The following is a 115343-nucleotide window of genomic DNA, read 5'->3' as shown; positions in this document are numbered from 1 at the left end:
TTTTTTCTGAAGAACAACAAAAGCTTCCAATTCCCATCAAATTTGTAAGTTGGGAAGGAAAAGACGGCGATTATATTGACGTCTGGTACCAAGAAATAGAAAATGTTTGGAAGCCAATTCATGCATTGAAATTTTCAAAATCAACAATATATAATTAACGCATTTTAATAGAAAAAATATGTATACTAACGTGCTTTTTTATAATAACATTTATAGTTATAGGGTGTGATAATGAAAATAGACATTCTGTTAACAGTCCAAATAATTTAACTTTAAAACCAAAGAATTTATATCACTACAATGTAGACTCTTTAACGTTCGAAATACTCTCGAAACTAACTTATGATCGAGCAAAAAAAAACATGTAAGACTACCATTACAGACGAAGAATATTTTTTAAATGATAGAATTCCTCATGGCTCTGCCGTAGGGTTAAGAAATGTTTATTCTGAAGAGCAGCTCAAACAACGTATCCCAATGAGAGATGTAAAATGGGAAGAGAAAGAAGGCGATTACATAGAGGTTTGGTATGAACTTAAAAATGAAAAATGGATTCTTGTAGACAGCTATAAATATGATAGAAGCACAAAATTTTAAACAAAACACAGACCTTTAACGAACAAATCCTATGGCATTACAATCTAAAACAGAGATATTTATTGGTGGATTTAAAATTCCGGTGTTTAAAAATATTCGTTTACAGCAGCATATAGACGCACATCATTTATTAGAAGTGATATGTAGAATGGACGTGCTTGAAACACTATCGGGTGCACTTGGCGATACAAGTAAAAATTTTCTTGGGGAAACAATCACCCTTCAAATTAACTCCTTAGATGGCTTTTCAGGATATAAAGCACTAGAATTTAAAGGTGTTGTAACACAAGTACGTACCGTTAAAGGTTTCAACCATCATACCGGTGATGAAATAGTTATCACGGCAAAAAGCCCAACTATACTGACAGATGATGGACCGCACTATGCTTCTTATATCGACAAGTCACTTTCAGAAATTATCAATACTACGTTTCAAGGGTATGATGCTTCTAAGTTAGAAATTGCTATTCAACCAAAGGACGATGCTACCCTGCACTACGCTGTTCAACACCATGAAAGTTCTTTTGCTTATGCTAGCAGACTTGCAGCACGTTATGGAGAGTGGTTATATTATGACGGAAAAAAACTTATCTTCGGAACCCCGGGAACTGAAGAACTTGCATTAACTTATGGATTTGATTTAAAAGAATATGATTTGGAGTTAACACCAAAATCCCACAATTATAAATTCTTTACAAACGATTATATTTCCGATGCTGTTCACGAAAAAGACGCAAAAGAAATAACTTCCGGCGTTAATGGCTACAGTGGCTTTGTAAGTAATATGGCTAACACCATGTACAACAAGGAAACAAAAATTTGGCACCCCCTCTACACCGATGAAAAGACAAAACAACGTTTAGATAGCAGTGTAGCACTTCAGAAAAAAGCTATTGAAATAAAGCAGGTAACATTATTAGGAGTGAGCGACAACCCCGGTGTTTCTATAGGTAATGTGGTAGCGGTTGAAGGCGGAAAATACCGTATCATCAGCATCGAACATTTAACAAATGAGAATGGAGACTACGAAAATAGCTTTAAAGCCATTACAGCTGATTTTGATGCCTATCCGAATACTAACATCAGCACGCATCCGCACAGTGAATCACAATCTGCTGTAGTGATGGAAAACGCAGATCCTGAAGGTTTAGGACGAATAAAGGTTCAGCTACCCTGGCAAAAACCTTTAGGTGAGATGACACCATGGATTCGTATCGTGACACCCCATGCCGGAGGTGATAAAGGATTTCATTTTATTCCCGAAAACGGAGAGGAAGTATTAGTTGGGTTTGAAGGAGGAAATGCGGAGCGACCTTATGTAATGGGGAGCTTGTATAATGGTTCAGGGAAAGCCGGAGCTTTTCAGAATGCCGATAACGATATAAAGGCCATTCGAACCCGAAGTGGAAACGAATTTCTATTTAATGATAAAGATGGAAGTATTTTTATTTCAGATTCAAACGGGAGTACAATGTTCTTCGACGGAGCTGGAAATATTGAAGTAAATGCTTCCAAAAAAATTAAAATGGTGGGCCAGGACATAGAAATTATTGCGCGCCACAATTTATCTGCTATTGCAGGAAATATTGCGACTTTTAGTGCTAGACCAGGTGATGGTGGTGGTGAAGGACAAGTTATTGTAAGTGCCGAAAATGATCTAAATATTGAAAGTCAGAAAACTGCTGCCTCAATTAGTTCTAAAAATAAAATAGAAATAAAATCGAAAGCTATTGATATTAAAGCAACTGAGAAACTTAATCTCGATGGTGGGCAATTGGCCGATTTTGTTGCTTCTTTAATTAAAATAAACAGTTAGATGAGTAAACCAGCAGCCAGATCTCAATTAGACACTGCAGGACATGTGGGGTCAATTACTGTGGGGAGTCCCAATGTATTAATTGGTGGTGCTCCCGCTGCAAGAAAGGGGGATCCTTTCACTTGTACCGATCCTCAACATGGTGGTTCCGGTACAATTGTAGCAGGGTCTAAATCTGTCTTAATTAATGGAGTTCCCGCAGCAAGAATGGGAGATAAAACAGATTGTGCTGCAAGTCCTTCACCAGCACCAGTAGTTAGTGGGGCAGCACAAGATCAAATTTATAATGCAACATGGGCAAAAAATACGAATGAGGATAAAACTGTAAAAACCTCCCGTCCCGATAACGCGAAAGTAAAAGCTTTTTATGCTGAAGCCGCAATGAAAGATAAAACAGGGGACGGAAGTTACGATTATGTATCTGCTGAAGCCGAGGTCATAGACTTTACCTTACAAGGAATGTATACTACCGAAAGTGGTTACGATGTGATTGGCGGTGGAATGGGTATGGAATTTCTAAAGGCTCAAGGTGCTGCTGGAGCTTATGGCAGTAATGGAATTTATGGAGCAGAGGCAAATGCATCGGCGGCAATGGCAAAAGGAAATGTGAATATGTCATTGGGTGACTCAGACATTTTGAGAGCAGATGGAAAAGCATCAGGTGAGGTGCTTAGTGCTGAAGCTAAGGCAAATGCAGAGTTATATACAGGGGGGAGTGAAAATCGTTATGGTTTTAGTGCAGGTGCTGGTGCTGAAGCACAAGTAGTTAAAGGAGAACTAGAAGGAGGTATTAGCAATCCTTTGTTTGATGCTTCTGGAAAAATCTCTGGTACAGCTGCCAGTGCAGGTGCAGCAGGAGATGGTTTATTATATGTCGATACCGATGATCATTATGTACGGTTTAAGATAGCAGGAGAAGTTGCTTTGTTCTTAGGTCTTGGATTCGATTTAGATGTATCTTTAAAATGGGGATGGTTAGTTGATGATGATGAAGAGCCCCCTATACCTCCTCCACCCCCTATTATATATGCAGGAACTGTAATCTCTGGAACACCTAAAGTTTTAATTGGCGAATAAATGGAACAAATTGGATTTATAATAAGTATTCTTATAATAATTGGGATTTTATTTTTGAAAGATAAGATTTCAAAAAAAACAATTATTTTTAGTATCATCGGGTATTTTATTCTGACCTTATTGTTTTTTATTTTAAAAAAGACAGGAAATATTCAGGGAGAAAATCATCCCCTAATCCTTATATATGCAAGTTTTCTTTGCTATTTATTATACACGATTGCTTTATATGTCGTATCTCTTATTTGGTCTAAAATTCTTGGCTTTCAGAAAAAAATAAATAATGAAAATAATTCTTTCATCAATACGCTTATAGTTAATAAATCGAAAATAGTCTGGGCCTTCTATGTAATTTTTACTATTGGCGTAGTATTAGGTTTGTACGGACTATGGCTTAATTAAAAAAAATGAAAAATTTAAAAATTACTATTGTAATACTATCAGTACTGATAATTTCTTGTAATATGAATGACAAAAAAAAACAAATGAACAAAGAACAAGAAAATGTAACTCTTGATTTTCCTATAAAATATTCTGATGAATTAAATGCAAAACTTAAAGAATCTTTCTGGAAGTGTAATGACGATTCTAAGTCGGATAGCTCTCTACATTATTATCTTGAAATTCCGAATAATGTAAAACCAACGAATCTTACTGAAAAAAACATCGCCGGAATAGATACTATAAAAGAAATAGCAAGTTATAGACGCATAGACGATACTCCATATATAGAGGTTCAAGTAGTATATCAACCTCTTAAACATGAAATAAACCCCAGTGATTGGTTGTATAATTTATTAGATATAACCAAAGAAACCATTATTGATAAAAGAGAGATTAAAGGTGATGCTGGTATTTATTTGGACGCATTGAGTATAAAAGAATTTCCTAACGGAGAAAAAGTTGTTTCCAGATCAACAGCTCAAAAAAATTACGATCCCGCAACTAAAACGCTCAATATAGTTTCAGTAAAAGTGAGTTGCAGCTTAAAAGATTATCCAAATCTTTCCGAAGAAATTATGGCGATAGCTACAGGGTGGAATTTTATAAATAAATCGAACTACCAATTAGGAGAAGATCTAAAACGCTTGGACACAAAAAAAAAAAATAATCTCTCCTTCTATTTCCCAAATTCTTGGAATGGAGGAAAATTTATACCGAAAGACGGAAACCCTGAAAGAGTTGCTATTTTTAATAAAAATGATAATAAAGAGACTAAAGGTGCAATCAATATCTTTATATCCGAGTTAAAGGAAACGAAAGAAAAACTCTATAATCAAATAACTGAAAGGTTCACTTCAAACGATATTACACTAAACCTATCTGAATTAGAAAAAAACTCACAATTTTCCGCAAATAATTACTATAATGAACATTGGCAGTCTATTGGTACAATAATCGATAAGAGCAAAAACTTTCAGGGATCTATTAGAATTTCAATAGTTAAAACAGTTGATGAACTTATTTTAATTGAATTAGTAGGTCCAAATAAAGTTCAGGATTATTATAATGCTGCTAGGAATAATAGAGCGTTCGATTTGTTATTACAAACGTTACAAACTTCAGAGAAAATAACAAGTTTTGCTGAAGATGAAGATATAAACGAAGAAAAAATTGAAGGCAAAAAAGGGTTTTTCAATAAGCTCTTTAGTTAAGCTACCTACTCTTTATATAAAAAATTGCTTTTATTTTTATTCAAAAAAAGAAAGTTTTAGCATCACATTCAAAAAAAAAGATATAAAAGAATATTTCTTATTAGGTTCAATCTCTTTCAAACGAGCTTTATGAAAAGCGTTTTTTACACACTTTCGATACTTTTCATTTTTATGTCCTGTAGTTCACAAAATAAATTCGATTTAAGTACTATAAAATTTACTGAAAAAATCAACTCAGTTGTAACAAAAGAACTTGAATGAGATAGTAAAGTTTCAGCAATTCGAGAAGAAAGCGATTGCTATACAATCTAGGCAAATGAACTATTAAATTTTGAAAATGCTAATCTAGCTGATAGGGTGAACACGAATAAAAATTATGGTTGAAACTCAGTTTCATTTCATTTTAATAAACAAACTGAAGTTATTAAAATGCATCAGGTAAACTACGACCTCTACAGAAAAGATGAAATCAGCTTTAGATTTTCACAATCATGCTTTGATTTTCTTTTCACCCAATTATTTAAACCACTCATCCGATTTTTTTTCCCATCTGGTATTAAAGGGGTTTCCCCCTTCCAATTTGCGGCATTTCACCTTTGATGCTACTCAGAAAATTAATACCTTTAAAACGTTCATTTTTAAGCACAAACAGAAATGTTTCGTGCCTTGTTTTATCATTTAATACATATTACATGTTGTATCGGAAAAATACGGACCGTATGGATTTTATTCTGAATACTCGGAATAATACCGTTCTTGTGCAACAAAAATGGAAATATAACTGGTTAAACGAATCAGGTACGACACCATGGACCTTAGAACAAAAAAGAAACATGCATCACTCTCTCGATGCCTTAATCTGGCAACAATGGGCGGGTCACTATAGAGTCCATGTTACCGGAACATCCGTCTTTGCTAGAGACAATAGAAGTACAGTATTTACCATCAATTTCGATATTAAATGGGTGCAAACTAGTGAACACTGGACGGTAAACATGACCAAAACAACGAACCCAAGAACCGTAAGTAGTGTAAACTGGAATAGACGGGTAATGAATTTAGATAGTCTAGATACACGTGTTAAAACCTTAAGCGGTATTACTGGGCAACGAGGAATAACACACGAATTTGGACATTCCATAGGAAATTCAACATTTGCGTTTAGAGGAAGTCATGGAGATGAATACCGTTCTGGAAATACTTTTTTCAGAGATCGGGCAAGTATCATGAATCATGGCGCCCAATTACGGCAACGACATTTAGATTTTGTTTTAAGAGAATTACAAACCTTAATACCCAACACAACGTTTCATTTTAATGCACTACTATGAGGATAATCAGCTCTTATATAAAACTATTTTTTTTCTTCGGAATAACATGTCTCTTATCCTGCAATCAAGTAAAGGAAAAACAAAGCAATACCGCCAACAACAGTAATTCTTACAGCATGCAAAAAAAAACAATTAAAACTGAAGAAATAAAAAAAATGTCTGTCACACAAGCAAATGCAGCTTATGGAGAACCCTTTGAAACCGATCGATTTAATATGAAAGGGGGGGTGGTAGAATTTAGAATGGAACTGTACGAACTGTTTGATGAAAACGAAGATGTCGACCTTTTTGAAGCAACTTGGTCGAAAGATGAGGACACCAACATTACCGTGTGGTATAAAGAATCGAACAACGAATGGCTGCCCGTCCACACCATGGAATGGGAAAAAGGACTCGAATTTTAAAAAGCAAAGAATTTTCTGAAAATATTTTTTCTGAAACAAAATACTTACTAGGAACGAATAAATACATTATTATGGCACTTCAATCAATTACCAAATTATTTATAGGAGGCACCGAAATTCCTACTTTCCAGTTTTTAACTCTATCCCAAGAATTGGCAAGTCATCACGAACTGGAAATCGTTTGTAGAATGGATGTATTAGAAGATCTAAGTGCCGCACTTGCTGAAGAATCTAAAAAATTTCTTGGAGAAACCCTCACTTTAAAGATTGGTTCGTTCGATGATTACGATGGATATGGGGAGTTAGAGTTTAAAGGTATTGTAACAGGAGTAAAAAATGCAAAGGGCTTCGGACAAAGAAATGGCGATAAAGTAATTATCAAGGCCTCAAGTCCTACGTTTCTATCCGATGATGGTCCACACAATGCTTCGTATCTCGATAAATCACTATCAGATATTATTAATACAACCTTTCAAGAATACGATCAGTCAAAATTAGAACTTACCGTTCAACCGGCTACCGATAGTTCTCTGCATTATTCGGTGCAACAACAAGAAAGTTGCTTTGGATACGCTACACGATTGGCAGCCCAATACGGAGAATGGTTTTATTACGACGGAAAAAAACTGATCTTCGGAAAACCCGATACAGAAGAACTCTCTCTAAAATATAATTTCGACCTTAAAGAGTACAACATCAACCTCATGCCGAAGTCGAATAACTATAAGTTCTACACCAACGATTATTTACTGGATGAGATCCATGAAAAGGATGCCAAAGAAGTATCCATTAGTGCGAATGGTTTTAATGCGTTTGTCTCTAACAAGTCTAAAGATATTTTCAGTAAAGAGACTAAAATCTGGAACAACTTATTTAACGATCCAAAATCGAAACAGCGCTTAGAAAGTGGTGTAGAGGCACAGAAAAAAGCAATTGCAATTCAAGAAGTAGTACTTACTGGTATAAGTGATAATCCAGGAATTAGATTAGGAAGTATTGTTAAAATTCCTGAAGGAAGCTTTAGAGTTACTCAAATAACACATACCAATAATGAAAATGGAGATTATGTAAATGAATTTGAGGCAATTACTTCAGAAATTGAAGCCTATCCGTTCACTAATATTACAGCAACACCTCAAAGTGAAATGCAAACTGCCGTAGTAAAGGAAAATAGCGACCCTGATGGTATGGGACGTTTAAAAGTGCAATTTCCGTGGCAACAAGATCTAGGCGAGACCACACCTTGGATTCGCGTTATGGCACCCCATGCCGGTGGAGATAAAGGTTTTCACTTTATGCCCGAAGTGGGAGAAGAAGTCATTATAGGGTTTGAAGGCGGTAATGCCGAACGCCCATTTGTCATGGGAAGTTTGTATAATAAAAGCGCAGGTTCGGGAAGTTTCTCAAATAGTAATAATGATTTAAAAGCCATTAAGACCCGAAGCGGAAGCAAAATAGAATTCGACGACAAGGATGGAAATGAAACTATTACCATTGTCGATAAAAATGGGAACTCGCTGGTCATCGATTCTAAAAATGATGGGATTACGATCACCTCTTTAAAAAATATTACGCTTAATGCAGGCGAAAATATTGAACTCAACGCGGGAAAAGATATTATGATCACGGCTACTCAAAACGGCAATATTACTGCGGGACAGGAACTCAGCGGATCGGCTGGCACAAAGCTCGAGCTTACTGGAGGTGCAACTGCAGATATGACTTCTCCTAAAACAACTGTTGCTGGAGAAGCCATGGTTACTGTATCAAGCAAGCTAGTAGACATTAACGGAGAAGCGATAACCAATGTTAAAGGTGGAATGGTCAACTTAAACTAAAATAATTCTGTGAGCAACGAGCACAACCCTATAGCGCAATTAGTAAGTCAGATCCAGCACGCCTGGAATCGGGAGGTAACCCCTAACGACCATTTTCAAGTTGTTCGTTGGCTCATTAAACCTGAACAGGCACGTATTTATCAAGGCTTTTTAAAATTGGAATCTACTGCGCATGGGAGTCTTCCCGATATGACCTTTGTGCTCCTCTCCCACTTCGAAGATGAGAAAACCTATAGTCAGCAGCTTATAAAAGATTGGGCGGAAGCTTTTAAAAGAGATGCTGATATCACAAAACAACTCGCTTGGGATATCACGCCCCAAGCCGAAGTAGCCACTGAAATGACAACACCTGCCGACGCTCTACTGCTTCAGATGTTATCCGATTTTCAAAGAGCACTTCCAGACCCGAAACAATTTGTAACACTCTGCCTGTATCCGCATTTGGTTTCCGATTCAAAATACTTTGACAAATGGATTCGGAATATAATTAAAGAAGAAATTCCGAAGTATGTACGTATTATGCTGTTCGATTATGCTGAGGAACGTTTTTTCGATACTACCTTCAGTAAAAATACAGCGTGTTGTAAATCATTGGAAGTACCACTCGACGTTGCTGGAGCTACTTCAAAATTAGCAAGTGCTGGAGACCCGAACGACCCCGAGGTACAGTTTAGACATTGCATTATAAATATGTCTGAAGCAATGGGACGTAAAGAACGTGCCGAAGTACACAAATGGGGAGAAAAAGGAATGGAAGTCATGCAACGAACGGGCAGTAAAAGCAACTTTGCCACTGCTCACATTGTCTACGCTGGTATGCTTTTCAGTTTTAAAGATTTTGAAACCATCGACACATTACTTGCAAAAGGACTTGCTATTACAAACCAAGGAATTACAGCAGGTGATAAAATATGCACCACGTTGCTTATTCAGTATTACGGCTATATGGCGACGAGCAAACAGCTTCAGAAGAAAAAAGAAGAAGCAGCCGATCTCTTTTGTAAACAAGCAGATACGGCAGTAGAAATGGGCCAACCTCAGCAACCGCTTACTGCGTGGTGGATGGCGTATAATGTAATTAAAAAGAAAGATAAAGAGCGATATAACATGTTGGTTAAAGATGCCTATCACTTCGGAAGAAAACAAGACAAAGAAATACTTAAGGCCAGTTGCATGCCATTTATCGCCGCCGATTATTACAACATCTTAGATCGAAGCAACGATATGGAAGCAGCGACAAATGTAGATACCTTTATGAAAACGGTCGAAAATGATAATTGGAGAGAGGAAACCGAAGCACAGCGAAAACAATTAGAGAAGCGAAAATTTTCTTTAGCAAATTTATTCTAAGGTTATGATGTTAGCGAATAAACATTTCACCCCCATATTAGGTATCGATATCCATATCGTAATCATCCCGCCTGGAGTACCTACACCGATCCCCCACCCATTTATTGGTATGGTTATGGACCCTATGGATTATATTCCGTATATAGGCTCTACCACCAATGTGAATGCCGTACCAAGGGGAAATAGTGGCGTTTCGGGAGTACTTGGAACCTATTTTCATATTCCCATGGGTGGTCCGTTCGCAATGGCTCCCCTAATTGGTCACGACTCGTTGAATTTCTTCGGAAGCAATCGGGTCGCCGTTGACGGGAATTACTTTTCAGCGGCAGGTTTTATGCTAATGACGTGTAACGACCTCGGACTTCCACTTATAATAACACCAGGAAAAAAACCCAAAAAACCCAATTTAAGTCGGTATTTACCCACTTCTGCAACCCTACCCATGGGCGGAGGAAAACCAGTAATGGTAGGTGGACCGTATGTGCCCGATGTAATGGGTATGCTCATGCAGATGGCAGTTGGATTTGGTTTTGGCAAGCTGATGAAGAAGGGAGGCAAAATGCTGAACAAAGCCCTAAAGAAATTTCCCGCCACTAAAGGACTTCAAAAAAAATTGTGTAAAATGGGCTTCGAGCCTGTCGATCTGGTGACAGGCCGAATGGTGTACGACGGAGAAGATTTTAGCATTCCAGGAATTATTCCAGTGCGTTGGGAGCGTAATTGGTATTCAGATTCAGATTATTCTGGATTAATGGGACATGGTTTTCATTGCAACTACGATGTTGCACTACACATTGAAGCTTCAGACGATGCGATAGTGATGCGATTGCCCGATGGTCGCGTTATGGCATTTCCGTACCTCATAGCAGAAGGAAACTCGTATTATGACCGTTCAGAAAAAATGACCCTTACGTGCATTGATAGTCATACTTATACCGTTGAGGATCACAATGAAAATCTAATCTATACCTTTAAGAAAAAAACAGATACCCTTTTTAAGCCTAGTCGTCTTTCTAACGAGGATGGTTTTAAGGTCACCTTTGTACACAACGCTGCCCATGTTCTAGAACGCATTATCGATACGGCGGGAAGGTTGATCGATATTGCAACAGATTCACAGGGGCGTGCCACTAAGATCACCGCTACACATGAAGGTAATGTGCGAGAGCTAATTTCGTACCGATACAACGACGAGGGTGACCTTACACATATTATCGACGCTTTAGGGCAACCTACCGTGATGGAATACGAAAACCACCTCATGGTAAAAAAGACTGATCGTAACGGACAGGCTTTTTATTGGAAATACGATGGAAAAACTACTGGAGCAAAGTGTATTCGAACCTGGGGAGACGATGGAATTTTAGCGGGACATATCGACTATCGAAAAGGACATAATATTGTGACTAATTCGTTAGGTGCAGAAACTATTTATTATTTCAATTCATTACATTTATGTACTCAAGTCACCGATGCCGAAGGAGGACATATTTTCCATGAATATACCGATTTCATGGAGCCGTATCGAGATATCAATCAAGAGGGAAATGTAACAGGCTATACTTACAACGCACGCGGCAATCTTACTGGCATTCACCAACCCGACGGAAGCATTATTACTTTCGCATACGACGATAAAGACCGACTTATCCTTACACAAGACCCCATTGGAGGAGCAACAATTAGAGCGTATAAAAACGAACGATTACATGCGACCATTGCGCCCGATGGTGGAGTAACTTCATTCACCTATAACGAAAAAGGACTCATTAATACTGTGCATGATAATGCAAATAATGTGACCAATCTGTTATACGATTCCGATCACAACCTAAAAGAGATGGAATTACCCAACGGTGCTTCTTCCACATGGGTGTACGATGCTTGGGGGCGATGCGTTCAAACAACCAATCCCGAAAAACACAAACAACAGTTTTTCTATGATGAACTGGACCGGATACAGAAAATTCAGCAGGCAGATAAAAATACGATCAAACTCAAATACAACGCCTACGATGAAGTTATTGAAACTGTAGATTCTAAACGACACAAAATACATTTCGATTATACGCCTTTAGGAAGCTTAAAGTTGCGAGAAGAGAATGGTGCTAAGGTTCATTTTAAATACAATACCGAAGAAGAACTTGTTGCGATAAACAACGAGCATGAAGAGTTTTATTACTTCGGAAGGAATGCCAAGGGTGAGATTATTAATGAAACCGGATTCGACGGTCTGCGACGTGACTATTTTAGAGATCGTGCAGGAAAAGTTCTGAAGGTACAACGCCCCGAAGAACGCTTTACGGAATATGAATACGACTTGAACGGAAAAATAACCCGTGCCGAATATTACGACGGCACCTGGGAAACCTATAGTTACGACCGTGCTGGAAACCTTATTGAAGCACGAAACCAAAACACCCATGTTATTCTAGAGCGCGACAACGCCGGTAGAATTATTAAAGAAACTCAGGATGGGCATACGGTAGAAAGCCAATACGACAAATTGAGCAATCGCACCAAAGTGACTAGTAGCTTAGACGCTAGCATTAATATAGACCGAAACAAATTTGGGTTTATTAATGGTGTATCTGCATCTGCTACGAGCACTAACAATTCCCTACTATCTGCATCCGATGAGCCCATTTTGGATAAAGGAATGCAAGGCGATGCCAAAACGAAAGATGGATTATGGACCGCCTCCTTTAAACACAACTCCATCGGGCAAGAAGTGGAGCGATCGCTTCCCGGTGGCATCGTTTCAAAAATGGAATACGACCACGCTGGTCGCCCCATTGCACAAAAAGTGAGTCGACAGAACAGGGAGCTTCGCAATCGGAGTTATACTTGGGATGCCAACGACCAACTTCGAAAAATGGTGAACGAGATTAGTGGTGGAAAAGTAAATTATGGGCACGATGAATTCGGCAATCTCGCATGGGCGCAATACGAAGACAAGCAAATGGATTATAAGTTACCCGATGAAGTAGGGAATTTATACCGAAGTAAAGGGCAGAAAGACCGAAAATACGGTAAAGGTGGGCAATTGCTCGAAGCCGACGGTAACAAATTTAAGTACGACCTAGAAGGAAATCTTATTAAAAAGATCACTCCAAAAGGAAACTGGAAATATGAGTGGTTTGGCAATGGCATGTTGCGTTCGGTAATTACTTCGGAAGGAAAAAAAGTGGAATTTGAATACGATGCCTTAGGCCGTCGAACAGCCAAAATAAAACCAACGCATAAAGGAGGTAAAATTACACGGTTTGTTTGGGACGGAAATACGCCACTCCACGAATGGAAGTACAATCTAAACGACCGACCACAGCTCGTGGTAAATGAAGATGGAGTACTAGAGAACGACCGCCCTGAGCCATTGGATAAATTGGTTACTTGGGTGTTTGATGAAGGTACGTTTAAACCTGCCGCAAAAATTATAGATGGTCACTCCTACTCGATTGTCACCGATTATTTGGGCACACCTGTAGAAATGTACAACGAAGCTGGTGAAAAAACATGGGAGGTTGAATACGATATTTATGGGAAGGTTCGTACTTTAGCCAAAGGTTCATTGAATGATTGTCCGTTTCGATATCAAGGCCAGTACGAAGATGAAGAGACCGGATTGTATTATAATAGGTTTCGGTATTATAGTGCCGATGAAGGGGTTTATTTGAGTCAAGATCCGATTGGATTGGCAGGTGGAATGCCTACGCTTTATTCATACGTAAAGGACATTAATTTTTATGTAGACAAATTCGGACTTTCTGATTGTAGCGTAAAAGTGGGACATAAAATAGGTCCACGAAGTACAGTAAAACGAATTAAACTTGGCACAAACGGGAAATCAATTGTAATAGGCCGGAATATGGGAGATCGAGTTATTCCTTCTGCAAAAAATATAGACGCTGATTATTGGAAAGGATTTGATGAAACTCTACCTGATGAATTAAATTTAGCTAATAATAAAAAGTGGTTGGAAGATAAAATTTTAGAAGGAAATACAGTTATTGATATTGGATTAGATCCAAAATATGTTAATCTCGGAGGGCCTGGAAGCAAAACAAAAGGCGCGTTTTATAGCATGGAAACTCAAATTGCCTTTGGAAAAAAATGGTAAGACTATTATGAAAACCAAATATAAGTTCTTTATAAATGAACCTACAGCAATTGAAATTAATTCTTTAATTGGTGATGAATTTTACAAATACTATTGTACACTTGATAATGCCATCTGTTTATATTATAAACCTGAGTTAGAAATTTGGGATAACGCTGGGAGAAGAGGAAAGTATTTTCATGGATATAGAAGCGAGGTCAAATCTTTTTTCCTTGATATATATTTATCCTCTTCTGAAAAAGGCGGGCAGGTAAAATGCGACCTTACCCTTAAAGATGCTTCTTTTAATAAAATTGTCAAAATTAAAGAGTCTTTTAGTAAAAATACTCAGACAAGTATTGAATCAGCTCAAAGAATCAGAGAAGAATATGACAGCTCTAATGTTGATTTCTTTATAGATCAAGATACTTTATTGGATGTAATTAAAATTGTTGAACTGTTATCGGAATAAATTAGATTGCAATACAAAAGTAAAAATTCAATTGTTCACTATAAAAATCGAATTTGCATACGATTTTTAGAGCCGCAGCATCACTATATAAAATTAACTCCAAAAGGTGGTAAATAAAGATGGAGTACTAGAGAACGACCGCCCTGAGCCATTAGATAAATTGGTTACTTGGGTGTTTGATGAAGGTACGTTTAAACCTGCCGCAAAAATTATAGATGGTCACTCCTACTCGATTGTCACCAATTATTTGGGCACACCTGTAGAAATGTACAACGAAGCTGGTGAAAAAACATGGGAGGTTGAATACGATATTTATGGGAAGGTTCGTACTTTAGCCAAAGGTTCATTGAATGATTGTCCGTTTCGATATCAAGGCCAGTATGAGGATGAAGAGACTGGTTTGTATTATAATAGGTTTCGGTATTATAATGCCGATGAAGGGGTGTATTTGAGTCAGGATCCGATAGGTTTACTCGGGAATAACTCAAATATTTATGCCTTCACAAGAGATTCAAATATTTTAGTTGATATTTTCGGTTTGAGTGAGTGTAGTTTTAAGCCAAAGGATTCATATAACGGAATTAAAGAAGCGTCGCAAATATTAAAAGATAGAGGTCTTCCAAGAAATGTAAGAAAAAGTATCTTAGAACCTTTTAACAAACAATCCATTAAAGTTAGAAAAGCAGGTGCAGATGAGTTTGGAATTAGATTTCACGATAATGGATTGAAAGCCGATGCTAACGGAAGATATTTATTTGAAACATTCCCAGCAAATAGAAATAGTTTGGCTATCAAGCCAGATTGGAATGATATGACGGCAATTAAACAATGGCAAATCAAAGAAGGAACACAGATGTTTGAGGGTACTGCCGCCGCACAAGGAAATCTTTCTGGTGGTCAAATTCAAAAATTCATTGTGGATAATCCGCTAATAAACTTATTTTAATGATATCAAAAAATATAAATTTAATAGAGAAAATTGAAAATTTAATTTTAGAATTGTCAAATTTATCTATGCATGAATATTTAATGAAAGTAAATGGTTTTACTCATCTACAAATTGCTTTAACAATAAAAATGTTAGAGAAAATGAAACTGAATATTGGAGAAAATAATGAATATGATATTTCACAAGAAATCGAAAAAATTTTAAGATGGTCTGCTGATTCGTGGAATTGGGAATTTGTTTTGACAAAAAAAACATGGGAAGTTATTGAATTATATAAAAAAAATAATTCTCCTAACATGTTACTTAACTAAAAAATATTAAATCTAACAGAATTTATATTTAAAAAAACTCAAAAATATAATTTAGTTTACAGTTGACATTGCTATTTAATGCTATAGAACATTAAAAAAATCGAATTCCATGTCACTCCCATATTCTGTATTAAAAAGACCATCTAAAAGCCAATACTTAGTTAAATAATTTGATTGGGCCGAGTATTAACAAATAGTGCTCATGGTCTACTTCAGAGAAGGTTCGAGTTGGCAATGATTGTCCGTTTCGATATCAAGACCAGTACGCGACAGAAAGACCATTTGATGTCCGGTGGACATCACATAGTGATGGGCGAGCAGGTGCGCTGAAGATACTGGTTTGTATTATAATAGGTTTCGGTATTATAGTGCCGATGAAGGGATTTATTTGAGTCAAGATCCGATTGGATTGGCAGGTAACAACCCTACTCTTCATTCCTATACGCATAACAGTAATATTTGGATTGACCCATTAGGATTATCAGAGTGTTCAAAATTAAGTGATGAAATGTCATCTACCTTTTTAGGTGGTAAATATACTTCTAGAGTAATTGAGGAAGATATGATTTTATATAGAGCTGGAAAAAAAGGAATACCATTAGGTCAATTCTTTTCTAAAGACGCTCCAAAAAGTGTTTTACAAACTAGAATCGATAAAGCCATCCTACCACAATGGCCTGATGGAAGTAAATCTATATTAGATACAGGTTACAAAGTTAAAATACCTGCCGGAACTACAATTCATACGGGTACCGTAGGGCCTCAAGGCGGAATATTTTTAGGAGGTACACAACAAATAGTTGTAGAAAAACCTTGGTTAATAGAAGGTATTGAAATTTTAGATAGTTATCCATTAATTTTATAATTATGAATCTAAAAGATATTTTAAAAAACATTTTAGAAATTTTCAGAAATGTGGGAGAAAGAGAATGGACATCTGTTTTCGATAATTTTCTAAAGGAGATTGAAGTTTCAGATAAAAAAAAATTGAAGCGAAAAATCTTGAAGATTTACGGTGGTATGGGTTCATTTAATGATTTGGTGCTCTATCGAGAAGGTCGTCTTTGTTATAAAGAAAACGTGGAACTTGATAAATTAAGAAAAAAATTGTATAACGAAATTACTAACTAAAATTCAATTTTTAGTGCAAAAATTTTGCTTTATCAATAGATAGAATATTAAAAAGCCAAAATTATGGGGGCAAATTATTTTGACATTGCTATTTGATGCTATAAAACATCAAAAAAAATCGAATTCAACGACACTCCCATATTCCGTATTAAAAAGACCATCTAAAAGCCGATAACTAGTTTAATAACTTGATTGGACCGACTATTAACAAATAATCAACATGGTCTACTTCAGAGAAGGTTCGAGTTGGCAATGATTGTCCGTTTCGATATCAAGGCCAGTACGCGACAGAACGACCATTTGATGTCCGGTGGAAATCACATAGTGATGGGCGAGCAGGTGCGCTGAAGATACTGGTCTGTATTATAATAGGTTTCGGTATTATAGTGCCGATGAAGGGGTTTATTTGAGTCAGGATCCAATTGGGTTGGCTGGTGGAATGCCTGATACAGATTTTCAAAAGGCAGTCGATTGGAACAAACAATGGTTAAAAGATAAAATTGCTGCGGGCTATAAAGTTGTTGATATTGGTACAGATGGAAGAGCGGTAAGAAGTGACTATTATAAAGTAGAACTCGAAGCTGTAAAAGAAACTGGAACAAAAAGAATAAAATTAAAAAAGTTTGCAAACGGTGAAACAGTAGCCGATATGAGAGCTCGAGTTTCTTGTAAATAAAAAATTAATTATGAGATTCGATATATTTTTGGAAATTGAGTCAGTTGAAAAAACTATCGCTTTTTATGTAAATGAACTTAAAATGTTTGATTTTTCACATAATTTTGGAAATGGTAATATTTTATTGAAGCATAAAAAAAGTTCAATTTGTTTATCAACTATTTTGAAGAAAAGCATTGACAACCCAAATGCGAATTCTTTTGCCATTCAAGTCGAAGATTGTAAAAAAGAGTTTGAAAGAATAAAAAAAATAGAGTTTTCAAATAATTCTGGAATATCCCCTTTCCCTAACGGAAATGAATTTATTGAGCACCCTTTAGGTATTATGTTTTACTTAAAAGATCCTTTTGGGAACGAATTTTCAATATTTGAAGACTATTATGACTTTTTGGGTAAAGATGCAAAAAAGTATTAATCTATAATGAATAGGTTATTTCGGTTATGAAAGTATTAAAAGTCTGAATTCGAAGTGGAACAAAAAAATCTATAATATTTTCTTTAACGATTCGCCCGTATAGATATTAGGGACAGTATCATGATGAGGTGACGGGGCTTTATTATAATAGGTTTTGCTTTTACTCTGCGGATGAAGGGGTTTATTTGAGTAAAGATCCGATTCGATTAAGAGGCAATAATCCGAATTTTTATGCATATACCTCAGATTCTTTAGTTAGGAAACACCCCTTTGGTTTATCTGATTGCAACGTTCACAAGGATTTTAAAACTGGAGCTTCATATTTGGTTACTGGTGATGCTTATGAAAAATTTATAAAGAATGCAAAAAAAATTGGGAGACCAGATGGTCAGTTTGTTGCTCCAAGTAATCATATTGACAATTTACTAACTGATTCTGCAGGAGATATTTCAAAAATTGAGAAAGCCTTAGGTATTCCAAACGGAGGTTGGCAAAACAAAGGAGGAGTTCATAGAATTGATATTCCAAATCCTCAAAAATATAACTTGAGAGCTCCTAATTCTGATATGTCAGGAGCTAATGAGTTATTTGTACCTAGAGGAGTTACATCTGGTGGTATTCCTGAAGCAGTTATAAACCAAGTACCTATTGATCAAGTTAATATTAGTAAAATATTATAACTTTATGATAAGAAATGATATAGATAATCTTTTTAGAGATGCTGAAAAAAATAAAGATATTTTCGAGTTTTTAACTGGGCAAGGTAAATATGAGATAAGAACAGAATATGTTTATATGCCGACCGATACAGATATTGCAACATTTCTAATAAAAAAACACCTTTTAAAAGAACAAAACTTCGATATTAATTTAATCATTAATGAAATGATTAAAATAAGTAACGACGAAAAATGGTCATGGCTAATTATTTATTACATAGGATCTTTTAAAAATAACCAACTTGATTTTTTACCAACTCAAAAGCTATATGAAAATTTAAAGACTACCAAGAATAGCTTGAAAAATAACAATGGTTGGTTATGTTACAATTTTAAACCAGAATTGAATAATCTTTGGGATATTATAGTAGTGGAGAATCAAAGATTAAAAGAAAAATATGATTTACCAGAACTTTATTAAATTATCTCTTTACTTCAGGATATATTTTTTAGACCAATAGATGTTCATTAAAATATATTTTCAAATAATAGATCTGATTACTCTCGCATAGGTCGTCGAACAGCCAAAATAAAACCAACGCATAAAGGAGCTAAAATTACACGGTTTATTTGGGACGGAAATACGCCACTCCACGAATGGAAGTACAATCTAAACGACCGACCACAGCTCGTGGTAAATGAAGATGGAGTACTAGAGAACGACCGCCCTGAGCCATTAGATAAATTGGTAACTTGGGTGTTTGATGCGACCAATCGTTAAGAAATAGTTCTGTGGACTATTTTAGTGAGGGGCGAGATGGCGCGTAGGAATTAAACCTGCCGCAAAAATTATAGATGGTCACTCCTACTCGATTGTCACCGATTATTTGGGCACACCTGTAGAAATGCCTGCCCGCCTTTGGTGGGTACAACGAAGCTGGCGAAAAAACATGGGAAGGTTCGTACATTAGCTCAAGTTTAGAAAGCATCTCTCTTTTGGTTTTATAAACAACAGTCAATCAATTTTAACGCATTACTTTTAGTATAATTTCTGTATCTTCATAGTTGACTTCCCTATCAATCTTTATTTATCATGAAATTAAATTCATTATTCTTTCTTTTTTTTCTTTTAATAACCACGCACATCGTTGCACAGGAAGAACCCGAATATGTAGAAGTTGACGCTGTTATCACAGCGATAAACTTAGAAATGAAAAGCCGACGTTCGGTAGAAACCGCTAAGGTTCGCTATGTTACTGTAGATGGTGACACCATCGATAATCAGGTTCAACTGCTTCACATCCCTCTCGTAGGCTCATTTAAAGACGTGGGTGACTCTATAAAAGTAGTGTATCAAAGAGAAAATCCTTATTTCGTAAAAAGTCAAGGTGGTTCTTTTTTAGAACGATATACATGGCATATCATTATTGTTCTCGTCATCGTATTTTCGCTTCCAAGAATACTTAAAATGATGAAGGCTCGAAACGACATAAAAAAAGACAGTTAATTTAATAACTGTCTTTTTGTAAATAGGATATGTAGGAAAGTTTATTTCTGTTGTTCGTATTCTGCATCCCATTCGTTACCATCATCTCCTTTTTGACCGTCCATTTTAATCATAAAGTTCTTCGCAGGGAAGTAAGGTTTCATATGAATATCTAAATACACACGATCTTTCTGATTTGGATCCTGTTCGAAACGTCGAATCGAGAAATCTTCTATTAACTTATCTGGTCCTGTAATTCCATCAAGGAATTTCACAATTTGCCCCATTAATTCTTTACGAGTACGGGCATTAAAGTTTTCGAAAGCCCGTCGGTTTAAGAAATCCATTAATACTTTGGTTACATAATCGAATACACGAACTACCGAATACGTTTGCAGTCCAAGGTTATCTCCGTTAAATAAAGTTTTAGCAGAAAATGCCATTACTTTACCATATTCGTTCACCATAGGTACCAAGCCCATTTTTTCCAATTGTGCAATCTCACTTTTCTTAAGATCGAAACGTACACCGTCTACTTCATTTAATCCACCAAATTTCTTACCAGCAGTTACTTGAGACATTAATGTATTATAAATTTTTCCTGCCAAAGCTCCAGATGGAGGAACAAATAAATCGTCTTCCTCACCTACTTCGTCATGTTTTCCACGGCCTACAAGCCAGTTACAGCCCATAATTACATTAGAGCGATATTTATCACCACCCGTTAAATTAGCAGCTTCAAACATTTCCATAACATCGTCTGGCTCGTCTAAATGCTCAAAATCTGTTACTAACATTACTTTGTTCTCATGGGCAATTTTCGCCCACTTTTCAACAACCTTATTAGACCCTAAATATCCAGGGATTACTAAAATTCCGTAATTTTCACGTAGATCTAATCGATCGTAAGTTGCATTTAATTCAGAAGAGATAGCATCGATAAATCGTGTATTATCCAAATCTTTTAATTGCTCTAATTCTGCATTAACAATCGAAATATTTTTAATTTTATCAGATTCGGTATTCTTGTAAAATAAAGCCATAGAACGATAAGAACGTTCTAAATCTCTGGTTTCATTAATTGCTTTACCCAAGTTTTTATTTAAAGTAACACCTGCAGATTTAGATCTTTTTTCAGATTCTTCTACCATTTCAGAAATACTATCAGAACTGGACAATATAGAGGACCATATTTCTAAAGTCTTTTTTAGTGTATCTCGACCTTCCTTTTTATTATTTTCCGTTAAGAAAATTTTCTTTCGAGCTTTTCTATCAGGGTTCATATTTTGAACACCTTCAATACTAGCTTCCAGTAAATCGAATCCACCATATTTGGCAAGTTCATCACTTTTTTCTTTTAAATGTTTGGTAGGGTTAGCTACCGGGGAAAACGCTTGTTCTTTGTTAGCAGATTTAGCCATATCTTTTATTTGTTTTCTTCAATTTCGGTTAGTAATGCTCTAATGGATTCCAGTAATGCTTGTTTTGCATCAGGGTCTGTTAAGGCAGCTTTTAAAATTTTATTGGTCTTTAACTGCTTCATTACCTTTACATATTGGTCTTTTTCGGTATGTAACCCTTTTAAAAACTCGCTTTGACGTGTAATTCCTTTCTCGCCATAATCTCCCAGATTACTAAACTTTAAGTTCTCTTTTTTGTTAACACCGTCGGCATCCTCGAATTCGACATCTACATTCGGCTTATAATGTTCGAAGACTTCATCGATCGTTTTTAAACCTGTTACAACTTCGGGTTTTAGAGGTTGGTCGTGTGTTAATTTTTCAACTAAAAGGGTTCTATTTTGAGGAATTTCCTGTATCGCTTCATTTGCGTCAGTTTTTACTTCGGTACCCCCTAATCCATATGTATCGCTCATAACTAGTGAATTTTAACTATAAATATATTCATTTTTTTTGTGCACTACCTAAAAAATTAGGTAATCTTCCATTTTAATTCATTCTTTTTGTCAATATCGACAGAGATATCGGCTCCTTTCACCACTTTTCCAGAAATAATCATTTTTGAAAGTGGTGATCTTAAGTCACTCCTAATCACACCTCTAAGGGGGCGTGCTCCGTATTTCGGAGTAAATCCTTTTTTTGCTAAATGTTTTGTAGCTTTTTCTGAAAGCTTTAAACTTATTTCTTGCTTGTCTAATGCTTTGAGTAGATCTTTTAGTTGAATATTAAATATCTTAACGATATGTTCTTCTGTAATAGGTGAAAATGGAATAATCTCTGTTAATCTTCCTAAAAATTCTGGACGAAAATGATTTCCCATCATTTCCAATAAATCACTTGATTTAGGAATTTTCTTTTTCGCAAAAGAATCTACAATATGTTGACTTCCTATATTTGAAGTAAACAAAATTACTGCATTAGAGAAATCACCTTCTTTCCCTAAACGGTCATGTAATTTCCCTTCGTCAAGAATCTGAAGAAATATATCGAATACCGAAGGGTGCGCTTTTTCTATTTCATCGAATAATACGATCGAATACGGTTTTTGACGAATTTTATTTACAAGCAAACCACCTTCTTCGTACCCTACATATCCTGGAGGTGCTCCATATAGTAATGCGGCAGAATGCTCTTCTTTAAATTCGGACATATCGAAACGAATGATCGAGGTTTCAGTTTGAAATAAAAACTCTGCTAAGGCTTTTGCAAGTTCTGTTTTTCCAGTTCCAGTTGGTCCTGAAAAAAAGAACGACCCAATAGGAAGTCCTGGTTTACTTAATCCAGAACGAGATTCTAAAACAGCTTCAGTAATAGTGGCGATGGCATGATCTTGACCAATTACTCGCTTTCTAAGTTGGTCTTCCATATTAAGAAGCTTCTCTTTTTCATCTGCCTGAAGTTTTCCAGTAGGAATACCCGTTTTATTAGCTATGGTTGCTGCAATGTCATTTTTATTAACATTCTTCTTTTCTTTTTTCGCCACCTTTTCTAATCCTGATAATACTTTTTTCAGCGTCGTAAAACCTTCTTTAGAGGTGGTCACATTTTCAAAATGATCTTCTTCTCCAAGTTCAGTAAATAGGAGATAACTTAACTTATCTTTTAATTGCGAGTACATCCAACTCTGTTCACTTAATACGAGATGTTCTTCCCGCTTTTCCTTTTTAAGGTCGTCAAGATTCTTTTTAAAAGTGGTGATCTCGGGTTGCGAAGTTTCTACCATAAATTTTGCAGCAGACATGGTACGGTCAATAAGATCTACGGCAGAATCGGGAAGGCTTCTTTCTTTATTGTATCGTTTTGCAAGTCGTATGGCTTCAGAAATGGTTTCATCATCAATGTCTAGTTCGTGATGGCCGGTATAATGCTCTACCGTATTTTTAATCATTCGCAAAGCATCTTTTTCATTTGGCTCTAACAAGCGAACAATTTCAAACTGCCTTGACAAAGCTTCGTCTGTTTCAATATGTTTTCTAAAGGCGTCGTTGGTTGCGGTGGCGATTATGGTAATAGCACCTTTCATGAGCTCCGACTTCAAAATATTAACCAGCCCTTGATTACCTGCATTCTTATCGGTTAGGTTTTTCAGCTCATCAATAAGCAATATGGGTTTGCTAAATTGTTTTATCTCGGTAAATACTTTTTGAAATCTATCTTCAATTTCTCCTTTATATCCCGCTCCAGAAACAAGACTTATAAAATCAAGTTCGAACACCCTTGCTTCTTTTAAATGCGCCGGAATGTTATCACTAATTGTGGCATACGACAAAGCATTCAGCATCACCGTTTTTCCAACACCGGGATCTCCTAGAATAAGGACATTCGATTTATAGAGCCTTCCAAGAATTTCAGTAATCATTTTAATTTCAGAATCCCGACCCGATATTCTAAGAAGGGTTTCTGCATGTGCTTCGGCAGTTTTATCGATGCAATATTTCTGAAGCGTAGTAGTTCCGGTAGCTTTTCCATCACTTTCGCCCATACTGGGAACCGAAGCTCTAGCACCAGTAGCAGGTTGTTTTCCGCCTCCCAGTTTTTCTAGCAGTTCCTTAGGAGTAAGTGGAAATGTTTTTAATTGTTCGAAAGAAAATCCAACCCCAGGAGTACACAGCGCAATAAGCAAGCTGTGCTCTGTAACATCATCATCGCCTAATTTTAACTTAATGTTATCCGCTTCAAAAAACACGGCCTCAACCGAATCATCTCCTGCCGGACTTTCAGGTATTTTAGAGGTCTTTGGGAGCGCCTCCAAACGAACCTCCGCCCATTCTTCTACATAATACGCATCTTGATCTATACTTTCTAAATATTTAAGCATTCCAATATCTTTATGCAGTAATGCCTTTAAAAGATGTGCAGATGAATATTCTGGATGTGCATATTCTCTCGCAATTGCCTGCGAGATATGAATAACTTGTTTTACTTTTTCAGAAAGCGTATAATCGCCCATACATGAAATTATTTTTGGTTACAGAAGTTAATTTCTTAAAATTACTAAAATCCTATATGTGATTCCTATTTTAATCTCATTAATTAGATAAAAAGCACATTTTAATGGTTTGTTGTACAAATGTAGATTGAAGGGAGGGCTAATTAATTAACACAAAGAGTACCATTAGAAGTTGCAACATTCTATTTGTCTCGATGTTCTATTTCTTTACGAAATAAAAATATTTCATTCTTTTCTTTCCGAAGCAATAAAATCAATCTATAAAAATTGGAGGTACCAAGTCGTTTTGAATAGCGAATACCACTAATCCAGCTATGTTTTTAACACCAGTTTTATCCAGTAAATTTTTTCGATGCACTTCTACCGTTCGTGGACTAATAAATAGTTTTTTTCCTATCTCGGTGGTTTTATATTGTTTACAAATAAGCTCCAAAACTTCCCGTTCACGTTGGGTTAAAAAATCTTCATCGTACACCGAGGTCGCTGCATCTTGAGTGCTTACGTACCGATTATTTAAAACTTTCATAACGTGATTATCGTAGTAAAATCCATTATAGTAAACCTGCTTAATGGTATGAAGTACTTTAGCTGGAGAGGAATTTTTTACTAAATAAGCACTGGCTCCAACATCGATCATGTTTCTAATAAAAGGGTTGGTATTAAAGGTGGTTAGCGCGATTATTCCTATTTGCTCATATGCTTTACTTATTACTTTTGTTGCTTCTACTCCATTAAGTTCGGGCATCTTAATATCGGTAATAATAATATCGGGAAGGCTTTCAATAGAAGCTAAATATTCTAACAAGTCTTTACCATTAGAAGCTTCAAATTGTATATTTATTTCTTCATCACGAGAAAGAATATGGGCAAGTCCCACCCTAAATAATTCTTCATCATCTGCAATGACTACTTGGATCTGATTTTTCATAATGCTACGAGTATATGTACATTCATTCCATTTCCGGGGCTCGATTCTATGGTGCAATTGGCGTTGAGAATGGCTGCTCTGTTTTCGATTCCAGTCATTCCTAAACTTTTCGATTTTTTCGCTTCTAAAACAGAGAACCCCTTTCCGTTGTCTTTATAAATTAAAGATACCATCTTTTCTTCTGAAGTTAACTGAACTGAGATCTTAGTTGCTTCAGCATATTTAATCGTATTACTGAAAAGCTCTTGAACTATTCTAAATAAATGCAATTCCATTTCTGAAGCTAACAATCCAAGTTCATATTTAAAATTACAATGTAATTGAAACCTACCCGATTCTTCTACTTCCTCACATAGCTCCTCTAAAGCTGCCACCATCCCAAATTTGTCTAACGTTGGGGGAAGTAACGCATGAGCAATCTTTCGAGAACTCTCTAACACATTTGAGGTTACTTTTAAAATACTTTTTCCAAGTGCATTGGTTTCTGTAGTTGTAATGTCTGTTTCAGTTAATAAATTCGCATTTAACGAAACAATATTTAATTTAGAGCTAATCGCATCGTGCAGATCTTGAGCGATTCGTTTTCGCTCTTCCTCTTGGGTAATAATACTTGTTTGTATTACCTCTTTTTGATGCTCTATTTGCAGGTTCGCTTTCTCTAGTTCAATTTTAATAACACGTTTTCTAGAAAAGAAAAAAAACAAAATAATTGCCAATGCCATAAAAATGACGACGCCAACGGCATATAAAACTATACTAACTATTTGCTCTTCACTCGAAATTAAGGAATCCATTTTTATTTTTTCTATTGAAACCTGAATAATTAATGTACCATTCTAGTAAGATGAGAATTTGAAAAATGAAATAGAGAACTAAATTTGTATTTGTTAATAAACTTAATACTTCCTTGGAAATATCGACATTGAATACAAGATTTCCAGAAGAAAATATGAGCATACTCGACAGTAAATAAAAAAACAATCCAATATTAATTATTAAAAATTTCCCTTTAGTAATTAGCTGTCGATAAAAATATAATAGGCTGTATAACACAAGAATACTTTGAGTAACAACTACTCCCGTAGGGTTGTATCTAAAGTACATTTGTGGATCCTTATAATATTGATACCCAATAAAGATTAGTACCCCGATCATAACCCATAATACCCATTTAAATGTAAGTAGTTTTTTATAAAAAATAGATAGTAATATAAATTGCAATACAAAATAGTAAACAAAGAACAAAAGATTGCTGGTGGGATCGATATGAGCAACATATAATTTCATTCCTACTTGAATAATTGCTACTACTAAAAGATATAATGTAAAAGACCGATACGCTAATCCATTATTTCTGAATTTAATAAAGAATATAAATGGCAAACAAATACTCAGATAGAAAGTAATATCTCCTAAAAGATCTGTAAAGTTTTCCATAAATTACCCCCCATTTAACGGACTTATATCATCACATTTTGGTGGACACGGTTGGCTAAAGTCCCAAATACTAGGGTCAGGGTTTGCTAGATCCTTATACGATGTAGCACTTTTTGGAATCAAATCGCGGTAATACGTTTTACCGTCTTTTGTAACCTTCTCTGTTCCAACAATAATTAATTTTTCGGTGGTTTTTGAAGTGTCATTAGGATCTACTTCTACTCCTAAATAGGCTCGAATGTACGTTTGTCCTTTTTCTTCATGTAATTCTTCGAGTACTCCTTTAAGGTCTTGTGTAGGAATTAAAAACGCTTTGCACTCATGGTGCTTATTATAATTGCTTTCTTTCTTTCTCCAGACTTTTGTCCATTTCTGGGCTGTATCTAAAGAAATCGTTTTGGTTGGATTTCCCATAATTGAGTTTATTTGGTTGAGTTTTTAAAAGTAACCAACCCAACGGTAATTACATATCTATTTTTTTAATTTTTTGTAAAAGAATATGTTATACCTTCTCGAAAAGGAAAAATTTGTACTAAGTGTGGTATTTGTGTGTAATTATTCTTTCTGAAGTTTTGCTAGTTTTTCTACTGCGATTTTTTTTCCAAGCTCAACACCCCATTGGTCGTAACTAAAAATATTCCACAATACGCCTTGAACAAATATTTTATGTTCGTATAGAGCCAACAGACTTCCTAATGAATAAGGAGTTAACTTTTTAATAACAATACTATTGGTTGGGCGATTTCCTTGAAACACTTTGTATGGAGTCTCCATTTCTTCCCCTTTTGTACCGTATAATAATGCTTCAGTTTGTGCGTAGAAATTAGATAATAGTTTATTCTGATGCTCTATTTTTTTGTGCAACGATTCTGTAAAAACAATAAAATCTGTTGGAATTAATTTAGTTCCTTGATGAAGCAGTTGAAAAAACGCATGTTGCGCATTGGTCCCAGTACTTCCCCAAATAACGCTCCCTGTTTGATATTCAATCTCGTTGCCGTTGCGGTCTACTCCTTTTCCGTTACTTTCCATAAATGCTTGCTGCAAATACGGGACAAGTTTATTTAAATATTGTGAATACGGAATTACTGCTTCGGTTTCGGTCTTAAAAAAATTTGCATACCAAACCGATAATAACCCCAACAATACTGGGATATTTTCAGAAAAATCGGTTTCCTGAAAATGAATATCCATTGCGTGTGCTCCTTTCAGAAGAGATTCAAAATTTTTATAGCCTATTGCGCAACATGTAGACAATCCTACAGCGCTCCACAGTGAGAATCGCCCCCCTACCCAGTCCCACATCGGAAAAATGTTTTCTGAAGCAATCCCAAATTTCTGTACGGCTTCCAAATTAGTGCTTACTGCAACAAAATGTTTTGCGATTGCTACTTCGGAAGCTGTTTCGAGAAACCACTCTCGTACAGTATTTGCATTGGTAAGTGTCTCTTGAGTGGTAAAGGTTTTAGAAACAATGAGAAATACAGTTGTTTCTGGATCTACTTTTTTAAGCGTCTCCATAACATGATCGCCATCTACATTCGAGATATAATGAAGGTTTAAGTGATTTCGATAAAATGCCAACGCTTCGGTCACCATATCGGGACCAAGATCACTTCCTCCAATCCCTATATTTACAACATCGGTAATAGGTTTGCCAGTATGCCCCTTCCACACTCCTGAAATTATTTTTTCTGAAAACACTTTCATTTGCGATAAGGCTTCAGTCACTTCAGGCTTCATTGTCTTAAAGTTTCGAAGCTCGGTATGCAGTACTGCGCGATCTTCGGTTTCATTAATGGCCACTCCCGAAAATTGAGCTTCAATCGCCTCTTTCAATTTTGTTTCACCGGCTAACTGAAACAGTAACGAAAGCGTTTCAGAAGTAATTCTATTTTTTGAGATATCTACTTCAAAAGCATCCCATTGATAACTAAAATCTGATTTTCGAGAAACGTTTTCAGAAAACAGGTCCATCATGTGCACCTTCTTAAGCGCTTCAAAATGATATTGTAACTTTTTCCAAGCGGTTGTTTGGGTGGGATTTACTTTCGGAAAACTCATAGAAAATGGAAATGAATAATGAATAATGAATAATGAAATTATAAAAACGTGATACAAATCAACAACGAAACAACAACACTACAAACAATTTTTAAAAATTGATAAAATTTAGTTCATTTTGGCTGCGTAATATGCGATAAGTCCGTCGATAGGTCTTCGTATAATTTTACCCAACTCAAGATGATAAGGCTTCATGCAATCGCGAATAATATCTTCACTAAAGTGGGCAATGCTTCCTATAAAATGAATGGGAACGTGCTGTGCTTCTTTATAACACAAAATTCGATATTCAATAAATTTAAGCATTCCTTCGCTAATTAATTTATAGAAATACCCATTGATATCCTGTGCCGAGGTAGGTCTGTTTTCTCCGGGATTAAAAATAAATTCGGCAAAAGAGGCCAGATACATATTCGGATTCGGTTCTTTATACAAGTTTGTTTTTATAACATCGGGATCCAGTTCGAAACGACGTTCGAATTCTGTTGCGAGAACACTGGGCATTTTATTATAAAAATAATCACGAATAAGGCGTTTTCCAAAATAGTTCCCGCTGGCTTCATCCATAAGCGTATAGCCTAACGACGATACGCTATTGTGAATCTCGGTTCCATCGAAATAGCAACTATTCGACCCTGTACCCAAAATACAAACAATACCAGGAGTTGTAGTCGCAGCATGAACTGCAGCAACCGTATCTTCGTTCACAGTGATGGTAGCATTGTAAAAAAGACGTTCCAATATGTTCTGTAATAATTTTCGGGGTGTCCTGGTACCACATCCAGCTCCATAGAAATCTAATTGTGTCACCTTTTCAAATAGGGAATGTAGGTCTTTATTATTCCTTATTCTTAGTTCCATTTGTTCTTCGGGAACTACGGCGGGATTTAGACCTAATGTACGGGTTCGAAGTACTACATTTCCTGAATTATCTAATAAAATCCAATCGCATTTTGTAGAACCACCATCTGTTATTAAGAGCATTGTTAGAGTTTTGCAACATGAATTGCCAAATCTACTAATTTAGCAGAATAGCCGTATTCATTATCGTACCAAGCTACTAACTTAAAGAAATTATCATTAAGCGCAATACCAGCACCAGCATCAAAATTACACGTATGGGGATCGCTTCTGTAATCCATCGACACCACTTCTTCTTCGGTATAAGAGACAATGCCTTTATAAGCACCTTCTGAAGCTGTTTTCATTAATTTCTTTATGTCTTCGTAAGTGGCAGATTTTTTAGTGCGCACGGTTAGATCTACTACAGAAACATCTACGGTGGGTACTCTAAATGCCATTCCTGTTAGCTTTCCTTCTAATGCTGGAATTACCTTTGTAACAGCCACGGCAGCACCTGTAGAGGTGGGAATAATATTAGCAATACCGCTTCTTCCTAATCGGTAGTTTTTCTTTGAGGGTTGATCCACTGTTGACTGTGTCGCTGTCAACGCGTGAATGGTCGTCATAAGTCCTTCTTCGATTCCGTATTCATCATCGATGATCTTTGCCAGTGGTGCCAAACAATTGGTGGTACAAGATGCGTTTGAAACAATCGAATCTGTTGCTTTTACTTCGGAATGATTTACCCCCATCACAAACATAGGAGCCGTTTTTGAAGGTGCTGAAATTACCACTTTCTTCGCCCCTGCTTTAAGATGTGCTTCTGCATCATCAATTTCTTTAAAAATTCCGGTACAATCCAAAACAATTTCGGCTTCAACTGTGTCCCATTTTAAATCTTCAGGATTCCGTTCTGATGTTACTCGGATTTTTTTTCCATCAACCAATAAATTCCCTTCTTTTACTTCAACAGTTCCAGGATACTTCCCGTGTACCGAGTCGTATTCCAATAAATAAGCAAGATGCTCCACGTCGAGCAGATCGTTCACTGCAACTACCTCAACATCGTCGTTTTGGGATGCTATTCTAAAAGCGATTCTTCCTATTCGGCCAAAACCGTTAATTCCAATTTTTGTTTTCATAAAAACTTTATTTTTTTATCTGTTTTAAGCAGGTTTTACATTAAAACAGAATTACATTTTAGTTATTTTATATCGAAGTAATATCGGCGACCCTAATAAGCTCAAGATCAATCTTATTAGAACCTTTTAACGATTCTTTAAAAGGAACTGAAACCACTTTGTTATGTACAAGACCAATCATTACATCACGTTCTCCTGCCAATAAGGCATCTACCGCTCCTACTCCTAAACGACTTGCGAGCACACGATCGTAACAGCTTGGTGCGCCACCACGTTGAATGTGTCCCAAGACGGTTACTTTAACTTCATATTCTTCTAAATTTTCACGAATGTAATCTGCTAGTCCGAAGATGTTCTTTCCAATTTGGTCGCCTTCAGCAACTACAACAATGCTCGAAGATTTTCCAGATTTTTTACTTCTTTTTAAAGAGTCAACAAGTCGGTCTTTCCCTAAATTCTGCTCTGGAATTAATATCTCTTCAGCTCCCGCTCCAATACCTGCGTTCAACGCTATATCACCAGCGTCACGCCCCATCACCTCAACAAGAAACAAGCGGTTATGAGAATTTGCGGTATCTCTAATTTTGTCGATGGCTTCAACCACAGTATTTAAAGCGGTATCATAGCCAATAGTATAATCGGTCCCGTTAATATCATTATCGATCGTACCCGGTAAACCAACAATAGGAAAGTTATGTTCCTCATTAAATACAATGGCTCCAGTAAATGTTCCGTCCCCGCCAATAGTTACCAAAGCATCTATTTGCGCTTTTTTGAGATGATCGTATGCTTTCTGCCTTCCTTCTTTCGTATGAAATCCCTTAGAGCGTGCCGATTTTAAAAAGGTTCCACCTCGATTAATTATATTTTTGACCGAACGGGCGTCGAGGTCTTTAAAGTCACCTTCTATTAACCCTTCGTATCCTCTAAAAACACCTACACACTCTAATTTGTGATAGGCACAAGAGCGTACTACTGCACGTATGGCTGCATTCATTCCAGGAGCATCACCACCACTGGTAAGCACTGCGATTCGTTTTAATTTTGTACTCATTCATGTAAATATAGAACCTTAACCTTATATCTGCAATGTGTTGTAAAAACTATAACGTTTTCGGTTGATAAGTATATTATTTTAATCCCTTTAAAAGCATGCATTTTAGTGCGATAAAACAAAAAAACCAGCACACTTAAGTCTGGTTTTTTTAAAATGAAACGGTAATCACATTTTAAAAATCTGTTTCACGCGTCAAAATTAGATACTGCCAAGGAATAAAATTATTCTTTTGCTCTTCTTTTAGTTCCATAACCTCTCCGGTCATTGCATTTGTAAAGCTTCCTGTTATTGGGATGGTAAACGATCTTGGTTCCTCTGTGAGATTCGCAATATAGATCAATTCCTTTCCTTTATTATCTCTTCGGAAGGCAAGTATCGCATCGTCTGCTGATGTCTGAACTCGAAGATATCCCGCTGCTTTTTTTCCTCCGGCTAAGGCAGGGTTGTTATTTTTTAGTGTTCCCAATTTTTCAAGCACAGGCCACATCTTTCCTTTGGTGTGCGGGATCTCGTCTTTCTCGAAAAACAACAACCTGTGATCGAGGTCGTATTCCTGTCCGCTATATATTAACGGCATTCCCGGCATAGTATAACTTAATGCTAACAGTGCTTCTGAAGCATCTCCCATTCGTTCGTTAATAGTTCCATTCCATGAATTCTCATCGTGATTAGTAATAAAGTTCATGAGAATATCATTATCTTCATAGTCTTTTTCTACTTTATCCATATACGCATCGAACCCATTAGCATTCTTATTTCCCTGTGCGATCTCATTGAATAAATGATGACCATCCCATGCATATGCCATTTCAAATAAATTATCTTTTAATAATTCTGGTTCCCACGCTTCGGCTAGCATAAAAACATCTTTCTGCTCCCGAAGTTTCGGAATTGAATACTGCCAAAATTCTACGGGTACCGATCCTGCTACATCACATCGAAAACCATCAACTCCATTCTCGGTAAGCCAGAATTTCATGTCTTCGGTCATTTCTTTCCACAGGTCTTTATTTTCATAGTCCAGATCTGCGACATCGGCCCATCCCACTAGTGATCCATCAGGATTAATAGGTTCTGTAATTTCTCCTTTTTCATTTTTTGTATAATATTCTGGATGTTCTTTAATCCAAACATGATCCCAACCAGTATGATTTGGAACCCAGTCAAGAATTACAAACATGTCGTTTTGGTGGGCAACGTCTATCAATTTCTGAAGATCTTCCATAGTACCGAATTCCGGATTTACTTGGGTATAATCGGTAACGGCGTAATAACTCCCCAGCATTTTTTCTCGTTCAGCTTCATCTTCAATTAAACTGGCAAAATCACCTCCGGTAGCTTTTCGTTTTGTTTCAGAGATAGGAAAAACCGGCATGAGCCAGATCACTTTTACCCCTAATTCCTTTAATTGAGGGATGTCTTCAGTAAATGCATTAAAGCTGCCCTCTTCGGAATACTGACGAATGTTTGCTTCATAAATCACTGCATGCTCTAATACATCATCGGTAATCGTTATTGTTTTTTCTACGGAAGGTGTTTCCGAAGCAACTTCCTTTTTTTCATTCTTACATGCACAGAATGCTAGCATAGTAGCCACAAGTAGCGTGATATTTTTCATAGTTATTTGTTTATTTTTTCTGAAAATTTATAGTTGTATTGTCAACTAAAGCAAACGAATTAGCTGGCACCGTTGTATCATCAAAAGTAATTTCTTTATCACCTTTATTGAAGATCACAGTTACAAAATCATCAAAATAATGACGCTGAATGATCAATATAGCGTCATCCGCTCTCATTACTTTAGTGCTTCCGTATTGTAAGGCCATGGAGTTTCTCCGTTTACCAATTAGTTGTGTGACTGTGGTTTTAAGTTTTTCTTCATTTTCGTCTAATCCATCAAATTGCATCATCTTTCTGTTATCGGGATCGTTTCCACCAATGCTTCCATATTCATCGCCGTAATAAATACAAGGAACTCCAGGTATGGTGAGGTTAAAAGCCTGTAACATGGCTAGTTTGTTATACGCAGTGGTATCACTCATTTTAATCTCCCGGGTCCAACCCGCCTTTTTTGCATCTTCATCAAACCGCACATCACCAGATGCATAACTAATAAAACGAGCCCGATCTTGGTTTCCGGTAATATTTCCCATCATGTGATGATCGCCGTAATAGCGTAATCCTTGCTCCAAGGTATTGCCGAGACGCTCAAAAGAATCGCCGGTTGCAAAAGCATTGACACTTGCATCGTATAAATTAAAATCGAATTGTGCGTCGAGCATCCCGGTATTGATGTAGCTTCGTATTAGCTCCGGACTTCCATAAGTCTCCCCTACCTGATACACGGGACGATCGGTTCGCTCTTTTACTTTCCTGGTGAGCGTGCGCCAAAATTCTAATTGAATGTGTTTGGTGGCATCATGCCGAAAACCATCTAAATCGTATTTGGTGACCCAATAGGCTGCCGAATCGGTCATTTTTTCTACTACTTCCGGTTTGCTGAAATCGAGTGTAGGCATAAACGTATCGAACCAAGTGGTTAAACGGTGGTCATCCCAACGTTCGGTATTTAAACTGCCATCAGGTAAATACAATTCGGTTGCCCAATCGGGATGTTGTTTGTATAATGGGTGCTCCTCATGAACATGATTTGCGACGTAATCTAAAATAACATTCATTCCTTTAGCGTGCGCTTTTGCAATGAGTTCTTTAAAAACGGTTTCGTCACCAAAACGATCATCAATCTTCGTATTGCTAATGGGCCAATACCCGTGATATCCAGAAAATTTGGTCAATGGATCGGGCCACAAGCCGTAGGCACCTTCTGGGTTTTGGGTGATTGGAGACAGCCAAATGGTGTTAATTCCTAAATCTGAAAAATAATTCTCATTGATCTTGTCTAAAACACCCTGTAGATCCCCTCCGTAATAATTCGCTTTTGGCAAAATACTGTCGTTAGCCACTTTACGTGTGTTTTCTAGATTGCCATCTTTAAAACGATCGACCATTAAAAAATACATGATCTGTGTTCTAAAATCGCTTCGGTTTAATTGGGAAGCATCGGTAACAATATTCCCTTCGGAAAGGGGGATCAATACATCGTTACTTCTTCCGAAGGAATTTCCAGCATATACACGAACGTGAGAGCGTGGATTGGTATCTGAAGGAATTGTAATAGATATGGAATTCTCAGAAATTGAAACCTTTTCTGAAGGAATTAATTGGTTATTTAAATACGCAATCACATGATCGGTAGGGGCCGATGTTGTGAGAGTGAATCCATCTTCAGTAATTTTATGGGTTTCTATAGCGGGAATCTTGTCCTCGTTTGTTGGTAACGAAGCCACCGAATTGGTTCCACCCATTCCATTAGAAACCGAACGATCATTATAAGGATCGCTCATTTCTTTTCCGTCATTAATTAATACATACTGGTGTTCTCCTGGAGTTGCCTGCATCGAGAAATTCCAGACCCCCTCTTTATAGCTCATGGATTGTGTTTCCCAATTGCTAAATTGCCCTTTAATTTTTAAATCGGTATACGTTTTATCAGCATCAGGAACACTAATTTCCAACAATCGCTTGTCGGTTTTAAATAAAGGGATATCATTTGGAATGTTTCCCGTCCAGATTCTTAAATTGGTTACATAAGGCGTAGTATCCCCCATTTTATACCGTACCGTTTTTTTATCGGAAGCCAAGACCGCATCGTAATATTGGCTTGGTGCTATAGAGTCGATCGCATTGGTATCTAAAAAATAGTCGGTTAATAAAATGTCTCCGCTGTTTTCATTGAGGTACACCGGAGTGGCCATTCCGTCGATTATGGAGGGCTCATAGAAACTTGCGATTTCAGTTTCTTTTTTGCAAGCGCTGAATAATAGGATATTCAGTACTAGTAGCGTGGTCGTTAGTTTCATGATCCTTCTTTTTAAATAAATAGTGTAAATGGACTATCAAATCGATGTATCGGGAGGTTTTCGAATGATCTTCACTTTTAAATTCTAAATTTTTAAACGTATCGTATTTTATTTGAGTTCTATAATCATACTTCCTTTTGCTGGTACTGTCATGGTTTCAGAAAAGGTGATCTTTGTTTCAGAAATAATATTGTATCCCGAGGTGGCACCGTTTAATCCTTCCGAAAAACGATCTAACGCTATTGTTTTTTCTTCCGAAGTATTATTTAAAACAACCATGACACGTTCTGCATCGTTGTATCTAAAATATACATATACATCGTCGAACGGAATGTAATGCAGGAATTCACCTGTATGCATAACTTCTTTTTCTTTTCGCCAATTGAGTAGTTTCTTCGTGAAATTATGATAGGCGTTTTGAGACTCTGTTCTTCCTTGCTGTGTAAAAGCATTTTGTGCATCACCAGACCAGCCACCAGGGAAATCTCTTCGAATATCGCCGTCGCCCAGCGTTTCTTTGTTTCCTGTCATTCCTATCTCGTCCCCGTAATAAATTTGAGGGATACCGCGTACAGTAAAAATGAGTGTCATGATCTGTTTATAGGTATCGAGGTCGCTCTTGTAGATCTCATTAATACGATTGGTGTCATGGTTTCCGGCGAAAACCAAGAGATTGTTCGTATCTGGATAGAGAAAATCGTTGGTAAAATTATCATAGGCACGAATAAAGCCTTTATCCCATGCTGGATCTTCATTAAACATCGCTGAGATAGCATCGTGTAGGGTAAAGTCCATCACCGTGGGCAATCCGGAATTAAAGTTATCGATCGCCCCTATTTTACTGTCTTTTTGCCAATAGGAGATCTGTGCCTGATCGTGCATCCAGATCTCTCCCATAATATTAAAGTTGGGATACTCGTTCATAATCGCTTTGGTCCATGTTGCAATCGCTTCTTTGTTGTTATAGGAGTAGGTATCCACTCGAAACCCGTCGAGTCCCGCGTATTCGATCCACCAGATCGCGTTTTGAACCATATAATTTAAAACCAACGGATTCGCCTGATTCATATCGGGCATCGTGGTATCGAACCAACCGTCCATGCAGCCCTGTGCATCTATTGCAGAAGCATTGCCGTCGAACTGTGTGGTCATTCGGTAGTTGCTTCGTTTAAAACCGGAACGATCTCCGTCTTCCCAATAATGAATCCAATCTTCCATTGGGAGATCCTGAATCATCCAGTGTTTGCTGCCCCAATGATTGGTGACGTAGTCCATGATTAATTTCATGTCGCGTTTGTGCATGTTATCTGCGAGCTCTTTGTAGTCTTCATTCGAGCCGAAGCGTGGGTCGATCTTATAGTAATCACTCTGTGCGTAAGTATGATAACTATATGTGGGTTCATTATCTTCAAGAAGAGGCGTACTCCAAAGTGCTGTTACTCCTAAGTCTTCTAGGTAATCGAGGTTATTAATTATTCCAGTAATATCGCCTCCGTGTCTTCCGCCATTTTTAGAACGGTCAACTTTTTCAACAGTATTAGATGTGCTGTCGTTTGATGAATCTCCATTCGCAAACCGGTCGGGCATGAGAAGGTATATTACATCGCTCGAATCGAAGCCTTCTCGTTGTGCGGAATTCGCTGTTCTTGTTTTTAGTTCGTAATTTCTTCGGAACGGCTGATTCTTTCCATTATCGAAATACAGCGAATAGGTACCCGCTGCTTTGTCTTTGGAGTCGATAGTAATAAAAAGATAGTTCGGATTTTCAACCTTCTTCACCTCGAGGATTTTTAAATCTTCGGAAGCTACTTCGTACGCTGCGATGTTGTTTCCGTAGCAAACCAACTGTACTTCATTATGTTCCATACCTGCCCACCAAAATGGAGGTTCCAGACGATCAATCTGAGCAAAAACGGTACTTGAAATACATACAATAAGAAATGTGATATAATAGTTCATTAGGCTGTTTGTGTTTGATTGTTCGAAATTTCCATTTCTTTTCCGTTGACTAAAATTTGAAATGCCCCGCCCGGACATACCGTAAATGAAGGTCCGTCTTGTGAAACTGAAACTGTAACAATGCGTCCCCGAAAATTCACTTTAAACGAATACGATTTCCATTGCTTCGGGATCTTAGGTTCAAAAGAAAGCATGTTATTTTTAATTCTCATGCCTCCGAATCCTTCCACAATACTCATCCAAGTTCCTGCCATACTGGTAATATGACATCCCTCTTCTACTTCTTTATTGTAATCGTCAAGATCTAAACGAGACGTCTGCAAGTAAAAGTTATATGCTTGGTCCATTCGCCCTAATTTGGCTGCTTGAATACTGTGAACACAAGGAGATAACGAAGATTCATGCACCGTAAAAGGTTCATAGAAATTAAAATGACGTTCGATCGCTTTTGTAGAAAAATCATCTTCAAAAAAATAGAATCCTTGCAATACATCGGCTTGTTTGATATAAGGCGAACGTAAAATACGATCCCAGGACCACTTCTGGTTAATAGGTCGCTGCGAGGGGTCAAGCTCTGAAACAGGCACCAGTTCTTTATCTAAAAACCCGTCCTGCTGCAGGTATACATTGTGTGCTTCAGAATACGGAAAATATAGATTAGCAGCTACTTTTTTCCATTCTGAAACTTCTTCCGAAGTAAGCTTTACCTTTTTAAGAATACGGTCAAAATCAGAAGCCGCATCTCGTTCGGTCGCTACTACCTGTTCGGCAGCATATTGCAAACACCACTTAGCAAGATAGTTGGTGTACCAGTTGTTGTTTACATTATTTTCATATTCATTCGGTCCGGTTACGCCTAGGATCATATACTTCCCTTTGTTTTCAGAAAAAGTAACCCGTTGTTTCCAGAAACGTGCGATCGCAATGACCACTTCCAACCCCTTTTCGTGCATGTATGCGGTATCTCCCGTGTATCGAATGTAATTGTAAATCGCATACGCAATAGCTCCATTGCGGTGAATTTCTTCGAAAGTGATCTCCCATTCGTTATGACTTTCCTCCCCGTTCATCGTTACCATCGGGTACAATGCAGCACCTTTGTTAAAGCCTAGTTTTGCCGCATTTTCGATTGCTTTTTCCAGATGATTGTACCGATATACCAAAAGATTTCGAGCCACCTCCTGATCTTTGGTTGCCATATAAAAAGGAATGCAATACGCTTCGGTGTCCCAATAAGTACTTCCGCCGTATTTTTCGCCAGTAAAACCTTTCGGTCCAATATTTAAACGGGCATCTTTCCCTAAATAGGTCTGATTTAACTGAAAAATATTGAATCGAATTCCTTGTTGTGCTTTAGAATCTCCTTCGATGGTAATGTCTGCCATTTCCCAGATCTTCTCCCAGGATTGTTTCTGAAGTTTTTTTATTTCTGAATACCCGAGCGCCACTCCTTTTTCTAAGGTTTTTTTAGCTGCGGAAATAAGTTCCGATTTCTTATGATTCATATCGGTTACATATCCCGCAAATTTATGAAGCGTAAGGGTTTCTCCTTCTGAAACTTTTATAGCATATTTGAAGCCTATTTTAGTATCGGTTACTTCTGAAGCTTTTGAAGCTTCGATCGCTTTGTCGTTGAGGAACAACTTCGACTGCATAAAGGTACAGATGTTGAAATCGGTCTTCATGGTACGCGAACGAATAAAGCCTTGCTCCTGCGCTTCTTTTACTTCAAGTGTATCCCAAAATGCATCATCCCAGTTGGTATCTTCATTGGTGATTCCGGCATCTAGGTATGGGGAAAGGGTAATAGTAGCAGAACCATTTAAGGGAGTGACTTTATAAGAAATTACTCCTAATTCATCCAGGTCCAGGCTTAAAATTCGGGTGCTTTCCACACGTACCGAACTACCATTTTGCAAGGTAGCTTCAAAAGAACGAAGGTAAAAGCCTTCTTTCATATTCAACTCTCTGTGGAAATTTTGAACATTTTTACATGTATACAAATCTAACGACTCACCGTTGACCGTTACATCGATCCCGATCCAGTTCGGGGCATTCAATACTTTTGCGAAGTATTCGGGATATCCGTTCTTCCACCACCCTACACGCGTTTTGTCGGGGTAATACACACCCGCAATATAACTTCCTTGAAAGGTCGGGCCGGTATACGTTTCTTCGAAGTTGGCCCGTTGTCCCATCGCACCGTTACCAATGCTAAATAGACTTTCTGAAGCTTTTACGTGATTCACATCAAATCCTTCTTCGAGGATCGACCATTCGTCTGTTTGTATATAATCCTGATTCATATCTATGCCCTTTTTAATGGGTACTGTATTTATTGGTTTGTTTGAATTACCTCTTTGGGGAATCGAGGTGTTTTTCATTACTTAATACGATTAATTCCAGCAAAAATTCGTTGGACATTTCGGTGAAATTTTTAAAAACATAGGTTGCTTCAGAAAGAATTTCTTTGTTTCCAATTCCGATACTGATCATCCCTGCAGTATTAGCGGCTTGAATTCCTGCTACCGAATCTTCAAAAACGATACATTTTTCAGCATTGATTCCTAATTGTTGGGCAGCTTTCAGAAATACTTCTGGGTTGGGTTTGGCTTTTGTCACATTCGTGCCGTCTACAATGGCTTCAAAATTTGAAAAAAGAGCTACCTTTTTAAGTATCGCCCTGGCATTTTTACTCGCCGATCCTAAAGCAATTCGCTGGTTTTGTTCTTTCAGAAATAATAATACCCGTGTAACATCTGGTAAGATCTCTGAGGTGTTCATGGTATTTATATAGGCTAAGTAATCGTTATTTTTACGTGCCATTAGCTCCATGAAGGTATCCTGATCAAGGGTTTTGTTGCCCCATTCAAGAATCTTTTCTAGGGAACGCACTCGGCTCACACCTTTTAATTGTTCGTTCTCTGTTTCAGTAAATGTTACACCAATGGTTTCGGCTAATTTTTTCCACGCCAAAAAATGATATTTTGCTGTATCGACGATCACGCCATCTAGATCGAATATAAATCCCTTACTATTCATTGTCTATTGAAGGTTGATAGGTTATTGCTTTTTTATTGACGATCAATAAATTAGAAAGTCCTGCAAGTATTAAAAAGATTCCGGCTATGGTCATAGCATGAATGGCTTCGTCGCCTATTAATTTATGTAGAAAAACCACACCTCCTACTGCGGCAAGGATCTGCGGAATACAAATAAACATGTTAAAAACTCCCATCATAAGTCCCATTTTATTGGGATTTACTGAACTTGACAACATTGCATAAGGCATCGAGAGAATACTTCCCCATGCAATTCCTATAAGGGAGAAAGAAACAAATAGATATTCTGGCTGTCCAGGAATATAGAACATAATTAGAAATCCGATGCCTCCCAGAATTAGCGATCCCATGTGCACGTATTTGCGGTTAATACTATTATACGCCGTATAAAATGTGAGTAATAACGCGAAGAGCATAGAGGTAAGTCCGTAGATTCCCATTTTAGACCCCACGTCGTCACTTGCTTCATTATAGGCTTTATCTTTTTCTGTGTACTCGAGTTTGGATTGGTCTGATTTAAATAGTATTACTCGCTCGGTATCTACTAATGGAGTTCCTTCGTCATCGATTTGGGCAAATTGAGCGATATCTGGTTTTCCTGCGTTGTAAATATGTGTAGTGAGTGCGGGATTCGCCAAGGTCCACATGGCAAAAAATGCAAACCAAGAAAAAAATTGAACTACTCCTAATTTCTTCATTACCGTTGGCATAAGCGCATAAGTACTTAAAATAGTTGCGATCATTCCTTTCTTTTCAGCCCCTTCTTCCCCTTCTCCAAAGGCAGTCATTTGATCGGGAGTATATTCTTTGGTGGTAAAAATAGTAACCAGTATACTCGTAATAAATACAACAGCACCAATAGCAAACGCCACTTTTACACTGGGAGGAACTACTCCTGGCGCAGCTTCGTTAGAAACATTTAAGGTATTATTTACAAACTTCGGAAGGTTACTCGCAACCCAAGTACCAACACCAATAATAAGTGTTTGCACCACAAAACCATAACTGCGTTGTGAATCGGGAAGTTTATCGGCAACCAGAGCACGAAACGGCTCCATGCTTATATTGATTGAAGCGTCGAGTACTAAAAGTAAACCTGCGGCCATCCAAACTTCTGAAGAATACGGCATTACCAAGAGTGCAATCGAACTTAAAATCGCTCCTAGCAGGAAAAAAGGACGACGACGTCCCAGTGTTTTATGCCAAGTGTTATCACTTAGATAACCAACGATGGGCTGTACTAGCAATCCAGCTAATGGAGCAGCGATCCAAAGAAATGGAATGCTGTCTTTATCGGCTCCCAGTGTTTCGAAAATTCGTGACATGGTAGATCCCTGTAAAGCGAATCCGAACTGAATACCTAGAAATCCGAAACTCATGTTCCAGATGTCCCAAAATTTTAATTTAGGTTTTTGCATACCGAAAGTTTTTTAAGACTTCGATATTTCGAAATGGCTACCGAAAGTAGCTATTATGAGATATCAAAACTATATTAGGGTAGGAAGTATAAATACAGTTATTGATATTTCGAAGGTGTAAAGATATACTTTTTTTTTAAAAATTGTATGTTAAAATTGCTTAGTGGATTCGCGTTCTACGAGTTCGGTTTCTACGATGATGGTTTCGAAAGGTGGCTCTAAATGATCTTTTTCAAGTCGTTCTATAAGTAAAAAAGCGGCTTTTTCACCGAGTAATTTTCCGTGCTGACTAACCGTGGTTAGGCTTGGGGTTGCGTATTTAGATAGCATTCCGTCGGTAAAACCAATGACTTTAAGGTCTTTAGGAATGTGCTTTCCAAGATAACGAGCTGCTTTCATAGCCGAGAGTGCATAAATTTCATTGACAGCAAAAATTCCGTCGATTGCAGGATGATCTTTCAGGTAGGTGGCAATTACTTTTGCTAATTCTTCAATGTTCTCTTCTTCATTTAATTCATCCTTCAGTTTTAATTCAAACCCTTCATCTAAAGGAATGTTGCGTTCTTTTAATGCGGCTTCATATCCACCAGTTCGTAATTTACCTACGCTTACATGGTCTTCCGTAGTAATAATTCCTATATTTCTACACCCCGCATCTATTAAATTGAGAACGGCTTTTCTGGCACCTTCGGCATCATCTACCACCACTTTATCGCACGCTATTTCGGGCAGTACTCTATCGAACATAACAATAGGCATTCCTTGATTAATTGTTTCATGTAAATGGTGAAAGTCTTTTTTAAGTTGTGTTTCTCTAGCTACTGAAATAATAAATCCATCGATACTCCCATTTGCGAGCATGTCCATATTAATAACTTCTTTACTAAAAGATTCATTCGAAAGCCCAATAATTACGTTGTATCCGCGCTCGTTTGCTACTTTTTCGATTCCACTCACTACGGTTGTAAAAAAATGATGCACGATTTCGGGAATAATGACTCCCAGTGTCTTTGTTTTTTTATTCTTGAGGCTGAGTGCAATATTATTGGGACGGTAATTGTACAATTTTGCGAACGCTTGGATCTTTTGTCGGGTGTCCTTACTAATCTCGTGACTATCGCTTAAAGCCTTTGATACTGTGGATATTGAAACATCTAGTTCTTTAGCAATTTTCTTTAACGTTAGTTTCTGCATGGGTATGGGTGAATTTCATTTTGAAAGATATATGAAATTAAGGATTTAGTAAAATTGAAATATTAAAATTATTCATAAGGCAAGTATTTACGCTAAATACGAGCAATATGTTAAAATTTATAAACTTATCAACACGAAAACGTTTTCGTAAGCTTTCGTATTAAGAAACTGTTAAATTCTTATTTAAATTACGTTAAATTTGATTCCAAGGAAGTATAAATACAGTGCATAACTTATTGCAAATTAACAACTTAAAAACACATGAAACATATTCTAAAAAGCGCTCTGCTTGTATTGTTCTTACTACCATTGAGCCTTTTTGCACAATCTACTGTTACAGGGACGATTACTGAAAGTGCATCAGGGTTACCAATTCCAGGAGCAAACGTTGTTGTAAAGGGAACTACGAACGGAGCCTCTACCGATTTCGACGGAAATTATACACTATCGGAAGTAGCTACCGGCGATGTATTGGTATTTTCTTATGTTGGTTTTGAACCTCAAGAAATTAATTTCTCAGGGCAAAGTACTTTATCTATTGCTTTAAATGAAGATGCCGCTTTATTAGACGAAGTTGTTTTAATTGGATACGGGTCTACTACCAAACAAGATGCTACCGGCGCGGTTCAAAAAGTTTCTTCGGAAGAATTTAATAAAGGTGCGATTGTATCTCCCGATCAACTACTAGCTGGGAAGTCTGCCGGAGTACGTATTACCAGTAGTGGTGGTGCTCCTGGAGAAGGATCTGAAATTAGAATTCGTGGAGGTTCGTCGTTATCGGCAAATAATTCTCCACTTATTGTTGTAGATGGTATTCCATTAGATCAGCGTGGCGTTCAAGGGGTTCGAAACCAGTTAAATTCGATCAACCCAAACGAAATTGAAGATTTTGTAATTTTAAAAGATGCTTCTGCAACTGCAATCTACGGTTCTCGAGCTTCTAACGGAGTAGTTTTAATTACCACTAAAAAAGGAAAAAAAGGAGCCCCGTTTAAAATTGAATACGGTTTTCAAGTTTCTATCGATGAAGCAATCGATTATGTAGATGTGTTTACTGCCGATGAGTTTAGAACCCTCATAAATGAAAACGGAGCAGATCCTTCGTTATTAGGGAATGCAACTACCGACTGGCAGGATGAAATATATCGCACCGCAGTTGGTGGCATTCACAACCTTACTTTCTCGCAAGGTTTCGAGAATTTTTCCTACCGCATTAATTATAACAATACCAACAAACAAGGGATTCTTCGGAAAGACCTTTACCGTAGAAATGCTTTAAATGTAAACTTAAACGCAAGTCTTTTCGACGATCATCTTAAATTCGCCCTTACTACAAAAGGAAGTTTCGATGACAATTTTTATGCAGATACCGGAGCTATAGGAAATGCAATTGTTTTCGATCCTACGCAACCCATTCGACAAGGTGGAGCCTTTGGAGGTTATTTTGAATTTACTCAACCCAACGGTAACCCAGAAGCCCTGTCTCCTCGAAATCCTGTAGCATTGTTAGAACAAAATGATGAAAAAGCTCGAAATAAACGAAACATTACGAACTTAAATACCGAGTATCGGTTTCACTTTTTACCCGAATTGAAATTTATTTCGAACGCTGGTTTTGATTATTCTGAGATCGATGGACGTGAATTTGTTGAGGGTCGTTCTGCAACACAGCAAAATGGACAGTTTCAAAAATACTATACCGGGTTTAACAGAAACACCAACTTAGACCTTATTCTAAATTATAAAAACACAATTGCTACTGCAAATACCGAATACGATGTTACCGCAGGGCACTCTTATCAGGAGTTTTATGTGCTTTCCGATCTTACGGAAACACGAAATGGCATGCTAGAAACCGATCCTACTACTATAAACCGAAATTCGTTAGAATCATACTTCGGAAGGGTAAGTTTCGATATCGCAGATAAGTATTTACTGTCGGCAAGTTATCGTCGTGACGGATCTTCACGTTTTAAAAAAGAGAACCGTTGGGGTAATTTTCCCGCAGCCTCTATAGGATGGAAAATTAGTAATGAAGAATTTTTAAAAGATTCGAATGCAGTTTCTAATCTGAAGCTTCGTGCCGGATACGGAGTTACAGGGAACCAAGAAATAGGAACAAATTACGGGTATCTTGGAATTTACTCTCCGGGACAATCTTCTGCAAGTGTACAGTTTGGTGATACGTTCCAAAATACCTTACGCCCAGAAGAATTCGACGAGAATCTGAAATGGGAAGAAACCACACAATATAATGTGGGTCTTGATATTGGCTTTGTAAACAATGCCTTTAATGTAACGCTCGATGGATATTACCGAGAGACTGAAGATCTTTTGGCTAGAATTCCAACGGCAGCAGGGTCGAACCTTTCCGACTTACTAACCACAAATGTAGGAGAGACATTGAGTCGTGGAGTTGAATTAGGAATAAACACTACGGTAGTTAGCAACGACAATTTTAACTGGGATTTAAACGCAAATGCAACACTTCAGGAAGTAGAAATCACAAAACTGAATTTAAGTGGCGACCCAGATTTCTTTATCCCACAAGGGGGAATTGCCGGAGGGGTAGGTAATAACATTCAATTGTGGAGACCTGGATTTGACCCAACTACATTTTTTGTTTTCAGACAGGTATACGATTCGGAAGGAAATCCTATTGAAGGGGCATACGTTGATGTAAACGGAGATAATCAAATTACTGAAGCTGATAGACAAGCCTATAAAAAAGCAACTCCCGATGTGTACTTAGGATTTACTTCGAACATGAGTTATAAAAATTTCGATTTCGGATTTACACTTCGTGGAAGTTTAGGAAACTACGTGTATAACAATGTAGATTCTAATACGGCTTTCTATGAAGAATTGTTAAGCCCTCCTGGAAATTTCTATAAAAACGGAAGTAAAAATCTTCTCGAATCAAATTTTAATGATCCGCAATTGTTTTCAGATTATTATATTAGTAGAGCAGACTTCTTAAAAATGGACAACATGTCTATTGGTTACCTATTTCCAATGGAAGAAGTTCAGTTTAGAGCTTCATTCACAGCAACAAATGTATTTACCATTACAAAATACGACGGTCTAGACCCTGAGATTAGTAATGGGATCGACAATAATTTTTACCCAAGACCAAGAGGATTTGTTCTTGGATTAAATTTCACGTATTAATAAAAAGTATAAGCTATGAGCACTATTAAAAAAATACTCTTTGTTTTTTGCTTGACACTCGTATTTGTGTCCTGTGAAAAAGACCTAGAACTAACACCGGAAGACGATAGAGATACTTCTGCCGATGTTTTTAATGATCCGGCTTCTTACAGAGCCTTTATAGCTAAGATCTACGCAGGATTGTCATTAAGCGGTCAAGAAGGACCAGCGGGAAATCCCGATCTTGAAGGACTGGACGAAGGTTTCTCCAACTACATGCGCCTATATTGGTCGATGCAAGAATTAACTACAGACGAAGCACTCATCGCCTGGAATGATGGAACACTTCGTGATCTACACTACCAGAACTGGACGGCTGGTAATGAATTTATTCGAACCATGTATACTCGATTTCTTTATCAGGTAGCATTGTGTAATGAATTCCTTAGACAAACCACCCCCGACCTTTTAGATGGGAGAGGCGTAACTGGTGAATTACGAACGCAGATAGAGAATTACCGTGCAGAAGCGCGTTTCATGCGAGCCCTCACCTATTGGCATACGATGGACTTATATGCAAACCCTCCTTTTGTTACTGAAGAAGATCCTGTGGGAGCTTTTCTTCCAGAGCAAATTCAAAGAGCCGATTTATTTACTTACATCGAAAGTGAATTATTAGCCATAGAGGATGAGATCATTGGAGCAAAACAAAATGAATACGGTCGTGCAGATCAGGCAGCTGTCTGGACCTTGCTAACCAAACTATATTTAAATGCGGAAGTCTATACAGGCTCTGCTAGATATAATGATGCAATAACGTACGCCGAAAGAACAATTGGTGCAGGATATAGTATTGCTCAGGTTCCCTACGGAAACCTCTTTCTTGCAGACAATGACAGCAATGGTTCACAACAGGAAACAATTTTTGCGATTCCATTTGATGGTTTAAACACACAATCGTTTGGAGGAATGACATTTATGGTACACGCCCCCGTAGGAGGTTCTATGGATCCTGATTTTTTCGGAATCAATGGTGGCTGGGCAGGAGTTCGAACCACATCAACTTTTGTAGAGCAATTTGAAGGGGAAGAAAATTCTGCAGATGGACGTGCTAATTTTTATACAGACGGACAAACAAAAGAGATCGATGACATATCAGATTTTACAGATGGATATGCTGTAATTAAATACCGAAATGTTGATGTAGACGGAAACCCGGGAAGTGATCCGGGAGATCATCCCGACACCGATTTCCCAATGTTCCGATTGGCAGATGTATACTTAATGTATGCGGAAGCAGTAGTTCGCGGTGGTGGTGGAAGCCTTGGTACTGCAGTAGACTATGTTAATGAACTTCGTGAAAGAGCCTACGGAAATACCGACGGGAACATAACTAACTCAGATCTTACACTTGATTTTCTACTTTCGGAACGATCCCGTGAATTACACTGGGAATGTCACAGAAGAACCGATCTTATTCGTTTTGGACAATTCTCAGATCAAGGTATTTGGCCTTTCAAAGGAAACGTACCACAAGGAGCAACTACCGAAGCTTTTAGAGACGTGATGCCTATTCCGGCAACAGATATTGGTGTAAATACCAACTTAGAACAAAACCCAGGTTATTAATATAATTTAAAGTAAAAATAAAATGAAAAAAATATCAATTATACTATGTGCCTTGGTTGCCTTAGTTGCTTTCAATGCATGCGAAACAGAGGATGATGTTATATTTACAGCGCAAGAGGCAGATGGACTTGCCTTCACCAATACGACCTCTTCAGAATATGTATTAACCAATGCTACTGCCGGAAACCTTGCCGAGCGTTTTACTTGGAATGCCGCCGATTTTGGAACAGAAACAAATGTTTCTTATGATCTTGAAAAATCAAACACATCAGATTTTACCGAAGTTATTTCGGTGGGAACCACCACTTCAACCGAGCTTGGTGTAACTGTAGGACAATTATTAGGGTATGCTTCGGAAATCGGATTAGATAATGATCCTGCTACCGATGCACCTAACACTGGAACGATTTACATGCGCTTGCGAGGATATGTAGGTGCCGGTGGTCTTGAAACATTTTCAGATGCTGTAGGTTTAGTACTGGTGCTTCCTGAAACTACGGAAGATGAAGAAGCTGCATTACCAAGATTAGCAGTACCAGGACCACACCAAGATTGGAACCCTGACGAAAACTCTGGAGTACCTTTTGTACCTTATTTACAATCTGAAGACATTGGAAACACTAATTATGAAGGGTTCGTATATTTAATCGACATGTTTAAACTGGTTGAACCGAATGCCGATGGTGCGTTTATGTGGGGGAACCCTGATTATGGTGACGCTTCAGGAATTGATGGAAATTACACACAAATATTGGCACTTGAAGACGAAGGAAACTGTGGTGTGCCAGATGGTGAAGGATATTACTTACTCAACGCAAATACAACCGACCTTACCTATTCTGCAACTAAAACAGATTGGGGAATTATTGGGAACGGACTAACCGGAGATGGTTCGGGATGGAACGCTAGTGTACCTATGTCTTTTGATACCACTACCCGAATTTGGACAATCACAACCAATTTAGTTGCAGGAGTAGACCCTGATGATGCAGAAAATGTATTACGTATTAAATTCCGAGCGAATGATGCATGGGATATTAATATGGGTGAAGGCGACGATAATAATCTTGTATTTGGCGGAGGTGATATTGCTGTTCCTGAAAGTGGAACTTATTTAATCACAATCGATCTAAGCAATCCCAGAGCATATACCTACTCCCTCGAATTACAATAAAAAATTGCTAATTCATAATTTTGTTAAGCTTAAAGAGGAAGGTTCATATTGATCTCTTCCTCTTTTTATTTTAATCCAACTTTTCTATGAAAAATATACTCTATATTCTTTTTGTACTTGCTCCGTTTATGGGGAATGCACAGGTTCAAAATGCAACGTTTACGATCACACCAGCTACATTTAATGCAGATGAGGAAATCACCATTACTGTATCTAATATTGATCCATCCATATGGGGTGAAACCGATATCTATTTATGGGCATGGTATTTCGATGAAAACGATGAACCTGCTGGAGATTCACCTACCAATGGCGAATGGACGAACTCGAATGAAGTACAGAAATTTACCGATAATGGAAACGATACCTATTCCTATACGTTAACTCCTTCCGATTTTTATAACGATTCAGCTATTGGCAGGATGGGAATGCTCGCCAAAGCGAAAGACGGAAGTAATATGGGCAACGGAGACCGAAAAACACAAGATCATTTGGTAGAAGTAGGAACGTTTCAAACCTCGCTTATTACACCTTCAGAAGAAAACACAATTGTGAATCCGGGAACTTCTATTCAAATCGAAGCGGTTTCTTCAGTACCGGCAAATTTTCAGCTACTAGCCAATGGTACTGCGCAACCCGCACAAAATGGAATTACAAACTATTCTAATTCGTATGTTGTTTCCGAAGATATCTTTTTTGAACTTGTAATTACCGAACCTATTAGCGGAGAAGTAATTTCTGAAACATTCAACGTCCTACTTACCCCAGATCCACAGGAATTACCAGTACCTGCAGGTATGAAAGACGGAATTAATCTCGACCCAAACGACTCTTCCACAGCAACACTTGTGCTGTATGCGCCCTTTAAAGATTTTGTGCATGTAACAGGAAATTTTAATGATAATAACTGGCGGTTAACTAATGAATTTCTTCTGAATAAAGACACAACAACAGACCGCTTCTGGATCACTTTAAACGATCTTGATGCAGGGGATACAAATGTACTTTTTCAGTACGTAGTAGATGCTGAAATAAAAATAGCAGACCCCTACTCTACCGCTATTTTAGATGAATTTAATGATGTATTTATCACTGAGACTACCTTTCCCAACAGACCGGAATACCCTGCCGGAAAAACAATCGATGCGGTAAGCTGGTTTGTGGTTAATGAAACGCCGTACGAATGGCAAACTACCAACTTTGAGCGTCCAAAACAGGAAGAGCTTGTAATCTATGAGTTATTAATCCGTGATTTCGATGCTCTGCACAGTTATGAAGCACTTTCAGACCGTTTAGATTATATTGCAGACCTTAATGTAAATGCAATCGAGTTACTACCTGTAAACGAATTCGACGGCAATATTAGTTGGGGGTACAACCCATCGTTTCACATGGCGCTGGATAAGTACTACGGAACTAAAAACAGTTTTAAAGCTTTTATCGATGATTGTCATTCGCGCGGAATCGCAGTAATTCTAGATGTGGTATATAACCATGCCACAGGACAAAATCCGTATTTTAGAATGTGGAACGATTGTAATGGGTGTTATACCGGAACACCAACAGCGGAAAATCCGTTTTTTAACGTAAGTGATCCAAATCCCGTATTTCAATTCTTTAACGATATGGATCATGAATCGGAAGCCACACAAGCGTATGTAGACCGTATGAATGCGTACTGGTTGGAGGAATTTAAGATCGATGGATACCGATTCGATTTTACAAAAGGGTTTACAAATACACCTGGAGATGGAGGAGCTTACGACGCTGCTCGAATTGCTTTGTTGAAACGCATGTACGACGAAATTCGTACCGAAGATCCTTCAGCGTATGTCATTCTTGAACATTTTGCTCCTAATTCCGAAGAAACAGAACTTATTGAATACCGAAGCACCACAGCTCCCGACGAACCGGGTATGTTGGTTTGGACCAATCATAACTACAATTACAACGAAGCTACGATGGGGTACAATACAACTTCAGATTTCTCTTCAATATCGTATCTAAATCGAGGATGGGAAACACCTTCTGGAGTGGGTTACATGGAAAGTCATGATGAAGAACGGCTTAATTATAAAAATTTGGAATTTGGAAACAGCAATGGAAGTTACAACGTAAAAAACTTGGAAACCGCTCTAGATCGCCTAAAATTAGCCGGTGCTTTTTACTTTACCATTCCCGGACCTAAAATGATCTGGCAGTTTGGAGAACTAGGCTACGATTTTAGTATTAATTATTGTGAAGACGGAACCATTGATCCAGGGTGTCGCGTGAATCCGAAACCGATTCCTTTTGAAATAGGATATGCTAATGGAAGCAACCGTAGAAAAGTTTACACGGCTTGGAGCCAGTTTATTAAAATCACACAGCTTAATTCCATCTTTAGGACAACAGATTTCACATTAGATGTTGGCAATGATAATGGCTTGAAAAAAATTCAGTTACAGGATCTTTCTGCCACTGGGGACGAAATAAAATATGTTACTATTTTAGGAAACTTTGGTGTGGTTCCGCAATCGATCGATCCTCAATTTCAAGAAACGGGTACTTGGCACAATATGTACGACGGAAGCACTTTTGAGGTAACCAATATAAACGCACCTATTTTATTAGAACCCGGTGAATATCTTTTATTTGCTAATGAAACTTCATTACTTGAAACTCCAGAACCAAATAAAGCTAATTTTACTTTATATCCCAACCCTGCTAAAAATAAAATTTATCTATCAAGAAATTTTTCTGAAGTAAAAATATATAACAGTTTGGGAACTTTAATTAAATCAATTCAAGATTACTCATTAAATTCTGAAATTTCGATAGAAAGTCTTTCAACAGGATTGTATTTTTTACATCTTAAAAATGAAGGCTTTACATACGTTTTGAAGCTTATAAAACAATAGTGAAAAATAAAATACGTGTAAGTACGTATAGTAAAAACTGAAATACCACCTTATATTTGATTCATGAATTAGTGAATATGTATTGAGGTTAATTTTTTGTGGGGATAGAAAGTTTAATCAATACATTATAAAATTTACTAAGTTAGGTTTGTTAAAAGCGTCTCAATGAAAATTGAGACGCTTATTTTTTTAACCTGTTTTACACTACGTAGATTTGTTTAAAAAACCTGCACTATAACAGCACGAAGCTTTATTTATTCTGAAGTTATATAACCTATTATATTTACTCGTTAACTTAATTACTCGTTACAGTCAACTTTTCTAAGAGATGCAGTTAATCCCAATTCAGGGCTTCCCCCAGAAATTTCTGCAGATTCATCAGTAATAAAGATTTTTATTTCCACCGTATCTTTCATCCCCTCCTGCATAAAAATGTATTCGGCTTCAATAATATCATTTACAATATTTCCAGTTAAAGTTCCTCTGCGTTGATCTTTTTCAGCAGGCAACCAGTTATAATCTCCTTTTACAGTATCTCCCTCGACCGTTAATACTAATTCCTGAATGTCCTTTTTTAAAGGCTCCTCTTTAAAAGGGAATTCATTTCGAAAACAATATGTGGTTATTTTAGATGTAGCGCTATTGGCTTCTTTACTATCTTTTCTGGTAGAATTTTTACATCCATATCCGAGGATAATAATTAAACAAAAACCGAATATAATCGAGGTGCTTTTTTTCATAGCATAAAATTCGAATTACTGCTTAAGCATCATAAACTCTATAGAAGAGTCTTCGAATACCTTATGTGTTTGTTTTTTAAAGTCGGTTTCTTTCGCTTCAAAAATATTAGGAACATAGGTTTGCGGATTCAAGTCGATATACGGAAACCATGTACTCTGCACCTGAATCTGAATTTTATGTCCTTTCAGAAAAGTATGATGAATGTCCTGTAGTTTTACCGTTACATTTGTTTTCTCGTTTGGAGTAAAAGGCTTCGGATCGCTGAAACTATCTCTAAATCGACCTCGCATCACTTCACTGCGTACTAACATATGGTAATTGCTCATTTTTAAATACTCTTGGGTTTCTTCGTAATCGGGTGCATCGTGCGGGTACACATCTATTATTTTTACCACCCAGTCGGCAGCAGTACCAGTAGTAGCAACTTTTAATTTTGCCATAATATCCCCGGTCATTTTCATGTCTTCCGTAAGCACCGGTGTTTCAAATGTAAGCACGTCGGGACGTCGAGCTGCGAACCGTTGATCATCGGTCATGAATTTTCTTGGTGTAAACACCATTTTAATGTCTTCGGAATACGGAACCGGTTTCTTAGGATCACTAATAAATTCTGAAAAAGCCGTGGCACTACCCGCTTGTTCTGAAAGATCTTCACCATTCTGAAGGTAAAATGTTTTCTTTTCTGCCTGTTTTGGAGGCCATTCTGTATACGATTTCCAAGCTCTGCTTCCTGTATCGTACATATATGCCTCTGGCAAACCCGTTTCTCCCTTTCCGTTGTTCTTTAAAAAATGATTAAAAAATTTGGTTTCGATATCACGCTGAAAGTCTCTAGAAATAAAATCACCAAAATAAACATTCCCAATTGCTTGTCGTTCTTTATCACGCGCCCAATCTCCATGACTCCACGGACCAAAAACAACGGTGTTATAAGTGTCACTGTTTTTTTCAATATTCTCATAGGTTTCAAACGGACCATAAAGATCTTCCGCATCGAACAACCCTCCTACCGTCATTACAGCTGGTTTAATATTTTTTAAATGCTGAATAATGCCACGTGACTGCCAAAATTCATCGTAATTTGGATGTTCTTTTAATTGTTGCCAAAACACATTATCTTCTTTGTAATATTTGTCAAGATTCGATAACGGACCGGCATCTAAAAAGAATTGATACTGATCTTCAGTACCAAGTTCGGGACTTGAATACCAAGCCTCTTTTACTGGTTTTGTCTTTTCATATCCAAAAACCGTAGTCGCTCTCCAGTAACTTAATAAGTAGGCTCCATTGTGGTGGAAATCGTCGAAAAAGAAATCACCGATGGGCGCTTGCGGCGATACTGCTTTTAATGCGGGATGAGCGTCTAACAAGGAATATGTTGAGTAAAAGCCTGGGTACGAGATTCCCCAGATACCCACGTTACCGTTGTTATTCTGCACATTATTTACAAGCCATTCGATTGAGTCGTAGGTGTCACTAGCTTCATCTACCTGTTTCCCAGTCTTATTTGGAATATAAGCTCGCATGTTATCGTACACACCTTCACTATTCCAACGTCCACGTACGTCTTGATAAACAACTATATTTCCTTCTTTCATCATAAATTCGTTTGGACCAACTTTAGATCGAAACTGATCTTCTCCATAGGGGCGACAACTATACGGAGTACGTTGAAAAAGGATTGGATATTTTTTTGAAGTATCTTTTGGCGTATAAATAGCTGTAAACAGTTTTACACCGTCACGCATCGTTATATATGTCTCGGTTTTGGTGTAGTTATTTTTTGCGTAGTCTGCATCTGCATCCTGAGCTATTACGAAATTGAAACAACCTACTAAAGCTAGTATAAAAGCAATGTTCTTCATTTGTTATTTTTTAAATTTACTAATTCCTTCTGTTAACCATGCTTCGTATTCTTCCGCATCGGGAGTATATCCTACGGGTTCTATAAGGTTTTTCTCATTATGATCCATTAACACATAAAATGGCTGGGCATTAGCCTTATACCTTTTTATTTGCAGATCGCTCCAAAGGTTTCCTATGGTCTTAATTTTTTTCCCTGTTTCGAGGCTAGTATATTTATCTTCTTCGGGAAGTTCTCGTTTATCATCTACATAAAGAGAAATTAATACTACATCATTCTTTAAAATTCGTAAGATCGATGGATCTGGCCATACATTCTGTTCCATTTTTCTACAGTTTACACAAGCCCAACCTGTAAAATCGATCATAACCGGTTTTCCTACTTCTTTTGCGTATCTAAGTCCGTCATCATAATGGTGAAATGAAAGTATGTCGTGTGGCGCCATTAAATGTGCCCCTTCTGGAAGTTCCGATTCTGAAGCAGTTCCCGAAGTCCCTAATTTTGTAAATCCTACACCATAAGGCGATTCACTGTATTCCAACGGTGGTGGAAAAGCACTGATCAGTTTTAGTGGTGCCCCCCAGAGACCTGGAATAAGGTAAAAAACAAAACTAAGCGTTACCAACCCTAGCATTAATCTTCCTACCGATATATGAGGCAGAGGACCGTCGTGAGGTAATTTTATTTTACCCAGTAAGTACAAAGCCAATCCGCCAAAAACAGCAATCCAGATCGCTATAAAAACTTCTCGCTCTAATAAATGCGCCTGCATAACTAGATCGGCCTGTGATAAAAATTTAAAAGCAAAAGCGAGTTCTAAAAACCCTAAAACAACTTTTACAGTATTTAGCCAACCACCACTTTTAGGAAGTGAATTTAACCACCCCGGGAATATGGCAAATAATGTAAAGGGAAGCGCTATTGCCAATGAAAAACCAAGCATTCCGATTATAGGAGCAATTCCGCCTTTCGATGCTGCTTCTACTAACAACCCGCCCACAATAGGACCGGTACACGAAAAAGACACAATTGCCAAAGCCAATGCCATAAAAAAGATACCAGCAATCCCACCTTTATCGGCTTTACTGTCTACTTTATTTGCCCATGATTGTGGTAGTGTGATCTCGAACGCTCCCATAAATGAGATCGCAAAAATTACTAAAAGAAGGAAGAAAAGAATATTAAACCATACATTCGTCGACAGTGCGTTTAGTGAATCTGCCCCGAATATCGTGGTTACAACAGTCCCCAATAACACGTAGATTACAATAATAAAGAGACCATACATAATAGCATTTCGAATCCCGGTTGCACGGGTTTTACTTTGCTTGGTAAAAAAACTTACCGTTAAGGGAATCATCGGGAAAACACAGGGTGTTAATAAGGCTGCAAACCCAGAGATAAATGCCAATAAGAAAATGGTCCACAATCCTCTTGCATCGCCATCTGTACTACTGGCCGCCTTAGAAGGCGTTCCTTTTTTATCTTTACTATCTTGCGTAATATTTTCACCTTTAGAAGCTGCTGAATTCGGCAATAGTATTTCAAACTCTGAAAATTCAAAAATACACTTTTCATCATCGCAGGACTGAAAATCTACCGATGCTTTAATCAACGCCAAGGATGGGTCTAACACCTCAATTTTTTGTGTAAACGTGGCACTGTCCATGAAATAAGAAAGATCCATCTCAAAAATCTTATCGAATTTTGATTTCGATTTACTCTCAACTACATCTCCCACCAATTTAAACGCATCATTTTCATTTTCGAAAGAAAACAAGGTGGCAATGGGACCACCTTCAGGCACATTCTGTGTATAAAGATACCATCCATCTTCAATCTCTGCTTTAAATATTAATTCGTAGGTATTATCTCCAAGCTCTTTTATGTCTGAACTCCATTTAACGGGTTCAATTATTTGAGAAAAAACAGAGAGGCATGTAAATAGCGTGAGAAATAGAGAGACTATATTTTTATTCATAAAATTAAGTATCTAAAAGTTTAATTTCTAATATTCGCTGGGTGGTTGTACTTACTTTAAAACGTTCATCGGCTCTGTAACCAACCACCCAAATAATTTGATTGTTACTACAAAGCAGCCAAACATTTTCCTTCGCTACCAAAGATAACTTTTCATCTTTAAAAAACTTACTCAATTTCTTTTTTCCTTTCATTCCAAAAGGCTGAAATACGTCTCCTTCTTCCCATTTTCGAAGCACTAAAGGGAAGTCGATTTTATCTTGATCTATGTATATCGTATTTGTATCAAGGTATCCCACTTTATCGGTAGGAATAATGGTTAATGCGATGGGCTGCGTTATTTTTTTTTCTGAATTCTGAATAAAATAATGCTCACTCCTATTATCCGATTCATTAAATTTTGATTCTATGTCTTCTGAAGCTTTAATTTTAGTAAGAATAAACACTCCTCGGTCTTTAAGAAGTCGATGGGTTTTTGAAAAAACTTGCTTTCCGCTTTGTGCTGTTAAAAGATCGATAACAGCTTTGTGATCTGTAAAGCCAAACGACTGAAGCAGTTCATATAATACCGTTTCTTTGTTTGGTAATTCCTCTAATTTTTGAAGGTGTATCGTATACCCATCAAAATTTTCAGTTACTGCTAAATTATAAATCAAGACCATGTAGTCATCTATTAATGACTGACTGTTCTTTAAATATTGCTGCGTTTTTTGAACTTGTTGCAACGTGTTTTTTGTGACTTTCTTATAATTAGGAATTACCTCGTGACGCAATGCATTTCGAAGGTATTTTGTAGCTGCATTGCTACTATCTTCTCGCCAATATAAATGTTCTTTCTTAGCAAAATTTAAAATCTGTTTAGATGAAAAGGGTAAAAAAGGCCGGATAATGCGATCATTTATTGCTGGAATTCCGGTTAACCCGCGAAGGCCCGTTCCTCGTGATAGATTAATTAAAAATGTTTCCAGATCGTCATCGGCATGATGTGCGGTGAGTACATAATCGTACTTAAAATCTTTCAGAAGTTCTTCGAACCACCGATAGCGTAATTCCCTTGCAGCCATTTGGGTTGAAAGATGCTGGTCTTTTGCGTACCTTATGGTATCAAATGTTTCAGTAAAAACAGGTACTGATAATTGTTCCGCCAGATCAAGAACAAATGCCTCATCTCCGTCACTTTCTTTTCCGCGCAATGAAAAATTACAATGCGCAATTCCGGTTACGTAACCAACCCGATGCATGAGATGTGCAAGCACCACACTATCCACACCCCCACTACAGGCAATAAGAAGTTTTTTTCCTTTCAGAAAAAGAAAATTTTTAGCGAGATGGGTCGTTAATTTTGCTTGCAATCTTTTTTATTAAAAGTAGTAAAGGTACGAAATGGAAGGGGAAGGCGAAATGGAAATTAAAAACGAATTAAAAAAGGAAAAAGAGTAACAAAAGAAATTCTAGACTTTTTGTTTATTTATGCATCAAAGCTTCCCGCATCGCTTTTGCTTTCAGTAAACATTCTTCATATTCATTTTCTGGAATCGATTTTGCCGTAATAGCGCTTCCTACCGAATAACTAACATAATCTTGGTCGGCATTATAAAGAATACTTCTTATAATTACATTAAAGTCGAAATCCCCATTTGGAGCAAAATATCCTACTGCTCCACTATACAAACCGCGTTTGGCGTCTTCTAACTCTTCAATTATTTTCATAGCAGAAACCTTAGGGGCTCCTGTCATGCTTCCCATAGGAAATGTATTTTTTAAAATTGAAACCGACGAAGTTTCCGGATCTACTTTGCATGTTATAGTAGAAATCATTTGATGCACCTGTTCAAAAGAATAAATTTTACAAAGTTCCTCTACCTCAACGCTTCCTTTCTTTGCAATTCGAGACAAATCGTTTCGTACTAAATCGGTGATCATAATATTTTCACTGCGCTCTTTAGGGTCGGAAATTAGTTGCTGTACCATCGCAGCATCTTCACCGGGATCGTTCAATCTCGGTGCAGTTCCTTTTATAGGCTGAGAAATAACTACATCCCCTTTTCTTTGCAGGTATCGCTCTGGTGATGCCGAAAGTGCGTATCTATCTTTAATTTTAAGAAAAGCAGCAAAGGGCGGGTGGGAAATACTATTTAAATGCTGAAAGACTCGTAATGGGTTGATTTTTGTTGCTTCGGAATAAAATTCTTGACAAAAATTTGCTTCATAAATATCACCTCGTTCAATATGCTGAAGCATGGTAGTGACCTTCTCAAAATAACTATCTTTCGAAGTTCTTACCTTAATTTTTACTGGTGTTTCACTATTAAATTCTTCTGAAGGGTTTTTCAATTGGGTTGAAAGGATTTCATTCCAGTCGGTTTCCAGTTCGTCATCAACCATATTTAGATAGTGTAATTCGACTTCATTTTCTGAAAACAAAAACACTTTTTTGGGTTGAAAAAAATAGAGATCGGGAAACTGAAGCCCATCGTGATTTTTAGAGTGTAATTGTTCTACGCTATTTTTAAGATCGTATGTGAGATATCCAAACAACCAATCGTTCGTCTTAGTTTGATATTCATTCAACGCATCGAAAGCTCCAAAATGATCGGTCTGAATTGCTGTAAGTGCATCCACAGCAAGTATTGCCAAATACGTACCATGTGATTGTTGATAGGCATTCGAATCGAGCCAAACTACTTCTTCAAACTGTTGTGCCCAAAGAAGAATCTTAGCAGTAAGCTGACTAGAAAAGGGTATCTTATAGGTATTGACGACTCTCATAAATAGTATTGGAATGTAGCGACTAAAAACCATCTCAAAAGTATTTAAAATTTAGGAAGTATAAACAGAATTGAATCAACTTCCTTTTTGGCCTTAATGTTCAATGGAAAAACTTAACTATTAAACAAAATGAGGTGTATTTTGCCGATAAATTATGCATTTTATCTACTATTGTTGAATTTCAACAATAATCTTGTAATTAAAATATTACAATTTTTTACACTTAATCTAAAATAATTTTCATTTAAACGATTATTTTAAAATTAGCATTTAGAATTTTTGAGAATACATAGAAGTACTTTTTACATTTGCCGCAGTTAAACCCAAATTAACTTCTACTTATGAAAACTATTGCGTTTGCTCTTATAGCAGTTGTCACTCTTCTAGGTTCTGTACAAATAAAAGCCCAGGTGGGTATTGGAAATACATCACCAATGAGCATGTTAGACATCCAATCATCCAACCCTTCAGATCCGTCTCATAATGACGGGATTTTAATTCCACGTATTTCTAAATTTCCAGCCGTAAATCCAGGACATGACCAAAACGGAATGATGGTGTTTTTAACAGCCCCTGTTGGAACTTTTAATGTGGGATTTCACTACTGGCATGCTCCAGAAAGCAGATGGATCTCTGTAGGAGCCGAAGAGTGGAAAGACGGATTTAGCAGTACAGGAGAACCTCTTATCTATGCATCTCAAGCAAAGTTAAGTGGAACAGACATTATTATTACAGATTCAGGAAAAGTAGGAATTGGAACCGATACTCCCGTAGAACGTTTCGAATTTAAAGGCCCTGGAGATAACGATTTTCAAATAACAAGTGCCAATACCAATCCTCCAAACGTAATTTTATATAATACCGGAGGTACGCTTGATGCCCCTACCGCTTTTACGAATGCGAATCAGGAAATAGGATCGGTAATTGTAAAAACACATGATGGCGCTGGAATTAGAGAACCAGGTGGATTTCGTTTTTATATAGATGGATTGGCTTCTCCAGGTAGTACGCCTTCAAAATTTGTTGTAAATACAACTCCAGAAGGATCTACACAGCAACGCACACGAATGACCATTCGTAGTAACGGAAATACAGGTATTGGTGTTGAAGATCCAAAAGCCGTGCTGCAGTTAAAAGGGGGAACTACCAATAATGCTCCTTTAAAATTTACGGCAGGCCCCGTATTAAACACCCCAGAAGCAGGTACCATTGAATACGACGGTAATAACTTTTATCTAACTGCTGGAACCTTACGCGAAGTTGTTATGAAAGGGACTTCGGTAACAATCCCCTTAAGTTTTCCACCGATTAACAAAGGACGTTTTGCTGATGTAGACGTAGCTGTTAGTAATGCTGTTGTTGGAGATGCTTGTAATTGTTCACCACACGGTGGAATGGAAGATTATTTAGTTTGGAATTGTTATGTAAGCGCCCCCAATACAGTTACCGTTCGTGTTTCTAATATTAGACAATCCTCTTCCGCAATTTCTCCAAGCACTCGAAACTGGAATATTAAAATAATAAAGTAAAAAGGCGTTTTAATTAAACGGCAAAAACATACTTTAAACGATTAAAATGTGATTTTTTCAAAGTATTTGTAATCAAAGTATTACATAATTATGCATTTCATCGATTTAAAAATCCACTTAAACGAATATATAGTCTTTCGTAGTGTTAAGGTTTGATTTGATATAGGAATAAAAATTACCTTTGCTATTGTTAACCCAAATTAACACCTACTTATGAAAAATGTTACTCTTGCTATTCTAGCTATTTTTACATTATTTTTTACCACATTAACGAAAGCTCAAGTTGGTATTGGAAATACATCTCCAATGAGCATGTTGGATATTCAAGCCTCCGACCCTTCAAATCCTGCAAGCAATGATGGAATCTTAATCCCAAGAGTTTCTAAATTTCCAGAAACAGATCCAGGACATGATCAAAATGGAATGTTAGTATACTTAACAGCTCCTGTGGGAACTTTTAATACAGGATTTCATTACTGGCATGCTCCAGAAAATCGTTGGATCTCGGTTGGTGCTGAAGAGTGGAAAGATGGTTTCAGTTCAACTGGAGAACCTCTTATCTATGCTTCTCAAGCAAAATTAAGCGGTACAGATGTTATTATTACAGATTCCGGGAAAGTTGGAATTGGTACCGATACACCTGTAGAACGTTTTGAATTTAAAGGGCCAGGAGATAACGACTTTCAAATTACTAGTGCAAATACAAATCCTCCAAACATAATTTTATTCAATACTGGAGGAACATTAGACGCACCCGCTGCATTTACAAACGCCAATCAAGAAATAGGGTCTATCATCGTTAAAACCCATGACGGAACAGGGATTAAAGAAACAGGAGGGTTTCGTTTTTATATCGATGGACTGGCAACACCAGGAAGTGCCCCTTCAAAATTTGTCTTAAATACAACACCTGCAGGTTCTACAAGTCAGCTAACAAGGGTGGTAGTAAAGAATGATGGAAAGATGGGAATTGGAACACAAGAACCTACCGAAATATTGGATGTAGCAGGAAATATTCGAGTTCGTAATTTAGGTAGTGGTGCCTTATATAGTGACTCTCACGGAAATATCAGCAATGCACCTATGGGACCTATTACAGTTGCTGCAGGATTGGTGGAAGGTAATGGAAATGCCTTAAAAATTTATGGAGCCACTGTATCAAGAATAAACAAAGGAAATTACCAAGTAACTTTTTCAAGTCCAAGAAGTAGTAATAACTATATTATTAATTTAGCATCGGCCGATTGTAATGATGCTGGAGACTGTGATTATGACGACCCAGGTATCACCTATTTAAACCGACAAACTACTGGCTTTCGAGTGAATATAGGAGATAGTGATAATGGTGGTACTGCCAAAGAAGATATTGACCTAGAATTTACTTTTTCGGTAATCGATTTTTAAAAATACCCCCCGCACATAAAAAAAGCTGGTTGAAAAATTTCAACCAGCTTTTTTATTTTTAATAACTCTTAATTTACAACTTATACATGTAGTGCACGATCTCCCGTTGCAGCAAGTGCAGCTTCTTTAACAGCTTCAGCATACGTTGGGTGTGCATGACTCATTCTAGCAATATCTTCAGCGCTGGCTCTAAACTCCATAGCAACAACCGCTTCAGCAATAAGATCGGCAACTCGTGCGCCTACCATATGTACCCCTAGAACCTCATCGGTTTCTTTATCGGAAAGAATTTTTACAAATCCGTCGGTATCACCACTAGCACGACTTCTTCCTAAAGCTCGCATTGGAAACTGACCAGAATTATATGAAACTTTAGCTTCTTTCAATTGCTCTTCTGTTTTCCCTACGGAAGCAACCTCAGGCCACGTGTATACTACTCCCGGAATTAAATTATAATCGATATGGGGTTTCTGTCCCGCTAGAATTTCAGCAACCAATGTTCCCTCTTCTGAAGCCTTGTGTGCTAACATTGCTCCTTTCACAACATCTCCAATAGCATAAATGTTTTTCACATTAGTCTGTAGGTGCTCATTTGTTTCCACGAGTCCACGCTCGGTTATTTTTACTCCGGCATTTTCAGGTTTTAATCCTTCAGTGAAAGCACGACGTCCTACAGAAACCAAACAATAATCTCCTGTAAAGGTTACCTCTTTGTCTTTTTTATCGGTTGCAGTTACGGTAATTTCATTCTTCTTTTTCGAAACGGCTGAAACTTTATGGGAAAGATAAAACTTCACTCCTTGTTTTTTCATCACTTTAGTAAGCTCTTTACTTTGCGCACTATCCATTGTAGGGATAATTCGATCCATATATTCTATTACAGAAACTTCAGCTCCCAAACGACGGTATACTTGCCCTAATTCAAGACCAATAACACCACCTCCAATCACGATCATGTGCTTCGGAATCTCTTTTAAGCTTAATGCTTCGGTAGAAGTAATAATACGTTCTTTATCAATTTTAATAAACGGAAGCGTTGCCGGCTTACTTCCAGTTGCGATAATGGTATTAGCAGCTTCTATGGTTTCATTTTTATCTCCGGTAATTTCAATATGAGTAGCATCTTTAAAAGCACCAACTCCTGTAAAAACATCGATCTTATTTTTATTCATAAGAAATTCGATTCCTTTGGTGGTTTGTTCTACCACAGCACCTTTTCGTTCGATCATCTTTTTAAAATTGATCTTTACTTCTCCTGGAATCTCAATCCCATGGTCTTCAAAATGCTTGATTGCATCTTCGTAGTGATGAGAAGAATCTAACAAGGCCTTACTTGGAATACATCCAACATTGAGACACGTACCTCCCAAGGTATTATATTTTTCTATTATAGCAGTTTTCATTCCCAATTGGGCACAACGAATGGCAGCTACATATCCTCCAGGACCGGAACCTATTACAGCAACATCATATTTTGACATAGTGGTGATTTTTAATTAAAAGTGAACTTCGCTACTGAAGTTTTAGAATTAGAGCACAAAGGTACGATACTGTTTAAGAGTTTAAAAATTATGTTTACAGATATTATCATAGCTTCCTTCACTACATAAAAACAGATTGAATAAATTTTATACAATTACGCCTCCATTCCTGGAAAAGCCAACATTTGTCCCATACCTACTGTAAAAAGCCAATTTCCATAAAGTGCATGTTCAATACTCACCAAAGTTGTAGAACGATATTTTAAATAAGTAGTACCAAAAATAAGTCCCCCAATAAACGTTAATACAAGTACCAGTGTATTTCTAAAAAATAAATGTGCAAGTGAAAAGATAATAGCATTTATAAAAACAAGGAGCGCTTTACTTTGAAACAACAACTCATACCGTTCAAAAAAGAACGTTCTATAAATAATCTCTTGCGGCCACACCGATAGAAATGTATAAATTAAAAGAATGAGCACAAAAAGTCCAGGGTGGTTGCGAGGAACAAAGAAGAGTGCGTTAAACTCCGTAAAATAAACGAACAAAGTGGTACTCACTATAACACATAAAAATGTTATGCCGATCCTTTTCCAAAATTGGTTCCACGGAAGATGCTTTTTTACACGAAACTGAATATTTTTAGACCGCTTTAAGATAAACACGATATAAACAAATCCTGCAATGGTAAGCCCTGCCTTTATCCAAAATGCATATGGCAAGGCAAAACTCACTGGAAGTACTACAAAAAGCAGAAAAAACTCTGTAAGTAAATAATTTTTGGTTGGCATTATTATGAGAACGTTATTGCTGTGGTGTTCTTAACCTCATTAATTGTGAAAGAACTTTGAGTGCTTCCAACATGTTGTAAGGTAGTTAATTTTGTCACCATAAAGCTACGGAAATGCGCCATATCACGAACCATCACTTTTAAAAGATAGTCGTATTCCCCGCTTACATGAAAACATTCTAACACTTCATCTAAAGTATTTACCTCAGCTTCGAACTTTGTAAGGTGTTCTTTTGAATGCTGAATTAATTTAATATGACAAAACACCATAAAACCTAATCCAACTTTTTCTGAATTTAATAGCGTTACGTAGTTCTTAATAATACCGTTACGTTCCAATTTTTTAATACGTTCATAAACTGCAGTGACCGAAAGATTTAGTTTTGAAGACAATTCTTTGTTAGTCTGCTTTGCATCTATCTGAAGATAACGAAGCAACAACGTATCGATAGCATCTAATTGCATAAAAGAAAATTTTTCTGAAAAATACGGAAAACCATATTAGTTTAGATAAAATTTCGTAAATAATATATAATTCTAGTTTTATCAACTAAAAATAACCATCTCTATTGATAAACAGACTACGCCTGTGTAGTTTTACCAAACAAAATTAAATTTTTTAAAGATATGGCTTTCAATCCCGCAGACAACATTCAAGACCTTCAATATTTTGGTGAATTTGGAGGTGTAAATCCCTCGATTAGTGACTCATCCACCTACACATTTTTAAGTGCAAAGACCATGTTCGATACTTTCGAAGGGAATGCGGACGGCTGTTATTTGTATTCTCGTCACTCTACTCCCTCTAATCTATATTTAGGGGAAGCTTTGGCCGCTATGGAAGGAACCGAAACCGCTAATGTTGCAGCTAGTGGTATGGGAGCTATCACCCCCACAATCTTACAGTTCTGCCAAGCGGGCGATCATGTGGTTTCCAGCCGAACGATTTATGGGGGTACGTACGCCTTTTTAAAAAACTTTGCCCCTCGAATGGACATCCACACATCGTTTGTAGATATTACTAAGCTCGATGTTGTTGAAGCTGCAATTACCAAGAACACAAAAGTCTTATACTGTGAATCTGTTAGTAATCCGTTGCTTGAGGTTGCAGACATAAAAGGTCTTGCTAAAATTGCCAAAAAGTACAATCTTCAGTTATTAGTTGATAATACGTTTTCACCCTTAAACATTTCTCCTGCAAAATTAGGTGCTGATGTGGTGTTACACAGTTTAACTAAATTTATTAATGGAAGCAGTGATACCATGGGAGGTGTTGTTTGCGGCACACAAGAATTAATAGATACCCTTCGGAATGTAAATGATGGAGCCAGTATGCTTTTGGGCGCGTCCATGGACAGTATGCGAGCGGCATCTATTATGAAAAACTTAAGAACGCTTCATATACGAATTAAACAACATAGTAAGAATGCTTTGTATTTAGCTGAAAGATTTCAAAAGGAAAAAATTAAAACCGTATACCCTGGTTTAAAATCACATCCTGGACACGAATTATTTAAATCGATGATGAATGAAGAATATGGTTATGGCGGAATGTTAACGCTCGACGTAGGAAGCCTCGACAAAGCAAATGAGTTAATGGAGTTAATGCAAGAACGTAATCTCGGTTATTTAGCTGTGAGTCTAGGGTTCTACAAAACATTATTTAGCGCACCGGGATCTTCTACTTCTTCGGAAATACCAGAGCAAGAGCAAGCCGAAATGGGGCTTTCAGATGGCTTAATTCGTTTTTCTATCGGATTGGATAACGATATTGAACGCACCTTTAACATGATGCGCGAATGCATGGTAGAGGTTGGAGTTTTAAAAGCATAAGACTTATAAACAATCTACATGTTTGTCTCAACAGGAAAATTAATTTATTATGGCTGTGCTAACTTAATTTATTAGATCCTCCATCTCTTGCGAATAGCAACATAGGTTAAAATAAAACCGCTACCAGAATTACTTCCGATAGCGGTTTCCTCATTTAAATAACCACCTATTATTCTTTTATAATTCGTTTAATAAGGGTTTCGGTGTCGGTCGTGATCTTTACAAAATACACTGCCGATTTTAAATTAGAAAGATTGAGTTGATCTATCACATTAGAGTTCTGTTGCACTTTTCTTCCCCGAATGTCGAATACTTCAACCGTTTTAATTTGCGTATTCGGTGTCTTAATAAATAAGATATCTTGGGTTGGATTTGGATATATCAAAACAGCTTCAGAAGTACCACTAGACACTCCTAATGTTCTATCTTCAAATACTATAGAGAATCGATTGCTGTACGTTCCTGCTGTAGCCGTAAATGCATACGATTGTTCATTTAAATTTGTAATGATGTCTGCGGTATGATCGATGAGGTACACAGTAGCTTCAGATATAGAAGTTCCATCTAAATCATGGATCGATATACGGTACGATTCTAATGTTTCCACTTGAGTTGCAAAACTGAAAGGCACAATCGCTTCCGAAGTAAATGCTTCACGTCCCTGAATTCCCAATTGTTCCCCTGTTTCCAACTCTTGATATAAAGATACCGGAGTAGCTAACCGTATAATATCAGCGCCTGGATCGAATCCTTCCGAAGTAATCTCAGAAAAACCAAGTAATGAAGTACTCCCCAAACCATGGGTCTCGTTAAAAACATTGAGCCAAACTCGATCACGCTCCACTAAAGATAGACGTCCTGAAACATCATTATTTCCAGTTACACGCATTGCATTATTAAATTCTGCCGATCCCGCCACAAGTGCCTTTACCGCAAAACCTTCTCCCGATGGTACAAATCCATTAGGTGTAGCACCACCGTTTGCTGCAGGATTACCTCCCATTACCGTACTATACATGGAGATATCTCCCATACTATAATTACTTGGATTGTAACCTTCATAAGTGGTACTTGGTGAGGTAAGGTGCTCCCAAAAATACAAGCCTTCGATCATCTCGTTTTCTGCTATAAATAGGTCGGCATCGATTGCAGAAGGATATGGATTTCCTAACACATTCATACTTGCGTTTTGGGTTCCGTTGTATTCAACTTCAAAAGATATGATTCCGTTGTTGAGAGTTCCATCATCAAAGTTTGCAGTATAATCTGCCGGTGCAGGAATTTCTGCCGTTTGTTGGGGCATGACAAGATAGCCTTCCCCTGGATTCATCATTCCATCGTAAGTCATCCAGTTATTTCCATTGTCATCAGCAAAGTTTCCAGCGCCTGGAAAATTCGCTTCCACATCTTCGTTCGGACTAAAATTTGCTGTGATATGATTTCTGAATTGAATCGGTGCTCCAAAAGCAGCTTGTGTCTCAGTGGTCATAGGACTTGATGCTAACGCAAAGCCTCTGTTCTCAATATTATCTAAATCTTTCTGAACCAAAATCGAACCATTGTTTATTACAACAGCACTATTCTCAACCTGCACTACACTGGCTCCATGAGCAACACGTAAATCTCCATCTACGATAATATCATTCTCAGTTCTTAGATAATCTCCTGTTTGTATTGTTAAAATAGCTCCTTCCATAACCGTTAGGGAACATGCTTCAATAGAAAGACCGCCTGTTGAAAGGTTTTCAGAAATGACAGCTTCCATTGTGGAATCGGGAGTTCCGTTGTCCCACCCTCCCGCGATTGTATAGGTAGTAACACCGGCACAACCAGCAGGTAAAGTTGCTCCAGCACAGTCGAATGTATCATTGAATAACTGAATACCAGGCTCATTAGTACAATTGGGAAATCCAGTTGTTTCTGGTCCGCAGGCAGTGTAAAACTGGTCTAGAAAAACGGGTTGTGTTTCAAAACAAATAGTTGGATCCTGTGCCGCATCAATATAGCGAATTTTAATACTGAACAAATGCTTTGGCATAGCAGTAACATTGTTCTCTGTAATGGTTCCACTGCTCACTCCTTGTTGAAAGGCAGTTGAAACTCTAAAAGTGGTATTATCATTCTGAATAAAATCTTTGTACGCTGGAAACCCATAAGCTTCCGCTAAGATCGAACCATCTGGTTGCAAATAATCAAAATTACCATTGTCTGAAATATTAGGACCAAAGGCAGCTTCGTTATAGGTAAAGTAGATCTGTCCCGATCCCAGTTTAAAATCTATACTACTTTCCATATAAATATCGGCTTCATAAAAGTCGTCGACCCCGTCATTTGTTATTCGGGCATTATCCATCGTAAAATGGATGTCTTGAGCCGCCAGCCCAAAGCTGCACAGCACTATTAATGTTACAAGTATTTTAGTTTTCATAAAATTAGTTTTTAAGGTTAGTGATGTATTTAAATGAGTATTAATATTGTTCTCCTTTTCCTAGATTAGGATTTCCAGTGTTGTTGATGTCGCTGTTTTGAACTTGACCATTTAAATTGAGGTCTCCTTCGGAATATCCCGAACTTCCCAATAGTAGTACAATCGCCGTAAGATCACTATTCTGAACCTGCCCATTGCCGTTGACATCCCCTCCGAACATTGCATAGTTCCCGCCGCCCATATTGGCTACCGCATTAGTGCCTCCAAATACATCTGAAGGATTTGAACTAAGATCTACAGCTGTCGTTCCTAAAATCGCTATCGGATTTGCACTTAGAACCCCTAAGTGATTTCGGTGATTTACTAAAACATAATAGCTTGCAGCAGCCGATGTAAATGATACTGCGGAGGTACCGTCAACATCAACCACATCGCCATCTCTTTGTAGTAAGGCTGATCGCGCTTCAATTACATTCGTTCTGTCTGAAGCATTTCGTAATTCTACAAAAACCCAATCAACAATCGCATTAGGGCCTGTTGGTGTAAAAACTGAAGCATTACAGGTTAATCCATCGGGGTACGGACTTGTAGTGGGGATCACCGTCGCGATACGTAGATCATCATTCATAAGACTTGGTGTTGTTGGCGCCAAAAGAGGACCTTGCAAAAAGACTTTAGGGTTTATAGAAAGTTGTAACGAAACCGAGGTGATAAACCCTTCAGAAATCTGAATATTTCCTGCACTAAGTTCCTGTACATTCACTTCCCCTAAGGTGTAAAGAATTTGAATGTTTCCGTTTGCTTCGGAAGCGCCTCCGCTATCGATGCTGAATTTTTCGATGCTCTGTGCATTTCCGAAGAAAGAGAATAGAAATATGCTGAATAATGTGATTTGTATTTTCATTTTAGTAGTTTTAATAATTTCGTTAATTAATCAATGTAGGTCACTTCTACTGCACAAACTCCCATATCTGGATGTGTCCAGGTTGAAGTTGGTGATATTCTAATAACATATTGATAATCGTTGAGAATGGTAAAGTCTGTATCATAGGTTTCTATAAACCCAGAGGTAGATCCACCAAAAGTGGATACAGAAAATTGAATCGAAAAAATGGTGGAAGTTCGCAGACCTCTCAATAAGGAAGCTTGCAAGTTTTCATTTCCTAAATACGTTCCATCCCTTAAGAAAAACCGCATCGACGTGACCGTGGAGCCTTCAGGTAATATTAAGGGCGCCACTAAAAAACCATTTCCAGTCGTTTTTTGAGCGAACGCACCGAAATTTTGTAGGATTATCGGGTTTACGTTAGTATTACCTGTAAAAGCGGTGGCAGGAATAATAATACTCTTTTCTTCTGTTCCTACCATATTGTCCACATAAGTTTTAACCGCACTCTCTGTTGGAACTGCATTTGAACTGTTCCCAGAGAGTGTTCCGTCTGTTGAAAATTCAGATATTAGAGGTCCAGTTCCCAATCGTAATGCACCATCTGTAGTAATATTACCCGAAGTTGAAATAGTTACTATATCATTATAACCTGTTCCTGCGGTTAAATCACTATCGACCCCAATACGAAGTTGATCGTTAAAGTTTTCGATTTTAAAATAAGAATGAGTGCCTCCGGCATCTCCGTTTTCCAATCGCATCGAAGTTCTGTTAAATGTATTATTAGCACTTAACAGCATTCTGGCATCGGTATCATCATTAATATGAAGTTGTTCCGTCGGATCTGCAGTTCCAATACCTATATTCCCATCTTCTTTAAAGGCGTTATCACCGTCTTTTTTAAACACAGCATCTCCCGATGTAATGGCATAGGGAACTGTCTTAAACTCGGTGGTTCCCATATCAGTTAATCCGTCGCCTGTATTTATCTGTACATTAAGAAAATGTGCATCGTTCGCCCAGTCGATGGCGTCGAAGGTTCCGGTAATGGGAGTCCCTTCCCCAATATTGAGAATAATGAGTCCGTTGGCATCTGTTGTTGGTGAATGCGTTTCAGAATATACTGAGGTCGCTCCTTCAAGAATTGCGAATTGCACTTGAATAAGATCATTGGCGACTATGCTTCCGCTTCCGTCTTTAACAATAGCTTTGTAGTTAATTCCTTGCTGGGCTACGGTTATAGCAGAAAAAATGAACAAGAAAAAAAATGTGAGGTTGGTTTTCATAGAGGTAACTTTTAGTTGGTTTATAAAGCGTATTAAAAGGTTATAAATTGAAATTCGCCTTGTAGTGGTGCTCCAGATGCATTGTATAAATACACCACTATTTTTCCGAGGTTGCTGGTTATCCGACTTCTTACAACATTAGAAGTAACTGTTGTTATAAACGTTGAAAAATTGCGATAGAAATAATTAATACCAGATATGGTTATTTCATAACGATTTAATGCTGCAACCCATTCTACAGTGAAATTGCCTGATCCTGAAGTGATGTTCCCACTAGACTGGATAAAACCAAATGCCCGCGGCCCGATAGCTGCGGTGGTTTGAACCGAATTATCTTCAAATTGCACAGATTTAAATCGAGCCGAGCCATCAGCGTTGACCGCAGCAACAATTTCACTACCATTTTGCATTTCTATAAATTGAGAGGTAGCCGGCGAGCCTGATGGTATCTGTAACTCTAATAAATCTTTTCCTGCCGGATGGTCCCGACTTTCCAAGCGCATGGTATTTTCAATTCCAGTTGACTGAATCACTGAGAAAGGACTTAAAGGATTTGAATCTCCTACCCCTACATTTCCAGCGTTATAGGAAATTCTATCTGCACTATTTTTTATCCAAAGAGGATTTTCGAGTGATTTGGCGACATCTGCGACCTTAGCGTAGGGAACTGTTTTAAATGCCGTAGTTCCCATGTCTGTTAATCCGTCACCGGTATTAATCTGCACGTTAAGAAAGTGATTTGCACTGCTCCAATCGATGGTCGAAAAGTCTCCTGCTCCAATTGGTGCCCCTTCGCCGATATTTAAAATGATGATTCCATTCTCATTGGTCGTTGGGGTGTGAGTTTCTCCGTACACTGTGGTTGCTCCATCCAGTATGGTGAATTGAACAGCGATAAGATCGTTGGCGACAATGTTTCCGCTACCGTCTTTTACAACGGCTTTGTAATTAATGCCTTGCTGCGAAAAGCAGATACCGCAGATTAAAATCGCACCTATTAAAGTTAATCTCATTCTCATAATCGCAAGTTTTTTGTATTAATGAACTGAATTTATTTTAAGGTTACGAGAACCAATACAAAACCGCTACCCGATTCTAAACTAGTCATGGCTTTACCAATGATGGCTCCTTGGGCTCTTTCGTAATCAGTTACTTTCATTGCATAACCGGGAATCGAAGACGATGTGAGCATATCCCCTGCCTTTATGGTTCCGTTTTCGGTGTTCGCATAAACATATACTTTACCAGCAAGTGCAATTGGAAATTGATTTGCTTGTACTATTGCTCTTTCCTCTTCTTCAGCAAGACTTCCACCCATGAGTAATCCGGGTTTAACTCCATTTGCTCCACTGATAATTCCTGCGATTTTTCTATCGTATGCTTCGGTGGTTATGATCATGTCACCGGGATTGCTTTCATCGATTGACAACAACACTCCAGGTCTTAATTGGTTATTGTGAGCATTTCCTGGATTGACTTTAAAGAACTCGGCAAGATCTCCTCCGGTAACTTCAATTTCCTGAGTGATGACACGTCCTAATCCTAAGAAATCTCCATCTAAGGAAATACCCAATGATCCGTCGGCCTTATACAAATTTATTTGTGAACCTGTGCTTGAAGTTTCAGATGCCTGTAATTGAAGTGTTCTAAACCCACTCTCACTATTGGTAGGAGAAGGCTTATTTCCCATATACAGTTCGATTTCACCACCAGTTCCTGATCCAGAATATCTCCCTCTAATTGTAGTATAATTTGTATTTCTTAGGAACAGATCTTTACTTGCAATGGTAAGACCATCGAGAGGCACACCTGTTCCCACAACCAACCTTTGGGTAGCTCTTACATTTCCATTGAAATAAGCCGCATAACCATCTGGGCTATTATTATAGGCATAAACCCCGTAGTTACCTGCACCTGTGGCATATCCATAAAGCGCATAATGAGATCCTGTACCATTACCAGAAACTAAAGAATAAATACCGTACATATTTCCAGTTGCTCCCGTAGTGGATAAAGTATTGTAAATTCCAAACGCTGAACTCGTAGAGTTAGTCGCCCCTACTGTATTGTAAAAGCCATATTTTGTTGAAGTACCTGCGGGGGTTAATGAATTATAAATTCCATATTTCGCCTGATTCCCGGCATAAAAGTTTTGGAATAGTGCAGTAACATCTTCATCTTCATTATACACATCGAACTTTCTAATTGGATTGCTTGTACCTATACCGACATTACCGTTAAGTCGGTAAATTCCATTTTCATTATCTTCCCATTTAGATGTATCGGGTGCCGAAAGAGCATAGGGCACCGATTTAAATTGGGTTGTTCCCATATCGGTTAGCCCATCGCCTGTATTAATTTGAACATTCAGAAAATGAGGATTAGCTGCCCAGTCTATATCCTCAAATAAATTTATCGATGGATTCCCCTCTCCAATATTTATTATTACAAGACCATTTTCGTCTGTGCTCGGCGAATGATCTTCTTGATAAACTGTTGTACCCTCAGGAGCACCTTCATTAATAGTAAATCGAACCGCAATTAAATCGTTTGCTACAATGTTACCGTCACCATCCTTAACAACAGCTTTGTAATTGATACCGTTTTGCGAAAGACTGCTAGTAGCAATGCAGCATATTACGAGTAAAGTAAAAATTGTTTTCATGAGGTTTTCATTAAATGATTAACACGCTTATTTTCAGCAAGCAAAGTAATTACAACCTATCATTTTCATAAGGACGTATGTAACGGAAAGCAGGAGATATGTAACATGTGTAATACAACGGATAATTAATTGTAATTATCTATAAAACAAACGATTAAAAGCATCTTGATAAAAATAAATCTATTTTAAACCATGATTCCTTATGTATTATTGAATCGATTATCTGTTGTGCCAAATGGCACCACTTCTTTAACACGCATTTGCATACGAGTTAACAAAATCGTAACATTACATTTCGAATTAAAATACTTCACATGCAGGATAAAGAGAATCTTTCAGAAATCGATATTGAAGATCAGAAGATTATAGACAATAACGAATTAAGTATTTGGGAAGCTCTTGTCCCCGTAGTTATCTTAATGGCAATGCTAGCTTATAATATTTTCTTCAAAGATGGAGAATGGCTAGGTGAATACTCTAATCAATTAATCTTATTACTAGGAGGTGCTGTAGCTGCTGTTGTAGGATTTTTTAATAGGATTTCTATTGCAATTATGCTAAAAGAAATTTTTGAAAATTTAAAAAGCGTCTTTGTTCCTATAATGATTTTGTTTCTCGTAGGTGCACTTGCAGGAACATGGCTTATTAGTGGTGTAATTCCAGCAATGGTCTATTATGGTTTACAAGTATTAAGTCCAGAAATTTTTCTACCTGCTTCTGTGGTGATTGCCGCAATTATTTCTATTGCGACTGGAAGTAGCTGGACAACTTCAGCGACTGTAGGTATTGCATTAATAGGTATTGGTACTGCACTTGGAATATCTGGTGGAATGATTGCTGGTGCGGTAATATCGGGCGCCTATTTTGGAGATAAAATGTCACCTTTAAGTGACACTACCAATTTAGCACCTGCTATGGCAGGAACCGATCTTTTTACCCATATACGGTATATGGCATTTACTACGGTGCCAACTATTGTGATCACTTTAATTGCATTTACAATTATGAGCTTTTCTGTAGATACCAGTGGAAATGCAGATATAAGTAATTTGCTCTCAACTATCGCTGCAACTTTTACCATTACCCCATGGCTGTTTGTTGTCCCAGCCATAGTAATCGTACTTATACTATTTAAAACAAAACCATTAATCGCATTAGCGACTGGAGTTCTCGCCGCTATTGTTGTGGCTTTTATCTATCAGCCACAGATTTTACAACAACTTAGTGATTCAAATTTTTCTGCTATTTTTAATGCTATAGTTACAGACACGGCAATTGTAACTGAAAATGATAAATTAAACGATCTCTTTTCTTCGGGCGGAATGAAAGGTATGCTATGGACCATATATTTAATAATGTGCGCTATGGTTTTTGGAGGTATTATGGATGCCATTGGTGCATTATCACGTATTACTAAAGTATTACTTTCCTACGCCAAATCGGTTTTTGGTTTGTTTGCTAGTACGGTAATTAGTTGCCTAGGATTAAATATTATCGCTTCAGACCAATATCTCGCATTGGTTATTCCTGGCAAAATGTTTAAAAAAGCGTACAAAGATCGTGGTTTAGCTCCCGAAAATCTTTCGCGTACATTAGAAGATTCAGGAACGGTTACATCGGTATTAATTCCTTGGAATACTTGCGGTGCCTACCAAAGCGGAGTTTTAGGCGTAGGTGTCGGAGAATATTTTATCTTCGCAATTTTCAACTGGCTTAGTCCGTTCATGACGTTACTATTTGCCGCGTTTAAAATAAAGATCCGACAGACAATTACTTCTAAAACAGCCTAGAAATAGTCACATAAAGATTACGTTTTACTTTTTATTTCTTCGGAAATCACTCCGATATATTTTCTTTATTACGATATAAATATTTGAAGTAGATCTGGTTTGAATTCCCACTATATATAAGTAATTTTGCACGCTGAAAACAAGAACTAAAAAATATAAAAATTTATGGCATTTGTAGGAAAAAAATTTCCGAATATTTCAGTCGATGTTACCGATAAAACAGGCATCACGAAGAAAATTAATATTTTAGAAACTGCTCAAAAAGAGAATAAAAAAGTATTACTTTTCTGGTATCCAAAAGATTTTACTTTTGTTTGTCCAACAGAATTACACGCGTTTCAATCTGCAATGGCAGATTTCGAAAAAAGAAATACGCTCGTAATTGGTGCTTCTTGTGATACACCAGAGGTACATTTTGCATGGCTAAACACCCCTAAAAATAATGGTGGTATCCAAGGAGTAACGTACCCTATAATTGCAGATAGCAACAGGAACTTATCATCGCAATTGGGTATTTTAGACATCACTAATGAACGTTACGATGATGAAACAGGAAATGTTATGGTCGATGGAGATAACGTAACATACCGTGCAACATACCTTATCGATGAAGAAGGTACTGTATTTCATGAAAGTGTAAACCACATGCCGCTCGGAAGAAACGTTGCAGAATTTGTTCGCTTGATCGATGCATATACACATGTTCAAAAGAATGGTGAAGTTTGTCCAGCAAATTGGCAAGAAGGTTCAAGCGCTATGAATGCAGACCGTGAAGGCGTTGCTGAATATCTAACACAACACTTAAATTAATTTTAAACTGTACCACTACAGTTTTTAAATTCTTTAAAAATCCCTTTCCTCATGTATGGAAAGGGATTTTTTATTTTAGAGTACGCATATTAATAACCTTGTTACTTCATGCAATCATCTTTATTTTCAATTTTAGCTTAAACAGTTTCAGTTTAAGTAACGGGTATATTTTAGCATCTTATTATAATTCTTTCCAGAAAGGAATCTGTATTTTTACTTTTCACAAAAAACTCAGCAATGTCAAACATAACACTTAGCGGAACTAACGTTGAAACTAACGGTACACTTCCGAAGAAAGGGGATAAAGCCCCAAACTTTTCACTTAAAGCAACCGATCTATCAACTAAAACACTCGAAGATTATAAAGGGTCAAGAGTGATTCTTAATATATTTCCCAGTATCGATACAAACGTATGTGCGACTTCGGTACGAAAATTTAATGAGAAAGCAACCGGACTTAAAAATACCACCGTATTATGCATTTCTCGAGATACACCATTTGCATTGAAGCGTTTCGCAGACGATGAAGGTGTTGAACATGTGACAAACCTATCCGACTTTAAAACAGGGGATTTTGGAAAAACTTACGGACTGCAAATGACGACTGGCGCTATGGAGGGATTTCATTCTAGAGCTGTAGTCGTATTAGATGAAACTGGTACCGTGATTCATTCGCAACAAGTTCCAGAAATAGGAGAAGAACCCGACTACCTTTCTGCGCTAAAAACACTACTATAACATGTGGAACTCCTTTTTAGGCAAACGAATTAAAGGATTTAAATATGCTTTTAAAGGTGCTTATTTACTGCTTAAAAACGAAGCAAGTATACAAGTGCAGACTGTCATCGCAGTGATTGTTACCATCGCAGGATTTTATTTCGATATTTCCACGACAGAATGGATGTTTCAATTTATCGCTATAGGGCTTGTTATGAGTATAGAAGGGCTTAATACAGCTGCAGAAGAAATTGCGAACTTTGTTCATCCCGACTATCACAGCAAAATAGGATATATAAAGGACGTTGCTGCAGGTGCGGTATTTATAGCAGCATTAACTGCTGTAATTATCGCCTGCATTATTTATATCCCTAAATTTTAACGGGTTCCTATAAAAAGCAGCATAAAATTAACCGGTAATTTTATAATGTTTAAACCATTATAACAACGTATTGCTTGCCAATTAGAGATTAAAAAACCAGTACCTTCATCTGTTCATTTCAGCAAGAAAAAGCAGCCAGTTTTACAAAATTTTATGTAGCTTGTCCCGTTCTATATTTGTATTTTTGCGATAGATTACAACCCACTTTCATGGCGAAAAAAAAGAAATCAACATCTAAAAAAACCAAGAAGCCTGCTAAGAAAATATCCTTTGCTCTTACCAAACAGCAAAAGATTATTTTAGGCAGTTTTTTATTTTTGCTAGGAACCGCACTACTCTTTTCATTTATTTCATTCTTTTTTAACTGGCAGGCAGATCAAAGTGCGCTGGGAAATCTTTCTGAAAGAGAATTGGAAACCCGAAATTGGCTTAATAAATTTGGTAGCAATGTGGGACATTTTTTTATTTATGACGGTTTCGGAATTGCCGCATTTATTCTAGCAGTACTTATAGCACTTACTGGAATCTATTTCTTTTTCGATTATACAAAGACGGCTCTTAAACGATTTTGGTTCTGGGGTGTCTTATTAATGATATGGATTTCGGTATTCTTCGGATTTTTCACCACCACAAATTCTATTTTAAGTGGGGTGATCGGGTTCGAAATTAACGATCTATTACAAGATTACTTAGGGCTTATTGGCGCCATTTTAGTTATGGCATTTTTAGCAATCATTTATTTGGTGGTACGCCTAAAAATCACACCCGAAAAAGTGATTGCGTATTTTAATAAAAAGAAAACAGAGATCGCTTCCGATTTTTCTTCGGAAGATGCTTCGGAATCAACCATCGATCAAACCGATTATGAAAAAACAGTCGTAGAAGCTCATACCACGACTGAAGCTTCAGAAGCACCTACTCCCTTTTCTGAAACTACTTCAGAAGAAATTAAAAATGATCCACTAGAAAAACTCATTCTAAAATCTTCCGAAGACGATGTGGAGATGGAGGTTGAGCAAACCGTAGAAGAAGAAACTGTAGAAGGTGATCTAAGCAAAAAATTGGTTTCAGATTTCGGAGAATTCGACCCAACCCTAGAACTTAGCAATTATAAATTCCCAACGATCGATCTTTTAAAAGATTATACTAAAGGACAGGGAATCACCATTAATCAAGCAGAACTAGAAGAGAATAAAAACCGTATTGTAGAAACCCTAAATAACTACAAGATTGGTATTGCAAATATAAAAGCGACAGTAGGACCGACGGTTACCCTGTATGAAATTGTTCCCGATGCCGGTGTACGGATTTCAAAAATTAAGAACCTAGAAGACGATATTGCACTATCACTTTCGGCATTAGGAATACGTATTATTGCACCTATTCCCGGAAAAGGAACCATCGGTATTGAAGTTCCTAATAAGAATCCTAAAATTGTATCGATGCGATCGGTGATTGCTTCACCAAAATTTCAGAACGCAGAAATGGAATTACCCCTTTCTATGGGAAAAACAATTAGCAACGAAACCTTTGTGGTCGATCTTGCTAAAATGCCTCACTTATTAATGGCGGGTGCTACAGGACAAGGTAAATCGGTTGGGCTGAATGCTATTTTAACCTCTTTACTTTATAAAAAACATCCTGCAGAAGTAAAATTTGTGTTGGTCGATCCTAAAAAAGTAGAGTTAACCCTTTTTAATAAGATTGAACGTCACTACCTCGCAAAATTACCCGACACTGATGAGGCCATTATTACCGACACCACCAAAGTAGTACATACGTTAAACTCACTTTGTATTGAAATGGACGCACGGTATGATCTTTTAAAAGATGCATTGTGTCGAAATATTAAAGAATACAATACCAAATTCCGCAACCGTAAATTAAATCCGAACGACGGACACCGATTCCTGCCCTATATCGTATTAGTGATCGATGAATTTGCCGACTTAATTATGACTGCTGGAAAAGAAGTAGAAACACCTATCGCCCGTTTGGCACAATTAGCCCGTGCTATTGGAATTCACTTAATTGTTGCCACGCAACGACCTTCGGTTAATGTAATTACAGGGATCATTAAAGCCAACTTCCCTGCCCGTATTGCGTTTAGAGTGACCAGTAAAATAGATTCACGAACCATTCTAGACAATTCGGGTGCCGATCAGCTTATTGGTCGTGGAGACATGTTATATACCCAAGGAAATGATCTTACGCGTATTCAATGTGCTTTTGTAGATACTCCCGAAGTTGCTGACATTACAGACTTTATAGGATCACAAAAAGCCTATCCAGATGCACACTTACTTCCCGAGTATGTTGGGGAAGAAGGTGGCACAAATCTTGATAATAATATCGACGAACGAGATAAGTTGTTCCGGGAAGCTGCCGAAGTATTAGTAATTGCTCAACAAGGTTCTGCTTCTCTCTTACAACGAAAATTAAAATTAGGTTACAACCGAGCAGGAAGAATTATTGATCAATTAGAAGCAGCCGGAGTTGTAGGACCGTTTGAAGGAAGTAAAGCCAGACAAGTACTCGTTCCAACCTTAGAAGCATTAAACCAACTATTAGATAACGAAAATTAAAAACTTTAAAATGAAAAAAATAGCACTAATTTGTTTCGCACTTTTTGCTACTACGCTACTCCAAGCTCAGGATGCCAAGACCTTTTTAAAAGAAGTGTCTGCAAAGGCAAAAAGCTATGATAATATTTTTATCGATTTTAAATATAATTTGAACAACACTAAAGAAAATGTAAATCAGGAAACTCGAGGCGACGTAACCTTAGTAGGCGATAAATATGTTTTAAATATGTTGGGTACGACACGAATGTTCGACGGAAAAAAAATATACACGATCGTACCAGAAGATGAAGAAGTTACGATATCGAATTATAATGCTCAAGACGATAAAGAGATCACACCTTCAAAAATGCTTACCTTCTATGAAAAAGGATATACCTATAAAATGGATATTGAGCAGAATGTAAAAGGACGCAAAATTCAGTTTGTAAAATTAATTCCTATCGACTCAAATGCTGAAATAAAAGACATTCTTTTGGGTGTTGACGTTCAGACCAAGCACATCTATAAACTTATTCAAACAGATGCAAAAGGAACAAAATATACATTTACAGTAAACTCTTTTAAAACAAATCAACCGGTTTCAAAAACCTTATTTACCTTTGACGAGGCTAAATACAAAAAAGACGGCTACTACATTAATTCGCTGGACTAGTGAAAATACTGGATCGATATATACTCACCACTTACTTGAAGACGTTTTTTAGCGTCTTCATTATTTTGATGTTTATTTTCGTCCTGCAGTCGATCTGGCTGTACATTTCTGAATTGGCTGGAAAAGAACTCGACATCTGGATCGTTCTAAAATTTCTATGGTATGTCTCCCCGCGACTCATGCCACTGGTACTTCCTTTAACAATACTTGTCACCTCATTAATGGTCTTCGGAAGCTTTGCAGAGAAATACGAATTTGCTGCCATGAAAGCGAATGGTATCTCTTTACAGCGCGCCATGCGAAGTTTGATGGTCTTTATTCTTTTATTGAGTGTCACAGCGTTCTTTTTTGCAAACAATGTAATTCCTTATTCTGAATACAAATGGCTGAATTTACGTAGAAATATTGCACAAGTAAGTCCGTCGATGGTAATTGCCGAAGGGCAGTTTAGCCAGATAGGTGATGATTTTAATATTAAAGTTTCGGAAAAAAGTGGTGATCGGGATCAGTTTTTAAAAGACGTTGTAATTCATAAAAAGAACCCAAAACGTCCTAGCGGAAACTATACGGTAATTATAGCCAACGATGGGGAACTTGCTAGTGAAGAGGGAAGCAATACGCTATCCCTAATTTTAAAAGATGGAAACTACTACGAAGATATTCAAGCAACTACTGCTGCCAAACAACGATCTAAACCCTTCGCTAAAAGCTACTTCTCTACCTACGCAATAAACATTGACCTTACGGCCTTGAACGATACCGATGTTGACAAAGAGAACGAGCTTACAAACCAGAATATGTATAAGATCAACGAACTTTTTGTAGAGATCGATTCGTTATCAAAAAGTTACAGCAAGGATATTTCTGCTTTTTCAGATAACATGTATTATCGGAGTGGGGTTTCTAAGTTTAAAATGACAAAACTTAAAGATACAGTCGCAGTAGATACCATACAATCGGTCATTGATGTGTTCGATGTTGAAAACAAACAATCGGGTGTGATTTCGATGGCATTAAATAACGTGAGAGGTAGCATTCAGTCGGTACAAGCAAAGAAGAAAGAGTTTCAGGTTAAAACCAAAAGACTCAATAAATATGAAATGGCACTACATGAAAAATGGGTACTTGCGGCAGCCTGTATCATTCTCTTTTTTGTAGGAGCACCGTTGGGGGCTATTATTCGTAAAGGGGGAATGGGACTTCCTATGGTTATTGCCATTCTTCTGTTCTTAACGTATCATTTTATAGGAATTTTCGCCAAAAATAGCGCCGAAGATGGTACATTACATCCATTTATTGCCACTTGGCTTAGTACCGTTATCATGCTCCCATTAGGAATTTGGTTAACCTACCGCGCTACAACAGACCAAGGAATTGTAGACTTCGACGCCTTTTTTCAACGCTTCTCAAAGTGGTTTAAGAAAAAAGATAAAACCCTTCCATAAGCACAGCCTATTTATTTTTAATTCCTTCTGAAATTCATTTTTAAAAAGCGGGTTAAATTTTTATACACAACCACTACTTCTAAACACATTGCGTATCTTTGCACCCTTAATTCTAAGCTATGACTGCAACGCTAAACGGTACTTCTATTCAGTTAAATACTATTGAAGAAGCCATTGAAGATATTAAAAACGGAAAAGTAATTATTGTAGTAGACGATGAAGATCGTGAGAATGAAGGTGATTTTCTTGCTGCTGCTGAAAAGGTTACCCCCGAAATTATCAATTTTATGGCGACGCATGGCCGCGGACTTATCTGCGCTCCTATTACTGAAACCCATTGCAGAGAATTAGAGTTAGAAATGATGACTGGAAACAATACCGACCCTATGGAGACGGCTTTTACAATATCGGTCGATCTGAAGGGCAAGGGAGTTACTACCGGTATTTCAGCTTCCGATCGAGCAAAGACCGTGCAAGCTCTTATTGATCCAAAAACAAAGCCGCATGAATTAAGCAAACCAGGACATATATTTCCACTAAAAGCTAAAGACGGCGGAGTATTAAGAAGAACTGGGCATACCGAAGCCGCTATTGATTTTGCTCGCTTGGCAGGTTTAAAACCAGCGGGTGTAATCGTTGAGATCATGAATGAAGACGGCACAATGGCACGACTTCCTCATTTAGTAGAAGTAGCACAAAAATTCGATTTAAAATTGGTGTCTATTGAAGCTCTTGTAGCGTATCGCATGGAGCATGATTCCTTAATCGAAAAGAAGGAGGATTTTAATATTAATACAAAATTTGGAGCGTTTAGATTACGGGCGTACCAACAAACTACCAACGATCAAGTACATATTGCCATAACCAAAGGTCACTGGAAAGCAAACGAACCTGTATTAGTACGCGTAAACTCTACACTTGTAAATAACGACATCCTTGGAACGCTGACAAACGATGCCGATAAAAAATTAGACGATATGTTTAATGTAATAAATTCGGAAGGACAAGGAGCCATTGTTTTTATAAATCAGCAAAGTCAATCTTTCAATTTACTTAGCCGTTTAAAAACATTAAAAGAAATTCAGAAAGATAACGAAGTGGCTAAAGCTCCTGGTATTATGATGGATAGTAAAGACTTTGGTATTGGAACCCAAATATTACACGACTTAGGAATTCATAAAATTCGTCTTGTCTCTAATAGTGAGCAAACCAAACGCGTCGGGATGATTGGCTATGGACTTGAAATTACTGAATACGTTCGGTACTAAGAATTTCTGAAACTACCTGTTTCATTTTTTCAGCACGTTCTTTAACCTGAGCTTCTTTCCAACCAATCTTTACTAAAGAAGAAACAGTACGGCCCATCCATGCATCACTTTTAGAGAAATCGGTTTCATTTAGCTGTTGCATTTGTTGTTTTATTTCTGAAGGCAGATTACCCATCGCTTTTAAATCACGAAGGTGCTCCCATCCATTTATGTAATGCCAGTTATTTGTATACCAATAAAAACAGGCATCTACCCCCGCTTCAGAAAGTGCTTTGTGTACTTTTTGGGCTAATGCTTCCGTAGGGAGAAAGAAATTCAGAAAAGAATAATTTTCTACGCCTCCTTCGGGAACCCTTCTAAAAGTAACTCCATCGACAGATTCTAATGCTTCCCGCATGTAAGTATAATGTTTCTTCTGAAGCTTTAAAATCCCATCAAGTTTATCGAGTTGTGCAAGACCGACCGCAGCATTTAATTCAGAAATACGAAAATTATATCCTAAAGTAGGATGTGTTTCGGCACCCCGATCGTTGCCCACGTGGTCATGTCCATGATCTTGATATTGATCTGCATTAATCGCATATTTTTCATTGTTGGTAATAATACCTCCTCCTTCACCACAGGTAATCGTTTTTACATAATCGAACGAAAAACATCCGAGATCGCCATAACTCCCTAGAGGTTTTCCTTCGAAGGTACCTCCTATTGCCTGACACGCATCTTCCAAGAGTAATAAATTATGTGCCTCACAAATTGACTTTAGAGCTTTTAGATCTGCCATGGAACCACACATGTGTACAGGCATTACGCATTTAGTCTTAGACGTAATGGCTGCTTCTACAGCTTTTGGGTCTAAGGTAAGGGTATCATCGATATCAACTAAAACAGGCACAGCTCCTAACATCATAATCGATTCGAAACTGGCTACAAAAGTAAAGGTGGGCATAATTACTTCATCCCCTGCTCCAACTCCAGCAGATGCCAACGCTATAGTTAACGCAGCAGTACCACTAGATACTAATTGACAGTGGGCAGATTGCATGCGTTCCGCAAAGGCAGTTTCAAACTCTTTGGCTTTCCAATGATTGTTACGCATTCCGTCGAAACCGTACCGCATTAGTACTCCTGTTTCTAATACATCATTAACCTGTTTGCGTTCTTCTGCTCCAAATATTTCGAATCCTGGCATACTTTCTATATATAATTAATACTTATTCTTTTGATAGATACATCACAAAGATAAGGGTTGCGCATGGTATCGAAAAGTGTTAAACGATAGATTTAGACATAAAAAAACCTCCACAATGGGAGGTCTTCTTTTTAGATTCTCTGATGTTCCAATTTTGGATCTTCTACAGGTTTTGAATGTGGCATCTGATTATTAAAGAAACGATCGATAAATAATTTCTGAACCGAATCCATATGCTTTAAACGTGCATTCATATCGAAACCTCCCCCTAAATTTTTAGGCCCATTAAAAAATGAACTCATATAAGGGTCTTCACTAATAGATGGAAAGCCTTGATTGAAATTATCTTGAAATAAATTCATGATACTGTCCATCGATTTTGATGGCATCGGTTTTCCATTAACGCTCCCATATGAATAAGAATATATAGAATCATACTTAACTAGATTTCCTTGTTCATCAAATTCTTTGTTAACAGTCCAACTTCCTTGAGGTTCTGAAGCTTCAACTTGACTGTTTTGTGAGGCATCTCGGTCTTGTTTTGTTTCTTGTGCAGTGCAGCTAACCAGACTTGCTGTAAAAGCTGCCATAAAAAATAGTGTTTTCATTTCAACTCTTTTTATATTTTAAACAACAGTGAAAAAGCGGGAAGTATCCCGCTTTTTGTTAGGCAATCTCAATAGATTTTGGTGGTTTTGGTTTTGCTTCTTCTTTCTTTGGAATAACAACTCCTAATACACCATCTTTGTAATTCGCAGTGATGTTATCTTCATCAACCAATTCTGGAAGATTGAACGATCTCTTAAATGAGCTATAACTAAATTCTCTTCTAGTATACGTTGCATCTTCTTCAATACGCTCATTTTTTTCTTCCGCAGAAATGGTTAACAAATCGTTATCTACATCTACTTTAAAATCGTCCCGTTTCATTCCGGGTACTGCTAGCTCCACTATAAATTCGTTTTCATTGTCTTTAATATTTATAGCAGGCATACTTGCTCCTTGTTTAAAAGTGTCGGGGAGTCTAAACCAATCATCATCATGTAATTGATTCCAGACATTCGGCATCAACGAGCTGTTTCTTTTTGTAAGTTTCATATTACACTAGTTTTAAATTAAACTTAATTTTAATCGTGCTGCTTGGTAGCACACTTGTTAAAAAGCAAATGAAATACCAAAGTTAAAAATGACATATTTTTGGTTAAAAACATAAATTATCAACCCATCTAAATGACATTATTTCATTCATAATCAATTTATAAGTGACAATTTTTCAGTTTTAAAAGCATCGTCATTTGGTGCTAAATTTTTCTTAATTGATTTTAATTCCTAGGCTTGTTTTGTAACTTTCAAAGACAAGCAAAAAAACCAATGGCATATATAGATTATTATAAAATCCTAGGTCTTTCTAAGTCCGCAAGTCAGAGTGACATTAAGAAAGCATATCGGAAAATGGCTCGAAAATACCATCCCGATGTAAATCCAAATGACTCGACAGCAGAGCAAAAATTTAAAGAGGTCAACGAAGCGCATGAAGTGCTCGGAAATGTTGAAAATAGAAAAAAATACGACGAATACGGAGCAGATTGGAAACATGCAGACGATATAAAAAAAGCAAGACAACAACAGCAAGAACAGCAAAGGCAATATTCCTCTCAAGGAGGATTTACAGGAGCCGATTTTGGCGGTGGAGATTTTTCAGATTTCTTTGAGTCGATGTTTGGTGGGAGAACTAGCGGAGGTTCGCGCAGTAGTACAACCTTTAAAGGCCAAGATTACAATGCTGAAGTACAACTCGATCTAAAGGAAGTTTATACTACCCAAAAACAAACTCTTACAGTGAATGGTAAAAATATTCGTATTACCATCCCTGCGGGTGTAGAGAACGGACAAGTAATTAAAATTAAAGGCCACGGGGGTGCGGGTATCAACGGAGGACCAAAAGGAGACCTCTACATTACGTTCGCTATTAAAAATAGCACACGATTTAGAAGAGTAAAAAGTGACCTTTATAGTGATGTATCTATAGATGTGGTTACAGCAGTTTTAGGTGGAGACATTACAGTTTCTACCTTCGATGGAAAAGTAAAATTAAGCGTTAAGCCTGGTACTCAAACCGACTCTAAAATAAAGTTAAAGGGGAAAGGGTTTCCGAAGTATAAAAAAGAAGGACAATTTGGAGATCTGTACATCACCTACAAAGTGAAAGTTCCAACACAGCTTTCAGAAAAAGAAAAAGAATTATTTGAAGCACTTAAAAATATAAAGGACCATGAGCACTAAACAGTTAATCGCAATAACCCCCATATGTACGTCCTATAATGTAGAAGTTTCTTTTGTAGCTACTTTAAAAGAACTTGGATTGATTGCTCTTACACGACAAAAAGAAGAATTCTATATTCATATAGATGAAGTACCTACTGTAGAAAAAATGATTCGTATGCACCGTGATCTTAATATTAATCCTGAAGGCATCGACGTAATATTTAATTTATTAGAACGAGTAGACACAATGCAATCTGAAATGACTGCTTTAAAAAACAGACTACGCTTATACGAAGACGATTTGTAAAAAAATGTTACTTCATCTCTAAAACAACTTTTTCCACTCCACGTCGCACTTTTTTCATCGATGAAAAGAAATCATCCTGAGAACGGTAGCCAATCGCCATTACTAATACCGATTGCAACCCTTGCGCGGTTAAATTGAGAAAAGTATCGTACTTCTTTGCTTCAAATCCTTCCATTGGACAGGCATCAATTTCTTCTAAGGCACAAACTGTAAGTAAATTTCCCATGGCTAGATAAGCTTGCCTCGCCGCCCATTCGTTTATTTCTTCTTGCGATTTGCCCGAAAAAGAATCTATTAAAAAAGTTTCAAAAGGACTTAATACTGCCCGCGGGGTATCACGTGCCTTCTCGACAGCGTCAAAATACTCTTTAATGTAAGTTGATGTTACAGCAGTTTCAGTACAAAAAACTAATACATGCGATGCTTCTGCTACTTGTTTTTGTTGCATCGTTAACGACACAAGTTGTTCTTTTAAGTCTTGATTGCTAATAACTACTAACTTTAAAGGTTGCAAACCATAGGAGGTTGCGGTTAAATTAAAAGCCTCTTTAATTATTTGGATTTTCTCTTCGGAAAGTTTCTTCGAGGTATCAAAACTTTTCGTGGCATATCGCCATTGCAATTTCTCTATTATTTCTGATGCCATAATCGTGTATTGAACCTCAAAGTTACAAATACCAATTAACCTGAGTAAAAGCAGACATTACATATTCCAATTTCTGAAAATTTATAATTGATTGTTAAATAAAACAAATCGCAATAAACAAGAGGCATACTCCCTTTAACTTTACGTACCTTAACTTAAAAATACGGCGAACTAATAAGTATGATTCATGTAAATAAAGTTGCTTAATAAAATTTGGCGGAATGGTAATAAACACTGTATTTCCTACATTTAATTCAGTTTGAACGTTGACTAAAGAAGGTACCCTCCTATCTTTATTATTTAAAGGGACATTGTTTTATTATTGTATACTATGAAGAACATGTAAAATTATTTGTCATAAGCTTGAAAATAATTTGTTTTGATTTGCGCTCAAATAGATTCTAAAAGAAGAAAAGCGTAACTGTACTATCATAACTAATAAATTTAATAACATATGGACATACGCTCCAACGAGCCTTATTGGCTCATTAAAAATGCGCTTCCAAAAAGCTACCCCTCATTGCGAGAATCAAAAAGCACAGAAATTGTTGTGATTGGAGGAGGTATCACTGGTGCACTAATAAGCTATCAACTTTTACAAGAAGGGAAAAAGGTTATACTTTTAGAACGTCGAGATATTTGTAACGGAAGCAGCGCTGCCAGCACTTCGATGCTTCAATATGAAATAGATGTTCCCTTGCACGAACTTATCGAACAACGCGGACTTACCTGTGCTGTTTCCAGTTATCGGGAATGTGAATCTTCCATCACAAAGCTCAAGGAAATTATCGATACCATAGCATCAGACTGTCAGTTTGAATTTACTAAAAGTGTATACTTCTGTTCTGCCAAAAAAGATTTGGAGTTTCTTCGGAAAGAATACGAATGTCGCAAAGAGCATGGGTTTAATGTAAAATGGATCGACAAAAAACAACTGGATAAAAGAGGGCTTAAAGCCTACGCAGCTATTGAATCCAAATCGGGTGCGGTTATGGATGCCTATAAATTAGCTAATGATCTTTTAAAATATTGTTCAGAAAAAGGACTTGAAATTTATGATAGAACAGAAGTACATACTATTCATCATGCTTCAGAATCGGTTGAAATAACAACCAACCAAGGACATAAAATAACAACAGATCATGTAGTGCATTGTACTGGTTTTGAAAGTACCAATACATTAAAAGAAGACATTGTTTCTTTAAAGAGCACCTATGCCCTAGCTTCAGAAGCCTTCGAAACCCTTCCGAAGCAATTTAAAAATATCATTTACTGGAATACCAATAGTCCCTATTTATATTTTCGCCCCACCGCAGATAACAGAATTATAATGGGAGGCGGTGACGAGAATTTTAAAAATGCTACGAAAAGAGACGCACTCCTTCCGAAGAAAGAAAAAGCATTAGTAAAATCGTTTCAGAAATGCTTTCCAGACATCCCATTTGTGTTAGATTATTCGTGGGCGGGCACTTTTGGCGAAACCGACGACGGACTTCCATATATGGGACGACCCGAATTAGATAAAAACGAACATTACATTTTAGGTTTTGGAGGCAATGGAATTACCTTTAGTGTAATGGGCATGGAAGCGATACTACCTAGCATAGAGAACGATCCGCATGTGTTTTTAGACTTTTATAAGTTTGGTAGGTAATTATAAAACAATACTCTCTTTTTACTTTACTTAAGTCTTGCCTGTTAATGAACATTTAATGGTCCTAAAATCCGTACTCAATGTTTCATTTACGATTAGGATTAGCGCAAATACATGTCTACTTGTGTTTAATCAAGCTATAATAATCTACTATAGTTAAACTTTTATCAAAGCGTTAAGAAATCCTGCATAATTCATTTAATTTTAAGGAAAATGCTATACAACTATGAAAAAACAGACCAAGAAAAAGACAACAGAAACACAAAAGATCAAAGATCTAAAACAGTTTGAGAAAGAAGTAAAAGATACTACATTAACAACCAACCAAGGATTAAAGGTAAACGATACTAATAATTCTTTAAAGGCGGGAGAACGCGGTGCTACTCTATTAGAAGATTTTCTTCTTCGCGAGAAAATCACCAATTTCGATCACGAGCGTATACCAGAGCGAATCGTACATGCTCGAGGAAGCGGGGCACATGGATATTTCGAATTATATGAAAGCATAGAAGAATATAGTAAAGCCGGAATCTTTACAGATACGAAACGAAAAACACCCGTATTTGTACGTTTTTCTACCGTGGCGGGGTCTAAAGGGTCTCCCGACTTGGCTCGTGATGTAAGGGGTTTTGCTGTAAAATTTTATACCGAAGAAGGAACTTGGGATCTAGTTGGTAATAACATGCCAATCTTCTTTATTCAGGATGCCATGAAATTTCCAGATCTTATTCACTCGGTAAAACCAGAGCCTAATAAAGAAATTCCGCAGGCTGCCTCAGCTCACGATACATTTTACGACTTTGTCTCGCATGCTACCGAAACCCTACACAATCATATTTGGGCGATGAGTGACCGGGCTATTCCTCGTAGCTTACGAATGATGGAAGGATTTGGAATTCATACATTTCGATTAATAAACAAAGAAGGAAAAGCGCATTTCGTGAAGTTTCATTGGAAACCAGTATTGGGAGTGCATTCAGTTACGTGGGACGAAGCGGTTCGTATTAATGGAGCCGATGCCGATTTCCATAGACGTGATCTTTGGGATGCCATTGAAGCAGGACAGTATCCAGAATGGGAATTCGGAATTCAAGTTGTTCCCGAAGAAGACGAACATAAATATGATTTCGATCTGCTCGACCCAACGAAATTGATTCCAGAAGAAATGGTTCCTGTAAAGATCATCGGGAAAATGACCTTGAATAAAAACCCTGAAAATTTCTTTGCTGAAACCGAACAGGTTGCGTTTTTACCAGGACACATTGTGCCGGGAATCGATTTTACAAACGATCCTTTATTACAAGGACGGTTATTTTCGTACCGAGACACTCAATTATCACGATTAGGAGGGCCTAACTTTCACCAGATCCCAATTAATAGACCTGTAGCTCCTACGCATAATAATCAACGTGACGGACATATGCAGATGGATATCCCAAAAGGTCAAACAGCCTATTTTCCAAATACATTAAGCGGAGGATGTCCACATTTATCCAAGATTTCTGAAGGCGCTTTCGATTCGTATCAAGAACGAATTGACGCTAAAAAAATTCGCGGAAGAAGTGAAAGTTTTAGTGATCATTTCTCACAACCTGCTCTATTTTACCGTAGTCTAGCAGACTGGGAACAACAACACGTTGCCGATGCCTATACGTTCGAACTTGGAAAATGTATGCATGATCATATAAAAGAAAGAATGTTGTGGCTTATCCAACAAATCGATAAAGATTTGGCTAAAAAAGTAGCGAAAGGTCTGGGAATGAAAATCCCTAGTAAGATAGATCAACCTATTAATCAAGCAATAGGCGCCGATGCAGATGTTAAAAAACACCAACCCGGCAAGAAAAAGAATTACTTAGATAAAGACCCTGCCTTGAGCCAGTCGAACACTAAATTCGACAGCATTGCTACTCGAAAGATTGCGTTCCTAGTTGCAGATGGATTTTCTATGAAAGAGTATAAAAAGATGAAAACTACCCTCGAAAAAGAAGGAGCTGTAGTACAACTAATTGCACCACATGGGGGAACTATTAAGTGCGATACCGATATGGAGCATAAGGTTGATGCGTCTATTATGACTACGGAAAGTGTTTTATTCGATGCTGTATATGTGCCAGGTGGAAAGAAGTCTGTAACCGAATTACTGAAACATTCTAAATACATTAAGTTTACTAATGAAGCCTTTAAGCACTGCAAAGCGATTGCTGCTTCTTCTGAAGCTGAATCACTAATAGATGAGACCGCTGTAGCAGAATATAAAGATGATAAAGCGATATTTATTGGTAAAAAACCAGAAGATTTTGTTTCCGCTATTTCGAAACATAGAAATTGGGATCGAATGAAAATTGCCGATTCTATTGCGGTTTAAATTAATGCAATAATTACCACACTAAAAGCCTGTATGTATAAAACTTACAGGCTTTTAATTTTTCTATTAGTTAGTAACACCAGATATATAGAACCTTTAACTCTATTCACTATTCTATATGACGGGTTCTTTTTACATAAAATACATTCAGCACTAATACTTATTTACTTTTTAAGCATCAGTCACTTAAGAAGTATTTTTTTATTCAATAATGAAGACATTTCACAATTAACATCTATTTAACTTCGATAAGTTCGGTTTTTTCAGAACCGATCATATCTTTGTGTTGTAATATTTAAAAATCATGGAAAAGAAATTAGTAGCGCAAAAAAATATCTTAGTTGAAAAGATGGGAGTTCATTTCGAAAAGAAAGATAATCTCGCTCCTGTTGCTGCACGTATTTTAGCTTACATAGTTCTTACAGGAAAAAAAGGAACAACTTTCGAAGATCTTGTTTCTGAGTTGTGTGCTAGTAAAAGTACGATATCTACTCACTTAACACATCTACAAGGAATTAAGAAAATTGAATATTTTACAAAAACCGGAGATCGAAAAAAATATTTCACAATAAACAATGACTCCTTTCTACAAGGGATTAATGATATGTTGCTCGTATGGCAACAACAAAAAGAATTACACACAGAAGTAAAAGAATACAAGTTAAATGCCAATAACTATTTAAGTAAAGAAGACCAATTTAACCTCGATCTTCATGATAGTTATATTAATTACCTCGATGATGCCATACGGTCAATCACCATTTTAAAGCAAAAAATAGAACAATCAAACCAAGAGCAAAATAAATAAATATAGCGCTATGAAATTAAACCATTTATACAAATTCTCGGTACTCGGTATGCTTATACTCATTTTGAGTAGTTGCGCCAATGGAAATGCAGAAGCATCCAAGTCTAGTCAAGAAGAAGCTGCTCCTTTCCAAGTGGCTACAGTGCCTAAAAAAACTGTCACGGCATATACAACCTACCCAACCACCATTGAAGGCGTTATTAATAGTGAGGTTCGCGCAAAAGTATCGGGATACATTCAAAAAGTATTGGTTGATGAGGGAGAGAAAGTACGAAAAGGACAAAGGTTGTTTCAATTAGAAACGCAAACCTTATCACAAGACGCTGCCGCAGCCAAAGCGAATGTTAACGCGGCTCAAGTTGAAGTAGACAAGCTTATACCTTTGGTCGAAAAGAATATTATTAGCAATGTGCAACTAGAAACTGCTAAAGCAAAGCTTGCACAAGCGAAAGCAGGATATAACAGTGTTTCGGCAACTATTAATTATGGAACTATAAAAAGTCCTGTCGACGGATTTGTTGGTGCTATCCCTTATAGAGAGGGATCTTTAGTAAGTGCTACTAGTGCCAAACCTCTTACAACGGTTTCAGACATTGCTAAAGTCTATGCGTATTTTTCAATGAATGAAACAGATTATTTGGATTTTTTACAAAATACCGATGGAGAAAATCTTCAGAAGAAAATAGAGAATTTTCCAAATGTAGAATTACTGTTAGCTAATGGACAAACATTTCAGCAGCAAGGAACCCTTGAAACGGTCACTGGACAAATAGATCCTAATACAGGAACAGTTAGCTTTAGAGCGGTTTTCGACAATCCCAATCAGTTAATTACCAATGGCAATAGTGGTACGATTAAAGTGCCTATAGTCTACGAAAATGCATTTGTTATACCCCAATCTGCGACGTACGAACAACAAGGACAAGTATTTGTGTATAAGGTTAGCGAAGACAATAAAGCCGTCCAATCACTTATTGAGATTAGCGATAAGACAAGTAATCTTTATGTTCTTAAATCGGGTATAGAAGAGGGAGATAAAATTGTTGTTAAAGGAATAACGAAGTTACGAAACAATACCCCGATACAACCACAGGAAGTACCTTTCGACAGTATTGCAAAACCTGTTAAAACCTTATTTAAATAGATCTAAAGCACCTACGGTATGTTAAAAACATTTATAGAAAGACCTGTTCTATCGACAGTAATATCGATCATTATTGTGATTCTAGGGGTTCTGGGATTAACCACGTTGCCCATAGAACAATATCCCGATATTGCACCTCCTACGATTACGGTAACAGCTAATTATGCTGGTGCTAGTGCAGAAACTATAATGGAGAGTGTCATCATTCCTATTGAAGAGCAAATAAATGGTGTCGAAGGAATGACTTATATAACATCTACCGCCTCCAATACTGGATCAGCGCAAATTACTGTGTATTTCGATCAAGACACAAACCCCGACATTGCAGCTGTAAACGTACAAAATCGAGTTGCAAGAGCAAACCCTTTATTACCCCAAGAAGTGGTGCAATCTGGTGTTCTTACCCAAAAGCAACAAACCTCTGCTTTAATGTTTATGTCGTTCTATTCTGAAAACGAAGATTTCGATGCGACGTACATTCAAAATTATCTAAAGATTAATGTAATTCCGTCTATACAGCGTGTAAATGGTGTGGGAAATGTGAACGTATTTTCACAACAGGATTATGCGATGCGTATTTGGTTAAAACCAGAAAAATTAGCAGCGTACGGACTTAATCCTTCAGATATTACAGCAGCTTTACGGGAGCAAAGTTTAGAAGCCTCAGCAGGTTCTTTAGGAGAAAATGCTGGAGAAACATTCTCATATTCGATCACCTATAGTGGGCGATTTAAAACCGAAGAACAATACAGTAACATCATTATTAAAGCGTTAGAAAATGGTGAATATCTCCGACTTAAAGATGTGGCAGGGATCGAACTCGATGCACAATCGTATGCTTCCAGCGGGACCACCAATGGCTATCCAAGTGTGAATATGGGGATCTTTCAAACCGCTGGTTCGAATGCACAGGAAATTATCGAAACTATAAAATCTGAATTAGATCGCCTAGAACAAGATTTCCCAAAGGGAATGAAAGTAGTAATTCCTTTCGATACGAATGAATTTCTAGATGCCTCTATCGAAAAAGTGACTCACACCCTTATTGAAGCATTTATTCTCGTGTTTATAGTAGTCTTTATTTTCTTACAGGATTTTAGATCGACTCTAATCCCAGCGATTGCTGTTCCAGTATCTATTGTGGGAACTTTCTTTTTTCTAAATTTATTTGGATACTCCATCAACCTACTCACCTTATTCGCATTAGTTCTCGCCATTGGTATTGTAGTCGATGATGCCATTGTAGTAGTTGAAGCTGTGCACGCTAAAATAGATGAAGGAGAGAAAAACGTAAAAAAAGCAACCCTCGATGCGATGCATGAAATATCGGGAGCTATTATTTCTATAACGTTGGTAATGGCTGCTGTATTTGTTCCGGTAACTTTTGTTCAAGGTCCTACCGGCGTATTTTATGAACAATTCGGGGTGACATTAATTGTGGCGATTTTAATTTCCGCCTTAAATGCCCTAACCTTAAGTCCGGCGCTATGTGCTTTATTCTTAAAATCGCATGACGAAGAACATAAGAAGAAGAATTTTCTACAACGGTTTTATAGTGCTTTTAACAGTGGGTTTCATGCCACTACCGAGCGATATGGACGGTCGTTGCGTTTTTTATATAAAAACAAAGCAATTACAGTTATTATACTAATTCTCGCTGGGGTTGGAATCTGGTGGTCGGCAACGACAACTCCTACCGGTTTTGTACCCGATGAAGATCGTGGAATATTATTTTTAGATGTACAATTGGCGCCAGGCTCTACGATGGATAAAACTAGAGAAATTACAGATATTGTCTATAAAAATGCTTCTCAGATCGAGGGTGTGGAAGCTGTTACTGTTGTAAACGGCCGAAGTCTTATCAACGGTGGGGGTAGTAATTACGGATTTGGTTTTATTAAACTGAAAGATTGGAGTGAACGGGAAGACGACGATCAATCATTAGCTGCTATTACTGGAAAGCTATTTGGAATGGCAGCCGGAATACCTGAAGCAAGAGTTTTATTTTTTGCCCCTCCAAGCATTCCAGGGTTCGGATTATCCTCTGGGTTCGAAGTGAATCTTTTAGACAAATCGGGTGGTGATGTTAGGGAATTAGATGCATCATCACAAGAGTTTATTGGAAATTTAATGCAACATCCTGAAATTCAATATGGGCAAACTGCTTTTAACACTAAGTATCCTCAATTTGAATTAGACATTAATGTTCCAGTCGCAAAGAAATTAGGTGTTTCAGTAAGCAGTATTTTTTCTACCCTTCAAGGTTATATTGGAGGGGTTTACGCAGCAGATTTTGCTCGATTTGGTAAACAATATCGAGTGTATGTTCAGTCGCTACCAGAAGATCGTACCGATGAAAATTCACTAAATGGATTGTTTATTAGAACAGGAAGTGGTGAAATGGCACCTATTACTCAATTTGTGTCCCTAAAACGTGTATATGGACCGCAATCGGTCACTCGATTTAATCTATATAACTCAGCAAAAATTACCGGAGCTTCCAATCCTGGTTTTAGTTCTGGGGATGCCATTGCGGTGGTTAATGAAGAAGCCTCCAAATTACCTTCCAATCTAGAAGTAGCATACTCGGGACTTTCACGAGAAGAAGTTAACGCAGGGAATCAAACAACTACTATTTTTATTCTTTGTGTAGTGTTTGTATTCTTCTTATTGGCTGCCCAGTATGAAAGCTATTTATTACCCTTCTCGGTATTGCTTTCCTTGCCAGTAGGAATTTTTGGCGCCTTTATTTCGACAAAACTGTTCGGACTACAAAACAACATTTATTTCCAGATAGCATTGGTCATGTTGGTAGGGTTATTGGCTAAGAACGCCATCTTAATTGTAGAGTTTGCCTTACAACGAAGAAGAAACGGTGAAGGACTAGTAGATGCTGCTATACATGGTGCCAAAGCTAGATTACGTCCAATTTTAATGACCTCATTTGCTTTTATACTAGGGCTTATGCCATTGGTACTCGCCTCGGGTGTAGGTGCGGAAGGTAACCGATCTATTGGTACGGGGGCAGCGGGTGGAATGTTAATTGGAACTATTCTCGGGGTTTTTGTAATCCCAATATTATTCATCTTTTTCCAATGGTTACAGGAAAAAGTCTCCAGTAAAAGAATTGATGAAACTAACGAATTGTAAAATGAAAATGATCAAACAACCTTATTTATATAGAACTGGATTTGGCGTTATCATGCTTTTTTTATTGCAAAGTTGCTTTGTAGCTAAAGAATACACACGACCCGAAATTTCTGAAACTGAAAACCTGTACAGAACAGATAATTTGCCTACCGATAGTATTTCGATGGCAATGGTATCATGGAAAGATTTATTTTCAGACACCTATCTACAACAGTATATCAACGAGGGGCTTCAAAACAATTTAGATATACGCGTCGCTCTTCAACAAATGGCTGCCGCTGAAGCCTACTTAAAACAAGGGAAAGCAGGATACCTCCCAACAATTTCGGCAAATGCATCCGCCTCCCGATCATACTTGTCTGAAAACGGACAACAAGGTGCAATTTTAAGAGGTTTAGGTACCGACCATATCGATCAATTTGAACTTTCTGGATCATTATCTTGGGAAGCAGATATCTGGGGTAAAATACGAAGTAACAAACGAGCAACAGAAGCGAGATATTTACAATCGGTTGCAGCGCATAAAGCCGTTAAAACTGCCTTGGTAGCCAACATTGCTGCCACGTATTATCAGTTGCTTGCACTAGATGCTCAATTAGAAATAACAAATAAAACAATTATTGCACGGGATAGTAGTGTCTTTACCATTCGTGCTTTAAAGGATGCAGGACAAGTCACACAAGTTGCAGTAGACCAAAACATTGCACAATATAACAATGCAAGAGCACTTGCAGTTGATCTTGAAACTGCAATTTTTAAAACTGAAAACGCATTAAATTTGCTTCTAGGAAAGCCTGGTGCTCTAATACGTAGAAATGAATTAGAAAATCAGACCTTAGAATCCGATTTAAAACTTGGTGTTCCGGCAACTCTTTTAGCAAATCGCCCAGATGTAATCGCTTCAGAATATGCACTAATACAAGCCTTCGAATTTACCAATGTAGCTCGAAGTAGTTTTTATCCGTCACTTACGTTTACAGCTTCCACAGGATTTCAAAGTTTAGAATTAGATGAATTATTAAATACAAATTCCCTATTTGCTAATCTTCTAGGTGGGTTAGCGCAACCAATTTTTAATAGACGTGCTATAAAAACACAACATGAGGTCGCTTTAGCGGAACAAGAACAGGCATTTTTAAATTTCAAAAAAACGCTACTAATTGCTGGAAATGAAGTTTCTAACGCATTATACGATTATAAAGCAGAAACCGAAAAATTCGAATTTCGTAGCAACGAAGTAAGCGCACTTAGAAATGCTGAAAACAATTCTGAAGAATTACTGAAAAATGGATATGCCACTTATCTAGACCTTCTAACAGCTCGTGAAAGTGCCTTAAATGCAGAGTTAAATAGTATAGATAATAAATTTCAGCAGTTAATCAGCATTATCGATTTATACGAAGCCTTAGGTGGTGGATGGCAATAAATAAACAATGATTAGTAAAGAAGAATTAATAGAATATTCGGTCGCTAATTTTACCCAGTTCGGCAGCAAACGCTATAGCATGGATGAGTTGGCGAGTTCGTTGGGTATTTCAAAAAAAACAATTTATAAATGCTTCGGAAGTAAAGAGGCATTGGTTATAGCATGTGTTCAGTATTTAATTGAAGCCTATAAAAGTGATATGAAAGACAATATCAAATCGGAGGAGGTCGATCCCATTACCAATATTATCATCTTTTATAAAAAAGCGTTCGAACACCTTCAGTATTACAAACCCTCTTTTATTTTTGGGCTTCAGAAATACTATCCCAAAGCCAATTTAATATTCGATGATTTTAGAAACGAATTCGTTAATGAAATCATTTTTGGTTTACTTCAAAAAGCACAAGAACAAGGAATTTTACTTCCAAAGGTAAATGTGCAGCTTTTTTGTGATCTCTATTTTAAACGTTTCGAAGAGATTGCTTTTAAAAATAGTAACTTGATTGAAAAATATCACCAAACTGATCTTTTAAACCATTTTATTATCTTCAATTTAAGAGGAATCACCATCCCCGAATATCAAAATCCCTACTTCAACTAGATAGCATCACTTACAATAAATCTTATTTCCGAAGAAACCCCATCTTTAGATCAACTACTACATAATAAAAAACTGTTCCTGTATTAGACTTCAAAGCTTTTGTGGGGCGAACATGTTATAGAAATTTCAGAAAAGAGAGCTTTTCGTTAAATAATATTTTGCTAAATTGATATATTTGTGCTAAAATACTATATATGAAAATCGAGCTTTGCCCTAATTGTGGATCAACCAAGCATATTAAAAGCGGAATTGTTAATAATCGCCAGCGATATAAATGCAAGAGCTGCAATTATTTCTTTACAGTTAACAAGATCGGAAAAAAGATTGATGACTATTATGTCAACAAATCACTTCAGCTTTATTTAGAAGGGCTCACGTATCGAGAGATAGAACGCATCCTTGGAATTTCTCATGTTAGTATTATGAACTGGGTAAAGAAATACAATATAAAGCGACCTTACAACGCGAACTATCACCCTACTTATAAAATATTAAACTCCAAAGAACTAGGAGCATATTTTCAAAACACCGAAAATCTACATGGTGCTGGAGTTGTAGTCACAGAATTAGGTGACAAATTTATGCTTATAAAATGGGAGCGTTTCAAAGATTAAGTATAGTTAATTAACAAATAACTATATTAATTTTTAATTAACAAATTGTTTTATAGAGCTTAGCAGTGCACACAAGACCAATTACTCACTAACTAACCTCTTAAACAATGAGAAAACAAACTCTTATAATGATCGGACTTTTTGTTTTGTCCTTTCAATTTATGCATGCCCAAGGATCTCCCGATTATTCTGGTGGTTTAAAAGTTAAATTTAATGAGGATGGTTCAAAATACCTTCGAATTATTTCCTGGGCACAAGTACAAGCTAACTACAATACCGATGACACCTTCGATGCAAATGGGAACGAAAACAGCGCTTTAAATTTCAATTTAAGACGTGCCCGTATTTTAATGTTTGCTCAAATTAATAAGGATTTTATGATCCTTACTCATTTCGGACTTAACAGTTTAAATAGTTCACAATTGAGTCCTACGGGTAAAGGAGACGGTTCTCAGATTTTCTTTCATGATGTTTGGGCACAGTACAATGTGGCTACAAACCACACAGTAGGTGGCGGATTGCATTATTTTAATGGAATTTCAAGGTTAAACAGCCAGAGTACACTAAACATGATGACTCTCGATAACAACCGTCAATCATGGGCTACGATTGGATTATCAGATCAATTTGCACGTCATCTTGGTGTTTTTGCTAAAGGAAGCTTCGATAAACTTCAATATAGAGTAGCCATTAATGATGCTGCTGTTTCTTCGTTGGATGGTCGCGTGGCCACTCCTGGCGGAGATGCTGTTTATAATGGCCGTGCCACTTTAGGGTCTAAGGACGCCGGAAAAACCTATGCAGGTTATTTCGATTATAACTTTTTAGACCAAGAATCAAATTTTTTACCATATAAAGTAGGAACGTATCTGGGTGGTAAAAAGGTTTTTAATGTAGGAGCAGGGTTTTTTTTACATCCTAAAGGTGCTGTTATAGACACCGGTTCTGAGATTGCCCCAGTATTGGAAGGTGAAGATGTGTCCATTTTTGCAGTAGATGCTTTTTATGACACCCCACTAGGAGATGACGGGAGTGCCTTAACGGCTTATGCTGTATTTCAATCCAGCGATTATGGAAAAGACTATCTATTTAGTGCCTATGGAACTGGAAGTATGTTGTATGGACATGTGGGGTATGTTTTTAAAGGAGACCTTAGTAAAACCAGATTTCAACCGTATGTAAGTTATGGTACTCATAGCTACGACGCGGTAAGCGACAACAGGAACACGCTGGGTATCGGCGTAAATGCGTATTTAAGTGGTCATAATTCAAAACTAACCTTAGAATATAATAATCAATCATTTGGAGAAGTAGACTCCAGCATCATATCACTTCAAGCTATGATTTATCTATAAAACAATCAATTATGACTGAAAAACAAAAAAACGCAACGGCGTACTGGAAAGAAAATCTAAAGTACTTAGCCATTTTATTATCCATTTGGTTTCTGGTTTCCTATGTCTTCGGAATTTTACTCGTAGACCAGTTAAATACCATAAAAATGGGTGGATTTAAACTAGGTTTCTGGTTTGCACAACAAGGATCAATCTATGTCTTTGTTATCCTCATATTCGTCTACATAAGGCTGATGAATAAACTGGATAAGAAATATGGAGTAGACGAATAAAACTAACCAAACAAAACAAAACATATTATGGGAATATTAGCTTGGACTTGGATACTCGTTGGGGTCACTTTTGCACTTTATATAGGAATTGCAATATGGGCCAGAGCAGGATCATCAAAAGAATTTTATGTAGCAGGTGGTGGGGTTCCCCCCATTATGAATGGTATGGCTACTGCAGCAGATTGGATGTCTGCCGCATCGTTTATTTCATTAGCTGGAATTGTATCCTTTGGAGGGTATGACGGATCGGTATACTTAATGGGATGGACCGGAGGGTACGTGCTTTTAGCATTGTTACTTGCTCCCTACCTTAGAAAATTTGGGAAGTTTACTGTACCCGATTTTATCGGCGACCGGTATTACTCAAATTTTGCACGTATTGTCGCTGTAATAGCAGCTTTAATTGTATCGTTTACTTACGTAGCTGGTCAAATGAGAGGAGTAGGAATTGTATTCTCCCGCTATCTCGAAGTAGATATTAACACCGGAGTGTACATTGGAATGGCGATCGTTCTTTTCTATGCTGTATTGGGAGGAATGAAAGGAATTACATACACGCAAGTAGCACAATATTGTGTCCTTATTTTTGCCTTTATGGTACCTGCTATTTTCATCTCAATACAAATGACAGGAAATCCAATTCCGCAATTAGGGTTTGGTGGTGTAGGAGAGGATGGTGTATATCTATTAGATAAACTAGACGGACTGCAACAAGAACTCGGCTTTAGTGAATACACCTCCGGAAGTAAATCTACAATGGATGTTTTTGCAATTACTCTTGCGCTTATGGCGGGAACAGCAGGATTGCCGCATGTAATAGTTCGCTTCTTTACGGTTCCAAGAGTAAAAGATGCTCGTAAGTCGGCAGGATGGGCGTTATTATTTATTGCCATTTTATATACAACAGTCCCAGCTGTGGCAGTGTTTGCAAGAGTAAATCTTATAGAAACAGTGAGCAATGAAAAATATGCAGATCTACCAGAATGGGTATCAAATTGGGAAAAAACCGGGCTTCTACAATTCGAAGATAAAAACAATGACGGTATTGTTACCTATGTTGAAGATAGCGCCACCAACGAATTAACAATAGACCGAGATATTATGGTATTGGCAAATCCAGAAATAGCAGAATTACCTAATTGGGTCGTTGCTTTAGTAGGTGCTGGTGGATTAGCCGCAGCATTATCGACCGCAGCCGGATTATTATTAGTAATCGCATCTTCTATTTCTCACGATTTATTCAAAAAAATTATAAAGCCAAATATTTCCGAAAAAGGAGAACTTATAGCTGCACGTTTAAGTGCTGCAGTAGCCGTGGTTATTGCAGGTTACTTCGGGATAAACCCACCGGGATTTGTAGCAGCCGTCGTCGCCCTGGCGTTTGGTCTCGCAGCCGCCTCCTTCTTCCCTGCCATTGTGTTGGGAATATTCGATAAGCGGATGAATAAAGAAGGGGCCATTGCAGGGATGATCGTAGGGTTGACTTTAATGTTATTCTATATGCTAAAATTTAAATTTGGGCTTTTTGATGGAGGAAAAGACGCTGTCGCCGGATTAAAAGACGACTGGTGGTTTGGCATCTCTCCAGAAGGTTTCGGAACGATCGCAATGGTAGTAAACTTTGTTATTTCAGTTGTGGTTTCAAGAATGACACCTGAACCACCAGAACATGTCCAAGATATAGTAGAAAATATTAGAATTCCTTCAGGCGCGGGGGAAGCTACTGGACATTAAATTGTTATTTCATAATATTTTTCAGAAATAACAGCAGTTTTTCAAATTGTTAGTACGAAATCAGCAGTGCAGTTTTTGCAGTGCTGATTTTTACTACTTTATAAAATTGATATTTTTACACTACTTTTCACAAACCAAAACAAGCACTTAATATATTCTAAATGAAAAAACGTCATGAACAAAAACTAATCGTGCTTTCTATCGCTTTGTTTGTGGTCTTAAACATTCCATTTCTCCTAATTTTTAATGGTACCGGTCATTTGTTCGGCATCCCCATTTTTTACTTTTTTATTTTTTCGGTGTGGCTTCTGTCTGTTGTAATTTCATTCATTGTTCTAAAGAGACATTATGAGTAATTACGCCTTAATCGTTATCATTGTCGTGTACCTCTCGGTGTTATTTTACATAGCTTTTTTTGCTGAAAAAAAACGACAGAGCAAATGGGTGAACAATCCGTATGTATACACCCTCTCTTTAGCGGTCTATTGTTCGGCATGGACCTACTACGGAAGCATTGGTATCGCGGCTAATTCGGGGATTAACTTTCTTACTATTTACTTGGGTCCTGTAATTGCAGCGCCTTTATGGATTGTCTTACTTCGGAAAATTATTAGAATATCGAAACAACATAAAATTTCTTCCATAGCAGATTTTATTTCTCTTCGCTACGGAAACCACCGTTTTTTAGGTGCATTGGTCACCCTAATTTGTCTCTTCGGAACATTACCTTACATTTCGTTACAACTGAAGGCGGTTTCTGAAACTTTCGAAATTATGGCCGATGAAACCAGCTATACTTCCACTTATGTCATAGACGATTCTACCTTTTATGTTGCGTTGTTACTTGCTGTTTTCGCTACGTTCTTCGGAACTCAAAATACAGATGCTTCCGAAAAACATAAAGGGATTATTGCTACAGTCGCCTTCGAATCGGTTTTAAAACTATTGTTTTTCTTAATTATAGGAGTTTATATCACCTTCTACCTTTTCGATGGAACCACCGATATTTACAATCAGATTTCAACCTCAGCGAACTTTAAAGAACTCACCACAGTGAATGGGCTGGAAGGAGGTTTTAATTGGTTTTTTACTACTGCTCTCTCATTTATAGCTATTTTTCTACTGCCTAGACAATTTCAAGTTTCAGTATTAGAAAATAACAGAGAGAAACATCTAAAGAAAGCTATTTGGTTGTTTCCGTTGTATTTACTTCTCTTTAATGTATTTGTAATTTTTATCGCTTGGGCAGGAAAACTCACATTTGATGCTTCAGTAAATGCTGAGTATTACACGCTTTTATTGCCCTTAAAAAATGGAAATTCATTTTTAGCAACTCTGGTATTTCTCGGTGGATTTTCAGCAGTAATTTCAATGGTTGTGGTTTCTACCTTAGCATTATCTACGATGGTAAGTAATAACTTGATTATACCTTATGGGTTTTTAGATAAGTTTATTAAAAATTTGCCGGAACGCAATTCAAAATATATAAAGACCATTCGTCGAATTTCCATTTTCACCATCATTATTGCCGCATATTTCTTCTATGTATCCTTTTCTAAAGAACTATCCCTCTACTCCATCGGATTAATTTCGTTTGTTATTATTTCACAGCTGGCTCCTTCTTTTTTTATTGGTTTATACTGGAACAGAGGTTCTTCGAAAGCAGCAATAATAGGAATGGTTGCGGGACTTGCTGTTACGATTTACACCTTAGTAGTACCATTTATATTAAAAGCCTACACTGGCACAGATGATTTTGTGCAATATGGCTTGTTTAATATCTCATCACTAAAACCATACGCCCTCTTCGGAATCGATTTTTTAAGTCCTCCCATGCACGCCTTTTTTTGGAGTATGTCTATTAATGGGCTGTGCTACTTAACCTTTTCACTCACTTCGAAAGGAAATTACAGAGAACGAAATTATGCTGAAATGTTCGTGGATAGTAAAAACTTTACAACCCTTCAAGACAGTGCATTAGTGTGGAAAGGAGAAGCCTATGTTGCAGACATTAAAAATGTACTTATTCGATTTTTAGGAGAATACCGGGCAAACCGAGCGCTAAAAATTTTCTTTACTAAATATAAATTATCCCCAGACACACAACTGGCAGATGCCCGATTAATTAATTTTTCTGAAAAATTACTCACTGGTAGTATTGGAAGTGCTTCCGCTAAAATACTGATTGCAAGTGTTGTTAAAGAGGAGCAAATAAGTCTTGTCGAAGTACTGAAAATCTTAGAGGAATCGAAAGAGACCATTGTGAGCAACAAAGTTTTAATTGAAAAATCTGAAGAATTATCACAGCTCACTTCAAAATTAAAAGATGCGAATGATGAACTTATCACCAAAGACAAGCAAAAAGATGACTTTTTAGATACCGTAGCACACGAATTAAAAACTCCCATTACTGGAATTCGCGCTGCCACCGAATTACTCATGGACGATGACGATGACATGCCAAACGATATTAAAAACCAGTTTCTAACCAACATTCTTCAAGATTCTGATCGCTTGGGACGACTTATAAATAATATTCTGGATTTTGAAAAGCTTGAAACTGGACGCTTAAATTTAACCATATCACAACTTGACATTCAGCAAACCATTAAAAAAGCAGTGGCAAGTACCCAGCATATTGCTGCTAAAAAAGGAATTCAAATCAACGTAAAAAATGTGCATCGTTTTAAAATCAAGTACGATGAAGATAGAATTCTTCAAGTGCTGTACAATTTGCTTTCAAATGCTATAAAATTTTGTGAACCGGAAACGGGAACTATCGAGATCGATTATAAGCTAGGAAGTACTGTGCTTGAGATTTCAGTAAGTGATAATGGGAAAGGAATTCCTCCTGAAGATATCGACTATATTTTTGATAAATTCTATCAGTCACAACATCAAAATACCATTAAACCAGAAGGCAGCGGATTAGGACTGGCGATCACCAAACAAATTATTGAAAAACACAACGGAAAAATATGGGCGGATAAGGCTAGAAAAAAAGGAGCAAAACTTGTTTTTACCTTACCATTTAATTAACTTGTGGATTGATTCTATGAAACACAAAATTTTAATTGTTGATGACGAGCCCAACATCGTAATGTCGTTGGAATATGCCTTTAAGAAACAAGATTTTGAGGTTTTTATAGCGAGGGATGGTAGCGAAGCATTAGAGATCTTAAAAGAACAAACTCCAGATATTGTATTACTCGATATCATGATGCCAAATGTAGATGGATACCAAACGCTTAAACATATTAATAATACATCCGGTCTAGAAGCTAGTAAAGTAGTTTTCTTAACCGCGAAAAACAAAGCTTCAGATATTGAAAAGGGTTTAAAGCTTGGAGCAGATAAATATGTAACGAAACCTTTTTCAGTAAAAAAATTAGTTTCAGAAATCATGGAACTTCTGACTTGAAATTTGTCTTACAAGTCTTTTAAATGTTGGTTTTGTGTGCAAACAAACAATGTTTAATTAAAAACTAAGACATGAATTTACAACTAAATCCAAAAGCTTCAGACATTCTAATTAGTGTCTATGTGGTAGTAACTTTATTTTTCAGAATAAAATATGAAAATGAAATAGGTGTAAGTCCGTTACTTTCTCTTGTAATTGGGCTATGCTTAGTGGTAATGCCTTGGGTTCTCATCAAATTAAAAATACTAAATCCCAATTGGTTCGGGCTGTTTAAAAGTAAAACCCCGAAACCATGAACTACCCTTCTTTCTATTTTAAAAGTCTCGCAGATTCAGAAATACCTATGCAGTTTCAGTCCAAAAATAGCATGGATTCAAGCTTCAAAAACAATTATTTCAAAATGCAGCGAACAAACAGTAAGGGTTATGAAAAACGAGCCATCACTACGTACTTATATTTCAGTAACATATAAATGATGCAGCGATTTAAATAAACATCAAATTAATTTATCAAGTCCAAAATATTGGGATTTATAACAAAAAACACTTTTACAATGAGCAATTACCACATAAAACACTTAGAAGAATATTTCCAAGTCTATAGAAAATCGGTTCGCAATCCAGAGAATTTCTGGGAAGAGATCGCCGAAGAACATTTTCTCTGGCGAAAAAAATGGGACACCGTATTAAGCTGGGATTTTAAAAAACCAGAAGTTAAATGGTTTGAAGGTGCAAAGTTAAACATTACAGAGAATTGTCTGGACAGACACCTCGCAACACGAGGAGATAAAACAGCCATTTTATTTGAACCAAACGATCCCAAGGAAGATACACAACATATCACGTATACTCAATTGTATCAACGCGTAAACAAATTTGCGAATGTTTTAAAATCGCAAGGCGTGGAAAAAGGAGATCGAGTATGCATTTATTTACCAATGATTCCCGAATTAGCCGTTTCGTTATTAGCCTGCGCTCGAATTGGTGCGATACACTCGGTGGTTTTTGCCGGATTTTCAGCAAATGCACTGGCTACCCGAATTAACGATTCCGATTGTAAAGTAGTGATCACATCAGATGGATCATATCGAGGTGCTAAAACCATTGATCTTAAGAAAATTGTGGACGATGCTCTAGAAGACTGTCCGGGCGTAAAGACCGTGTTAGTAGCGAAGCGCATTCAATCTGAAATTAATATGAAAGATGGCCGCGACCAATGGTTACAGCCCCTGCTCGATGAGGCTTCAGAAGAAGGCACGGCAACTGTAATGGATGCAGAAGATCCTTTGTTTATACTATATACTTCTGGCTCTACGGGAACCCCAAAAGGAATGGTACACACTATTGCGGGATATATGATCTATACCGCCTATACTTTTAAAAATGTGTTTCAGTATAGAGAAAACGATGTGTACTGGTGTACTGCCGATATTGGCTGGATCACAGGACATAGTTATATCGTGTATGGTCCTTTAGCAAATGGAGCTACCACTGTTATGTTCGAAGGAGTTCCAAGTTACCCCGATTATGGACGCTTCTGGGATATTGTTGAAAAACACAAAGTCACTCAGTTTTATACCGCACCTACCGCCATTAGGGCTTTAGCAAAAGAAGGAGTTGAACATGTAGAACAACACGACCTCTCTTCTTTAAAAGTATTAGGAACGGTAGGCGAACCTATAAACGAAGAAGCGTGGCACTGGTACGATGATAATATTGGAAAAAAGAATGCCCCTATTGTAGATACGTGGTGGCAGACTGAAACGGGTGGTATTATGATTACCCCCATCCCCTACGCTACACCAACCAAACCCACCTACGCAACCTTACCGTTTATTGGCATTCAACCTGCCCTCATGGATGAGAATGCTCAAGAAATTAAAGGCAATCAAGCAGATGGCCGTTTATGTATAAAGTTTCCATGGCCTGGGATGGCACGAACCATCTGGGGAAATCACCAACGCTATAAAGACACATATTTTTCGGCGTATGAAAACATGTACTTCTCGGGGGATGGTGCTCTCAGAGATGAAGTTGGATATTATCGAATCACTGGTCGCGTGGATGATGTTATTATAGTATCGGGACATAATCTTGGAACCGCACCTATTGAAGATGCCGTGAATGAACATCCCGCAGTAGCAGAAAGTGCTATCGTAGGTTTTCCGCACGATGTAAAAGGAAATGCATTGTATGGATATGTTATTTTGAAGGAAACAGGAGAAAGTAGAAAGCATGATAATTTGAGAAAGGAAATCAATCAAATAATTACCGAGCAGATAGGACCCATTGCCAAACTGGATAAGATTCAGTTTACCAACGGACTTCCGAAAACCCGATCTGGAAAAATTATGCGTCGTATTCTTCGGAAGATAGCAGGAAAAGACACCAGCAATTTGGGAGACACCAGCACCTTGTTAAATCCGGAATGTGTTCAGGATATTATCGATAATGCGTTGTGAACAAATTAAGTTTTATGCATTTAAAGCATATTAAAATTATCATCTCATAAATACTAAAAAGCCGACCGCAAATTGTGTGTCGGCTTTTTTAATGCTGAACAAAAAATCTTATTTTAAATTATTCTACTTTCTATGCTTTTAAAAAGAGCGTCTGTTACTTTTCTGTAAGGGTATAGTAGTTTGCTATTTATGAAAAATCCATTCCTTCCGAGAGGTCAATTTTGTTGGGAGTTAAAATATCTCTGGGTTTTACGATCGTGTATGGATTTACAAATTGTTCTGTAAGATTTTCGGGTAAATTTTCTAGAAAATATTTGGAAGTTACTTCTGAAGTTTCGGAAGAATTAACCGTAGTAATCGAATTGGTATCGCGCGTGATATACAATTCATTTTTCGCTCTTGTAAGTGCAACATAAAGTACCCTCCTGTCTTCCTCTATATTTTCATCGCTACTTAGATTCCAAGCACTTGGATATACTTTGGGCGAAACATTTAATACATAACATACATCAGCCTCTAACCCTTTAGCAGAATGTACCGTAGATATAATAACATGGTCCTTGATCTCACTATCATTTAACTGAGAGCCTTCAAGTACGGGGTTTCCGTTTAACTGCTTTGCATTTTCCAAAATTCCTTCAGAAATTAATTGTCCGATGGTGGCATAATTCTCTCCGAGCATCTCTAGGACAGGAACATCCGATTTTCTCTTTTCTTCCCAATCTTTCCTGTATTTAAAGGCGAGCTGAAGTTCCATTTTTGAATAGGTCTCTTGAATTGCTTTTTTTACATTTCCGGAATTCATAAAAATACTATTATAAATATCGGCTATCTTTTCCCCTTCAGTCCCCCCTATAGCATCCTCTAAATTTTGAGCACAATCGAGCGGATCTTTAAATTCGAGAATTTTTGAAATATACTTCCCTGCTTTTATCTCCCCAATACCGTCCCAAAATGTTAAAAAACGCATCCATCCTATCTCATCATATATATTATTCACCACGCGCAACGCAGAGACAATATCTTTAATGTGAGCTGCCTCCATAAATTTTCTTCCGCCATAGGTGACATAAGGTATTTTTTTCTGAATAAAAACTGCCTGAAGCGGTTTGGTGTAATAGGTAGATCTGGAAAGAATCAAATGGTCGATAAAATTTTTATTGTTTTCAGTAAAATTCTCAAGAATATTCTCCGCTATAAAATTCGCTTCCTCCCATTGGCTAGCAATATTTATTAGCTTAGGTTTAGTACCACTTCCTCTAGTCGCCACTAATTTTTTCTTATATTCCAAAGGAGATGTTTCTATCAACCAGTTTGAAAGATCTAAAATCTCTTGAGTTGATCTGTAATTGTTATTCAAAATTAAAATCTCAGATTCAGGAACCCGCTCTTTAAACAAATGGACATTTTTATAATCAGCACCTCTAAACGAGTAAATAGATTGAGCATCGTCACCTACACAATAGAATTTGGCAATCTCTAAAAAAGGCTCAAGCAGATACCATTGAAGGGGATTGGTGTCTTGAAACTCATCTATTAATAGGTGCTTAACTTGATGAGAGAGTATTCTTCTTGCTTCAGCATCGTTTCTCAATCTATTGGCGACAATAAGAAGAAGGTCATCATAGTCTATATATCTCCCCTCACTCTTTTTTGTTTGATAGGCTCTTAAAAGCACTTCAACTTTTGGGCGTATAATATCAATCTCATCATTAGTTTCCTCGTCGGTTTTTCCTTTAAAAATCTTTTCTCGAATGGAGTTAGAAAGATTTTTACGTGTGTTTCTACCATAGGAATAAATGTCAAGCAATTGCTGTGGTTTAATACGTATTCCTTTATACTCAACGAGTTGATCACCACATACCATTTTCATGACACTCAGCTGATCATCGGGATCGATAACGGTATATCCAGAGGCGCCGAATAGATTTGGATAGCGTACAATTAATTGGTTACACCACGAATGAAAGGTTGAGCCATTAAGACTTTGCGCCTGATTGTCGGTCAAAGATGCTTTTACACGTTCTACTATTTCGTTTGCTGCACGTTTGGTAAAGGTAAGGATCTGTATTTTTTCGGGTTCCATCCCTTGGTCTATCAAAAAGGCGGCTCTACCTACGATACACCGTGTCTTACCTGTCCCTGCTCCAGCAAGCACTAATACGTGTTTTCCGTCAAACTCTACAGCTTTTTTTTGTTGTGCGTTTAAAATATGATTTTTCAATAGCTCTTTTTTTGTAAAGATATCAATAAAAAACTAATTTGGAATAATTCCAATATCGGGAATAATTCCTATTTTTGCGGTTATGGTATTCATTTATCTTCAAACAATCACCTTAAGAAAAACGCAAAAAATACCGTTTCGGTTGGTATTAAAATTTCAAGAAGCAGAACACTCGTATGCTGTTTTTAACATTAGACCCGAAAGCTCTATTCCCTCTAAGCTTTATGTACAAAACCAACTTGACAGATTAGCTATATTATCCGCTACTCCATTTTGTGATAGCGCTGATGAATTGATTGAATTATTTCAAAATAGAACGTTGGTTTTTTCTGAGAAAGAACAGTTTAACCTTTTAAAATCCCAGTTTAGAACGATTGGATATAATTTTAATGTTCGTCCGAAAATTCTATGGCATAACGTGAAACGGGAAACAGATTTAGACCAGCAAATTCGTTCAATTTCTAAAGAATTTCATCCGACTAGTCTCGAATTTGCAAAAAAGTTCTTGGATGTTATGGTTGTTTCCGTAGCAAATAAAATAACAAAAATCGAAGGTCACATTTCAAGCAAAGAAAAAACACATCGTTTCGATCTGTCTCAATACAATACAACGCCTGGAGTCTACTTTTTTCGTGACAAAGATGACACAATCGTATATGTAGGAAAAGCCAAAAACATTCGAAAACGTTTACAGAGTCATTTCTCTGCTACATACCAACAAACCAATATTAACTATTCGAATGTGCATTATATAAATGTTGTCTATACTGGAAATGATAGCATTGCGCAATTGGTCGAAACAGAACATATTAAAAAGACAAAACCTCCTTATAATTCTCAACAAATAAATAATTCTGCCCCCTTTATTATTACTCAAGGTACAACGGCGTCGGGTATTTCTAAAATTAATATTACACGAAAAGCGTTTGTAGACAGCTTGCCCGAACGGTATTTTAATAGAAAATCGGTGGTACATTCATTAAGGGAATTCTGCATAGAATATAAGTTATGTAAAAAACATTGTAATCTGGAACGAGTTAAGGGTCCCTGTAGTAATGTTACTAAAGACCATAACGAATGTGTTTGTTCTGGTGGAGAACCTATTAAAGATTACAACGCTCGGTTTCAAACAGCCTTAGATACTTTCCGAAGAAAAAAAACAAAAAAAATATACAAATTGAAAGGTCGTGACGCGAGTGAAGATGCTTTTGTCTTTGTAGCAAATGATATCTATGAAGGGTATGGATATATAGACAAGTCTGAGAATATTTCAAATTATAATGACATTCTTAGCAACATGATTCACCAAGAGAACAATTACGAAACAGCCCGTATTATCGATCAATTAAAGAAGAGAATTAAGAAGGAAAATATTTTAGTAATTCAATAAATAATATAACACTATTTGCAGGTTCATAACCAATGGCGAGTCGTTATGCCCTATATGGATACATTCCTTTTATATAAATTTTAAAATAAAGTCTCCTTCACAGTTTATTGAGATGGATTACATTTAAAAACCATCCCTAATTCAAATCATTAAAAATTTTACCGGGATGTATCGTAAAATTAATTCCGCACTGTATATTTACCGTACATGCTACGTACTCTTAGTTTATTATTTTTCACCTCCATTTGCATGTTTGCTCAAACGCCATCGCAAGTGGATAGTCTTTTATTAAAAGCCGTATTGGCGCGGGAGCAGAAGCAGTTTACCGAATCCTTAGAATATCTCACCAAAGCTCGCGCTATTGCCGAAGAACAACAATGGTATAAACAGGAATTTCTCGCTATTAATAATATTGGTGCTTATTACTATTCGATGCTTGATTACGGCGAAGCACTCGATAATTATCTAGAAGCTTATACTATTGCGATAAAAAGGCTGGATGAGAATGAAGAAATGATTGTTTTAAACAATATTGCCATTTTATATTCTAAAGAAGGAGATTCTGAAAAAGCGACCGAATATTTTGAAAAGGCATACACCTTAGCAAAAGAAGCCAATGACAACCTAAAGATCGGACTCTATTCTGTGAACTTAGGTATTGTTGCGAACGAGTTGAAGAAACCAGATCTTGCATTCACATATTTAGAGCAGGCATTGCCTCTATTAACCGATCACCCCAATATTTATCTCTTAGCTGAAATTGCAATGGCTGAGAATTATTTTCAGAAAGAAAAGTATACACAAGCTAAGAGCAAGGCATTAGAAGTTTTGCCAAAAATACAATCGGTTTCTTTTTCTGAAGAGAGAATAGCATTACTTATTCTTCTTTCAAATATCGAAAAATTAGCTAAAAATTATGAGGCTTCGACTTCTTATGCACAACAAGCTTTGGAGAGTGCAGTGAATCCCGCAAATAGGATTTCAGTATTTAATCAACTTGCCGAAATTTACAAAGATAATGGCCTACCCATGCAGGCTCTCATTGCCAAAGATTCTGTAATAGCACTTATAGATTCCCTTCAGAAAATGAAAAATGGGAGGTTATTTGAAGCGAATAAAGTAAAATTTGAAATCGCTAATTTCCGTAGACAGCTTCAAGAAAATCAACAGCTTCAGAAAAAAGAACGCAATACGTTTTATAGTGTATTAGCTGTATTATTACTTGTTATTCTTCTCATTACTTGGGCACTTCGAAACAGCTATATAAAAAACAAACAACGTAAGGTTCTACATAAACGCAAACAAGAGATTATTGCATTAGAACTTCAGAAAAAAGAAAGTGACAATCTTTTATTAGAAAAACAATTACACGCAAAGGAAGCGATGAGTTTGTTGGAACAGGAGCGCCTTAAAAATGAACTAGAAACAAGAAACCGAAAACTAGCTGCCAAAGCATTGCAGTTGTCTACCAGAAACGAATTGGTAAAAGATATTATACAGAGTCTTTCTGGACAAACAGAAATTACTAGAAATGCTTTAATATCCTCAAAAATCAAGGAGCTTAGAAGTTTGCTAAAAAATGATTCTGAATGGGAAAATTTCTTTACTCATTTTGAAGAAGTAAACCATGGATTCTTGTCTAACTTAAAAGAAAAACATCCCCAACTTACCTCCAACGATATTCGGTTTTTAAGTTATATGTATATGAATCTTACATTAAAGGAAATATCGTCCCTTTTTAACATAACTCCAGAAGCGACTCGCAAACGAAAAGAGCGAATTAGCAGCAAGATAAACTTAAAAGACGGCACTTCCTTATACAACTATATTTCAAGCATATAGCTACTGATGTCACGTTTTTTCTTGATAATGTCTCAGTAATTATCTGAACAAATAATTTTTTGTCAATAAATATTTTGAATATTGAAAAAGCAAAAAACTAAACGCACCATGATAAAAACAACTACCCTCTTAGTTTTAATACTAAGTCTATTAGGAACACAAAAAGCATTATCTCAATTCGAAACAACCGGATCTGATGATTTTGGAAGAATATTTGATCTAACCTACGACACCACGGTTCCAAATAAAATATACGCTGTAACACTAGGAAATCACATCGTAGTCTCTGAAGACAATGGTACAAGTTGGGACCTATTGTATAGCTTATTAGTGGGGCAGGGAGCTTCCATAAGAGATCTTCGTCTTACTCCAGACGCAACAGGACTTAGCTTTGCCGCGTATGCCCCAGGCTCTACAAATAGTGCTATTATGATTTATGACATACAGAGTGAAACTATCATTAAAAACTTCCCTCTGCCAAATCAGAGCAGTTTTGCTTACCCTACATCCTATCGCTTTTATGAAGGATCTACAGATGTACTTTTGCTAGATACTAACTTTCCACAAGGCGTGAGTACCGAAGGAAAAACGTATTATACCGCTAATGGAGGTGACCA

Annotated in this window: 91 protein-coding genes and 1 pseudogene (2 of these 92 running past the window's edge); 56 read left to right on the top strand and 36 right to left on the bottom strand. The window is 37.2% G+C overall.

What is annotated here, in order from left to right; genetic code table 11:
- The 21 genes and pseudogenes from ULVI_RS15575 to ULVI_RS09075 all read left to right on the top strand — a co-directional run.
- A protein-coding gene (locus tag ULVI_RS15575; RefSeq protein WP_197463497.1) for a hypothetical protein crosses the window boundary here: on the top strand, positions 1-158 show its 3' portion. It extends 124 nt beyond the left edge of the window; the window shows 158 of its 282 coding nt (coding positions 125-282); its start codon lies off the left edge, out of view; it ends in the stop codon at positions 156-158.
- 184 nt (positions 159-342) lie between these two features.
- Positions 343-597 carry a hypothetical protein gene (locus tag ULVI_RS09170; protein ID WP_068592033.1) on the top strand — a complete coding sequence of 85 codons (255 nt, stop codon included), beginning with the start codon at positions 343-345 and terminating at the stop codon, positions 595-597.
- A 31-nt stretch (positions 598-628) separates the two neighbouring features.
- Positions 629-2413 (top strand): type VI secretion system Vgr family protein, encoded by a 1785-nt coding sequence (locus tag ULVI_RS09165; RefSeq protein ID WP_068592031.1) that lies wholly within the window; start codon positions 629-631, stop codon positions 2411-2413.
- Entirely contained in the window at positions 2414-3490 is a 1077-nt protein-coding gene (locus ULVI_RS09160; protein ID WP_068592029.1) for a PAAR domain-containing protein, read from the top strand.
- Complete coding sequence (locus ULVI_RS15570) at positions 3491-3889, top strand: hypothetical protein (RefSeq protein ID WP_068592027.1); 399 nt, start codon at positions 3491-3493, stop codon at positions 3887-3889.
- A gap of 5 nt (positions 3890-3894) precedes the next feature.
- Entirely contained in the window at positions 3895-5142 is a 1248-nt protein-coding gene (locus tag ULVI_RS09150) for a hypothetical protein (protein WP_068592026.1), read from the top strand.
- A gap of 719 nt (positions 5143-5861) precedes the next feature.
- A complete protein-coding gene (locus ULVI_RS09145) occupies positions 5862-6473 on the top strand; it encodes a hypothetical protein (RefSeq protein ID WP_068592024.1) in 612 nt (203 codons plus the stop codon).
- Positions 6474-6589: 116 nt separating this feature from the next.
- Positions 6590-6877: a hypothetical protein gene (locus ULVI_RS09140; RefSeq protein WP_068592022.1), complete on the top strand. Its 288-nt coding sequence runs from the start codon at positions 6590-6592 to the stop codon at positions 6875-6877.
- Entirely contained in the window at positions 6829-8715 is a 1887-nt protein-coding gene (locus ULVI_RS09135) for a type VI secretion system Vgr family protein (RefSeq protein ID WP_082830828.1), read from the top strand. The genes ULVI_RS09140 and ULVI_RS09135 overlap by 49 nt, the downstream gene beginning before the upstream one ends.
- A 9-nt stretch (positions 8716-8724) precedes the next feature.
- Complete coding sequence (locus ULVI_RS09130; RefSeq protein WP_068592018.1) at positions 8725-10065, top strand: hypothetical protein; 1341 nt, start codon at positions 8725-8727, stop codon at positions 10063-10065.
- 4 nt (positions 10066-10069) lie between these two features.
- On the top strand, positions 10070-14185 hold the full coding sequence (locus ULVI_RS09125) for a DUF6531 domain-containing protein (protein ID WP_082830827.1): 4116 nt from the start codon (positions 10070-10072) through the stop codon (positions 14183-14185).
- 7 nt (positions 14186-14192) lie between these two features.
- The gene (locus tag ULVI_RS09120; protein ID WP_197463496.1) at positions 14193-14636 is read left to right on the top strand and encodes a DUF3788 family protein; all 444 of its coding nucleotides are present in this window, start codon (positions 14193-14195) and stop codon (positions 14634-14636) included.
- A gap of 106 nt (positions 14637-14742) precedes the next feature.
- Positions 14743-15582, top strand: coding sequence for an RHS repeat-associated core domain-containing protein (locus ULVI_RS15735; RefSeq protein ID WP_068592011.1), 840 nt, complete (start codon positions 14743-14745; stop codon positions 15580-15582).
- A complete protein-coding gene (locus ULVI_RS09110) occupies positions 15582-15896 on the top strand; it encodes a hypothetical protein (protein WP_068592009.1) in 315 nt (104 codons plus the stop codon). The genes ULVI_RS15735 and ULVI_RS09110 overlap by 1 nt, the downstream gene beginning before the upstream one ends.
- A gap of 340 nt (positions 15897-16236) precedes the next feature.
- Entirely contained in the window at positions 16237-16761 is a 525-nt protein-coding gene (locus tag ULVI_RS09105) for an RHS repeat domain-containing protein (RefSeq protein WP_082830826.1), read from the top strand.
- A gap of 2 nt (positions 16762-16763) precedes the next feature.
- A complete protein-coding gene (locus ULVI_RS09100; protein ID WP_068592004.1) occupies positions 16764-17027 on the top strand; it encodes a DUF6966 domain-containing protein in 264 nt (87 codons plus the stop codon).
- A 406-nt stretch (positions 17028-17433) separates the two neighbouring features.
- On the top strand, positions 17434-17703 hold the full coding sequence (locus ULVI_RS09095) for a hypothetical protein (protein WP_241780969.1): 270 nt from the start codon (positions 17434-17436) through the stop codon (positions 17701-17703).
- 10 nt (positions 17704-17713) lie between these two features.
- Entirely contained in the window at positions 17714-18118 is a 405-nt protein-coding gene (locus ULVI_RS09090; RefSeq protein ID WP_068592000.1) for a VOC family protein, read from the top strand.
- Between the two features lie 122 nt (positions 18119-18240).
- A pseudogene (locus tag ULVI_RS15330) lies at positions 18241-18798 on the top strand (RHS repeat-associated core domain-containing protein); the annotation flags it as partial.
- Between the two features lie 4 nt (positions 18799-18802).
- Positions 18803-19258 carry a hypothetical protein gene (locus tag ULVI_RS09080; protein ID WP_068591996.1) on the top strand — a complete coding sequence of 152 codons (456 nt, stop codon included), beginning with the start codon at positions 18803-18805 and terminating at the stop codon, positions 19256-19258.
- Positions 19259-19870: 612 nt separating this feature from the next.
- Positions 19871-20284: a hypothetical protein gene (locus ULVI_RS09075; protein ID WP_068591994.1), complete on the top strand. Its 414-nt coding sequence runs from the start codon at positions 19871-19873 to the stop codon at positions 20282-20284.
- Between the two features lie 41 nt (positions 20285-20325).
- Here the strand turns inward: ULVI_RS09075 and ULVI_RS09070 are convergent, their stop codons facing one another.
- The 18 genes from ULVI_RS09070 to ULVI_RS08985 form a co-directional block, all read right to left on the bottom strand.
- Positions 20326-21684, bottom strand: a complete 1359-nt coding sequence (locus ULVI_RS09070) for a DUF5458 family protein (protein WP_068591991.1) — start codon at positions 21682-21684, stop codon at positions 20326-20328.
- A 5-nt stretch (positions 21685-21689) separates the two neighbouring features.
- Complete coding sequence (locus ULVI_RS09065) at positions 21690-22139, bottom strand: hypothetical protein (RefSeq protein WP_068591990.1); 450 nt, start codon at positions 22137-22139, stop codon at positions 21690-21692.
- Between the two features lie 56 nt (positions 22140-22195).
- The gene (locus tag ULVI_RS09060) at positions 22196-24673 is read right to left on the bottom strand and encodes an ATP-dependent Clp protease ATP-binding subunit (protein ID WP_068591987.1); all 2478 of its coding nucleotides are present in this window, start codon (positions 24671-24673) and stop codon (positions 22196-22198) included.
- A gap of 253 nt (positions 24674-24926) precedes the next feature.
- Positions 24927-25601 carry a response regulator transcription factor gene (locus ULVI_RS09055; protein ID WP_068591985.1) on the bottom strand — a complete coding sequence of 225 codons (675 nt, stop codon included), beginning with the start codon at positions 25599-25601 and terminating at the stop codon, positions 24927-24929.
- Positions 25598-26395, bottom strand: a complete 798-nt coding sequence (locus ULVI_RS09050) for a sensor histidine kinase (protein WP_068591983.1) — start codon at positions 26393-26395, stop codon at positions 25598-25600. The genes ULVI_RS09055 and ULVI_RS09050 overlap by 4 nt, the downstream gene beginning before the upstream one ends.
- Positions 26373-27038 carry a hypothetical protein gene (locus ULVI_RS09045; protein WP_068591981.1) on the bottom strand — a complete coding sequence of 222 codons (666 nt, stop codon included), beginning with the start codon at positions 27036-27038 and terminating at the stop codon, positions 26373-26375. The genes ULVI_RS09050 and ULVI_RS09045 overlap by 23 nt, the downstream gene beginning before the upstream one ends.
- Positions 27039-27041: 3 nt before the next feature.
- Positions 27042-27452, bottom strand: coding sequence for a hypothetical protein (locus ULVI_RS09040; protein ID WP_068591980.1), 411 nt, complete (start codon positions 27450-27452; stop codon positions 27042-27044).
- Positions 27453-27593: 141 nt separating this feature from the next.
- Positions 27594-29102 (bottom strand): glucose-6-phosphate isomerase, encoded by a 1509-nt coding sequence (pgi, locus tag ULVI_RS09035; RefSeq protein WP_068592562.1) that lies wholly within the window; start codon positions 29100-29102, stop codon positions 27594-27596.
- A 108-nt stretch (positions 29103-29210) separates the two neighbouring features.
- Entirely contained in the window at positions 29211-30086 is an 876-nt protein-coding gene (locus ULVI_RS09030; RefSeq protein WP_068591978.1) for an N-acetylglucosamine kinase, read from the bottom strand.
- Between the two features lie 2 nt (positions 30087-30088).
- Positions 30089-31087, bottom strand: coding sequence for a type I glyceraldehyde-3-phosphate dehydrogenase (gene gap / locus ULVI_RS09025; RefSeq protein WP_068591976.1), 999 nt, complete (start codon positions 31085-31087; stop codon positions 30089-30091).
- Between the two features lie 67 nt (positions 31088-31154).
- Positions 31155-32141 carry a 6-phosphofructokinase gene (pfkA, locus tag ULVI_RS09020; RefSeq protein WP_068591975.1) on the bottom strand — a complete coding sequence of 329 codons (987 nt, stop codon included), beginning with the start codon at positions 32139-32141 and terminating at the stop codon, positions 31155-31157.
- 175 nt (positions 32142-32316) lie between these two features.
- Positions 32317-33762 (bottom strand): alpha-amylase family glycosyl hydrolase, encoded by a 1446-nt coding sequence (locus tag ULVI_RS09015; protein ID WP_068591973.1) that lies wholly within the window; start codon positions 33760-33762, stop codon positions 32317-32319.
- A gap of 10 nt (positions 33763-33772) precedes the next feature.
- Positions 33773-36064 carry an alpha-amylase family glycosyl hydrolase gene (locus ULVI_RS09010; protein WP_068591971.1) on the bottom strand — a complete coding sequence of 764 codons (2292 nt, stop codon included), beginning with the start codon at positions 36062-36064 and terminating at the stop codon, positions 33773-33775.
- A 108-nt stretch (positions 36065-36172) separates the two neighbouring features.
- Complete coding sequence (locus ULVI_RS09005; RefSeq protein WP_068591969.1) at positions 36173-38023, bottom strand: glycoside hydrolase family 13 protein; 1851 nt, start codon at positions 38021-38023, stop codon at positions 36173-36175.
- Entirely contained in the window at positions 38023-40329 is a 2307-nt protein-coding gene (locus ULVI_RS09000; RefSeq protein ID WP_068591966.1) for a glycoside hydrolase family 65 protein, read from the bottom strand. Before ULVI_RS09000 ends, ULVI_RS09005 begins: the two co-directional genes overlap by 1 nt.
- Before the next feature lie 46 nt (positions 40330-40375).
- Positions 40376-41065, bottom strand: a complete 690-nt coding sequence (gene pgmB / locus ULVI_RS08995) for a beta-phosphoglucomutase (protein ID WP_068591965.1) — start codon at positions 41063-41065, stop codon at positions 40376-40378.
- Complete coding sequence (locus ULVI_RS08990; protein WP_068591963.1) at positions 41058-42503, bottom strand: MFS transporter; 1446 nt, start codon at positions 42501-42503, stop codon at positions 41058-41060. Before ULVI_RS08990 ends, pgmB begins: the two co-directional genes overlap by 8 nt.
- 150 nt (positions 42504-42653) lie before the next feature.
- Entirely contained in the window at positions 42654-43697 is a 1044-nt protein-coding gene (locus ULVI_RS08985) for a LacI family DNA-binding transcriptional regulator (RefSeq protein ID WP_068591961.1), read from the bottom strand.
- A 261-nt stretch (positions 43698-43958) separates the two neighbouring features.
- Here ULVI_RS08985 and ULVI_RS08980 point away from each other — a divergent pair, with 261 nt between their 5' ends.
- From ULVI_RS08980 to ULVI_RS08965, 4 genes are all read left to right on the top strand, one after another.
- Complete coding sequence (locus ULVI_RS08980) at positions 43959-46868, top strand: SusC/RagA family TonB-linked outer membrane protein (RefSeq protein WP_068591959.1); 2910 nt, start codon at positions 43959-43961, stop codon at positions 46866-46868.
- Positions 46869-46883: 15 nt separating this feature from the next.
- Positions 46884-48476 (top strand): RagB/SusD family nutrient uptake outer membrane protein, encoded by a 1593-nt coding sequence (locus ULVI_RS08975; RefSeq protein ID WP_068591957.1) that lies wholly within the window; start codon positions 46884-46886, stop codon positions 48474-48476.
- Positions 48477-48498: 22 nt separating this feature from the next.
- The gene (locus ULVI_RS08970; RefSeq protein WP_068591955.1) at positions 48499-49650 is read left to right on the top strand and encodes a SusE domain-containing protein; all 1152 of its coding nucleotides are present in this window, start codon (positions 48499-48501) and stop codon (positions 49648-49650) included.
- 86 nt (positions 49651-49736) lie between these two features.
- The gene (locus ULVI_RS08965; RefSeq protein ID WP_068591953.1) at positions 49737-52550 is read left to right on the top strand and encodes an alpha-amylase family glycosyl hydrolase; all 2814 of its coding nucleotides are present in this window, start codon (positions 49737-49739) and stop codon (positions 52548-52550) included.
- A gap of 299 nt (positions 52551-52849) precedes the next feature.
- Here ULVI_RS08965 and ULVI_RS08960 read toward each other — a convergent pair whose 3' ends face one another.
- From ULVI_RS08960 to pabB, 5 genes are all read right to left on the bottom strand, one after another.
- Entirely contained in the window at positions 52850-53290 is a 441-nt protein-coding gene (locus tag ULVI_RS08960; protein WP_068591951.1) for a hypothetical protein, read from the bottom strand.
- Between the two features lie 15 nt (positions 53291-53305).
- Positions 53306-55156, bottom strand: a complete 1851-nt coding sequence (locus ULVI_RS08955; RefSeq protein ID WP_068591949.1) for a CocE/NonD family hydrolase — start codon at positions 55154-55156, stop codon at positions 53306-53308.
- 3 nt (positions 55157-55159) lie between these two features.
- The gene (locus ULVI_RS08950) at positions 55160-57136 is read right to left on the bottom strand and encodes a protein-disulfide reductase DsbD family protein (protein ID WP_068591947.1); all 1977 of its coding nucleotides are present in this window, start codon (positions 57134-57136) and stop codon (positions 55160-55162) included.
- A gap of 4 nt (positions 57137-57140) precedes the next feature.
- On the bottom strand, positions 57141-58487 hold the full coding sequence (gene tilS, locus ULVI_RS08945; RefSeq protein ID WP_068591946.1) for a tRNA lysidine(34) synthetase TilS: 1347 nt from the start codon (positions 58485-58487) through the stop codon (positions 57141-57143).
- A 112-nt stretch (positions 58488-58599) separates the two neighbouring features.
- Positions 58600-59904 (bottom strand): aminodeoxychorismate synthase component I, encoded by a 1305-nt coding sequence (pabB, locus tag ULVI_RS08940; RefSeq protein WP_068592560.1) that lies wholly within the window; start codon positions 59902-59904, stop codon positions 58600-58602.
- Between the two features lie 341 nt (positions 59905-60245).
- On the opposite strand from pabB, the gene ULVI_RS08935 reads away from it, so the two are divergent.
- Both ULVI_RS08935 and ULVI_RS08930 read left to right on the top strand, forming a co-directional pair.
- Positions 60246-61433, top strand: coding sequence for a hypothetical protein (locus ULVI_RS08935; protein WP_068591944.1), 1188 nt, complete (start codon positions 60246-60248; stop codon positions 61431-61433).
- Between the two features lie 213 nt (positions 61434-61646).
- Positions 61647-62837: a hypothetical protein gene (locus ULVI_RS08930; RefSeq protein ID WP_068591942.1), complete on the top strand. Its 1191-nt coding sequence runs from the start codon at positions 61647-61649 to the stop codon at positions 62835-62837.
- Positions 62838-62917: 80 nt separating this feature from the next.
- On the opposite strand, the gene lpdA is transcribed toward ULVI_RS08930, so the two are convergent.
- The 3 genes from lpdA to ULVI_RS08915 all read right to left on the bottom strand — a co-directional run bounded on the left by lpdA (position 62918) and on the right by ULVI_RS08915 (position 65573).
- On the bottom strand, positions 62918-64318 hold the full coding sequence (gene lpdA / locus ULVI_RS08925; protein WP_068591940.1) for a dihydrolipoyl dehydrogenase: 1401 nt from the start codon (positions 64316-64318) through the stop codon (positions 62918-62920).
- A gap of 155 nt (positions 64319-64473) precedes the next feature.
- Positions 64474-65109: a CPBP family intramembrane glutamic endopeptidase gene (locus tag ULVI_RS08920; RefSeq protein WP_068591938.1), complete on the bottom strand. Its 636-nt coding sequence runs from the start codon at positions 65107-65109 to the stop codon at positions 64474-64476.
- A gap of 2 nt (positions 65110-65111) precedes the next feature.
- Positions 65112-65573 carry an Lrp/AsnC family transcriptional regulator gene (locus ULVI_RS08915; RefSeq protein ID WP_068591936.1) on the bottom strand — a complete coding sequence of 154 codons (462 nt, stop codon included), beginning with the start codon at positions 65571-65573 and terminating at the stop codon, positions 65112-65114.
- A gap of 162 nt (positions 65574-65735) precedes the next feature.
- Here ULVI_RS08915 and ULVI_RS08910 point away from each other — a divergent pair, with 162 nt between their 5' ends.
- Complete coding sequence (locus ULVI_RS08910; protein ID WP_068591934.1) at positions 65736-66941, top strand: aminotransferase class I/II-fold pyridoxal phosphate-dependent enzyme; 1206 nt, start codon at positions 65736-65738, stop codon at positions 66939-66941.
- 169 nt (positions 66942-67110) lie between these two features.
- Here the strand turns inward: ULVI_RS08910 and ULVI_RS08905 are convergent, their stop codons facing one another.
- Genes ULVI_RS08905 through ULVI_RS08885 form a run of 5 tightly spaced genes read right to left on the bottom strand, consistent with a single transcriptional unit; the run spans position 67111 to position 74206 of the window.
- Entirely contained in the window at positions 67111-69369 is a 2259-nt protein-coding gene (locus ULVI_RS08905; protein WP_068591932.1) for a T9SS type A sorting domain-containing protein, read from the bottom strand.
- A gap of 40 nt (positions 69370-69409) precedes the next feature.
- Complete coding sequence (locus ULVI_RS08900) at positions 69410-70273, bottom strand: hypothetical protein (RefSeq protein ID WP_068591930.1); 864 nt, start codon at positions 70271-70273, stop codon at positions 69410-69412.
- Between the two features lie 26 nt (positions 70274-70299).
- On the bottom strand, positions 70300-71541 hold the full coding sequence (locus ULVI_RS08895) for a hypothetical protein (protein ID WP_068591928.1): 1242 nt from the start codon (positions 71539-71541) through the stop codon (positions 70300-70302).
- 32 nt (positions 71542-71573) lie between these two features.
- The gene (locus ULVI_RS08890) at positions 71574-72554 is read right to left on the bottom strand and encodes a hypothetical protein (protein WP_068591927.1); all 981 of its coding nucleotides are present in this window, start codon (positions 72552-72554) and stop codon (positions 71574-71576) included.
- A gap of 38 nt (positions 72555-72592) precedes the next feature.
- Positions 72593-74206 (bottom strand): hypothetical protein, encoded by a 1614-nt coding sequence (locus tag ULVI_RS08885; RefSeq protein ID WP_068591925.1) that lies wholly within the window; start codon positions 74204-74206, stop codon positions 72593-72595.
- Between the two features lie 314 nt (positions 74207-74520).
- On the opposite strand from ULVI_RS08885, the gene nhaC reads away from it, so the two are divergent.
- From nhaC to ribB, 8 genes are all read left to right on the top strand, one after another.
- Positions 74521-75996, top strand: coding sequence for a Na+/H+ antiporter NhaC (gene nhaC, locus ULVI_RS08880; protein WP_068591924.1), 1476 nt, complete (start codon positions 74521-74523; stop codon positions 75994-75996).
- A gap of 165 nt (positions 75997-76161) precedes the next feature.
- Positions 76162-76806, top strand: coding sequence for a peroxiredoxin (locus tag ULVI_RS08875; protein ID WP_068591922.1), 645 nt, complete (start codon positions 76162-76164; stop codon positions 76804-76806).
- 237 nt (positions 76807-77043) lie between these two features.
- Positions 77044-77544 carry a thiol peroxidase gene (tpx, locus tag ULVI_RS08870; protein ID WP_068591920.1) on the top strand — a complete coding sequence of 167 codons (501 nt, stop codon included), beginning with the start codon at positions 77044-77046 and terminating at the stop codon, positions 77542-77544.
- 1 nt (position 77545) lies between these two features.
- Complete coding sequence (locus ULVI_RS08865) at positions 77546-77905, top strand: diacylglycerol kinase family protein (RefSeq protein WP_068591918.1); 360 nt, start codon at positions 77546-77548, stop codon at positions 77903-77905.
- Positions 77906-78114: 209 nt separating this feature from the next.
- Positions 78115-80490, top strand: coding sequence for an FtsK/SpoIIIE family DNA translocase (locus ULVI_RS08860; RefSeq protein WP_068591916.1), 2376 nt, complete (start codon positions 78115-78117; stop codon positions 80488-80490).
- Between the two features lie 10 nt (positions 80491-80500).
- Entirely contained in the window at positions 80501-81142 is a 642-nt protein-coding gene (locus ULVI_RS08855; protein WP_068591914.1) for a LolA family protein, read from the top strand.
- Between the two features lie 68 nt (positions 81143-81210).
- The gene (locus ULVI_RS08850; protein ID WP_449390412.1) at positions 81211-82587 is read left to right on the top strand and encodes an LptF/LptG family permease; all 1377 of its coding nucleotides are present in this window, start codon (positions 81211-81213) and stop codon (positions 82585-82587) included.
- Positions 82588-82706: 119 nt separating this feature from the next.
- The gene (gene ribB / locus ULVI_RS08845) at positions 82707-83855 is read left to right on the top strand and encodes a 3,4-dihydroxy-2-butanone-4-phosphate synthase (protein WP_068591911.1); all 1149 of its coding nucleotides are present in this window, start codon (positions 82707-82709) and stop codon (positions 83853-83855) included.
- On the opposite strand, the gene ULVI_RS08840 is transcribed toward ribB, so the two are convergent.
- The 3 genes from ULVI_RS08840 to ULVI_RS08830 form a co-directional block, all read right to left on the bottom strand.
- The gene (locus ULVI_RS08840) at positions 83833-85044 is read right to left on the bottom strand and encodes a DegT/DnrJ/EryC1/StrS family aminotransferase (protein ID WP_068591909.1); all 1212 of its coding nucleotides are present in this window, start codon (positions 85042-85044) and stop codon (positions 83833-83835) included. The genes ribB and ULVI_RS08840 overlap by 23 nt on opposite strands.
- 131 nt (positions 85045-85175) lie before the next feature.
- Positions 85176-85652 (bottom strand): hypothetical protein, encoded by a 477-nt coding sequence (locus tag ULVI_RS08835; protein WP_068591907.1) that lies wholly within the window; start codon positions 85650-85652, stop codon positions 85176-85178.
- 58 nt (positions 85653-85710) lie between these two features.
- Complete coding sequence (locus ULVI_RS08830; RefSeq protein WP_068591904.1) at positions 85711-86142, bottom strand: Hsp20/alpha crystallin family protein; 432 nt, start codon at positions 86140-86142, stop codon at positions 85711-85713.
- A 273-nt stretch (positions 86143-86415) separates the two neighbouring features.
- On the opposite strand from ULVI_RS08830, the gene ULVI_RS08825 reads away from it, so the two are divergent.
- Positions 86416-87327: a DnaJ C-terminal domain-containing protein gene (locus ULVI_RS08825; protein ID WP_068591902.1), complete on the top strand. Its 912-nt coding sequence runs from the start codon at positions 86416-86418 to the stop codon at positions 87325-87327.
- Positions 87317-87616: a chaperone modulator CbpM gene (locus ULVI_RS08820; RefSeq protein ID WP_068591900.1), complete on the top strand. Its 300-nt coding sequence runs from the start codon at positions 87317-87319 to the stop codon at positions 87614-87616. The genes ULVI_RS08825 and ULVI_RS08820 overlap by 11 nt, the downstream gene beginning before the upstream one ends.
- Before the next feature lie 7 nt (positions 87617-87623).
- On the opposite strand, the gene ULVI_RS08815 is transcribed toward ULVI_RS08820, so the two are convergent.
- Positions 87624-88262 carry an NAD(P)H-dependent oxidoreductase gene (locus ULVI_RS08815; RefSeq protein ID WP_068591898.1) on the bottom strand — a complete coding sequence of 213 codons (639 nt, stop codon included), beginning with the start codon at positions 88260-88262 and terminating at the stop codon, positions 87624-87626.
- 454 nt (positions 88263-88716) lie between these two features.
- On the opposite strand from ULVI_RS08815, the gene ULVI_RS08810 reads away from it, so the two are divergent.
- The 15 genes from ULVI_RS08810 to acs all read left to right on the top strand — a co-directional run bounded on the left by ULVI_RS08810 (position 88717) and on the right by acs (position 109270).
- The gene (locus tag ULVI_RS08810) at positions 88717-89916 is read left to right on the top strand and encodes an NAD(P)/FAD-dependent oxidoreductase (RefSeq protein WP_068591896.1); all 1200 of its coding nucleotides are present in this window, start codon (positions 88717-88719) and stop codon (positions 89914-89916) included.
- A 226-nt stretch (positions 89917-90142) separates the two neighbouring features.
- Positions 90143-92284: a catalase gene (locus ULVI_RS08805; protein ID WP_068591893.1), complete on the top strand. Its 2142-nt coding sequence runs from the start codon at positions 90143-90145 to the stop codon at positions 92282-92284.
- Positions 92285-92588: 304 nt separating this feature from the next.
- Positions 92589-93092, top strand: a complete 504-nt coding sequence (locus tag ULVI_RS08800) for a GbsR/MarR family transcriptional regulator (protein WP_068591891.1) — start codon at positions 92589-92591, stop codon at positions 93090-93092.
- A gap of 10 nt (positions 93093-93102) precedes the next feature.
- Positions 93103-94236 (top strand): efflux RND transporter periplasmic adaptor subunit, encoded by a 1134-nt coding sequence (locus ULVI_RS08795; protein WP_068591888.1) that lies wholly within the window; start codon positions 93103-93105, stop codon positions 94234-94236.
- 18 nt (positions 94237-94254) lie between these two features.
- Positions 94255-97386: an efflux RND transporter permease subunit gene (locus ULVI_RS08790; protein WP_068591886.1), complete on the top strand. Its 3132-nt coding sequence runs from the start codon at positions 94255-94257 to the stop codon at positions 97384-97386.
- 1 nt (position 97387) lies between these two features.
- Entirely contained in the window at positions 97388-98812 is a 1425-nt protein-coding gene (locus ULVI_RS08785) for an efflux transporter outer membrane subunit (RefSeq protein WP_068592558.1), read from the top strand.
- A gap of 7 nt (positions 98813-98819) precedes the next feature.
- Complete coding sequence (locus tag ULVI_RS08780; protein WP_068591884.1) at positions 98820-99413, top strand: TetR/AcrR family transcriptional regulator; 594 nt, start codon at positions 98820-98822, stop codon at positions 99411-99413.
- A 194-nt stretch (positions 99414-99607) separates the two neighbouring features.
- Positions 99608-100027 (top strand): transposase-like zinc-binding domain-containing protein, encoded by a 420-nt coding sequence (locus tag ULVI_RS08775; protein WP_068591882.1) that lies wholly within the window; start codon positions 99608-99610, stop codon positions 100025-100027.
- A gap of 107 nt (positions 100028-100134) precedes the next feature.
- Positions 100135-101382 carry a hypothetical protein gene (locus ULVI_RS08770; RefSeq protein ID WP_068591880.1) on the top strand — a complete coding sequence of 416 codons (1248 nt, stop codon included), beginning with the start codon at positions 100135-100137 and terminating at the stop codon, positions 101380-101382.
- An 11-nt stretch (positions 101383-101393) separates the two neighbouring features.
- Entirely contained in the window at positions 101394-101654 is a 261-nt protein-coding gene (locus ULVI_RS08765) for a DUF4212 domain-containing protein (RefSeq protein WP_068591878.1), read from the top strand.
- Positions 101655-101681: 27 nt separating this feature from the next.
- Positions 101682-103388, top strand: a complete 1707-nt coding sequence (locus ULVI_RS08760) for a sodium:solute symporter family protein (protein WP_068591877.1) — start codon at positions 101682-101684, stop codon at positions 103386-103388.
- Positions 103389-103736: 348 nt separating this feature from the next.
- Positions 103737-106427, top strand: coding sequence for an ATP-binding protein (locus ULVI_RS08755; RefSeq protein ID WP_068591874.1), 2691 nt, complete (start codon positions 103737-103739; stop codon positions 106425-106427).
- A 16-nt stretch (positions 106428-106443) separates the two neighbouring features.
- Positions 106444-106809: a response regulator transcription factor gene (locus ULVI_RS08750; RefSeq protein WP_068592552.1), complete on the top strand. Its 366-nt coding sequence runs from the start codon at positions 106444-106446 to the stop codon at positions 106807-106809.
- A gap of 71 nt (positions 106810-106880) precedes the next feature.
- The gene (locus tag ULVI_RS08745) at positions 106881-107105 is read left to right on the top strand and encodes a hypothetical protein (protein WP_068591872.1); all 225 of its coding nucleotides are present in this window, start codon (positions 106881-106883) and stop codon (positions 107103-107105) included.
- Positions 107106-107362: 257 nt separating this feature from the next.
- The gene (gene acs / locus ULVI_RS08740; protein ID WP_068591870.1) at positions 107363-109270 is read left to right on the top strand and encodes an acetate--CoA ligase; all 1908 of its coding nucleotides are present in this window, start codon (positions 107363-107365) and stop codon (positions 109268-109270) included.
- 187 nt (positions 109271-109457) lie between these two features.
- On the opposite strand, the gene ULVI_RS08735 is transcribed toward acs, so the two are convergent.
- Positions 109458-111494 carry an ATP-dependent helicase gene (locus ULVI_RS08735; RefSeq protein ID WP_068591868.1) on the bottom strand — a complete coding sequence of 679 codons (2037 nt, stop codon included), beginning with the start codon at positions 111492-111494 and terminating at the stop codon, positions 109458-109460.
- Between the two features lie 82 nt (positions 111495-111576).
- Here ULVI_RS08735 and ULVI_RS08730 point away from each other — a divergent pair, with 82 nt between their 5' ends.
- The 3 genes from ULVI_RS08730 to ULVI_RS08720 all read left to right on the top strand — a co-directional run.
- Positions 111577-112884, top strand: coding sequence for a GIY-YIG nuclease family protein (locus tag ULVI_RS08730; protein WP_068591867.1), 1308 nt, complete (start codon positions 111577-111579; stop codon positions 112882-112884).
- A 249-nt stretch (positions 112885-113133) separates the two neighbouring features.
- The gene (locus tag ULVI_RS08725; RefSeq protein WP_197463495.1) at positions 113134-114726 is read left to right on the top strand and encodes a tetratricopeptide repeat protein; all 1593 of its coding nucleotides are present in this window, start codon (positions 113134-113136) and stop codon (positions 114724-114726) included.
- A gap of 108 nt (positions 114727-114834) precedes the next feature.
- A protein-coding gene (locus tag ULVI_RS08720; protein ID WP_068591862.1) for a T9SS type A sorting domain-containing protein crosses the window boundary here: on the top strand, positions 114835-115343 show its start. 1801 nt of this gene lie beyond the right edge of the window; 509 of the gene's 2310 nt are visible here — the first part of the coding sequence; its start codon is at positions 114835-114837; the stop codon falls past the right edge of the window.

Source organism: Cochleicola gelatinilyticus, from assembly GCF_001637325.1.
GTDB lineage: Bacteria > Bacteroidota > Bacteroidia > Flavobacteriales > Flavobacteriaceae > Cochleicola > Cochleicola gelatinilyticus.
Note: the sequence above shows the minus strand (reverse complement) of the source record. Positions and strands in the feature narration are given on the sequence as shown.

Bases quoted from the DNA above. Each gene is read 5' to 3' on its own strand.
- ULVI_RS09165 (WP_068592031.1), top strand. From the start codon at position 629: ATGGCATTACAATCTAAAACAGAGATATTTATTGGTGGATTTAAAATT.
- tpx (WP_068591920.1), top strand. From the start codon at position 77,044: ATGTCAAACATAACACTTAGCGGAACTAACGTTGAAACTAACGGTACA.
- ULVI_RS08850 (WP_449390412.1), top strand. From the start codon at position 81,211: ATGTTTATTTTCGTCCTGCAGTCGATCTGGCTGTACATTTCTGAATTG.
- ULVI_RS08840 (WP_068591909.1), bottom strand. From the start codon at position 85,044: ATGCCAGGATTCGAAATATTTGGAGCAGAAGAACGCAAACAGGTTAAT.
- ULVI_RS08745 (WP_068591872.1), top strand. From the start codon at position 106,881: ATGAATTTACAACTAAATCCAAAAGCTTCAGACATTCTAATTAGTGTC.
- ULVI_RS15570 (WP_068592027.1), top strand. From the start codon at position 3,491: ATGGAACAAATTGGATTTATAATAAGTATTCTTATAATAATTGGGATT.
- ULVI_RS08760 (WP_068591877.1), top strand. From the start codon at position 101,682: ATGGGAATATTAGCTTGGACTTGGATACTCGTTGGGGTCACTTTTGCA.
- ULVI_RS08805 (WP_068591893.1), top strand. From the start codon at position 90,143: ATGAAAAAACAGACCAAGAAAAAGACAACAGAAACACAAAAGATCAAA.
- pgi (WP_068592562.1), bottom strand. From the start codon at position 29,102: ATGAGTTTTCCGAAAGTAAATCCCACCCAAACAACCGCTTGGAAAAAG.
- ULVI_RS09030 (WP_068591978.1), bottom strand. From the start codon at position 30,086: ATGCTCTTAATAACAGATGGTGGTTCTACAAAATGCGATTGGATTTTA.
- ULVI_RS09060 (WP_068591987.1), bottom strand. From the start codon at position 24,673: ATGGGCGATTATACGCTTTCTGAAAAAGTAAAACAAGTTATTCATATC.
- ULVI_RS08975 (WP_068591957.1), top strand. From the start codon at position 46,884: ATGAGCACTATTAAAAAAATACTCTTTGTTTTTTGCTTGACACTCGTA.
- ULVI_RS09140 (WP_068592022.1), top strand. From the start codon at position 6,590: ATGCAAAAAAAAACAATTAAAACTGAAGAAATAAAAAAAATGTCTGTC.
- ribB (WP_068591911.1), top strand. From the start codon at position 82,707: ATGACTGCAACGCTAAACGGTACTTCTATTCAGTTAAATACTATTGAA.
- ULVI_RS08910 (WP_068591934.1), top strand. From the start codon at position 65,736: ATGGCTTTCAATCCCGCAGACAACATTCAAGACCTTCAATATTTTGGT.
- ULVI_RS09120 (WP_197463496.1), top strand. From the start codon at position 14,193: ATGAAAACCAAATATAAGTTCTTTATAAATGAACCTACAGCAATTGAA.
- ULVI_RS09135 (WP_082830828.1), top strand. From the start codon at position 6,829: ATGGCTGCCCGTCCACACCATGGAATGGGAAAAAGGACTCGAATTTTA.
- ULVI_RS08835 (WP_068591907.1), bottom strand. From the start codon at position 85,652: ATGAAAACACTATTTTTTATGGCAGCTTTTACAGCAAGTCTGGTTAGC.
- ULVI_RS08950 (WP_068591947.1), bottom strand. From the start codon at position 57,136: ATGAATAAAAATATAGTCTCTCTATTTCTCACGCTATTTACATGCCTC.
- ULVI_RS08980 (WP_068591959.1), top strand. From the start codon at position 43,959: ATGAAACATATTCTAAAAAGCGCTCTGCTTGTATTGTTCTTACTACCA.
- ULVI_RS09015 (WP_068591973.1), bottom strand. From the start codon at position 33,762: ATGAAAAATATCACGCTACTTGTGGCTACTATGCTAGCATTCTGTGCA.
- ULVI_RS08930 (WP_068591942.1), top strand. From the start codon at position 61,647: ATGAAAAATGTTACTCTTGCTATTCTAGCTATTTTTACATTATTTTTT.
- ULVI_RS09080 (WP_068591996.1), top strand. From the start codon at position 18,803: ATGATAAGAAATGATATAGATAATCTTTTTAGAGATGCTGAAAAAAAT.
- ULVI_RS08920 (WP_068591938.1), bottom strand. From the start codon at position 65,109: ATGCCAACCAAAAATTATTTACTTACAGAGTTTTTTCTGCTTTTTGTA.
- ULVI_RS08965 (WP_068591953.1), top strand. From the start codon at position 49,737: ATGAAAAATATACTCTATATTCTTTTTGTACTTGCTCCGTTTATGGGG.
- ULVI_RS08790 (WP_068591886.1), top strand. From the start codon at position 94,255: ATGTTAAAAACATTTATAGAAAGACCTGTTCTATCGACAGTAATATCG.
- ULVI_RS09070 (WP_068591991.1), bottom strand. From the start codon at position 21,684: ATGGCTAAATCTGCTAACAAAGAACAAGCGTTTTCCCCGGTAGCTAAC.
- ULVI_RS08820 (WP_068591900.1), top strand. From the start codon at position 87,317: ATGAGCACTAAACAGTTAATCGCAATAACCCCCATATGTACGTCCTAT.
- ULVI_RS09040 (WP_068591980.1), bottom strand. From the start codon at position 27,452: ATGGGAAATCCAACCAAAACGATTTCTTTAGATACAGCCCAGAAATGG.
- ULVI_RS08860 (WP_068591916.1), top strand. From the start codon at position 78,115: ATGGCGAAAAAAAAGAAATCAACATCTAAAAAAACCAAGAAGCCTGCT.
- ULVI_RS08750 (WP_068592552.1), top strand. From the start codon at position 106,444: ATGAAACACAAAATTTTAATTGTTGATGACGAGCCCAACATCGTAATG.
- ULVI_RS08765 (WP_068591878.1), top strand. From the start codon at position 101,394: ATGACTGAAAAACAAAAAAACGCAACGGCGTACTGGAAAGAAAATCTA.
- ULVI_RS08865 (WP_068591918.1), top strand. From the start codon at position 77,546: ATGTGGAACTCCTTTTTAGGCAAACGAATTAAAGGATTTAAATATGCT.
- ULVI_RS08800 (WP_068591891.1), top strand. From the start codon at position 92,589: ATGGAAAAGAAATTAGTAGCGCAAAAAAATATCTTAGTTGAAAAGATG.
- ULVI_RS09160 (WP_068592029.1), top strand. From the start codon at position 2,414: ATGAGTAAACCAGCAGCCAGATCTCAATTAGACACTGCAGGACATGTG.
- ULVI_RS08825 (WP_068591902.1), top strand. From the start codon at position 86,416: ATGGCATATATAGATTATTATAAAATCCTAGGTCTTTCTAAGTCCGCA.
- ULVI_RS08815 (WP_068591898.1), bottom strand. From the start codon at position 88,262: ATGGCATCAGAAATAATAGAGAAATTGCAATGGCGATATGCCACGAAA.
- nhaC (WP_068591924.1), top strand. From the start codon at position 74,521: ATGCAGGATAAAGAGAATCTTTCAGAAATCGATATTGAAGATCAGAAG.
- ULVI_RS08730 (WP_068591867.1), top strand. From the start codon at position 111,577: ATGGTATTCATTTATCTTCAAACAATCACCTTAAGAAAAACGCAAAAA.
- ULVI_RS08900 (WP_068591930.1), bottom strand. From the start codon at position 70,273: ATGAAAATACAAATCACATTATTCAGCATATTTCTATTCTCTTTCTTC.
- ULVI_RS09110 (WP_068592009.1), top strand. From the start codon at position 15,582: ATGATATCAAAAAATATAAATTTAATAGAGAAAATTGAAAATTTAATT.
- ULVI_RS08915 (WP_068591936.1), bottom strand. From the start codon at position 65,573: ATGCAATTAGATGCTATCGATACGTTGTTGCTTCGTTATCTTCAGATA.
- ULVI_RS08955 (WP_068591949.1), bottom strand. From the start codon at position 55,156: ATGAAGAACATTGCTTTTATACTAGCTTTAGTAGGTTGTTTCAATTTC.
- ULVI_RS09005 (WP_068591969.1), bottom strand. From the start codon at position 38,023: ATGAACTATTATATCACATTTCTTATTGTATGTATTTCAAGTACCGTT.
- ULVI_RS08810 (WP_068591896.1), top strand. From the start codon at position 88,717: ATGGACATACGCTCCAACGAGCCTTATTGGCTCATTAAAAATGCGCTT.
- ULVI_RS09150 (WP_068592026.1), top strand. From the start codon at position 3,895: ATGAAAAATTTAAAAATTACTATTGTAATACTATCAGTACTGATAATT.
- ULVI_RS08990 (WP_068591963.1), bottom strand. From the start codon at position 42,503: ATGCAAAAACCTAAATTAAAATTTTGGGACATCTGGAACATGAGTTTC.
- pabB (WP_068592560.1), bottom strand. From the start codon at position 59,904: ATGAGAGTCGTCAATACCTATAAGATACCCTTTTCTAGTCAGCTTACT.
- ULVI_RS09125 (WP_082830827.1), top strand. From the start codon at position 10,070: ATGATGTTAGCGAATAAACATTTCACCCCCATATTAGGTATCGATATC.
- ULVI_RS09010 (WP_068591971.1), bottom strand. From the start codon at position 36,064: ATGAAACTAACGACCACGCTACTAGTACTGAATATCCTATTATTCAGC.
- ULVI_RS08985 (WP_068591961.1), bottom strand. From the start codon at position 43,697: ATGCAGAAACTAACGTTAAAGAAAATTGCTAAAGAACTAGATGTTTCA.
- gap (WP_068591976.1), bottom strand. From the start codon at position 31,087: ATGAAAACAAAAATTGGAATTAACGGTTTTGGCCGAATAGGAAGAATC.
- ULVI_RS09145 (WP_068592024.1), top strand. From the start codon at position 5,862: ATGGATTTTATTCTGAATACTCGGAATAATACCGTTCTTGTGCAACAA.
- ULVI_RS09050 (WP_068591983.1), bottom strand. From the start codon at position 26,395: ATGGATTCCTTAATTTCGAGTGAAGAGCAAATAGTTAGTATAGTTTTA.
- ULVI_RS08755 (WP_068591874.1), top strand. From the start codon at position 103,737: ATGAGTAATTACGCCTTAATCGTTATCATTGTCGTGTACCTCTCGGTG.
- ULVI_RS09090 (WP_068592000.1), top strand. From the start codon at position 17,714: ATGAGATTCGATATATTTTTGGAAATTGAGTCAGTTGAAAAAACTATC.
- ULVI_RS08935 (WP_068591944.1), top strand. From the start codon at position 60,246: ATGAAAACTATTGCGTTTGCTCTTATAGCAGTTGTCACTCTTCTAGGT.
- pgmB (WP_068591965.1), bottom strand. From the start codon at position 41,065: ATGAATAGTAAGGGATTTATATTCGATCTAGATGGCGTGATCGTCGAT.
- ULVI_RS08890 (WP_068591927.1), bottom strand. From the start codon at position 72,554: ATGAGATTAACTTTAATAGGTGCGATTTTAATCTGCGGTATCTGCTTT.
- ULVI_RS08960 (WP_068591951.1), bottom strand. From the start codon at position 53,290: ATGAAAAAAAGCACCTCGATTATATTCGGTTTTTGTTTAATTATTATC.
- ULVI_RS08775 (WP_068591882.1), top strand. From the start codon at position 99,608: ATGAAAATCGAGCTTTGCCCTAATTGTGGATCAACCAAGCATATTAAA.
- ULVI_RS08725 (WP_197463495.1), top strand. From the start codon at position 113,134: ATGTTTGCTCAAACGCCATCGCAAGTGGATAGTCTTTTATTAAAAGCC.
- ULVI_RS08905 (WP_068591932.1), bottom strand. From the start codon at position 69,369: ATGAAAACTAAAATACTTGTAACATTAATAGTGCTGTGCAGCTTTGGG.
- ULVI_RS08970 (WP_068591955.1), top strand. From the start codon at position 48,499: ATGAAAAAAATATCAATTATACTATGTGCCTTGGTTGCCTTAGTTGCT.
- ULVI_RS09000 (WP_068591966.1), bottom strand. From the start codon at position 40,329: ATGAATCAGGATTATATACAAACAGACGAATGGTCGATCCTCGAAGAA.
- ULVI_RS09075 (WP_068591994.1), top strand. From the start codon at position 19,871: ATGAAATTAAATTCATTATTCTTTCTTTTTTTTCTTTTAATAACCACG.
- acs (WP_068591870.1), top strand. From the start codon at position 107,363: ATGAGCAATTACCACATAAAACACTTAGAAGAATATTTCCAAGTCTAT.
- ULVI_RS09170 (WP_068592033.1), top strand. From the start codon at position 343: ATGATCGAGCAAAAAAAAACATGTAAGACTACCATTACAGACGAAGAA.
- ULVI_RS08770 (WP_068591880.1), top strand. From the start codon at position 100,135: ATGAGAAAACAAACTCTTATAATGATCGGACTTTTTGTTTTGTCCTTT.
- pfkA (WP_068591975.1), bottom strand. From the start codon at position 32,141: ATGAGTACAAAATTAAAACGAATCGCAGTGCTTACCAGTGGTGGTGAT.
- ULVI_RS09045 (WP_068591981.1), bottom strand. From the start codon at position 27,038: ATGGAAAACTTTACAGATCTTTTAGGAGATATTACTTTCTATCTGAGT.
- ULVI_RS08855 (WP_068591914.1), top strand. From the start codon at position 80,501: ATGAAAAAAATAGCACTAATTTGTTTCGCACTTTTTGCTACTACGCTA.
- ULVI_RS08895 (WP_068591928.1), bottom strand. From the start codon at position 71,541: ATGAAAACCAACCTCACATTTTTTTTCTTGTTCATTTTTTCTGCTATA.
- ULVI_RS08885 (WP_068591925.1), bottom strand. From the start codon at position 74,206: ATGAAAACAATTTTTACTTTACTCGTAATATGCTGCATTGCTACTAGC.
- ULVI_RS08795 (WP_068591888.1), top strand. From the start codon at position 93,103: ATGAAATTAAACCATTTATACAAATTCTCGGTACTCGGTATGCTTATA.
- lpdA (WP_068591940.1), bottom strand. From the start codon at position 64,318: ATGTCAAAATATGATGTTGCTGTAATAGGTTCCGGTCCTGGAGGATAT.
- ULVI_RS08830 (WP_068591904.1), bottom strand. From the start codon at position 86,142: ATGAAACTTACAAAAAGAAACAGCTCGTTGATGCCGAATGTCTGGAAT.
- ULVI_RS09065 (WP_068591990.1), bottom strand. From the start codon at position 22,139: ATGAGCGATACATATGGATTAGGGGGTACCGAAGTAAAAACTGACGCA.
- ULVI_RS09100 (WP_068592004.1), top strand. From the start codon at position 16,764: ATGAATCTAAAAGATATTTTAAAAAACATTTTAGAAATTTTCAGAAAT.
- ULVI_RS08780 (WP_068591884.1), top strand. From the start codon at position 98,820: ATGATTAGTAAAGAAGAATTAATAGAATATTCGGTCGCTAATTTTACC.
- ULVI_RS09055 (WP_068591985.1), bottom strand. From the start codon at position 25,601: ATGAAAAATCAGATCCAAGTAGTCATTGCAGATGATGAAGAATTATTT.
- ULVI_RS08785 (WP_068592558.1), top strand. From the start codon at position 97,388: ATGAAAATGATCAAACAACCTTATTTATATAGAACTGGATTTGGCGTT.
- ULVI_RS08875 (WP_068591922.1), top strand. From the start codon at position 76,162: ATGGCATTTGTAGGAAAAAAATTTCCGAATATTTCAGTCGATGTTACC.